This window comes from Streptomyces sp. NPDC002209 (assembly GCF_042890265.1).
GTDB lineage: Bacteria > Actinomycetota > Actinomycetes > Streptomycetales > Streptomycetaceae > Streptomyces.
Genome location: NZ_JBIARX010000002.1, coordinates 166,971 through 280,218, shown reverse-complemented (window position 1 = coordinate 280,218; position 113,248 = coordinate 166,971). Strand labels below are relative to the sequence as shown.

The window sequence follows — 113,248 nt, the reverse complement described above, 5'->3', positions numbered from 1 at the left end:
GACCTCGCCGAGCAGGATCTGGTGCGCGCGCATGATCGAGGTGATGGCGGCCATCGAGGGCACCGGCCCCCAGCGGCGCTGCCACAGTTCGTCGGCGCGGGCGATGGGGTCGAAGGGGAGGCTGAGCGGCTTGGACACGTACCGACCCTACCGGGCGGTCATTTGGCCGTGGGGCCCGTCTCATTCTTCGGTCCGTCCTCCCGCCGGTCCGCGGACCGCAGTGCGGCGAGCAGGAGCAGGACCACCATCGTGCCGAGCGCCGCGGCGCCGGTGACGACCACGTGCACCGGCAGGAACTCGGCGGCCAGCCCGGCCAGTGCCATGCCGACGCCCTGGAGGGTCATCAGGCCGGTGCTCAGCAGGGTCATCGCCCGGCCGCGCAGCTCGCCGGGGACGGCGTCGACGTACCACTGGTCGAGGCCGAGGGTGTAGGCGTGTGCCAGACCGGCGAGCAGCAGGGCCGCGAGTACGGTCACCACCCCGGGCCGGACGGCGTACACGAGCAGCGGCAGCATGCCGGCGGCCGCGAGCGGGGCCACGAGCCGGGAGCGGGCACGGGGGCCGAGCGCCGAGCCGGCCCACAGTTCACCTGCGATGGTGCCGACGGGCAGGGCGCACATCATCACTCCCAGCGCGGCGGTGCCGGCGCCGATGCCGTCGGCGTACGGGACGAGCAGCGCCTCGGGGGCGATGACGAAGACGGGCGGCAGCCAGAAGAGCAGGGTGAGCGCCCGCAGCCGGCGCTCACCCAGGACGGCGCGCAGCCCGGCGAGGGGCGAGGTGCGGCGGGCGCCGGCGCGGGCCGGCCGGGCCCGCGTGCCGAAGCGCAGCAGCAGGGCCGAGCACAGGAATCCGGCGGCGGTCAGCGCGATGGCCGCGCGCGGGGCGAGGACGGTGAGCAGCAGCCCGCCGAGGCCGAAGCCGATCAGCTGGGCGCTCTGGGCCACCATGCGCATCAGCGAGCGGCCGAGGACGAACGCGTCGCCGGGGCCGAGGATGTCGGCGAGGGAGGCGTTGCGGGTGCCCTGGAACAGCGGTGCGACGAAGGCCATGGCGCAGCGCAGGACGAGGAGCCCCGCGACGGGGGTGCCGGGCAGGACCATGGCCGCCGCGCAGGCGGCGCAGACGAGGTCGCACCCGACGAGGACCCGGCGGGCGGGGTGCCGGTCGGCGATCCCGGCGAGGAGGGTGCCGCCGAGGGCGTACGGGAGGAAGCCGAGGGCGAAGGTGAGCGCGCTCATCAGGGGCGAGCCGGTGGTGCGGAAGACGAGGACGGTGAGGGCGATCTCGGCGACGACGATGCCGAGGACGGACATCAGGTGCGCGGCGAAGACGGGCCGGAACTCCCGGACCCGGAAGACGGACCGGTAGCCGCCGGCGGTCGGCGGGGTGGCGTGGTTGACGGTTGCCATGCGGTGACCCTGCGGGGCTACCGTGGGTGCCCGACAGTGATTCGGCCCTGGCCGAATCACCGTGCCAAGCCGGCTGCCCCACGGGGCCGCCGGGGCCGCGGACCACGACCGGGAGGGAGAGCCGCCGTGTTCCATTTCCGGTTCGGGCCCGGGGACCTGCTGCGCTGCCGGTTCTCGCTCTCGCCCCGCTGGGAGACCCAGGAGGCGGTCCGGACCCTCCGGACTCCCGCCCGGCAGGCGTACCACCTGCCCTGGCTGCGGCAGATCCGCGCGGCCGCCGACGGCCTGGACCTGCGGCCGCTGTGGCTGCTGATGCCGCGCACCGGCCACAACCCCGACTTCCTGAGCCCGCCGCCGGTCGGACCCTCCGTCACCTTCGAGGAGGAGCTGGCCCGGGTACGGTCCTCGGCCGCCGATCCCGAGGCGCTGCGCGAGGACCTGCGGCGCGCCCTCGTCTGCACCCCGGGAGCCGCCGAGAGCGACCCGGGTCGACGGATGCTCGCGGATCCGGCCCGGGCCGTACGGGAGTTGGCCGATCTGTACGAGCAGGCGTGGTCCGCGCTGATCGCCCCGCACTGGCCGCGGCTGCGGGAGCTGCTGGAGGCGGACATCCTGTTCCACTCGCGGCGGCTGGCGGCGGGCGGGCTGGAGGCCCTGTTCGACGGCCTCCACCCGGACCTGCGGTGGTCGGACGGCACGCTCACCATCGACCGCCCGACCCACCACGACCGCTCCCTGGACGGGCAGGGCCTGCTCCTCATGCCGAGCGCGTTCGTGTGGCCGGAGGTGGTCGGCGGGTACGACCCGCCCTGGCAGCCGACGCTGGTCTACCCGGCGCGCGGCATCGGTGCCCTGTGGACGGCTTCGCCGGGCCCGACCCCGCGGGCGCTGGCGCGGCTGCTGGGCCGGGGCCGGGCGGACGTGCTGTGCGCGCTGGACGAGCCGGCCTCCACGACGGCGCTGGCCCGCCGGCTCGGGCTGGCACCGGCCACGGTCTCGGCACACCTGAAGGCCCTGCACGGGGCGGGCCTGCTGATCTCGGCCCGCCACGGCCACCGGATCCTCTACGAGCGCACCCCGCTCGGGATCGCCCTGGCCACGGGCGCCCCGCCGGCGTAGCCGGGTTCCGGTGCATCCGGGCGGCGGCACCGGCGGTGTCGCGGAGCAGGGCTCACTGACCGTCATGTCACGATATGCCGGTCCTTGATTCCGCGCACCGACCCTTCGCCCCGAGGAACCCGGATGCCAGGCCGACCCCGCCCACGCCCCAGACCCCTCACCGCCGCACTCGGCCTCGCCCTGCTGCTCGGCGCGGCCGGCGCCTGCGGCGGTCCGGAATCCGCCCGGGAGTCCGCGCCCCCGCACGCCCCTGCGGAGGCACCGGGCCAGGCCCCGCCCGCCGCGTCCCCGTTCTGGGTGGACCCGCAGAGCGACGCCGCCCGGCAGGTCGCCGCCTGGGAGGCCCAGGGCCGCAACAGCGACGCCCAGGTCCTGCGCCGGATCTCGGAACGGCCCATGGCCCTGTGGGGGCCCGGCGGCGACCCCGGTCCCGAGATCCGGCGGGCCGCGAAGAGCGCCACGTCGGCGGGCCGGGTCCTGGTGCTCACCGCGTACAACATCCCGTACCGCGACTGCGGCCGGCACTCGGCCGGCGGGGCGAAGAACGCCACCGCGTACCGCAACTGGATCGGCGCCTTCGCCGACGGCATCGGCAACGCCAGGGCCGTGGTCGTCCTGGAACCGGACGCCGTCCCGCACGTCGTGGACGGCTGCACCCCGGCCGACCACCACGACGAGCGCCTGCGGCTCCTCGCCGAGGCCGTCACCCGGCTGAAGAAGAACCGGAACACGAAGGTCTACCTGGACGCCGGCAATCCGGCCTGGATCCCGGACCCGATGAAACTGGTCGAGCCCCTCTACAAGGCCGGGCTCGGCCAGGCCGACGGGTTCTCGCTCAACGTCTCCAACTTCCAGCCCGACGCGGCCGGCCGGGAGTACGGCGCCCGCATCTCCCGGGCCGCCCACGGCAAGCACTTCGTCATCGACACCAGCCGCAACGGCGCGGGCCCGCTTCCGGGCGACGGCCACGAGGCCTGGTGCAATCCGCCGGGCCGCGCGCTCGGCGTCCCGCCGACCGACAGGACGGGCGACCCGCTCGTCGACGCGTACCTCTGGATCAAACGGCCCGGCGAGTCCGACGGACCCTGCCGCGGCGGCCCGGGGGCGGGCACGTGGTGGGCGGACTACGCACTGGGCCTGGCCAGCCGCAGCAAGGAGTGAGGGGCGGGGGCGAGGAGTGCGCAGGCGCAGCAGCGCTCACTCCGCCGGGGGCTGTTCCTCCGGAGCCGGCGCCGGATGCGGGGCCCGTACCCGGAGCCACTTCGCCACCGAAGGCGTCCCGTCCGCGTCCGTCACGAACAGCATGTACCAGCCCGGCGGAACCAGCGTCGGGTCCTTCGGCACCTCGACCGTCACGGAGCCGGCCGCCTTGGTCAGCCCGAGCTCGACCGACCGCTGCTCCACGTCCGTGGTGTGCGTGACCGCGCTCGGCCGCATCAGCCGGGCCCGCCGGATCCGCTCCGGGTGCGCCGCCGCGAAGGTGGCCCGCCCGTCCGGCCCGACCTCGGCCGGCCCGGCCCCCAGGACCGGCCGCCGCGCCGGGTCCCGGTACAGGTACGGCGGCGAGTACACCTCCAGCCGGTGCTCGAACTTGCCGAGCCGGGTGTTGTCCTTGTCCGCGAAGAGCGGGTCGGAGCCGAAGGTCGCGACCCGCCCGTCGGGCAGCAGGAGCGCCTCGGAGTGGTAGTTGCGGCCCACCGACGGATCGGCGGCGGCCACGAAGGTGTCGGTGCGCGGGTAGTAGAACTGCGCCTTGTGGATGTCGCTGGCGCCGCGCCCCCGGTAGTCGCGGGAGCCGCCGGTGGTGAACACGGAGTCGTCCGGCAGCAGCACGCTGCTCAGGTAGCGGGTGCCCTGCGGCAGCCGCGCGGAGGACCGGAAGACCGGGTCGTCCTCCTTGAGGTCCACGATCGCCGTCCGGCTCGAGGACAGCTTCGACTCGCCCACCCCGCCGCCGCCCAGCACCATCACCTTCTGGTCCTGGGCCGGCGCCAGCAGCACCGAGGACGAGGTCTCCAGCCGGTCGGGGTCCGCCAGCCCCGTCACCTCGGTGAACTTGTTGGTCTTCAGGTCCCACACACCGGGCTCGCGCCCCTTGTCCTTGGGGCCGTATCCCGCGTTGGACCCGGTGTAGAGCAGCTTGCCGCCCTGCACGAGGAAGAGCGCGGGGTACGTCGGGAAGTAGCGGAAGGGGCCCCGGGTCCACTGCTTGGTCTTCGGGTCGTAGTACTCGTTGTCGCCGGGGACCACGTCGCCCACGTCGTTGAGCCCGGAGACCGCGAGCACCCGCCCGTCCTGCAGCGCCACCAGCGTCGGGTACCAGCGGGCGTCCTTCATCGGGCCGACCGGGACGTACTTCTCCGCCTCCGGGTCGAACTCGTACGCCGATTTGATGCCCTGGAAGTCCTGCTTGTCGACGCTCAGCCGCTCCGCGAGACCGTAGACGTTGTCGGCGTCCTTGCCCTCGAGCCCGACGACCCGGTACTGGGCGGCCTCGGTCGTCAGCCCCTCGGCGCCCGCCTTCACCGCCTCGACGAAGACCCTCGCCTCCGCCGCGACCACCTTGGTCCGCCAGGGGTTCACGTGCCCGGCGCGCCCGTACGTGATCTCGAACTCGCGCTCGGCCTTCGGAACGGTGACGTCGAACTTCGACACGTACTCGACCCCGGACGGGGACCGGAACCGGGTGCCCTTCTTCAGCCTGGCCACCTTGTCGGGGCTCTCGTTCTTGACCCGCATGCCGCCGCCCGCGCGGGTGACCTTGCCGTCGAGGACCTCGTACCGGGCGGTGCCGCCCGCCACCAGCAGCCGTCCGTCGGGCAGTTGGCTGTGGCCCGAGCAGAAGAAGTCCTCCGGCGTGGGGACCTTCTTGAAGGTGTCGTTCCCCGGGTCCCACAGGACGGTGTCGAAGGTGCCCTTGTCGAACTTCTTCTGGTTGTTGCCGGAGCCGGCGATCAGCAGCACCTTGCCCGTGTGCAGCAAGGCCGCGTGCATGGCGTTGATCCGGTACTCCTCGGGGAGCCGGACCTGCCCCCACGAGCCGTACTGGATCTTGTAGCTGGACTGGCCGGTCTTGTACGCGTGGTAGCGCTCCTGCGCGAAGGAGAGCGCGGCGGGCGCGTTGAGTGCGGCCAGCACCACCACGGCTCCGGTGCCCAGCACGGTGTTCTTGAACTGCTTCGAGGGCCGGTACGCCATGGCTCAGTTCCCTCCCGCCGGTGTGGCGAGCGCCGGCTCCGGCTCCTCGCCCGGCCCGTGGCCGAGCCCGATGTCGAGGGATGCCGCCCGGACCGGGGCCCGGCGCTCGCGCAGCAGGGTCCGGCCCCACACGGCGACCGGGGCGAGGGCGATCAGCAGGGAGAGCACCGCCCAGGTGCGCATCGCGGCGTGCGTGTGGCCGAGGCGGACCGAGGCGGCGAGGGAGAGGGCCAGGACGGCGGCCCAGAACAGGTGGATCCGGAAGGTCGCCAGCCGGTCGGGGCTGGCGCCCGCGCCCTTGGGGGTGACGACGAACCGGCCCCGGGTGCGCAGCAGCGCCGAGCCGAGGGACATGAGGTAGACGGGCGCGCAGATCGCGGACATCGCCATGCCGGCCAGGCCGCCGGAGCCCGCGGGCTCGTGGGGGGAGATGTTGTGCCGGCGGTTCCACAGGTACAGGCCCACCTGGAGCGCGGCCGCGTCGGTGTAGAGCATGAGCCACACCTCGGACGAGACCTGGGTTCCGGAGGCGCCCAGCCACAGGAACAGGACGCAGCTGAGGATCCCGAGCAGCCAGTTGACGGCCGTCATGGGGTAGTAGACGAGCATCAGCGTGTAGTTGAGCAGGCGCCCCGGGGGCATCCGGAAGAACCCTCTCCAGTACTGCCGGAAGAGGGTCTCGTACGTGCCCCTCGACCAGCGCAGCTGCTGCGTGAAGAAGTCGGTCCACGAGGCCGGCCCCTCGCCGACGGCGAGCACGTCGGGGGTGTAGACGGACCTCCAGAACCGCCCGGTGACCGGATTGCGCCGGCGGTGCAGCTCGAAGCCGGTGGCCATGTCCTCCGTGAGGGAGTCGTAGAGCCCGCCGACCTGCTTGAGGGCGCTGATCCGCACGGCGTTGTTGGTGCCGACGAACATGGGGGCCCCGTAGCGGTTGCCCGCGCGCTGGATCAGGGCGTGGAAGAGGTACTGCTGGGACTCGGCGGCCTTGGTGACGGACGAGGTGTAGTTGCCGTACACCTGCGGGCCGACGACGAAGGCGATGTCCGGGTCGCGGAAGTAGCCGAGCATCCGCTCCAGGAAGTTCGCCAGCGGGACGTGGTCGGTGTCGACGGAGGCGAAGAACTCGTAGTCGTCGCCGTGTGCGACGAGCCAGGCGTTGTAGTTCCCGTGCTTGGTCCGCTCGCGGTGGGCGCCCGTGCGGGTGTTCCAGCCGGCTACGCCCTTGCGGGTGAAGTGCCGTACGCCGAGCTCCGCGCACAGGGCCCGGGCCTCGGGGTCGTCCCCCTCGTCCAGCAGCCATACGTCGAGCGGACCGTCGTGCCGCAGCGCGACCGCCCCCAGGAGGGTGCCCCGCACCGTGGTGAGCGGCTCTTTGCCGGGGACGAACGTGGTCAGGAAGGCGACCTTGGTGCCGGGCTCGGGCGGTACGGGGACCGGATCGCGGGCGACCAGCGTGGCGTGGGCCACCGATACGACGTTGACCAGCATGAACAGCATGATCAAGGCGATGCACACGAGCATCGCGGTGTCGCAGCGGACGAGCCAGCGCTCGCCGCCCTCCCGGACGGTCCGGTGCGTGGGCCAGACGAGGTAGAGCAGCAGTCCGGCCGCGGCGAGAGGGGCCAGCACCATGAGGAGGACGGCGCGTATTCGGGTGCGGAGCTCCTCGCGCGAGAGCAGGGAGCGGTAGCCCACCCGGTAGGCGGTGCGGTCCGGCTCCGCGAACGGACCGGCGAGGCGGCTGTGGGTCTCGTAGTCGAAGCCATCCGGCCGCACGGCCCCTCCAGTGCTCGAAGCCCAGGGTCTCCCTCACCACGAAAGGTGACAAACCATGAGCATGTCGAACGGGGCTCGGCCGAAAGGGGGGTTCGGTGCCGCCGCCCCCGGACAGGGCCGTACGAGTGGTCCGGGGGTCGGCCGGGGTGGGGCGGGGCGGGTTACGCCAGGTGGCGTTCCACCGTCTCCACCTTCGACGTCAGCCCGTCCACCACCCCGGGACGGATGTCGGCCTTCAGGACGAGCGACACCCGCGGCGCCCGCTCCTCCACGGCCGCCACCGCGCGCTTGACCACGTCCATCACCTCGTCCCAGGACTCGCCTTCGATCGAGGTGAACATCGCGTCCGTGCGGTTCGGCAGACCCGACTCCCGTACGACGCGCACCGCGTCGGCCACGTACTCGCCGACCTCTTCGCCGACCCCCAGCGGGGTCACCGAGAACGCGACGATCATGCGGCGTTCGCCGCCTCGCGCCGGGCGCGGGCCGCCAGCACGCTGTCGGCCTCCTCGCGCTTGAGCAGCTTGTCGCCGTACAGGCCGCCGAAGGGCACCAGCGCGAGCACGAAGAACAGGGCCGCCTTCTTGGCCGGCCACTTCGCCTTGTTCCAGACATCGGCCAGGAAGACCAGGTAGATGAGGAACAGGATCCCGTGCAGGCCACCGAGCGGCATCATCAGGTAGTCGATGTCGGAGATCCGGCTCAACAGCGAGCCGAAGATCAGCAGGGCCGGGAACGACAGCGCCTCCGGTACGGAGACGAGGCGCAGCCGGTGCAGGGCGGAAGCGGTCTTGATGTCCACGGTGAGCCTTCGGGGTGGTGGCCGGGGGTCCGTCCCAGTCTCTCAGCCGGTTTGCGGGATCTTGACCGGGGGTCCGCAGGGGTCCGGCGGACCCGCCGCGGGGTGTGCCGTGACTGCGCCGCGGTGTGCGAGATGCCGCAGTCGCCGGATATAGGCCACGGGGCCCTGTTCGCCTTCGCCCGCTGCCGATAACGTCATCCCGTGGCTCAGTTCCGACTCCAAGGCAGCAAGGTGCTCGCCGTCGACCTGACCGGGGATGCCGTGAAAGCGAAGAACGGCTCCATGGTTGCGTACGACGGCCAGATGGCCTTCAAGAAGATGACCGGCGGCGGCGAAGGCCTCCGGGGCATGGTGACCCGTCGACTGACGGGTGAGCAGATGACCGTGATGGAAGTGCAGGGGCACGGCACCTGCTTCTTCGCCGACCGCGCGAGCGAGATCAACCTGGTGAACCTGCGGGGTGAGAAGCTCTACGTCGAGTCCAGCAACCTGCTGTGCACCGACGCGGGCCTGCGCACCGGCACGACGTTCACCGGGCTGCGCGGCGCGACGACGGGCAACGGCCTGTTCACGACGACCGTCGAGGGCTCCGGCCAGGCGGCGATCATGTCCGACGGCCCGGCGGTCGTGCTGCGCGTCAGCGGCCAGTACCCGCTCTCCGTCGACCCGGGGGCGTACATCGCGCACACCGGCAACCTCCAGCAGTCCTTCCAGTCCGGGGTGAACTTCCGGACGCTGATCGGCGAGGGCTCCGGCGAGTCGTTCCAGATCCGCTTCGAGGGCGAGGGCCTGGTCTACGTGCAGCCCAGCGAGCGCAACACCATCGGGGGCGACATCTGATGCCGTTCCGCGAGATCAACTCGAAGATGGTCGAGGCCCAGGTGATCCCGGGGCAGCGGATGTACAGCCAGCGCGGCGCGATGCTCGCGTACCGCGGCGAGGTCTCCTTCACCCCGAGCCTGACCGGTGGTCAGGGCGGGGTGATGGGCATGATCGGGCGCCGGGTGGCGAACGAGCAGACCCCGCTGATGACGGTCGAGGGCAGCGGCACGGTGATGTTCGGCCACGGCGGCCACCACATCCAGGTGATCGGCCTGACCGGCGAGACGCTGTACGTCGAGGCCGACCGGCTGCTCGCCTTCGACGGCACCCTGCAGCAGGGCACGATGTTCATGGGCTCGCAGGGCGGTGTCATGGGCATGGTCCGCGGTCAGGTGACCGGCCAGGGCCTGTTCACCACCACCCTCGAGGGGCACGGCTCGGTCGCCGTGATGGCCCACGGCGGGGTCATCGAGCTCCCCATCACCCCGAACCGGCCGGTCCACGTCGACCCGCAGGCGTACGTGGCCCACCACGGGGACGTCAGGAACAAGCTCTCCACCGCGCTCGGCTGGCGCGACATGGTGGGGCGGGGCTCGGGCGAGGCCTTCCAGCTGGAGCTGTCGGGCCAGGGAGCCGTGTACGTGCAGGCGTCGGAGGAGAAGCTGTGAACTTTGGTCCTGTCATCGGCGGGCCCGGCGGCCCGACGGTCTTCGACCCGCACACCCTGCCCTCCGACGACAACGTGAACGCGTACACCTTCTGCGTGGAGCTCAAGGGGAGCCAGTGGTTCCTGCAGAAGGGCAAGATGATCGCCTATTACGGGCGCATGGAGTTCAACGGCGTCGGCAACGGCCGCTTCGACCGGCTGCTGCGCACCAGCTTCCACTCGCCGATGCACGCCAGTGACTGGGTCGTGGCCGAGGGCCAGGGCAAGATGCTGCTGGCCGACCGGGCCTTCGACGTGAACTCGTACGACCTGGACAATGGGAACCTGACGATCCGGTCGGGCAACCTGCTGGCCTACCAGCCCTCGCTCGCCCTGAAGCAGTCGATCGTGCCGGGGTTCCTGACCCTGATCGGAACGGGGAAGTTCGTGGCGGCGTCCAACGGGCCGGTGGTGTTCATGGAGCCGCCGCTGCGCGTGGACCCGCAGGCGCTGGTGGGCTGGGCGGACTGCCCGTCCCCCTGCCACCACTACGACCACGGCTACATGTCGGGTGTCATCGGCGGGCTGCGCTCGCTGACCGGCATCGGCGGCAGCTCCGGCGAGGAGCACCAGTTCGAGTTCGTCGGGGCCGGGACGGTGCTGCTCCAGTCGTCGGAGATGCTGATGGCGGAGAAGGCCGTCGGGGCGGTCGGCGCCGGCGCGGAATCGGCGGGCGTGCCCGGGGCCGGGTACGGCGGCGGCCACGGCCAGCAGGGCCCCCTGGGGCAGCTGGGTGTACCGCGGATGCCGGGACAGCTGGGTGACATCCAGCGGCGCCTCGGACTGTGATCTTCAGCTTTCCATTTTTTGTACGTAATTCAACTTCTTAGGTAGAGTTCATTCATGGAGACCATGGAGACCGAGACGGCCACGCGCTGGCTGACCGACGCCGAGCAGTGCACCTGGCGCACCCACCTGGACGTCAGCAGACTGCTGATGCACCAGCTGGAAAAGGATCTCCAGCCCTTCGGACTCACCAACAACGACTACGAGATCCTCGTGAACCTCTCGGAGTCCGAGGACCACCGGATGCGGATGAGCGATCTCGCCACGTCGACGCTGCAGTCCAAGAGCCGGCTGTCCCACCAGATCACCCGCATGGAGACGGCCGGCCTGGTCGTCCGCGTCAACTGCGAGTCCGACCGCCGGGGGCTGTACGCCGTGCTGACGGACGAGGGCATGGAGCTCATGCGGAAGGTCGCCCCGCACCACGTGGCGTCCGTCCGCAGGCACTTCATCGACCTGCTGCCGCCGGAGGCCCTGGCGGCGCTGCGCGCCTCGCTGGAGCCGGTCGCGAGCCACCTGCGCGACCAGCGCGGCAAGGTCTGACACCCGCCCGGCACCGGCCGGACGGCGCCCATCCGGGGTGCCGTCCCCGGTGGGTGCCCGGAGAATGGGTGGTAACGCTCGCTCGCCGGCCGCCCGCCGGGCAACCGTAAGCGCATGGCCGGCCTGAGGAGGTCAGCCATGCACAGCAAGCACAAGGCGTACGCCGCATCCGCCGCGGCCGTGGTCCTGGCGTTCGGGGGCCCGGTGGCGGCCGCAGCCGCACACACGGCCGACGCGGCGAGAACCGCCCCCGCGGCCGCTTCGGCGCGCGCCGACGTGGACGCCGAGGGGGCCGTGGCCGCCGCGCTGAAGAAGTACCCCGGCGTCGTGGAGTCCGTCGACAAGGACGACGCCGTCTGGCACGTCGACGTCATCGCCAAGGACGGCAAGCACGCGGAACTGACGGTCGACACCCGCAGCGGCAACGTGTTCACCGAGAACGCGAACGACGACGGCGACGACGGCGGGAACAAGGCGCTGCTCGCCGCGAAGGTCACCGCCCAGCAGGCGATGAAGGCGGCTGTCGCCGCCCATCCCGGCCAGGTCTGGTCGGTGGAATGGGACGACGATGACGACAACGGCGCCCAGTACTGGAACGTCGAGGTCAAATCCGGTGACAAGACCACGAACGTCCACGTCGACGCCACGACGGGCAAGGCGACGGTGTCCGGATCGGACTCGGACGGCAATGGCGACAGCAACGACGACGGCAGCTGACACGCGCCGGTCCGCGGGTTCCCGTGCGGACCGGATCGGGCGCCCCTAGACTGGCGAACGCCCGGATTACCCCGATCTTCGAGGGAGTGGCGTCATGGCCAAGCGCGGCAACAAGAAGCGAGCACGCAAGAAGAAGAAGGCGAACCACGGCAAGCGTCCCAACGCCTGACCGGTCCGCCCCGCAGACGTACGAGAGCCGCGCCCCGATCGATCGGGGCGCGGCTCTCGCGTGCGTACGCCGTACGGGGGCGGGCCCGCGCCCTTGCGCGGGCCCGCGCCCGCTCAGGCCTCCGTCAGCGTCGCCAGGAGCGTGTCCGCGGCCGCGTACGGGTCCAGCTCGCCGGCCGCGACCCGGGCCGCCAGGGCGTCGAGGTGGGCGTCCCCGTGCACGTCGGCCATCCGGGCCCGCAGGGACGTCACCGCGATGGTCTCCACCTCGCGTGCCGCCCGGGCCGTACGGCGCTCGGCGAGCACCCCGCGCTCGTCCATCCACGCGCGGTGCTTCTCCAGGGCCTCGACCAGCTCGTCGATGCCCTGGCCGCGGGCCGCGACCGTCTTGACGATCGGCGGCCGCCAGTCGTCCCGGCCCCGCGCCTCGCCCAGGCCCAGCATGTGGTTCAGCTCCCGGGCGGTCGCGTCCGCGCCGTCCCGGTCGGCCTTGTTCACCACGTACACGTCGCCGATCTCCAGGATGCCCGCCTTCGCGGCCTGGATCCCGTCGCCCATCCCGGGGGCCAGCAGCACCACCGAGGTGTCGGCCTGCGAGGCGATCTCCACCTCCGACTGCCCGACCCCGACCGTCTCGACCAGGATCACCTCGCAGCCGGCCGCGTCCAGCACCCGGATCGCCTGCGGGGCGGCCCAGGCCAGGCCGCCCAGGTGGCCGCGGGTGGCCATGGAGCGGATGTAGACCCCCGGGTCGGAGGCGTGGTCCGACATCCGGACCCGGTCGCCGAGCAGCGCACCGCCGGAGAACGGCGAGGACGGGTCGACGGCGAGGACGCCGACCCGCTTGCCGGCCTTGCGGTACGCGGAGACCAGCGCCGAGGTCGACGTGGACTTGCCGACGCCCGGGGAGCCGGTCAGGCCCACCACGTACGCCCCGCCGGTCAGCGGGGCCAGGGCCGCCATCACCTCGCGCAGCTGCGGGGACGCCCCCTCGACCAGCGAGATCAGCCGGGCCACCGCCCTCGGCCTGCCCTCACGCGCCTGGGCCACCAGCTGGGGGACGTCCACCGTCATACGTGCTGCGCTCCTCGGTTCTCGCTGTGGATACGGCTTCGGGTACGGAGGTCCTACTTCTGCGGGACCCGGACGATCAGGGCGTCGCCCTGGCCGCCGCCGCCGCACAGTGCGGCCGCGCCGACCCCGCCGCCCCGGCGCTTCAGCTCCAGCGCGAGGTGCAGCACCACGCGGGCGCCGGACATGCCGATCGGGTGGCCCAGGGCAATGGCGCCACCGTTGACGTTCACCCTTTCCGGGCTCACGCCGAGGTCCTTCATTGACTGCACGGCGACCGCCGCGAAGGCCTCGTTGATCTCGATGAGGTCCAGGTCGGAGACCTCGAGGCCCTCCTTCTTCAGGGCGTGCAGGATCGCGTTCGACGGCTGCGACTGCAGGGAGTTGTCGGGACCGGCCACGTTTCCGTGGGCGCCGATCTCGGCGATCCACTCCAGGCCCAGCTCCTCGGCCTTCGCCTTGCTCATCACGACCACGGCGGCCGCGCCGTCGCTGATCTGGGAGGAGGTGCCGGCGGTGATCGTGCCGTCCTTCGCGAACGCCGGGCGCAGCTTGCCGAGGGACTCCACCGTGGTCTCCGGGCGGATGCCCTCGTCCTGGGAGAAGATCACCGGGTCGCCCTTGCGCTGCGGGATCTCGACCGGGGTGATCTCGGCCTCGAAGACGCCGTTCTTCTGAGCGGCGGCGGCCCGCTGGTGCGAGGCGGCGGCGAACTCGTCCTGCGGGGCGCGCTCGATGCCCAGGCGGGTGTTGTGCTTCTCGGTGGACTCGCCCATCGCGATGTTCTCGAAGGCGTCGGTGAGGCCGTCGTAGGCCATCGCGTCCAGCATCTCGATCGCACCGTACTTGAAGCCCTCTCGAGACTTCGGCAGCAGGTGCGGGGCGTTGGTCATGGACTCCTGGCCGCCCGCGACCACGATGTCGAACTCGCCGGCGCGGATGAGCTGGTCTGCCAGCGCGATCGCGTCGAGGCCGGAGAGGCACACCTTGTTGATGGTGAGCGCGGGCACGTTCATGGGGATGCCGGCCTTGACGGCGGCCTGGCGGGCGGGGATCTGGCCCGCGCCGGCCTGCAGCACCTGGCCCATGATCACGTATTGCACCTGGTCACCGGCGATGCCGGCCCGGTCCAGCGCGGACTTGATGGCGAACCCGCCGAGGTCGGCGCCCGAGAAGGACTTCAGCGAGCCGAGCAGCCGCCCCATGGGCGTGCGGGCCCCGGCGACGATCACTGACGTGGTGTTGTTCGTTCCGGACATGGAGCACAGCCCCTTGAGGATGAGGAGTGAACGAGGGTTTACCTGAATGTACTGAGCGGTACCCGCGCCGTCACCGGGCAGTCGGTGTGATCGCTGGCACGTTGCGTGACCACCCTCCTCGGCGGTGCACTGGTCCCATGCTGACAAGAATCGACCACATCGGGATCGCCTGCTTCGACCTGGACAAGACCGTCGAGTTCTACCGTGCCACGTACGGCTTCGAGGTGTTCCACTCCGAGGTCAACGAGGAGCAGGGCGTGCGCGAGGCCATGCTCAAGATCAACGAGACCTCCGACGGCGGTGCCTCCTACCTCCAGCTCCTCGAGCCCACCCGCGAGGACTCCGCGGTGGGCAAGTGGCTGGCCAAGAACGGCGAGGGCGTGCACCACATCGCCTTCGGCACCGAGGACGTCCTGGGCGACTCGGAGGCCATCCGCGGCAAGGGCGTCCGGGTGCTCTACGACCAGCCCCGCACGGGTTCCATGGGCTCCTCGATCACCTTCCTCCACCCCAAGGACTGCCACGGAGTCCTCACCGAACTGGTCACCTCCAACCCCGACCATTGATGGACCACTGATGGCCCGATTCCCCGGCCGGTAGAGTGGCCATGGCTCGGCCGGGGTTCGGTGCGGAGACGGGGTCGGGGCCTGTGACCCCTGCCCCGGTATCTGACACCATTCCCCCGGGGGCGTCGTTCAGCGGGCGAGCGATGCTCAATTGGGAGTGAGCTTGCGACCAGGGGACGGATGGGACCGCGCTGTGCGGGGCTACGAAAGCCAGGAGAGCCATCAGGCTGAAGCCGACCATCTCTCGCGCTTCGAAGCCGAGATGGAGCGGCTGAAGAAGGAGCGCGGGAAGGCCGTCCAGCACGCCGAAGACCTCGGGTACCAGGTCGAGGTGCTGCGCGCCAAGCTCCACGAGGTACGCCGCAATCTGGCGTCCCGCCCCGCCTACGACAGTGCGGACATGGGCTACCAGGCGGAGCAGCTGCTCCGTAATGCCCAGATCCAGGCCGACCAGATGCGCTCGGACGCCGAGCGCGAGCTGCGCGACGCCAGGGCGCAGACCCAGCGCATCCTGCAGGAGCACGCCGAGCACCAGGCGCGCCTGCAGGCCGAGCTGCACGCCGAGGCCGTCAACCGCCGCCAGCGTCTGGACCAGGAGCTCAACGAGCGCCGCCAGACCGTCGAGGCGCACGTCAACGAGAACGTCGCCTGGGCCGAGCAGCTGCGCGCCCGTACGGAGTCCCAGGCCCGCCGGCTCATGGACGAGTCCCGCGCCGAGGCCGAGCAGTCCCTGAACGCCGCCCGCGCCGAGGCCGCCCGCGTCGCCGAGGAGACCCGGCGCCGGCTGGCCGCCGACGCCGAGGCCGCCCGTGCGGAGACCGAAGCCACCCTGCTGCGCGCCCGCAAGGAGGCGGAGCGGCTGCTGACCGCTGCGTCCACGCAGGCCCAGGAGGCCACCGAGCACGCCGAGCGGCTGCGCAGCAGCACCACCGCCGAGGCCGAGCAGACCCGGCAGCAGACCCTCGACCTCGGCCGGGTGGCCGAGCAGCGGGTCCAGGAGGCCGACGGCGCCCTGCGCTCGGCGCGCGCCGAGGCCGAGAAGCTCCTCGCGGACGCCAAGGAGAGCTCCGCCCGGCAGCTCGCCTCGGCGGAGTCCGTCAACGAGCAGCGCACCCGCACCGCCAAGGAGCAGGTGGCCCGGCTGGTCGGCGAGGCCACCAAGGAGGCCGAGGTCCTCAAGGCCGAGGCCGAGCAGACCCTCGCCGACGCCCGCGCCGGCGTCGAGCGGCTGCGCGCGGAGGCCGCGGAGCAGGCCCGCGCGGCGGCGGCCGAGGACACGGCCGCCCAGCTGGCGAAGGCGGCCCGCACGGCCGAGGACGTACTGAACAAGGCCTCGGAGGACGCGCGGGCCACCACCCGCGCGGCGTCCGAGGAGGCGGAGCGGATCCGCCGCGAGGCGGAGTCCGAGGCGGAGCGGCTGCGCGCCCAGGCGGCGGCCACGGCCGACGAGCTCAAGGGCGCCGCGAAGGACGACACCGAGGAGTACCGGGCCCGGACCGTCGAACTCCAGGAGGAGGCCCGGCGGCTGCGCGGCGAGGCCGAGCAGCTGCGCGCCGAGGCCGTCGCCGAGGGCGAGCGGATCCGCGGCGAGGCCCGCCGCGAGGCGGTCCAGCAGATCGAGGAGGCGGCCCGGACCGCCGAGGAGCTGCTGGGCAAGGCCAAGTCGGACGCGGACGAGCTGCGCGGCGGGGCGAGCGCCGAGAGCGAGCGGGTCCGCGCCGAGGCGGTCGAGCGGGCCACCACGCTGCGCAAGCAGGCCGAGGAGACCCTCGAGCGGACCCGCGCCGAGGCGGAGCGGCTGCGCGACGAGGCCGAGGAGCAGGCGCAGGCCGTCCGCGCCGAGGCCGACGCCGCGGCCCGGGCACGGCGCGAGGAGACCGAGCAGGCCGTCGCGGCGAAGCGGGCGGAGGCCGACGAGGAGCTCGTCCGCCTGCACTCCGAGGCCGAGAGCCGGCTGGGCACGGCCGAGCAGACGCTGCGCGACGCCCGCGGGGCGGCGGAGAACATCCGCCGGGAGACCACCGAGGAGATCGACCGGCTGCGCGCCGAGTCGGCGGAGCGGATCCGCAGCCTCCAGGCGCAGGCGGAGGCGGAGGCCGACCAGCTGCGCACGGACGCGGCGGACGACGCCGGGCGGGCGCGTGCGGAGGCCGAGCAGGTCGCCGTACGGCTGCGCAGTGAGGCGGAGTCCGAGGCGGAGCGGGTGCGCACCGAGGCTCAGGAGACCGCGGACCGGCTGCGTGCGGAGGCCAAGGCCGCCGCCGAGCGGGTCGCGATGGAGGCTGCCGAGGCGCTGGCCGCCGCGCAGGAGGAGGCCGCCCGGCGCCGCCGGGAGGCCGAGGAGACCCTCGCGTCGGCCCGTACGGACGCGGACAGCGAGCGGGCGCAGGCCCGCGAGCAGAGCGAGGAGCTGCTGGCCGCGGCCCGCAAGCGCTCCGAGGAGGCGCAGGCCGAGGCGACCCGCCTGACCGAGGAGGCGGAGCGGCGCGCCGCGGAGCTGGTGTCGGCGGCGGAGACCACCGCCCAGCAGGTACGCGACGCCGTGGCCGGTCTGCACGAGCAGGCCGAGGAGGAGATCACCGGGCTGCGCAGCGCCGCCGAGCACGCGGCGGAGCGTACGAAGACGGAGGCCGAGGAGGAGGCTGCGCGCGTCCGCGCGGACGCCTACGACGAGCGCGAGCGGGCCACCGAGGACGCCAACCGGATCCGCACCGAGGCGCGTTCCGAGACGGACGCGGCGAAGGCGCTGGCCGAGCGCACGGTCGGCGACGCGATCGCCGAGGCGGAGCAGCTGCGCAGCGACACCGCCGACTACGCCCAGCGGGTGCGTACGGAGGCGACGGACGCACTGGCCGCGGCCGAACGCGACGCGGCCCGTACCCGGGCCGATGCCCGTGACGACGCGAACCGGATCCGCGGCGAGGCGGCGGAGTCCCTGGAGTCCTCGCGCGCCGAGGGCGGCCGGATCGTCGCCGAGGCGACGGCGGAGGCCGAGCGGCTCACCGAGGAGACCCTGGCGGCGAACGCGGCCACCGTCGGCGAGGCCACCGCGGAGGCGGAGCGGATCACCACCGAGGCGGCCGAGGCGGCCGACGCCACCCGCACCGAGGCGGCGGGCACGCTGGACGAGGCGCGCTCGGAGGCCAACCGGCTGCGGACCGAGGCGGCGGAGCAGGCGGACCGGCTCGTCACCGAGGCCGTGTCCGAGGCGGAGCGGCTCACGGAGGAGACGCGCGCCGCGAACGAGACGACGGTCGGCGAGGCGACGGCGAAGGCCGAGCGGCTCACCCGCCAGGCGTCCGACATGCTGGCCGCGGCCGAGCGGGACGCGACGCGGATCCTGGTCGACGCCCGCAACGAGGGCGACCGGCTGGTCGACGAGACGCGTGCGGCCAACGAGGCCACCGTCGGCGAGGCCGCGGCGGAGGCCGAGCGGCTGCGCACGGAGGCGGCGCAGACCCTGGACGACGCCCGTGCGGAGGGCGGCCGGATCATCGGCGAGGCCACCGCGGAGGCGGACCGGGTCACGGTCGCGGCGAACGAGACCCTGGCGAGCGCCGAGCGGGAGTCCGAGCGGACCCTCGACGAGGCGCGCGCGGAGGCGGGCCGGCTGCGCAGCGAGGCCGCCGAGCAGGCGGACCGGCTCATCACCGAGGCGGCGTCCGAGGCGGACAAGCTCACCGAGCAGACCCGCAAGGACAACGAGCGCACGGTCGGCGAGGCCCAGGCCGAGGCCGAACGGCTGCGTGCGGAGGCGTCGGAGGCCCTGGCCTCGGCGCAGGAGCACGCGACCCGTACCCGGTCCGAGGCCGAGCGCGTCAAGGCCGAGGCGGCGACCGCGGCGGAGCGCACCCGTACGGAGGCCCGCGCGGAGTCCGAGCGGCTGCTGGACGACGCCCGTGAGGAGGCCAACAAGCGGCGCAGCGAGGCTGCGGAGCAGGTGGACCGGCTCATCACCGAGGCGGCGTCCGAGGCGGACAAGCTCGCCTCCGATGCCCAGGCGCAGGCCCTGGCCGCCACGACGGCGGCCGAGGAGCAGGCCGACGCGATGGTCGACGCGGCCCGCAAGGAGGCCGCGCGGATCTCCTCGGAGGCGACCGTCGAGGGCAACTCCCTGGTGGAGAAGGCCCGTACGGATGCGGACGAGCTGCTCGTCGGGGCGCGTACGGACGCCGCCGCCATAAGGGAGCGGGCGGAGGAGCTGCGCTCCCGCGTCGAGGGCGAGGTCGAGGAGCTGCACGAGCGGGCCCGCCGGGAGTCGGCCGAGCAGATGAAGTCGGCCGGCGAGCGCGTGGACAAGCTGGTCCGGGCGGCGACCGAGCAGAGCGTCGAGGCCGAGGCGAAGGCCAAGGCGCTGGTGTCGGACGCGAGCAGCGAGGCGAGCAAGGTCCGGATCGCGGCGGTCCGCAAGGCCGAGGCGCTGCTCAAGGAGGCCGAGCAGAAGAAGGCCGAGCTGGCCCGGGAGGCCGAGAAGGCCCTCGCGCAGGCGAAGGCGGAGGCGGAGCGTCTGGTCGACGAGGGGCGCCGTGAGCTGGAGGTCCTGGTGCGCAGGCGCGAGGACATCCAGGCGGAGATCTCCCGTGTCCAGGACGTTCTTGAGGCGTTGGAATCATTCGAGGCGCCTTCGGGCGGCGGAAAGCCCGCGGTCGGGGGCCAGGGCGCGGGGGGCGTGAAGGCCGGGGCTGCTGCCGGTTCCACTCGTTCGGGTGGCAAGTCGTCGGAGGGCTAGTCAGCGACCGAGATGTGTGTTCCTGATGAAGGTTCAGGCGAACGAGTGACAAGCATTCTGCCGCCTTGCCACTCAAAAGGGGTGTCATTGTCCAGATCAATCGCGGATTGACTCGAAGACACGCCGCTTCGGCGCCTAGGATTCCCCTAACACCTCACGTAGCACCTCATCGGTCTCATTCGACAGGAACCCCATGAGCGACACTTCCTCCCCCTTCGGCTTCGAGCTCGTGCGGCGTGGTTACGACCGCGGTCAGGTGGACGACCGCATTACCAAGCTGGTCTCCGACCGCGACAGCGCCCTTGGACGTATCAACTCTCTGGAAAAGCGGATCGAGGAGCTGCACCTCGAGACGCAGAACGCCCAGGCCCAGGTGAGCGACGCCGAGCCGTCGTACGCCGGCCTCGGCGCCCGGGTCGAGAAGATCCTGCGCCTGGCCGAGGAGGAGGCGAAGGACCTGCGCGAGGAGGCCCGTCGCGCGGCCGAGCAGCACCGTGAGCTCGCCGAGTCGGCTGCCCAGCAGGTCCGCAACGACGCCGAGTCGTTCGCCGCCGACCGCAAGTCGAAGGCGGAGGACGAGGGCGTCCGCATCGTCGAGAAGGCCAAGGGCGACGCTTCCACCCTGCGTGCCGAGGCCCAGAAGGACGCCGCCTCCAAGCGCGAGGAGGCCGACGCCCTGTTCGAGGAGACCCGCGCCAAGGCCGCGCAGGCCGCCGCGGACTTCGAGACCAACCTGGCCAAGCGCCGCGAGCAGTCCGAGCGCGACCTGGCCTCGCGCCAGGCCAAGGCCGAGAAGCGCCTCGCGGAGATCGAGCACCGCGCCGAGCAGCTGCGCCTGGAGGCCGAGAAGCTGCGTACGGACGCCGAACGCCGCGCCCGCCAGACCGTGGAGACCGCGCAGCGCCAGGCCGAGGACATCGTCGCCGATGCCAACGCGAAGGCCGACCGCATCCGCAGCGAGTCCGAGCGCGAGCTGGCGGCGCTCACCAACCGCCGCGACTCCATCAACGCCCAGCTGACCAACGTCCGCGAGATGCTGGCGACGCTGACCGGTGCGGCCGTCGCGGCGGCCAACCCGATCGTCGACGACGAGCCCGTCACGCGCGGCGTTCCGGCGCAGCAGAGCCGCTAGTACGCCGGGCAGTTCACCGGCGGTCGACCTGTCGGCCACTCACCAGCTACTCGCTGGTAGCGAAATGTCCTGCCCGAGGGCCCTGTGTCACCTTTTTGAGGTGGCGTGGGGCCCTCGGGCGTTCTAGCGTGAGCCGCATGATCGAGCTTGAGGGCCTTACGAAACGATTCGGCGCGAAGACCGCCGTGGACCACCTCAGCTTCCAGGTCAGACCGGGGGTGGTGACGGGCTTCCTCGGCCCCAACGGGGCGGGCAAGTCCACGACCATGCGCATGATGCTCGACCTCGACAACCCGACCAGCGGTACGGTCCGGATCGACGGGAAGCACTACCGGGACCTGCCGGAGCCGCTGAAGCACATCGGAGCGCTGCTGGACGCGAAAGCCATGCACGGTGGCCGCAGCGCATACAACAACCTTCTCTGCCTTGCCCAGTCGAACCGGATCCCGGAGAGCCGGGTGGCCGAAGTACTGGATCTTGTCGGGCTGACGCCCGTTGCGAAGAAGAAGTCGAAAGGATTTTCGCTGGGCATGGGCCAGCGGCTGGGAATCGCCTCTGCCCTGCTGGGTGATCCGGAGATCCTCATGTTCGACGAGCCCGTCAATGGTCTGGACCCGGAGGGAATTCTCTGGATCAGGAATCTGATGAAGGGGCTGGCGGCCGAGGGGAGAACGATCTTCGTCTCCTCCCACTTGATGAGCGAAATGGCGCTGACCGCAGACCATTTGATCGTCATCGGCCAGGGAAAGCTTTTGGCCGACATGTCGATGGCTGATTTCATTCACCAGAACTCGCGCAGCTACGTGAGGCTGCGCTCGCCGCAGCAGGAGCGGCTCAAGGACATCCTGCACGAGGCTGGTATCGACGCCATCAGCGTCCCGGCCACCGGCACGCTGGAGATCGACGGGGTGGGCGCGGAACGGCTCGGCGAGCTGGCCGCCCAGCACCAGATCGTGCTGCACGAACTCAGCCCGCAACGGGCTTCACTGGAGGAAGCGTTCATGCGCATGACGGCGGACTCCGTCGAGTACCACGCCCACGCGCCGGGCGCCCCGGGCATGCTGCCCGGGCCCGGCCAGGCGGCCGACAACCCGGCCCGGCCGGCCGACGTCCCCGCGTGGGGCGCCGGTTACGAGGCGACGCGCAAGGGCGGCGAGTGACCATGGCCTTCAACGCCGTCCTCAAGTCCGAGTGGACCAAGATCCGCACGGTCGCCTCGACGATCTGGACCCTGGCCCTCGTCTTCCTCGTCACCGTCGGGTTCGCCGCACTGTTCGCCGCCACGTACGACACGACCAACCAGGACGTGCCCTTCGATCCGACCGCACTGAGCTTCAGCTCCATGCAGTTCGGACAGCTGGCGATGATCGTTTTCGGTGTGATGGTCGTCAGCACCGAGTACAGCACGAGCATGATCCGCACTTCGCTGGCCGCGGTACCGCACCGCACGCGCTTCCTGCTCGGCAAGATGGCCGTGGCGACGGCGCTGGCCCTGGCCGTCGGGCTGCTGACCAGCTTCGTGTCGTTCTTCCTCACCCAGGCGCTCCTGGGCGACTCCGGCATCGGCCTGGGCGAGGAGAACGTTCTGCGCGCCGTGGTGGGCGCCGGTGTGTACATGGCACTCATCGCCCTGTTCTGCATGGGTGTGGCGGCCATGCTGCGCAGCTCCGTCGCCGCGATCAGCCTTCTGATCCCGTTCTTCCTGATCGTCTCGAACCTCCTCGCAGGCTTCGAGGCGACCCGTTCGGTCGGGCAGTACCTGCCCAGCAACGCCGGTTCGAGGATCATGCTGGTGGTACCCGACGCCTTCGGGAGCGCCGAGACGCCGTACGGCCCCTGGGGCGGTCTCGGCATCATGGTGCTCTGGGTCGCCGCCTCCGTGATCGGCGGCCTGCTCGTCCTGAAGAAGCGCGACGCCTGATCCGTACGGGCAAGCGGCGTCCATCCTGCGACGGACGCCGCCGGTACTACGGGTCATCCCCGGGTCGGGCTCAGGGTCAGCTCAGGGATCCGGTCCGGGGTGGAACCGTAGGCGACTCGATATCCTCTTAACCCTTACGCGGACGAAAGCCGTCCGGTCCTGGCAAGGGGCAGAGCAGAGGCAGAGCAATGATCGAGGCTGTCGGCCTGACCAAGCGCTACGGCGCCAAGACCGCCGTCGACCAGCTGTCCTTCCAGGTCAGGCCAGGTCACGTGACGGGATTCCTGGGGCCGAACGGCTCCGGGAAGTCCACCACCATGCGCATGATCCTCGGCCTGGACCGGCCCACGGCAGGCCGCGTGACGATCAACGGCGTGCCCTTCCGACAGCTTCCGAACGCCCAGCGGCACGTCGGTGCCCTGCTCGACGCCAAAGCCGTGCACGGCGGCCGCCGGGCCCGCAGGCACCTGCTCTCCCTCGCCCAGCTCTCCGGCATCCCGGAGAAGCGGGTCGACGAGGTGCTCGCCGTGGTCGGGCTCCAGGACGTCGCCGGGCAGCGTACGAAGGGCTTCTCGCTCGGCATGGGCCAGCGGCTCGGCATCGCCGCCGCCCTCCTCGGCGACCCCCAGGTGCTGCTGTTCGACGAGCCGGTCAACGGGCTCGACCCCGAGGGCATCCTCTGGGTCCGCACCCTCATGCGCCGGCTCGCCGCCGAGGGCCGCACGGTGTTCGTTTCCTCACACCTCATGAGCGAGATGGCACTGACCGCCGACCACCTGATCGTGATCGGCCGGGGACGGCTGCTGGCCGACATGGGCACCCAGGAGTTCATCGCGCACAACTCGGCCGGATTCGCGCGGGTACGCGCGGCCGACAATGATCACGGTGGCCGGGATGCACTGGGTACGGCCCTGACCAAGGCGGGCGGCCGGGTCCTCCAGGAGCCCGACGGGGCACTGCGCGTGACCGGCCTGGAGCTGCCCCGCATCTCCGACCTCGCGCACGGGGCCGGCGTACGGCTGTGGGAGCTCTCCCCGCACCGGGCCTCGCTCGAGGAGGCCTACATGCGGATGACCCAGCCCGCCGTGGAGTACACCTCCACCGACGACCCGCGCGCCGAGCTGTGGGAGCCGGAGCCGCTGAGCGTCCCCGCCTGGGAGGACGAGCTCCCGGCCCCGGAGGTGCCGCAGACCGGCTTCTTCGCTCCCCCGCCGCCCGGGGCGGGCGGGCAGCCCTTCCTGATGCCCAGCAGCCCCGGCGAGCTCGCCGGCGCCCCCCAGAACACCCCGACGGACACCCGCAAGGACACCCGATGACCGGCCCCACGAGCATCGAGCCCACGAGCATCGAGCCCACGAGCACCGGGCCCACGGGCACCGCGGACCGGCCGAAGAGCTACACCTCGCCGCTCCCGACGCCCCGGCCGCACCTCGGGCACGCCGTGGCCTCGGAGTGGACGAAGATGGTCTCGGTGCGCTCCACCGTGTGGACGCTCGGCTCGCTGGTGCTGCTCGTCGTCGGCGTCGGACTGCTCGCCGTCTCCGAGACCCGCTCGGCCGACTACCAGGACGTGCCGCTCACGGCGCCCGCTCTCTTCGGGCTGCTGGTGGGCCAGGTCTCCGTGATGGTGCTCGGGATCCTGACGATCACCTCCGAGTACGGCACGGGGCTGATCCGCACGACCTTCACCGCCGCCCCCGACCGGGCCCGGGTGCTGACCGCGAAGTACCTCGTCTTCTCCACCGTCGCCTTCCTGGCCGTCACCGGTTCGGTTGCGGTGGTCGGGCTGGCCTCCGCGATCCTGCGGGGCGGCACGGCCGCCGGGCCGCACGGCGGCCGGGAATGGGTCGACGCCCTGTCCGGCTGCCTGTACGTCACCCTGCTCGGCGTGCTCGGCCTGGCGATCGGGGCGATGCTGCGGCACTCCGCCGGGGCGATCGCCGTGATGCTGGGACTGGTCACGCTGCCGCCGGTGATAGGGGGGATGCTCAGCATGTGGGAGACCCTGGCCCCGATCGGCCGGGCCGTGCTCCAGTACAACGCCCCGGTCGCCCTCATGCAGTTGTTCGGCCTGCCGAACAACGACACCGCCAACCTGCCGGGCAACGCGGCGCAGCTGCTGCTGCTCCTGCTGGTGACGGGGGCCGCGGTGGCGGGCTCGTACGTGGTGGTCGGCCGCCGCGACGTCTGACCGTCGACATCCGAGCCGCCGCGGCTCCTAGTACCTGGGCGCGTTCCTGGACCGCTGCACCCGTGAGGTGCGGCGGTCCTTCGCGTTCCAGCAGGCCTTGTGCCAGTGCCGGCGGTCGTCCACGCCGCCGTACTCCGGCCAGGCCACCAGGTGCGGGGTCCCGGAGGGGATCTCCTGGTCGCAGCCCGGGCAGCGGTAGCGCTTGCCCGCCGCGCTCGCGCCCGCGACGTGCCGGACCTTCCACTCCTCGCCCTGGTACTCCTCGGTGCGCTCCAACCCGAACCGGTCGAGGCCGGTACTGGGGCGTTCGTCCGGAGTCTCGCCGCCCCTGGGGCGGTTGTGGCGCGGTGACACGTATACCTCACGGATGGGCGGACGGAAGTGACTTTCTCCCAGACTACGCGCAGCGAGGCCGGGTACCCGCAGGGTGGCTGACAGAGGCGGCGCGACGCCGTCGATTGGCCTGACTATCCCAATAACTTTGCCGTCAGACCGTGCCTTTGGCACGTGTCAGACGTTGTTGCCATCAGATGAACCGGTCAACCTGGGGGAGGCCGCGTCAGCCACGAGGAGGGTAAAGGCGATGCGCGTAGGAGCGTTTGTACTGGCGGCCCAGTTCCCGGGCCAGGGACAGGGGGAGGCGTTGCACCGGGCGGTGCGGACCGCCGAGGTGGCCGAGGAGGCCGGGCTCGACTCGGTCTGGCTCGCCGAGCACCATTTCGTCCCGTACGGGGTCTGCCCGTCGGCGGTGACCCTGGCGGCGCTGCTGCTGGGGCGGACCCGGCGGCTGCGGGTGGGCACGGCGGTGAGCGTGCTGCCGAGCACGCACCCGGTGGCCCTCGGGGAGCAGGCGGCGCTGCTGCACCTGACCTCGGGCGGCCGGTTCACCCTGGGGGTGGGCCGGGGCGGGCCCTGGGTGGACCTGGAGGTGTTCGGCGGCGGCCTGGACGCCTACGAGAAGGAGTTCCCGGAGGACCTGGACCTGCTGCGGCGCTGGCTCACCGAGCCGCGGGTGGCGGCTGCCGGCGAGCGGTACGGGTTTCGCGAAGTGGCCGTCGTACCGCGCCCGTCGGAGGCGCTGGACGGGGACGGATCAGGGCCGGAAGTGATCGTCGCCTGCACCTCCCCCGCGTCGGTACGGCTGGCCGCGGAGCGGGGGTTGCCGATGCTGCTGGGCATGCACTGCGGGGACGAGGACAAGGCGGCCATGGTCGCGCTGTACCGGCGTACGGCCGCGGCGGCGGGCCGGTGCCCGGACGCCCCGCACGTGTCGGCGGGCGTGTGCCAGCTGGCGGACCGTACGGCCGACGCACGCGAGGCCCTGCTGAAGGCGATGCCGGGCTGGCTGAAGCAGGGGCTGGACGCGCACGTGACGGTCGACGGCCGGGAGCGCGCGATGCGGGACCCCGTCGGCTACACCGAGCTGCTCTGCGACCTGCACCCCGTGGGCACCCCGCGGCTGGCGGCGAATCGGCTCGCGGCCACCTCGGAGCGGACCGGGATCACGCGGTTCGCCCTGCTGACGGAGGGCTCCGGGGATCTCGCCGCGACGGAGGAGAACGTACGGCGCCTCGGCGCCGAGGTCCTGCCCCGTCTCGGCTGAGGCTGCCGCTCCGGTATCAATGGCACCTCCCGCGATACGGAGCGGCAGCGGAGTACGGTCGTGCGGGTCGTGCAGGTCATGCCTGTCATGCGGTTCGTACGGTTGGTCAGCAGTCCCGGAGCTCGGGCGACTGGTTGAGCAGCTGGCCACGGATCGAAGTGAACTTGGCCAGCCGGTCGTCCGAGGAAGGATCCAGCGGGAACACGGCCACACGGTGGCAGTTCTGGAATGCCAGGCGCACCCCGAAGTGCCGCTGCAGCGCACCACGTATCGCGTCACTCGCGAGGGCGCGCAGCAGCTGGCCACGCGCCTGCTCGTCGGGCGGCGGCGTCTGGTTGTCGGCGAACTCTCCGCCGTCCACCTTCAGCTGTGCCACCAGCGAGCTGATCATCTCCCACGCGAAGGGCAGGGAGGTCCGGACGCAGTCGACGAAAGCGGCTTCGTCGACCTCGCCTCGCTCGGCCTGTTCGAGTAGGGCCGGTGAGACGTCGAGCGACATGGGTTCTCCTCTCGCGACCCCGGCGGTTTGGGTTGCCGGAGTCTTACGGGCAGGGACGGAGGCGGCGACGCAGCGTGCACGCTCCGCAACCTCCTGCTCACCACGGTAGGCGCCCCATGGGTGGCGCACCAGGAGAATGCGCATACAACGCGCCATCGGCGAACGGGGCTTTCAGGGGCGAATCGCGTGGAGGCCCATCGGTCGAGTAGCGTTGCCGACCATGCGTCTCGTCATTGCCCGCTGCTCCGTCGACTACGCGGGCCGGCTCACCGCCCATCTGCCCTCGGCACCCCGTCTGATCCTCGTGAAGGCCGACGGCAGTGTCTCGATCCACGCGGACGACCGGGCGTACAAACCGCTCAACTGGATGTCGCCCCCCTGCACCCTCAAGGAGGGGACCGGGGACGAGGCCGGCGTCTGGACGGTCGTCAACAAGGCGGGTGAGAAGCTCATCATCACCATGGAGGAAGTCCTCCACGACTCCTCCCACGAGCTGGGCGTCGACCCGGGTCTGATCAAGGACGGCGTGGAGGCACACCTCCAGGAGCTCCTGGCGGACCGGATCGAAACGCTGGGCGACGGCTACACGCTGATCCGGCGCGAGTACATGACGGCGATCGGCCCGGTGGACATCCTGTGCCGGGACGCCTCCGGCGGGACGGTGGCGGTGGAGATCAAGCGCCGCGGCGAGATCGACGGCGTCGAGCAGCTGACCCGCTACCTGGAACTGCTGAACCGGGATCCGCACCTGGCGCCGGTGCGGGGCGTCTTCGCGGCCCAGGAGATCAAGCCGCAGGCGCGAGTCCTGGCCACGGACCGCGGCATGGACTGCGTGGTCCTGGACTACAACGCCCTCCGCGGCATCGAGGACGACAAGCTCCGCCTCTTCTGACCCGGCTCGCCGGGGTCAGGGCCCGGCAGTAGCGTAGGAGTGGCACAACTCCCCATCGGCGGGCATGCGTCGGCGCGGTACGGCGCATGCGGTCCGCTCCGCCGGGGTTGCCGCTGTCGGCTGCGTCTCACCTTCTGCACAAGGAGGGCAACGCGCATGTCCACTCCACCGCAACCGCCGTCATCCCCCGAGCCGTACCCGCAGTGGGAACGGCAGGGGCAGCCCGGTCCACCGGGTCCGCCCGGGCCGCCCGGTCCGCCCGGACCCCAGGGCGAACAGCAGGGCTGGTACGCGCCGCCTGCGCAGAAGACGAACACGCTGGCCGTCGTGGCGTTCGTCATGTCGATCCTCTGCGCGATACCGCTGGTCCCGCTGATCCTCGGCATCGTCGCCCTCACCCAGATCCGCGACCGCGGCGAGAAGGGCAAGGGCTTCGCCATCGCGGCCATCGTCATCCACGGCCTGACGCTCGTGTTCTTCGCGGCCGTGCTGGCGTTCGGGTTCACCGGAGTGCTGGACGACGGGCCGGAGCGCGACAGCACCGGCCGCGTCACCGCGCCGGGCACCAGCGACATACGGGACATCCGCACGGGCGACTGCTTCAACACGGACGACGACCTGGCGGACTACGGCAAGGAGGGCGGCGCCCAGGCGTCCGTGTCGGTGCAGATCGTGCCGTGCGACCAGGCTCACAAGGCAGAGGCGTACGCCGTCTTCGACCTGGAGGACGGACCGTACCCGGGCAGGGACGAGGTCAGCTCGACCGCCGACGAGAAGTGCGCCGGGACGCTGCTCACCGACTACGTGGGCGAGGCCGTGAAACTCCCGCCGTCGCTGGAGTACTACCACTACGCCCCGGACTCCGGCAGCTGGGACGCCGGCGAACGCGAGGTCACCTGCTTCGTGGCCGACGCCGACGGCTCGAGCACCGGCTCGGTCCACGCCACCGGCTCCCGAGCCGCCGCCCCCTAGACCGTCTCTTCCGGATCTTGCCTGACCCGCGCCGCCCGGCAAGATCCGAAACAGACGACCTAGACCGTCGCCGACGGGTTGGCCGGGGTCGTGCTCGTGGGGGTCGGTGTCGGGGTCGGCACCGGAGGTGTCGTCGGCTCGGTCACGGTCGGCGTCGGCGCCGGGTTCGAGGACGTGCCCGTCGGACCCGTCGAAGACGGCGTGCGCGACGGCGGCGTCGCCGCCGGCTTGCGCGACGGGGTGCGCGGCGACTGGTTCGGGTCCGGGCTGAGGCCCGGCTCCGGGGCGGTCGGCTCCGAGGCGTCGGGGGCCGTCGCCCCCGGATCCGGTGCAGGATCGTTCCCGCCCGCCGCCGGCACGCCCGCGCCGCCCGACGTCCCCGACGTCGGCGTCGAGGACACCGCCGGGCCGACCCCGCCCGCCGGGGTCTCGGGGTCCGAGCCGGCCATCGCCAGGCTCACCACCGTGCCCAGCACCACCACGGTCAGCGCTCCCGCCGCCGCCAGCAGCACCGGCTTCCGGCGCGGCTCGGCAGCCCGCAGCGGCGCGGGCACGACCGGCGCGGCCACCGCCGGCTTCGAGTCGAGGGGGAAGGCCTCCTCGAACACCTCCGACAGCGTCGTCGGCGCCTGCGTCCGCCCGATCACCGGCACGACGGGTGCCACCGCGGGGACCGGGGCCACCGCGGGCGCCGGCTTCGACACCGCCGGCACCGCAGGCATCGCCGTCGTCACCGCTTCGGACGCAGCCCCTGACGCCGCAGCCACCGGCGGCTCCAGCCGCAGCGGCGGCGACACCTCCACGCCCGCCTTCTCGCGGTCCGTGACCAGCGCGAGCGCCCGCCGCCCGGCCACCGTGCCCCGCTTGTCGGCGAGCGCACCCTTCAGGCCTATGGACGCCTCCAGCTCGGCCCGCGCCCGGTCCAGCCGCCCCTCGCACAGCGCGAGCACGCCGAGCTCGTGGTGGAAGTACGCCTGCTCCGCGACCTCTCCCGCCTTCCGCGCGGCCTCGGCCCCGGAGCGCAGCACCCGCTCCCACGCCTCCCAGTGCCGCGAGGCCGCGAACGCCGGGGCGGCCGTCCGGGCCAGCAGTACGGCGGCCACCACATCGGCGCCGGCCAGCGCCGACAGCACCGCGTCGGCCTCCGAGGCGACCCGCTCCGGGGTCACCGAGGCGTGTCCGGTCCACCATGCGTAGTGGCGGGCGGCCGTACGGGCCTCCTCCGGGGCGGTGTCCGCGAACCCGGCCTCCTCCAGCTGCCGCGCGACCCCGGCGGCCAGCCGGTAGCGCGTGCCGACCGGGGTGAGCAGTCCGCAGCCCAGGAGTTCCGCGACCGCCGCGTCGGCGTGGGTGTCCCCCACGAGCGCCGGCAGGTGGGCGTGGTGCGGCATCTCCCCGCCCAGCGCGCAGGCGATCCGCAGCGCCGCCCGCGCCGACTCGCTGACCCGGGAGGCCAGCAGCTCGGCGGGGGCCGCGCCCTCGGCCAGCGTCGGCAGGGCCACGAACGCGGCGTCGCGCGGCCGCTCCTCGAAGACGCCGGGCTCATCGTCGTCGTCCTCGGCGGAGGACAGGTTGCGCTCGTCGCGCTGGCGCAGCAGCGCCGCGGCCTGGACGAAGCGCAGCGGCAGCCCCTCGGAGGCGAACCGCAGGTCTCCCGCCCAGGCGGTCTCCTCGTCGGTCAGCGGCCGTCCGGTGCCCGCCTCCAGCAGCGCCACGCAGTCGGCCCGGCCGAGGCCGCCGAGGAAGACCTCCTCCAGGTGCGAGTCGTCGGAGGGGGCGCGGGTGTCGGGGGTGGCGGCCAGCAGGTACGCGCACTCGGGGGTGGCGCGCAGCAGCTCGTCGAGGGCGGTGCCGCCCATCTCCAGGTCGTCGAGGAGCACGATGGCTCCGATGTCCCGTACGCGGGCCAGGAGTCGGGTCCGCTCGGGCCGCTCCGCAGAGGCCTCGTACACGGCGGCGTACAGCGCGTGCAGCAGTTCGCCGGGCTGCTGGTGCCCGTACCCGCTGAGCCGTACGACGCCGTCGGGCGCCAGACCCGTGCAGTCGGCGGCGACCGCTTCCAGCAGGGCGCTGCGGCCGGATCCGGCGGGCCCGGTCAGCCGTACGGAACGGCCGCGGCCCAGCAGCCGTACGAGCCGCTCCCGTTCCTCCTCGCGCGCGAGGAGCGGCGCGGCCGGGGCGGCGGGCCCGGGCAGCGCGGGCGGCCGCGCGGCGGCGTCCCGGGCGCTGCGGCCCGCGGCGTCGCGCTTGGCGGGGGCGGCGGCGCCGGTGCCGGGACGGCGGGGCTCGATCTCGCTGCCGTCGACGGGGTTCACGGTCAGCGTGAAGTCCCCGGCGGTGAGCGTGACGACCCGCGCGACGGGGACGGGAGCGGGGGCGGCGGCCGGCCCGTCTCCCGCGGATGCCGCCGCGGGAGCCGCGGACGCCGTCGCGGGCTGCTCCACCGGTTCGGCCTGCCCCTGTGTGCGGTCCATGACCTGGTCCCCCGATCGCGCCCTGCGCCGTCGCCGTCGTGTCCTACCTTCCGGCCTTCGCACATTCCGCTGTCGCTACGGGTCCGGTTTCCGCCCGAACCCTAGACGGTGCCCGGTCGTGCGGGGAACCGCAGGGGTGCCTTCACCACCGGACCGTTACGTTTCCGCAGGAAACGTGGGCGGCGGACCGCGTCAGACCCGCGGGAGGGATTCCGCTTCCAGGCCGCCCTCGATCGCGAGGATGCGGTGCAGCCGGGTGGCGACGAGGAGCCGCTGCATCTGCGGCGGCACACCGCGCAGGACGAGGCGGCGGCCGGTCCGGCCAGCCCGCCGGTGGGCTCCCATGATCACGCCGAGCCCGGTCGCGTCCCAGGAGTCGAGCCCGGTGAGGTCGAGCACGAGATCGCCGTGGCCGTCGTCGAGGGCGGTGTGCAGGGCCGTACGGGCGTCCGCCGCGCTGCGCACGTCGAGGCGGCCCCCGACAGCGAGTTCGGCGTGGTCGCCCCTGATGTGCATATGCGCTCCCGGCAGTCCTGGGTACGTAGGGATCCGACTGGTCCGTGGTCGGCAACTCTCACTGCAACTGACTGCCGTGCGGGCAGGGAAGTTGCCGACCGTGAGCGAACCGATACCTAATTCACCCGTGCGGGTGCAGATATTCGAACTGGCGCCCAAAGACCCGGCGCCCGGACGGCTCGGCGGCTCAGTGCTTGTAGAAGCCCTGCCCGCTCTTGCGGCCGATGTCACCGGCGTCCACCATCCGGCGCATGAGCTCCGGCGGCGCGAACTTCTCGTCCTGGGACTCGGTGTAGATGTTGCTGGTGGCGTGCAGCAGGATGTCGACGCCGGTGAGGTCGGCGGTGGCGAGCGGCCCCATGGCGTGGCCGAAGCCCAGCTTGCAGGCGATGTCGATGTCCTCGGCGGAGGCCACGCCCGATTCGTACAGCTTCGCGGCTTCCACGACCAGGGCGGAGATCAGACGGGTCGTCACGAAGCCGGCGACGTCGCGGTTGACGACAATGCAGGTCTTGCCGACGGACTCGGCGAACGCCCGGGTGGCCGCGAGGGTCTCGTCGCTCGTCTTGTAGCCGCGGACGAGCTCGCAGAGCTGCATCATCGGGACGGGCGAGAAGAAGTGCGCGCCGACGACCCGCTCCGGACGCTCCGTCACGGCCGCGATCTTGGTGATCGGGATGGCGGAGGTGTTGGACGCGAGGATCGCGTCGTCCCGTACGAGCTTGTCGAGCGTGCGGAAGATCTCGTGCTTGACCTCGAGCTTCTCGAAGACGGCCTCGACGACGATGTCGACGTCGGCGACGGCGTCGAGGTCGGTGGTCGTCTTGATGCGGGCGAGCGCGGCCTCGGCGTCCTCGGCCGTCATCTTGCCCTTGGAGACGAACTTGTCGTACGAGGCCTTGATCCCGTCGGTACCGCGGGTCAGCGCGGCATCGGTGACATCACGCAGTACGACGTCCCACCCCGCCTGAGCGGAGACCTGAGCAATTCCGGAACCCATCAGTCCGGCACCGATGACGGCGAGCTTCCCAGCCACTGCACACCCCACGTTCTTCAATTCGGCCCAGCTTCGTAGCCTCTCCGGCGGAGACTAGCGCTCGCGCGGGGTCGTGTGACCGCGAAGTAACACGCGTCACGTCTCAACTGACGGACATCACACCGGTCCGGCCGAGCCGTCCGCTCGCGCCAACCGGGCCCCGATCACCCGCAGTCGCGCGGCCTCCCGCCCCGCGGGGCGGGCGCGGCCCCGTCGGCGTTCGGGGCGCCGGGGGCCCGGAGCGGGAGCCCGGGGCCGGGGCGGAGCCGCACGCGGCGCCGCCGCTCACTACGCTGGCCGCATGGTGAACCTCACGCGCATCTACACCCGTACCGGCGACAAGGGCACGACCGCCCTCGGCGACATGAGCCGTACGGCCAAGACCGACCTGCGGATCTCCGCCTACGCCGACGCCAACGAGGCCAACGCGGCCATCGGCACGGCGATCGCCCTCGGCGGGCTGCCGGAGGATGTCGTGAAGGTCCTGGTACGGGTACAGAACGACCTGTTCGACGTCGGCGCCGACCTGTGCACCCCGGTCGTCGAGAACCCCGAGTACCCGCCGCTGCGCGTCGAGCAGTTCTACATCGACAAGCTCGAAGCCGACTGCGACACCTTCAACGAGGAGCTGGAGAAGCTCCGCAGCTTCATCCTCCCCGGCGGCACCCCCGGCGCGGCCCTCCTGCACCAGGCCTGCACGGTGGTCCGCCGCGCCGAGCGCTCCACCTGGGCGGCCCTGGAGGTGCACGGCGAGGTGATGAACCCGCTCACCGCGACCTATCTCAACCGCCTCTCCGACCTCCTCTTCATCCTGGCCCGTACGGCCAACAAGGAGGTCGGGGACGTCCTCTGGGTCCCCGGCGGCGAGCGCTAACGCCTGACCTCGGCCGGCTCCCCCTCCGGCTCGGCCACCGGGGCCTTGCGCGGCCACAGCGTGTACGTGGCGGCGATCACGGCCTGGATGCCGAGCACCCGCAGGGCGACGAACTGCCAGCTCTGCAGGCTGCCGGTGTCGGCCGCGTCGCCCACGTACCAGATCGCCGCCTGGAGCAGCCCGAGCGCGACGGCCGCGCCGGCCAGGGTGCGGGTCCACAGCTTCCACTCGTGGACCGCCCTGGCCTTGCCGTACTTCGGGCCGGGCGGCTTCGGGCCCCCGCCGAAGCGGTACGCCGCGTGCCCGTCCAGCCACTTCACCGTGTAGTGGCCGTAGCCGACGGTGTAGCCGATGTACAGCGCGGCCAGGCCGTGCGTCCAGGTCGGCTCGCCGCCGTTCTTCAGGTCCAGGGTGGTGGCCGCCAGCAGGACCAGCTCCAGCAGCGGCTCGCACAGCAGGACGGCCGCTCCGAGCCGGGGCATCTTCGCGAGGTAGCGCAGCGCCAGCCCGCCGGCCAGCAGCACCCAGAAGGCGATCTCGCAGGCGATGATCAGGGCGACGAGCACGGGAATCTCCCTTCGGTTCCGGTCGGCACGTCCGGGGCGACGACCACTGCATCCAGGCTCCCGCCCGATCCGCGCCCCTTCGTCGTCGCCGCTGACGAACCGCGACTGCATCCTTCGGTGTAGTGCCGCGCCGCCCCGCCTCCGCCCAGGCGGCGACGCCCGGTGCTCCCCCACCCTGTTGGATGGGACCGTGACCCCGACCATCACCGCCACGGCACCCGCCAAGACCTTCCGCCCCCACCGCGACGACGTCCTCCTCGCGGTGCTCAGCGTGCTCGCGGGCCTGCTGCTCTGGTCGCTCGGCGTCTACAGCACCAACAACCGGCACTTCCTCCCCGCCTGGGCGGCCCTGGTCCCGCTCCTCGTGCTCGGCCCGATGGAGCTGCTGCGCCGCACCGCGCCCAACGTCACCCTGGCCGTCGGCACGGTCGGCGTGATCGCCGACCAGTTCACCGTGGGCAACCTCGGCACCGTCCTGATCTTCACGGACCTGATGTACGCGGCCGTCGTCTACGGCAAGCCCGCCATGGCCCGGCGCCTCCCGGTCTCCACCGGCCTGATCACCATCGCCGTCACCATCGCCTCCGTGGCCTGGCTGCGCACCCCGCAGGCCCTGATGATCGGCGTGATCACCGGCATCGTGAGCTTCGGCCCGGCCCTGACCGGCGCCACCCTGCGCAACCACCGCGAGGCCGCCGAGGCGGCCCGGCTGCGCGCCGAGCAGACCGCGCTGCTGGCCGAGATGGACCGCAGCCAGGCCGTCACCGCCGAGCGCGCCCGGATGGCCCGCGAGCTGCACGACATGGTGGCCAACCACCTGTCCGCCATCGCCATCCACTCCACCGCCGCGCTCTCCATCGACTCCCCCGCGACGAGCCGGGAGGCCCTCGGGGTGATCCGGGAGAACAGCGTGCAGGGGCTGGCCGAGATGCGCCGGCTGATCGGGCTGCTGCGGGACGCGGGCGCGGAGCAGGAGGCGGCCGCCACGCCCTCCCTCGACGGGCTCGACGCCCTGCTGGCGCAGGCCCGTGTCAACGGCGCTGCGAGCGGGCTGGACTTCGTACTCCTGGACGAGCGGCCGCCCGGGGAGCCGCTGCCGGCCCCCGTGGAGCTGGCGGCGTACCGGATCGTCCAGGAGTCGCTGACGAACGCCCTCAAGCACGCCGCCCCGGGCACGGTCCGGGTCCGCGTGAGCCGCGACGGCGCGGCCGGGGGGCTGCTGACCGTACGGGTGGACTCCCCGTACGGGAACCGCCCGGGCCCCCGCGCCCCCGGCTCGGGAGCCGGGCTGATCGGCATGCGGGAGCGGACGGAACTGCTGGGCGGGCAGTTCACGGCGGGGCGGGACGGATCGGTGTGGCTGGTGCGGGCGGATCTGCCCGCGGACGAGAAGGCGGTGGCGGAATGAGCATCCGGGTCGTGGTGGCCGAGGACCAGAGCGCGGTACGGGCGGGCCTGGTGCTGATCCTGCGCAGCGCGGGCGACATCGAGGTCGCGGGCGAGGCGGCGGACGGGGAGGAGGCGGTGCGCCTGGCACGGGAGCTGCGGCCCGACCTCGTCCTCATGGACGTGCAGATGCCGCGGCTGGACGGGGTGTCGGCGACCCGCCAGGTGGTCGCGGAGGGGCTGGCAGACGTCCTGGTGCTGACCACCTTCGACCTGGACGAGTACGTGTTCGGTGCCCTGCGCGCGGGGGCGGCGGGGTTCCTGCTGAAGAACGCGGACGCGGCGGAGCTGATCGAGGCGGTACGGACCGTCGCGCGCGGGGAGGGTCTGATCGCCCCGGCGGTGACCCGGCGGCTGATCGCCGAGTTCGCGGCTCCGCGGCCCGTGAAGGCGCCCGTGGCTCCGGAGACGGCCGCGGCGGTGGCCTCGCTGACGCGACGGGAGCGGGAGGTGCTCGGCTGTCTGGGCGAGGGACTGTCGAACGCGGAGATCGCGCTGCGGCTGGAGATGGCGGAGGCGACGGTGAAGACGCACGTCAGCAGACTGCTCGGGAAGCTCGAGCTGCGCAGCCGGGTCCAGGCGGCCGTACTGGCCCAGGAGTTGGGCCTCTGACGGACTCCTCGAGCGAAGGTCTGGACCTCTTGACGGTTGGTCCAGACCTTTCTACGCTCGCGGCAACTGTGGTGAGCGTGCCATGACAAGCGTGCTCACGGGCGGCGCAGGTCCCACCCCCATGTCGTGATCGGCCCCACGGCCACGACGGACCTACGGAGGAGCACCCTTGAGCACAGCACCCCCACCCCGCATCCGTCTCTTCAGAAGGCTCGCCGCGACCGTGGCCGCCTTCGCCCTGCCGGTCGCCGGACTCGTGGCCCTGGCCGGCCCCGCCCAGGCCGCCGCCTCCGCGACGGCCACGTACACGAAGGTCTCCGACTGGGGCACCGGCTTCGAGGGCAAGTGGACGGTGAAGAACACCGGCACCACCACCCTCACCAGCTGGACCGTGGAGTGGGACTACCCCTCCGGCACCACGGTCACCTCCGCCTGGGACGCCACCGTCACCAGCTCCGGCACCCACTGGACCGGCAAGAACGTCGGCTGGAACGGCACCCTCGCCCCCGGCGCCACGATCAGCTTCGGCTTCAACGGCGCCGGCTCCGGCGCCCCCAGCGGCTGCAAGGTCAACGGCGGCTCCTGCGACGGCGGCTCGACCCCCACCGACACTCCGCCGTCGGCCCCCGGTACGCCCACCGCGAGCGGGGTCGGCGACACCTCGCTGACCATCGGCTGGGCCGCGGCCACCGACGACAAGGGCGTCAAGAACTACGACGTCTACCGCGGCGGCGCCAAGGTCGCGACCGTCACGGGCACGAGCTACACCGACTCCGGCCTGACCAAGGGCACGACGTACACCTACGGCGTCGTCGCCCGCGACACCGCCGACCAGACGGGCCCGGCCTCCGGCTCCGTCTCCGTCACCACGGCCGGCGGCGGCACCACGCCCCCGGACCCGGGCGGCAAGGTCAAGCTCGGCTACTTCACCGAGTGGGGCGTCTACGGGCGCAACTACCACGTGAAGAACCTGGTCACCTCCGGCTCCGCCGCGAAGATCACCCACATCAACTACGCGTTCGGCAACGTCCAGGGCGGCAAGTGCACCATCGGTGACGCCTACGCCGACTACGACAAGGCCTACACCGCCGACCAGAGCGTCGACGGCGTCGCCGACAACTGGGACCAGCCGCTGCGCGGCAACTTCAACCAGCTGCGCAAGCTCAAGGCGAAGTACCCGAACATCAAGGTGCTGTGGTCCTTCGGCGGATGGACCTGGTCCGGCGGCTTCGGCCAGGCCGCGGCGAACCCGGCCGCCTTCGCCGACTCCTGCTACAGCCTGGTCGAGGACCCGCGCTGGGCCGACGTCTTCGACGGCATCGACATCGACTGGGAGTACCCGAACGCCTGCGGCCTGTCCTGCGACACCAGCGGCGCCGCCTCCCTGAAGAACGTGCTGTCCGCGCTGCGCACCAAGTTCGGCGGCAGCAACCTGGTGACCGCCGCGATCTCCGCCGACGGCTCCAACGGCGGCAAGCTGGACCTCGCCGACTACGCGGGCGCCTCCCAGTACGTCGACTTCTACAACGTCATGACGTACGACTTCTTCGGGGCCTGGGACGCCAAGGGCCCGACCGCCCCGCACTCCCCCCTCACCTCGTACGCCGGCATCCCGATCGCCGGCTTCAACTCCGAGGCCGCCATCACCAAGCTCAAGGGCAAGGGCATCGCCGGCTCCAAGCTGAACCTCGGCATCGGCTTCTACGGCCGCGGCTGGACCGGCGTCACGCAGGACGCCCCCGGCGGCGCGGCCACCGGGCCCGCCGCGGGCACGTACGAGCAGGGCATCGAGGACTACAAGGTGCTCAAGGGCAGCTGCCCGGCCACCGGGACCGTCGCCGGCACGGCCTACGCCAAGTGCGGCAGCAACTGGTGGAGCTACGACACCCCCGCCACCATCGCCGGGAAGATGAGCTGGACCAAGCAGCAGGGCCTCAAGGGCGCCTTCTTCTGGGAGTTCAGCGGCGACACCTCGAACGGCGAACTGGCGAACGCGATCCACACCGGTCTGCAGTAGCCCCCACGCACGGACCGGTGAACGACGAAGCCGGGGAGACGGGGTCCGCCCCCCGTCTCCCCGGCTTCTCCACGCATACGGCCCGCGTCAGGCCACGTTCCCCCTCCCCCAGACTTCGTCCGGGGGGGATCCCCACCCAACGGGCAAGGGATTCAGGCGACATTCACCCGTTGTCCCGGAGGCGCCGCCTCCAGCCAGGCGAGGAAACCGGTCAGCGCGTCCTCGCTCATCGCCAGTTCCAGGCGGGTCCCGCGGTGGACACAGCCGAGCACGACGGCGTCGGACAGCAGTGCCAGCTCCTCCTCGCCCTCGGGGGCGCGGCGGGCGACCACCTCGATGGAGGAGCGCTCCAGCAGCCGGCGCGGCCGCGGGGAGTACGAGAAGACGCGGAACCACTCGATGCGGTCACCGCTGTAGCGGGCGACCCCGTACACCCAGCCCTTGCCGGAGATGTCGGGTTCCTCGGACACGCCCCAGCGCAGGCTGCAGTCGAAGGTGCCGCCGGAACGCTGGATGAGTCTGCGGCGCAGTCCGAAGACAAACAGCCCGATCACCACCAGGGCTACGACCAGGCCGCTCACAAGCAGAGCGAGGAGCATCTTCACCGACCTCCTCGCTCATCGAATCCCGCACCAACGAAAAACGGACGTACATCGCCTCAGCCGCGACCCGGTCTGGAAAATTCCAGCACGGACCGCGGCTGAGGTCGCACACTCTCCGGAACGGGGCTCAGTGCCCCGTTACCGCGCGCAGCCGGACATCGGCGCGACGCTCGGCGGCCGCATCGGCCTCCGACTTCGCGCGCTCCAGTGCCCGCTCCGCCCGCTGGACGTCAATCTCGTCAGCGAGCTCGGCGATCTCGGCCAGCAGGGACAGCTTGTTGTCCGCGAACGAGATGAAACCGCCGTGCACCGCGGCGACGACGGTGTTGCCGTCGCTGGTGCGGATGGTCACCGGGCCCGATTCCAGCACACCGAGAAGCGGCTGGTGACCGGGCATGACGCCGATGTCGCCGGACGTGGTGCGGGCGACAACAAGGGTGGCCTCGCCGGACCAGACATTGCGGTCCGCCGCGACCAGCTCGACGTGCAGCTCAGCAGCCAAGGTGGCTCCTCGGGTCACCACCCGGCGGGTCAGCCGGGTGTTGGGTCAAATTCTAATGGGCGTGGGGAGAGGGACGGGACACACCCGCCCCTCTCCGTCAGTCAGCTGTGCTCGCGAGGAGCGCGGCTTCAGGAGACGCCCAGCTCCTTGGCGTTGGCCTTCAGGTCCTCGATGCCACCGCAGAGGAAGAACGCCTGCTCGGGGAAGTGGTCGTAGTCACCGTCGCAGATCGCGTTGAACGCGGTGATCGACTCGTCGAGCGGAACGTCCGAACCGTCCACGCCGGTGAACTGCTTGGCGACGTGGGTGTTCTGCGACAGGAAGCGCTCGACACGACGGGCACGGTGGACAACGAGCTTGTCCTCCTCGCCCAGCTCGTCGATACCGAGGATCGCGATGATGTCCTGGAGGTCCTTGTACTTCTGGAGGATCCCCTTGACGCGCATCGCCGTGGCGTAGTGGTCCGCCGCGATGTACCGCGGGTCGAGGATGCGGGACGTCGAGTCCAGCGGGTCCACGGCCGGGTAGATGCCCTTCTCGGAGATCGGACGGGAGAGAACCGTCGTCGCGTCGAGGTGGGCGAACGTGGTGGCCGGCGCCGGGTCGGTCAGGTCGTCCGCGGGGACGTAGATCGCCTGCATCGAGGTGATCGAGTGACCGCGGGTCGAGGTGATGCGCTCCTGCAGCAGACCCATCTCGTCAGCCAGGTTCGGCTGGTAACCCACGGCGGACGGCATGCGGCCCAGAAGGGTCGACACCTCCGAACCGGCCTGGGTGTAACGGAAGATGTTGTCGATGAAGAAGAGCACGTCCTGCTTCTGCACATCGCGGAAGTACTCCGCCATGGTCAGACCGGCAAGGGCGACGCGCAGACGGGTGCCCGGGGGCTCGTCCATCTGGCCGAAGACGAGCGCCGTCTTGTCGATGACGCCGGAGTCGGCCATTTCCTCGATGAGGTCGTTGCCCTCACGGGTACGCTCACCGACGCCCGCGAAGACCGACACACCGTCGTGGTTGTTGGCGACGCGGTAGATCATTTCCTGGATCAGAACGGTCTTGCCGACACCGGCACCACCGAACAGACCGATCTTTCCACCCTTGACGTACGGGGTGAGAAGGTCGATGACCTTGACGCCGGTCTCGAACATCTCGGTCTTCGACTCGAGCTCGTCGAAGCGGGGCGCCTTGCGGTGGATCGGCCAGCGCTCGGTGACGTTGGCGTTCTCCTCCGGGTAGTTCAGCACCTCACCAAGGGTGTTGAAGACCTTGCCCTTGGTGAAGTCACCGACGGGGACGGTGATGCCCTCGCCCGTGTCGGTCACCGGGGCCTGGCGGACCAGACCGTCGGTCGGCTGCATCGAGATGGTACGGACGAGGCCGTCACCCAGGTGCTGCGCGACCTCGAGGGTCAGGGTCTTCAGCGCGCCGTCCTCGGCCGGGTCGGCGACCTGGACCTTCAGCGCGTTGTAGATGTCGGGCATCGCGTCGACGGGGAACTCCACGTCGACGACCGGGCCGATGACCCGGGCGACGCGGCCCGAGGCGGCGGCCGTCTCAACAGAGGTCGTCATTACTTGTCACTCCCCGCGGTCGCGTCGGCCATGGCGCTGGCGCCACCGACGATCTCGCTGATTTCCTGGGTGATTTCGGCCTGGCGGGCCGCGTTGGCAAGCCGGGAGAGGCTCTTGATGAGGTCTCCGGCGTTATCGGTCGCCGCCTTCATCGCGCGGCGGCGGGCGGCGTGCTCGGAAGCGGCCGACTGCAGCAGTGCGTTGTAGATGCGGCTTTCGACGTAGCGCGGCAGAAGGGCGTCGAGGACGTCCTCCGCCGACGGCTCGAAGTCGAACAGCGGAAGGATCTCGCCCTTCGTACCGCTCTCCTCCGCAGCCTCGTCGAGGCTGAGCGGCAGCATCCGGCCGTCGACCGGGTTCTGCGTCATCATCGACACGAATTCCGTGTAGACGATGTGCAGCTCGTCGACGCCACCCTCGGCCGTCTCCGTCTGGATGGCTTCGATCAGCGGCCCGGCGACGCGCTTGGCGTCGGCGTAGGCCGGGCTGTCGGTGAAGCCGGTCCACGAATCCGCGACCTTGCGCTCGCGGAAGCCGTAGTAGGCCAGACCCTTACGGCCGACGATGTAGGTGTCGACCTCCTTGCCCTCGCCGCGCAGCCGCTCGGTGAGCCGCTCCGCCTGCTTGATGGCGTTGGAGGAGTAGCCGCCGGCCAGACCGCGGTCGCTCGTGATGAGCACGATCGCGGCACGGCTCGGCTGCTCGACCTCGGTCGTCAGGGCGTGCTTGGTGTTCGAACCGGTCGCCACCGCGGTCACCGCACGGGTGAGCTCGGTCGCGTACGGCATCGACGCCGCCACCTTGCGCTGCGCCTTGACGATGCGCGAGGCGGCGATCATCTCCATCGCCTTGGTGATCTTCTTGGTCGCCGTGATGGCACGGATGCGACGCTTGTAGACCCGGAGCTGCGCTCCCATGAGTCAGGTCCCTTCCGTCGTCACTTGGAGACGTTGACGGCCGGTGCGTCCTCGCCCAGGAGCTTGCCGTCCGAGGTCTCGAACTGGCGCTTGAAGCCGGCGATGGCGTCCGCGATGGAGGACAGGGTGTCGTCCGACATCTTGCCGCCCTCGGCGATGGAGGTCAGGAGGTCCTTGCGCTCACGGCGCAGGTGCTCCAGCAGCTCCGACTCGAAGCGACGGATGTCGTTGACCGGGACGTCGTCCATCTTGCCGGTGGTGCCGGCCCAGACGGAGACGACCTGCTCCTCGACGGGCATCGGCTGGTACTGGCCCTGCTTCAGCAGCTCGACCAGGCGCTTGCCGCGCTCCAGCGAAGCCTTCGACGCGGCGTCCAGGTCGGAACCAAAGGCGGCGAACGCCTCCAGCTCACGGTACTGGGCGAGGTCCAGACGCAGACGGCCGGAAACCTGCTTCATGGCCTTGTGCTGCGCGGAGCCACCGACGCGGGAGACCGAGATACCGACGTTCAGCGCCGGGCGCTGGCCCGCGTTGAACAGGTCGGACTCCAGGAAGCACTGGCCGTCGGTGATGGAGATGACGTTGGTCGGGATGAACGCCGACACGTCGTTCGCCTTGGTCTCGACGATCGGCAGACCGGTCATCGACCCGGCGCCCATGTCGTCGGACAGCTTCGCGCAGCGCTCCAGCAGGCGGGAGTGCAGGTAGAAGACGTCACCCGGGTAGGCCTCGCGGCCCGGCGGGCGGCGCAGCAGCAGCGACACGGCGCGGTAGGCGTCGGCCTGCTTCGACAGGTCGTCGAAGATGATCAGGACGTGCTTGCCGGCGTACATCCAGTGCTGACCGATGGCGGAACCGGTGTACGGCGCCAGGTACTTGAAGCCGGCCGGGTCGGACGCCGGGGCGGCGACGATCGTCGTGTACTCGAGCGCGCCGGCGTCTTCCAGGGCGCCGCGAACGGACGCGATGGTCGAGCCCTTCTGGCCGATGGCGACGTAGATGCAGCGGACCTGCTTGTTCACGTCGCCCGAGCGCCAGTTGTCGCGCTGGTTGATGATCGTGTCGACGGCCAGCGCGGTCTTGCCGGTCTGACGGTCACCGATGATCAGCTGACGCTGGCCACGGCCGACGGGCACCATGGCGTCGATGGCCTTGTAGCCGGTCTGCATCGGCTCGTGGACCGACTTGCGGACCATGACGCCGGGGGCCTGCAGCTCGAGGGCGCGGCGGCCTTCGGTCGCGATCTCGCCGAGACCGTCGATCGGGTTGCCGAGCGGGTCGACGACGCGGCCGAGGTAGCCCTCGCCGACGCCGACGGAGAGCACCTCACCGGTGCGCTGCACCGGCTGGCCCTCCTCGATACCGCTGAACTCGCCGAGGACGACCGCACCGATCTCGCGCTCCTCGAGGTTGAGGGCGAGACCGAGGGTGCCGTCCTCGAACTTCAGCAGCTCGTTCGCCATGGCGGAGGGCAGGCCCTCCACCTTCGCGATGCCGTCGCCGGCAACGCTGACCGTTCCGACCTCCTCGCGCGAGGCCGCGTCCGGCTGGTACGACTGGACAAAGTTCTCCAGTGCGTCCCGGATCTCCTCCGGCCGGATCGTGAGCTCCGCCATCTGGGTTCCCTGCTCTCCTTGTTGGGCCTGAAGCTTCTTAGGGGTCTGGGGGTGACCCCCAGGAATCTTCTGCAAGTTCTGCACGGCCCAACCGGGCCGCTGGAAATGCGTTGTTCTATTGGTGGCTGGTCAGCCGGCCATGCGGCGGGACGCCTCGGCGAGGCGGTCCGCGATGGTGCCGTCGATGACCTCGTCGCCGACCCGCACCGTGATCCCGCCGAGGACCGTGGGGTCCACGTCGAGGTTCAGGTGCATCTGGCGGCCGTACAGCTTGGCCAGCACCGCGCCGAGACGCTGCTTCTGCACGTCGCTGAGCGCAACCGCGCTGGTCACGGTGGCGACCATGCGGTCGCGGCGCTCGGCGGCGAGCTTGGAGAGGGACTCGAGTCCCGCTTCCAGGCTACGTCCGCGCGGGTGCGTGACGAGACGCGTGACGAGACGCTCGGTGACGGCGTTCGCCTTGCCGCCGAGCAGGCTGCCCAGCAGCGTGCCCTTGGCGGCGACGGTGGCCGCCCGGTCGGTCAGCGCGGAGCGCAGCTCGGTGCTCGAGGCGACGATCCGGCCGAAGCGGAACAGCTCGTCCTCGACGTCGTCGAGCGCGCCTGCCTGCTGGGCCGCCGTGAGGTCGGCGGTGGCCGCCAGCTCCTCGAGCGAGTCCACCAGGTCGCGGGACTGCGACCAGCGGGACCGGGCCATGCCCGACACCAGGTCGAGGGTCTCCCCGCCGACCTGGGTACCCAGCAGTCGACGCACCAGCTCGGCCTTGGCCTCGCCGGACTGCGCCGGGTCCGTGATGACCCGACGCAGCGAGACCTCACGGTCGAGCAGCGCGGTGACGGCAGCCAGCTCACCGGCGAGCTTCGTCGCGTCGACGGACGTGTTGTCCGTCAGCGCGTCGAGACGCTCGCGCGCGGAGGCCAGCGCCTCGCGGCTCGCTCCGTTCATCGGGCCGCCTCGGCCTTCTCCTCGAGCTCGCTGAGGAAGCGGTCGATGGTGCGGCTCTGCCGGGCGTGGTCCTCGAGGGACTCGCCGACGAGCTTTCCGGCCAGGTCGGTGGCGAGCTTGCCCACGTCCTGACGCAGTGCCTGCGAGGCAGCCTTGCGGTCGGCCGCGATCTGGGCGTGGCCGGCAGCGATGATCTCCTCACGCTGCCGCTGGCCCTCTGCGCGCAGTTCTTCCTTGAGCGCAGTGCCCTGCTCCAGCGCTTCCTGGCGCAGGCGCGCGGCCTCGTGCCGGGCTTCGGCGAGCTGGGCCTTGTACTGCTCCAGCACGCTCTGGGCCTCGGTCTGAGCGGCTTCCGCCTTTTCGATACCGCCCTCGATGGTCTCGCGACGCTCTTCCAGAACCTTGTTGATGTTCGGGAGGAGCTTCTTCGCGAGGAAACCGAAGACGATGACGAAGGCGATCAGACCGATGACCAGCTCGGGGATCGGCGGGATGAGGGGGTTTTCCGCCTCTTCCGCCGCGAGCTGAACCAGAGGGTTCACATCAGTGCCTTCCGTCTAAAGGGTCTGTTCGCTACCGGATCAGCTGGTCGGGTAGACGAACGGCATGACCAGACCGATGAGGGCGAGCGCCTCACAGAAGGCGAAACCGAGGATCTGGTTGGCGCGGATCAGGCCGGCGGCCTCGGGCTGGCGGGCCAGGGCCTGCGTACCGTTACCGAAGATGATGCCGACGCCGACGCCGGGGCCGATGGCGGCGAGGCCGTAGCCGATCGAGCCGAGGTTGCCCTTGATTTCGACGCCAGCGGCGAGGGTCTGCGCGAGAGCGGACATGCCGGTTCTTCCTTCTCTTTCATGGACCGGTGGGGGTTGGCCACCGGACGTCTGATGGTTTGGGGGTGGGCGGTCAGTGGTGCTCGGCGACGGCGCCCTGGATGAAGCTGCAGGCCAGCAGCACGAAGACGTAGGCCTGGACAGCCTGGATGAAGAGCTCGAACGCGGTCATGACGATGACCATCACGAACGACACACCGGCGTAGGCGATGCCGATGCCGTTCAGCAGGTACCAGCTGGCGATCGTGAAGAGCAGCAGCAGGGTGTGACCGGCGAACATGTTCGCGAACAGACGGACCGCATGCGTGAACGGGCGGACGATCACGTTCGAGAAGAACTCGATGAGCATGACCAGCGGCAGGATCCCGCCGAGCGACTTGTCGTAGCCCGTGAGGTTCTTGAGACCGCCGACGAACCCGTGGCGCTTGAACGTGACCGACATCCACATGAAGTAGATGACGAGGGCCAGGGCGGCCGGGTACGCGATGACCGAGGTCACCGGGAACTGGGCGAGCGGGATGATCGACCAGAGGTTCATCATCCAGACGAAGAAGAAGGTCGCCACCATGAAGGGGACGTACTTCTCGCCTTCCTTCTTGCCCAGGGTCTCGTAGACGATGCCGCGGCGCACGAAGTCGTAGCCGGCCTCGCCGACCATCTGGAGCTTTCCGGGAACCAGCTTCGGCTTGCGGAATGCCGCCCAGAAGAATCCGACGATGATGACGGACCCGAGCAGGGCGAGCAGCATCGTCTTGTTGAAGTAGACGTTGCTGTTCGCGTCGCCGAAGATCGGCTCGAACAGGAACGAGTGCAGGCCAGGAGCCGGGAAACCACAGCCGTCGAAGATGTGGCAATCGGTCTCGAAGGCGAGCACCTGCGTCGGGTCAGCACTCACCGCGGGCTCCTTCAGCGTGGCGCATAGGTACGGCAACCTCGTTGTGTCGGCGCGGCGCGCAGCCGCGGTTCGGCACGGGACTGGTCTTACGGATGTGGGGGCGGCTTGCAGGCATAGAGCCTCGCGATTGAGCAGGCGTCAGCTCAGATGCCCGCGCCCGCGATGCCGCAGTTGGCACCGGACGATAGCAGGATCTCGAACGAGCACTTATTCCGCCCCTACCGTTCACGACGAGGACCCCGTGTTTTCGGGCTTCTCACCCTTGTCACCCTTGGCGGCTTCGGGCTCGACGTAAAGGATCTTGGCCTTCATGTGCGCGCGCGTCTGCGCAGCGATCCAGACAAGCGTCGCTGCGACGAGTGTGATCGCGAATGCCTTGGGGTTGAACAACGTCGTGTCCCGGAAGACGGCGACGAAGACGAAGAGCAGCAGAATCTGGGTCGTGTACAGGACGAGACCCATCATCTGAAACAGATGCGGCAGCGATCGCGCCGTGCGTTGCAGGACGACGAAGCCGATCCCCATGAAAAGAATCACGACCAGAGTCGCAATGACAGCCCCGATCGCCCCCTTGCCGCCCGCGACGACACCGCTGACGATTGCGGCGATGGCGCCGGCGACGGCAGTGGGTACAGCGGTGTGCAGAAGGGATCGGGCGTCATCGGACAGCATGGCGCATGGCTCCGCGTGGTGGTGGGGGTATACGGGACTCGTACGGGACGAGCGTAAGCCCGGGCCGAGATCGCGCCTCGGGCCAATGGACCGTCGCACTACGGTCCTTCGGCTCTGTCGCCGGGTTTAGTGAACGGTATCACAAACTATTTGATGAGAGCTTTACCTGCGGAGTGTGCTGACTGTCACACATGAGAGCTAACCCGCCCGTGTGTGCGCGACAAGCCGTGGTTGTGTGTGGTAAAGGCCGTCCATGTCGGATATGTGCTGCGGCCGTCAGCGCGTCGACTCCGCCTTACGCCGGTCGGGGAAGCGCGAACGGGGGCCTACCGCGGTCGCTCCGTTGACGCCGGAGACGCCGACCCTCACCGGCCTGGCGGGCTCCGGCTCGCGGCCCGAGGCATCCTGCGCGGCCGCCTCGGCCGCGCGCTCCGCGTGCCGGTAGCGCGGCGGGACCAGTCCCTCCGCCCAGCGCGGTGCGCGCGGGGTGAAGCGCGGCAGGAGGAGCAGTACGAGGCCCGCCGCGCTCAGCGCGACGATGGCGAGCACGATCCACATCGAGGCCGAGTGCACCGAGTACGCCACCGCGCCGAAGGCGATCAGCCCCGACCAGAAGTACATGATCAGCACCGCGCGGCTGTGCGAATGCCCGAGTTCCAGCAGCCGGTGGTGCAGGTGCCCGCGGTCGGCCGCGAACGGCGACTGGCCCTTCCACGTACGGCGCACGATGGCCAGGACCAGGTCCGCCATCGGGATCGCGATGATCGTCAGCGGGAGCAGAAGCGGAATGAAGACCGGCAGCATCGCGTGCGTCGCGTTGCGCTCACCACCGGCGAACAGGGCCATGGTGTCCGGGTCCACCTGCCCGGTGATCGAGATCGCCGCGGCGGCCAGCACCAGCCCGATGAGCATCGATCCGGAATCGCCCATGAAGATCCGGGCCGGATGCATGTTGTGCGGCAGGAAGCCGAGGCACATGCCCATCAGGATCGCGGCGAACAGGGTCGCGGGCGCGGCCGCCTCGATCCCGTACCCGAACCAGATCCGGTACGCGTAGAGGAAGAACGCGGCGGCGGCGATGCAGACCATGCCGGCGGCCAGGCCGTCGAGGCCGTCCACGAAGTTCACCGCGTTGATGGTGATCACGACGAGGGCCACGGTGAGCAGGTTGCCCTGCCACTGGGTCAGCGACACGTTCCCGATACCCGGGACGGGGATCCACAGGATGGTCAGGCCCTGCATGACCATCACACCGGCGGCGATCATCTGTGCGCCGAGCTTGATCAGGGCGTCGATCTCGAACTTGTCGTCGAGGACGCCGATCAGCCAGATCAGGGCGGCTCCGGAGAGCAGCGCCCGCGGCTCGTTCGACAGCTCGAAGACGCCGTTGAGGTTGCGCAGGTGGTCCGCGACCAGCAGCCCCGCGCACAGTCCGCCGAACATGGCGATGCCGCCGAGCCGCGGAGTGGGCTCGCGGTGGACGTCGCGGGCGCGGATCTCCGGCATCGCACCGGCCGCGATCGCGAACTTCCGCACGGGCCCGGTGAGCAGGTAGGTCACCGCGACCGTGACGCAAAGCGTCAGCAGATATTCACGCACGGGCTGCCCCAGATGTATCGCCGGCCATCTCAGCCCCACACATTAGCTGCGATGTACCCCTCACCGAGGACGCGAGGGGGCGGTATCCCGGTTGCGCTACGCCCCGCTTGTCCCCATTACGCCCCGTACGGGGGAAATCCGCGCGTCAGCTCGGCCACTTCCGCGCGGGGGTTGGCCCGTTCCCCGCGCAGTGCGGCGGTGAACAGGGCGGCGATCCGGGCCATCTCGGGCTCCCGCATGCCCTGGGTGGTGACGGCCGCCGTACCGAGCCGGACCCCGCGCTGGTCCCCGTACGGGAGGGCGCAGGTGTCGAGGACGAGCCCGGCGGCGGCGAGCCGGCCCCGGGCGGTCGGACCGTCGACGCCGAGCGGGGCCGGGTCGGCGGTGATCAGATGGGTGTCGGTGCCGCCCGTCGTCACCGCGAAGCCGTGGGCCGCGAGCTCGTCGGCCAGCACCCGGGCATTGGCCACCACCCGATGGGCGTACGTGGTGAACGCGGGCGCCGCGGCCTCGCCGAAGGCCACCGCCTTGGCGGCGATGGTGTGCATCTGGGCGCCGCCCTGGGTGAAGGGGAACACCGCCCGGTCGATCCGCTCGGCGAACTCGGCCCCGCACAGGACCATCCCACCGCGCGGGCCGCGCAGCACCTTGTGGGTCGTCGCGCAGACGATGTCGGCGTACGGGACGGGGCTGGGCGCGGCGCCGCCGGCGACGAGCCCGATCGGATGGGCGGCGTCCGCGATGAGGTACGCCCCGACCTCGTCCGCGATCTCCCGGAACACCGAGTACTCCGGGTGCCGCGAGTAGGAGATCGACCCGCAGACGATCGCCTTGGGCCGGTGCGCCCGCGCCAGCTCCTGCACCTGCCGGTAGTCGATGAGGCCGCTCTCGGCGTCGACCCCGTAGCCGACGAAGTCGAACCAGCGTCCGGAGAAGTTGGCGGGCGAACCGTGGGTGAGGTGCCCGCCGTACGGGAGCCCCATCGCCAGTACGGTGTCCCCGGGCCGCAGCAGCGCCGCGTACGCGGCCAGCACGGCGGCGGAACCGGAATGCGGCTGCACGTTGGCGTGCTCGACCCCGAACAGTGCGCGGGCCCGCTCGACGGCCAGCCCTTCGGCGAGGTCGGCGTACTCGCAGCCGCCGTGGTACCGATGGCCGGGATATCCCTCGGCGTACTTGTTGGCGAGCGCCGAGCCGAGCGCTGCCAGCACGGCGGGCGAGGTGAAGTTCTCGGCGGCGCTCAGCTGCAGGGTGGTGGCCTGGCGCTGCGCCTCCCCCGCGAGCACGTCGGCCATCTGCGGATCCTGCTGCCGCAGCAGGTCCGTGGGCGGGGTGATGACGCTCATGGCGACTCCCAGTGGCCGGTCCCGGATAGGCCCACTCTAGGTCGGCCAGGACCGGTTCGCCCGTCTAGTGCGGAGCCGTGACGCCCGTCAGGGCCGTGACCACCGGGTCCAGGGCCTGGTTGATCTCGTCGCCGATCGAGCGGAAGAAGGTGATGGGCGCCCCGTACGGGTCGTACACCTCGTCCGCGTCGGGCGACGGTGCCAGCAGCCACCCCCGAAGCGCGGCCGCGGCCCGCACCAGGGCACGGGCCCGCTCGGCGACGCCGTCGTCCAGCGGCGGCAGAGTGGCCGGATCTATCGCCCGCACCAGCCGCGTGAACTCCTTCAGCGTGAAGGTCCGCAGCCCCGCCGAGTGCCCCATCGAGATGACCTGTGCACGGTGGTCACGCGTGGCGGTCAGCACCAGGTCGGCGCGTATGACGTGCTCGTCGAGCAGTTCCCGCCCGGTGAAACCGGAGGCGTCCGCACCGAAGTCCGCGAGCACGGCCGCCGCGTTCGCCTCCATCGGGGCGCCCTCGTGGCCCCAGGTCCCCGCGCTCTCCACGATCAGATCGCTCGCCGGGATGCCGCCCAGCCGGTGCGCCAGCGCATGCCGGGTCAGCCGCTCGGTGATGGGCGAGCGGCACACGTTGCCGGTGCTGACGTGGAGGATGCGGAAGGTGTCCCCGCCGGCCGCGGCCGGGTGGGAGTCCCCCCAGCCGTGGCTGCCGGCGGCGGTGTGCCCGCTTGCTATGCCACGCCCCTGAGGGCTCACGGGGCCACCTCGAGGTCGGGTACGACCTCCCGCAGCTGCTCGGCGGTCAGCGCCCCCTCGCGCAGCAGGACGGGAACCTTCCCGGTGACGTCGACGATCGACGACGGCTGGATCCCGGGCGTCGGACCGCCGTCCAGGTACACGGACACGGAGTCGCCCAGCATCTCGCGCGCCGCGTCGCAGTCCTCCGGCGCCGGGTGCCCGGTCAGGTTCGCCGAGGACACGGCCATCGGGCCGACCTCGGTCAGCAGCTCGATCGCGACGGGGTGCAGCGGCATGCGGACGGCGACGGTGCCGCGGGTCTCCCCCAGGTCCCAGGCGAGCGAGGGCTGGTGCTTGGCGACCAGCGTCAGCGCGCCCGGCCAGAAGGCGTCGACGAGCTCCCAGGCCTGCTCGGAGAAGTCCGTCACGAGGCCGTGCAGGGTGTTCGGGGAGCCGATGAGCACGGGGGTCGGCATGTTGCGGCCGCGCCCCTTGGCGGCGAGCAGGTCGCCGACGGCCTCTGCGCTGAAGGCGTCCGCGCCGATCCCGTACAGGGTGTCGGTGGGCAGCACGACGAGCTCGCCGCGGCGCACGGCGGATGCGGCTTCACGCAGACCCGTCTTGCGGTCCGTCGCGTCGTTGCAGTCGTATCGCCGGGCCATCAGCGGGACTCCTCGTGCAGCAGGGGGGTGAAGGGGTGGATCGCAAGCGTCACGGCAGGGCCTTGCGGGCGGTGGCGAAGCGCGGGCGGTTGTTCAGGTCGGGGTGGTCGGCGGCGTCGGCCCAGCCGCGCTCCTCCGCGAAGATCCACGGGACCTGGCCGCCCTGGGTGTCGGCGTGCTCGATGACGACGATGCCGCCGGGCCGCAGCAGCCGGTGCGCGGTGCGCTCGATGCCGCGGATGGTGTCGAGACCGTCCTCGCCGGAGAAGAGGGCCATCTCCGGGTCGTGGTCACGGGCCTCGGGGGCGACGTACTCCCACTCGGTGAGCGGGATGTACGGCGGGTTCGAGATGACCAGGTCGACCTGGCCGTCCAGCTCGGGCAGCGCGCTCAGCGCATCGCCCTGGTGGACGGTGACCCGGGAGCCCTCGGCGTTCTTGCGGGTCCACCGCAGGGCGTCCTCGGACAGCTCGACCGCGTGCACGCGCGAGCGCGGCACCTCCTGCGCCATGGCCAGCGCGATGGCGCCGGAACCGGTGCACAGGTCCACGATCAGCGGCTCGACGACGTCCATCGCCCGGACGGCGTGTATGGCCCAGTCCACGACCGACTCGGTCTCGGGCCGGGGCACGAAGACCCCGGGCCCGACCTGGAGCTCCAGGTACCGGAAGAAGGCGCGGCCGGTGATGTGCTGGAGCGGCTCGCGCGCCTCGCGGCGGGCGACGGCCTCCCAGTAGCGGGCGTCGAAGTCCGCGTCCTTGACGTGGTGCAGTTCCCCCCGCTTGACGCCGTGCACGAAGGCCGCGAGCTCCTCCGCGTCGAAGCGCGGTGAGGGCACGCCGGCGGCGGCCAGCCGCTGGGTGGCCTGGGCCACCTCGGCAAGCAGCAAGTTCACGCTGGTCCTCCGGGCTGCTGTCGTACGGGGGTGGAGCGGGGGTCGAGCAGGTCGGGCGGGATCAGTGCGCGGACGCCAGCTTGGCGGCCGAGTCCGCGTCGACGCACGCCTGGATCATCGAATCGAGGTCGCCGTCGAGCACCTGGTCCAAGTTGTACGCCTTGAATCCGGTCCGGTGGTCCGAGATCCGGTTTTCCGGGAAGTTGTACGTACGGATCTTCTCGGAGCGGTCCACCGAGCGCACCTGGCTGCGGCGCACGTCGGAGGCCTCCTGCTCGGCGGCCTCCTGGGCCGCGGCCAGCAGGCGCGACCGGAGGATGCGCATCGCCTGCTCCTTGTTCTGGAGCTGGCTCTTCTCGTTCTGGCAGGAGGCGACCACACCGGTCGGCATGTGCGTGATGCGCACGGCCGAGTCGGTGGTGTTGACGGACTGGCCGCCGGGGCCCGACGAGCGGTACACGTCGATGCGGAGGTCGTTGGGGTTGATCTCGACCTCGACCTCCTCGGCCTCCGGGGTGACGAGCACGCCGGCGGCGGAGGTGTGGATGCGGCCCTGGGACTCGGTGGCCGGAACACGCTGGACGCGGTGCACGCCGCCCTCGTACTTCATGCGGGCCCAGACGCCCTGGCCGGGCTCGGTGGCACCGTTGCCGCCCTTGGTGCGGACGGAGACCTGGACGTCCTTGTAGCCGCCGAGCTCGGACTCCGTGGAGTCGATGATCTCGGTCTTCCAGCCCACGCGCTCCGCGTAGCGCAGGTACATGCGCAGCAGGTCGCCAGCGAACAGGGCGGACTCGTCGCCGCCCGCGCCCGCCTTGATCTCCAGGAGCACGTCCTTGTCGTCGCTGGGGTCGCGCGGGACGAGCAGCAGGCGGAGCTTCTCGGTGAGCTCCTCGCGCTGCGCGCTCAGCTCCTTCACCTCGGCGACGAAGTCCGGGTCGTCGGCCGCGAACTCCTTCGCCGTCTCGATGTCCTCGGCGGACTGCTTCCAGGCACGGAAGGTCGCGACGATCGGGGTCAGCTCCGCATAGCGCTTGTTGAGCTTGCGCGCGTTGGCCTGATCCGAGTGGACCGAAGGGTCGGCGAGCTTCTTCTCAAGGTCGGCGTGCTCGCCGACCAGTTCCTCGACCGCCTCGAACATCGGGGGCTCCTGGGTTGAAAAGTACGAAAAAGGGCTGCGGGACGACAAAGGCGCCGGTCCGGCTGCCCCCGTGTGGACAGGGTGCAACCGGGGTCCGGCGCCGGGGGCTCGCTACTTCGAGCCGGCAGCCTTGCCGAAGCGGGCCTCGAAGCGGGCGACGCGGCCACCGGTGTCGAGGATCTTCTGCTTGCCCGTGTAGAACGGGTGGCACTCGGAGCAGACCTCGGCACGGATGGTGCCCTCGGTCAGGGTGCTACGGGTGGTGAACGACGCGCCACAGGTGCAGCTGACCTGGGTCTCGACGTACTCGGGGTGAACATCGCGCTTCAAGGTGTCTCCTAGATTCGGGAGGGCGCCGGGTCGCAGGAGCCGAATTGCGCACTGCGTGAACCGGGGCCGACAGACCAGTCTGCCAGGACCGGGCTGCCTGTCAAAATTCTGAGGACGCCTCCCTCAACGAGGGGGGTCCGGCATCTATTCCACTCTCCGCCGAGAGCCGTGTGACCAGGCGTTCTGCGGTCTACTTCACGATCTCGCCGGCGCTGCCCTTGTCGCCCATGGAGTTCGCGGTGGCCTCGGCGGGGACCGGCTGCTCGGCCAGCAGGGCGTCCCAGACCATCTTGGACTCCTTGACCAGCGGGGCGACCCGGTCGGAGTCGCGGGGGTCCGGGCCCACGGGCAGGGTGATCATCTTCATGTCCTGGGCGTCGATGCCCTGGAGGCTCTGGGCGAAGCCCATCAGGGACTTCACGTCACCGAGGGACTTGTCGGTGGTGAGCGCCTTGGTGCCGGTGTCGGCGAGGTCGAGCAGCCGCTTGGGGTTGTCGAAGACGCCGATCCCCTTGACCTGCTTGATCAGGGCCTTCATGAACGCCTGCTGCAGCTGTATTCGGCCCAGGTCGGAGCCGTCGCCGACGGTCTTGCGGGTCCGTACGAGGCCGAGGGCCTGCTCGCCGTTCAGCTTGTTCGGGCCGGCCGGGAGGTCGAGGTGGCTCCCGTAGTCCTTGATCGGCTTGGTGGTGGTCAGCTCCACGCCGCCGAGGTTGTCGATGATCTTCTTGAAGCCCGTGAAGTCGACCTCGATGTAGTGGTCCATGCGGATCCCCGACATCTTCTCGACGGTCTTGACCGCACAAGCGGCCCCGCCGATGGTGAACGACTCGTTGAACTGCGAGCGCGAGCTGCCGCGGTCGGTCTTTCCGTTGCTCAGCGTGCACGCCGGCCGGTTGACCATGGTGTCGCGCGGGATCGAGACGACGGTGGCCTTCTTGTGGCCGTCGTACAGGTGGACGATCATCGCGGTGTCGGAGCGGGCCGAGCCGCCGTCGTCCGGGCCGTACTCGGAATTGGCGCCGCCGCGGGAGTCGGAGCCGAGGACGAGGATGTCCATCGAGCCGTTGTCCACGTTCTGCGGGCGGTCGGTGCCGAGCGCCTGGTCGATGTCGACCGTCTTCAGGTTCCCGTTCAGGTGGAAGTAGAACCAGCCGAGACCCGCCCCGCCCAGGAGGACCACGCCGGCGGCGCTCCACGCGGCGATGACGAGGGTCCTGCGCCCCTTCGAGGGTTTCCGTCGGCGCCGGCCCGCGGCGCGCCGGCCGCTGCCCCTGCTGTCCTCGCTCATGCTCTCCTCAGTCCTGAATGCGTTCCCGGCCGGACGCCGCCCGGCCCGGTGGCCTCCCTGCACCGCCCTCTGACACAGACGGCCGAATGCCCTCCAGGGTTCCACGGCCGACGCGAGCCCCGTGCCAGGTGCACTTCTGCGGCCGGGGCGGGAGCGGCACGCCGCGGCGCCGCGCCCACCTGCGGTTTCCCGGGGGGACGCACGCCATGGCCGCGAGGTTCACGAAAACCGCGAGTGTGGCGAAGCTCGCACCTGCGGAAAACACGCCGTAACGCCCGAAAACACGCCGAAAACACGAGGCCGCCCCCACCGCGTGTGCGGTGGGGGCGGCCTCGGTGATGCGGTGCGGCGACCGTCAGTCGTCGTTCTTGCCCGACGGGGTCGTCTTGGCGATCTGCATCAGGAACTCGGCGTTCGACTTCGTCTGCTTCATCTTGTCGAGCAGGAGCTCGATGGCCTGCTGCGAGTCGAGCGCGTGCAGCACCCGGCGCAGCTTCCAGACGATGGCGAGCTCCTCGCTGTTGAGGAGGATCTCCTCCTTGCGGGTGCCCGACGGGTCGACGTCGACGGCCGGGAAGATGCGCTTGTCGGCGAGCTTGCGGTCGAGCTTGAGCTCCATGTTGCCGGTGCCCTTGAACTCCTCGAAGATCACCTCGTCCATGCGCGAGCCGGTGTCGACCAGCGCGGTGGCCAGGATGGTCAGCGAGCCGCCGTCCTCGATGTTGCGCGCGGCACCGAAGAAGCGCTTCGGCGGGTACAGCGCGGTCGAGTCGACACCACCGGACAGGATGCGGCCGGAGGCGGGCGCCGCGAGGTTGTACGCGCGGCCCAGACGGGTGATGGAGTCCAGCAGGACGACCACGTCGTGACCCAGCTCGACGAGGCGCTTGGCGCGCTCGATGGCCAGCTCGGCGACGGTGGTGTGGTCCTCGGCCGGACGGTCGAAGGTCGAGGAGATGACCTCGCCCTTGACCGACCGCTGCATGTCGGTGACCTCTTCCGGACGCTCGTCGACCAGGACGACCATCAGGTGGCACTCGGGGTTGTTGGTGGTGATCGCGTTGGCGATCGCCTGCATGATCATGGTCTTGCCGGTCTTCGGCGGGGCCACGATCAGGCCGCGCTGGCCCTTTCCGATCGGCGACACGAGGTCGATGATGCGGGTCGTCAGCACGCCCGGGTCGGTCTCCAGACGGAGCCGGTCCTGGGGGTACAGCGGGGTCAGCTTCTGGAACTCCGGTCGGCCGCGGCCGGATTCGGGCGCCATGCCGTTCACCGAGTCCAGGCGCACGAGGGCGTTGAACTTCTCGCGGCGCTCGCCGTCCTTGGGCTGGCGCACGGCACCGGTGGTGTGGTCGCCCTTGCGCAGACCGGCCTTGCGGACCTGGGCGAGGGAGACGTACACGTCGTTGGGGCCGGGCAGGTAGCCCGAGGTCCGGATGAACGCGTAGTTGTCGAGGATGTCCAGGATGCCCGCGACGGGGATCAGGACGTCGTCGTCGGCGACCTGCGGCTCGTTCGGCGCGAACTCGTCGCGGCCACGACGGCCGCGGCGGTCGCGGTAGCGGCCGCGACGGCCGCGACGACCGCCCTCGTCGTCGAAGTCGTCCTGCGGGCCGTTGTCCTGGCGGTCCTGGCGACCCTGCTGGCCCTGCTGCTGACGGTCCTGACGGCCGCCCTGCTGCTGGCGGTCCTGACGGCCGCCGCCCTGACCCTGGCCGCCCTGACCCTGGCCCTGGCCCGGGGCGCCCTGGCCCGGCTCGTCGGCCTTGGCACCGCGGTCACGGCGCTCGCGCCGGCCGTCGCCGCGCTCGGCACGGTCCCCGCGGTCGCGGCGGTCGCGCCGGCCACGGCCCTCGCCCTCCTGGGCGGGCGCGGAGACGGCGGTCGCGGCCTCGGCCTTGACCTCGGCCGGGGCGGTCGCGGTGGTGGTGGCGGTCTCGGTCTTCGCCTCGACCTGCACGGCGGCGGGGGCCGCGGTCTCCGGGCTGCCGGAGGGAGCCGTGGCCCGACGCCGGCGGCGCTCGCCGGCCGGGGCGTCGTCGGAGGCCGGCTGGCCCGGGATCTCGATCTGCGCCTGCGCGGCAGGCTTCTCGGCGGGCGCCTCGGCGGCGGCCTCACCCGTACGGGCCTTGCTGGTGGCGCGGCGCTTCGGCTTGGCCTCGGCGGCGTCGGCGGCGGGAGTCGCGGCCTTGGGGGCACCACTGCCCGCCTGCGCCTCCTTGATGACCTCGATCAGCTGGCTCTTGCGCATCCGCGCGGTGCCCCTGATGCCGAGGCCCGACGCGACCTGCTGCAGCTCGGCCAGGACCATGCCCTCGAGGCCGGTGCCGGAGCGGCGCCGCCGTCCGGCAGTGGTCGCCGCGGCGCCCGCGGCGGGGGCACTGGTGTCGACATTGGTGTCGGCAGCGCCCATCAGATCGGTGGTGTCGCTCACGAAGGGTCCTTCCCTGGAGCGGACGTCGGCCTGTCTGGCTCGGCGACCGGTTGTGCTGTCCGACAACGGGCCATGACTTGATGGGTCGTGGACCGCGGCCGGGGCGGTGGTCCGCCGGTAGAGATACGGCGGAGAGAAACGTGCATGGGTGGTTCCGGCGAGAAGCCCCCGAGCTGGAAGCGTGGGAATGTCACGCCGATTCCGGAGCGTGCTCGAAACTGCTGGAAGCGATCAAAGCAGTCGGGGAGGCTCCCGGAAGAAAGGTGGTCCCGGATGGGGACACTGAGCACCGAGCCATGGCGGCTTCGGCTGCACACTTGAGAGTAACACTACCGGATCCAACAGATATTCCCCCTCTCAATCACCGGCAATCGCGCCTTCCGCGCGGGCGGCCTGCCCAGACCGCCCGCCCCTGGCGGGTAAGCCCATACGGCCTAGCCGCCCTGGGTTCCCAGCGGAAGCACGCTCGCGCCCGCGGCGTCGAGGGCGAGCCGGTTCGCGGCCCACCCCTCGCCCGCGAGCTGCGCGACCTTGTCGGCCGCGCCGTTGTCGACCAGCGCGAGGACCGTGGGCCCCGCGCCGGAGATGACCGCGGGGATGCCGTCCGCCCGCAGCCGGTTGACGAGTGCCACGCTCTCGGGCATCGCCGGGGACCGGTACTCCTGGTGGAGCCGGTCTTCGGTGGCCGGCAGCAGCAACTCGGGACGCCTGGTCAGGGCTTCGACGAGCAGGGCTGCACGACCTGCGTTCACGGCCGCGTCCACGTGCGGGACGTTGCGCGGCAGCAGGCCGCGCGCGGTCTCCGTCAGGACCGGCTTGGAGGGGACGAAGACCACCGGAACGATGGAATCGGCGGGCTCCATACGGATCGCCTTGGCGCTGCCGCCGTCCATCCAGGCCAGGGTGAAACCGCCGAGGAGACAGGCGGCGACGTTGTCGGGGTGTCCCTCGATCTCGGTGGCCAGCTCCAGCAGGGCCGCGTCGTCGAGCTTGGCCTCTCCGCCTATGGTCACGGCGCGGGCGGCGACGATGCCGGCGCAGATGGCGGCCGAGGAGGACCCGAGGCCGCGGCCGTGCGGGATGCGGTTGGCGCAGACGACCTCGAGGCCGCGCGGCTGCCCGCCCAGCAGGTCGAAGGCGGTGCGCATGGAGCGTACGAGCAGGTGGCTCTCGTCCCGCGGGAGGGTGTCGGCGCCCTCGCCCGCGATGTCGATGTTCAGGCCGGAGTCGGCCACCCGGACGACTACGTCGTCATAGAGCCCCAGAGCCAGGCCCAGGGCGTCGAAGCCCGGGCCGAGGTTGGCACTGCTGGCGGGGACGCGCACCCGTACGGCGGCGGCGCGGAACGCTGGACCGGCCATCGTCCGATGACACTCCTTGTGACTGTGCGAGACGAGATCTTCGCTGGCTCGCTGCGAATGTACTGGAGAACGTACGACACCCGAAGGCCCTCTGGGCAGCACCACGGTCATATGCGCGGTGGCGGATGTAAGTACAGCGTATCGAAGGAAGGTTCTCTCGCTACATAGGGCGCACAGGAGGCGCACGATGCGTGTCGGTGTCTTCCGGTGGATTGCGCTGAACGCCGTTGACTTTTGTGCCGTACGACCTGAGTTGCCGGGTTCCGAAGGCTTTCCGGAACCCGGCAACTCAGGGTGGCGCCACGGGGCGGGACCGGGTCAGACCAGGCCGAGGCGGACGGCCGCGGCCTCCGCGTCCACCGGGATGGTGACCGGCTGCGGAGCGCCGGCGACCGCCCAGTCGGGGTCCTTGAGTCCGTTTCCGGTGACGGTGCATACGATCTTCTGGCCGGGGTCGACCAGGCCCAGCTCGGCGGCCTTGAGCAGGCCGGCGACGGACGCGGCCGAGGCGGGCTCGACGAAGACGCCCTCCTGCGCGGCCAACAGGCGATAGGCGGCCAGGATCTGGCGGTCCGTCACCTCGTCGATGAAGCCGCCCGACTCGTCGCGCGCGGCGAGCGCGTAGTCCCACGAGGCCGGGTTGCCGATGCGGATCGCGGTCGCGATGGTGTGCGGCTCCTTGACGACCTCGCCGCGCACGATGGGCGCGGAACCGGAGGCCTGGAAACCCCACACACGGGGCGTACGGGAGGCCAGGCCGTCGGCCTTGTACTCCTTGAAGCCCTTCCAGTACGCGGTGATGTTGCCGGCGTTGCCGACGGGCAGCACGTGGATGTCGGGGGCGTCGCCGAGCGCGTCGACGATCTCGAACGCGGCGGTCTTCTGGCCCTCGATGCGCACCGGGTTGACGGAATTGACCAGCGCGACCGGGTAGTTGTCGGACAGCGCGCGGGCCAGGTCCAGGCAGTCGTCGAAGTTGCCGTCCACCTGGAGGATCTTGGCGCCGTGCACGAGGGCCTGGCCCATCTTGCCGAGCGCGATCTTGCCGCGGGGCACGAGGACGGCCGAGACCATCCCGGCGCGCACCGCGTACGCGGCGGCGGAGGCCGAGGTGTTGCCGGTGGAGGCGCAGATGACGGCCTTGGCGCCCTCCTCCTTGGCCTTGGTGATGGCCATGGTCATGCCGCGGTCCTTGAAGGACCCGGTGGGGTTCGCGCCCTCGACCTTCAGGTGCACCTCGCAGCCGGTGCGCTCGGAGAGCACCTGCGCGGGGACGAGGGGAGTGCCGCCCTCGCGGAGCGTGACCACGGGAGTGGTGTCCGTCACCGGCAGGCGGTCCCGGTACTCCTCGATGATGCCGCGCCACTGGTGGGTGCGATTGCTGCTCATGGGTCCTTACTCCCCTTCAACACGCATGATGCTGGCGACACCGCGCACGGTGTCCAGCTTCCGCAGCGCCTCGACGGTCCCGGAGAGGGCGGCGTCGGGTGCGCGGTGGGTGACGACGACGAGGGAGGCCTCGCCGTCCTTGCCCTGCTGGCGGACGGTGTCGATGGACACACCGTGCTCCGCGAACGTCGTCGCCACCTGGGCGAGGACGCCCGGCTTGTCGGCCACATCGAGGCTGATGTGGTAGCGCGTGACGACGTCGCCCATGGGGCTGACCGGCAGCTGGGTGTACGCCGACTCGCCGGGCCCCGTTGCCTCGGCGAGCTTGTTGCGGCAGACGGCGACGAGGTCGCCCAGGACCGCCGAGGCGGTCGGAGAACCGCCCGCGCCGGGCCCGTAGAACATGAGCCGCCCGGCGGCCTCCGCCTCGACGAAGACGGCGTTGTACGCCTCGCGGACGGACGCCAGGGGGTGGCTGAGCGGAATCATCGCCGGGTGCACTCGAGCAGTGACGGACTGCCCGTCCGCGGCGCGCTCCAGGATCGCCAGGAGCTTGATGGTGCAGCCCATGCGCTTGGCGGAGGCGAAGTCCGAGGCGCTGACCTCGGTCATGCCCTCGCGGTAGACGTCGTCGAGGCGGACCCGGGTGTGGAAGGCGATGCCGGCCAGGATCGCGGCCTTGGCGGCGGCGTCGTAGCCCTCGACGTCGGCGGTCGGGTCGGCCTCGGCGTACCCGAGGGCGGTGGCCTCGTCGAGCGCCTCCTGGTACCCGGCGCCGGTCGAGTCCATCTTGTCGAGGATGAAGTTCGTCGTGCCGTTGACGATGCCCATCACCCGGTTGATCTTGTCGCCGGCGAGGGACTCGCGCATCGGGCGGACCAGCGGGATGGCGCCGGCGACGGCCGCCTCGTAGTACAGGTCCAGCCCCTGCTGCTCGGCCGCCGCGTGCAGCGCGGCGCCGTCCTGGGCGAGCAGGGCCTTGTTCGCCGAGACGACGGAGATGCCGTGCTCGAAGGCGGTGGTGATCAGGGTGCGGGCCGGCTCGATGCCGCCGATGACCTCGATGGCGATGTCGATGTCGCCGCGTTTGAGGAGGGCGGTCGCATCGGTGGTGACCAGCGCCGGGTCGATGCCCTCGCGCACCTTGGAGGGACGGCGCACGGCCACGCCTGCGAGCTCGACGGGCGCGCCGATCCTGGCCGTCAGGTCGTCGGCGTGCGTCGTCATGATGCGCGCCACCTCTGAGCCGACCACTCCACAGCCCAGCAGCGCCACCTTCAGCGGACGCGTACGCATCATTCGACCTACGCCTTTCGATCTTCCATCACCACCCGGCGCGCGGGTTGCGCGCCAGGTCTCAACCAGTCTCACTCAATGGACAGCACTTTCCATCCTCGGTCCATTGAGTGAGACACCTATCGGCACCTATTTTGGGGGTCTGGGGGCTTCCCCCAGAAATATGCGGTTCATCCGAGGTCGAGACGCAGGAGATCTTCCTCCGTCTCGCGCCGGACGATGACTCGAGCCTCCCCGTCGCGCACGGCCACGACGGGCGGCCGCAGCGCGTGGTTGTAGTTGCTGGCCATGGAGCGGCAGTACGCCCCGGTGGCGGGTACGGCGAGGAGGTCCCCGGGGGCCAGGTCGGCCGGCAGGAAGGCGTCCTTCACCACGATGTCACCGCTCTCGCAGTGCTTGCCGACGACGCGGACGAGCATCGGCTCGGCGTCCGAGACGCGGGAGACGAGGGTGACCGCGTACTCGGCGTCGTAGAGGGCGGTGCGGATGTTGTCGGACATGCCGCCGTCGACGGAGACGTACGTCCGCAGCCCCTCGAGCGGCTTGATCGTGCCGACCTCGTACAGCGTGAAGGCGGTGGGCCCGACGATGGCCCGGCCGGGCTCGACGGAGATGCGGGGCGCGCGCAGCCCGGCGGACTCGCATTCGCGGGCGACGATCTCGTGCAGGGCCTTGGCGATCTCGTGGGGCTCGCGCGGGTCGTCGGAGGGCGTGTACGCGATGCCGAGGCCGCCGCCGAGGTCGATCTCGGGCAGCTCGACGCCGTGCTCGTCGCGTACGGCGGCCAGCAGCCGGACCACCCGCTTCGCGGACACCTCGAAGCCGGCCATGTCGAAGATCTGCGAGCCGATGTGGGAGTGGACGCCGAGCAGCTCGAGGCTGTCGTGCCCGAGCGCGCGCCGGACGGCCTCCGCCGCGGATCCGTCGGCGACGGCGATGCCGAACTTCTGGTCCTCGTGCGCGGTCGCGATGAACTCGTGGGTGTGCGCCTCGACGCCGACGGTCACGCGGATCTGGACGGGCTGGCGTACGCCGAGATCACGGGCGATGTGCGCGACTCGAGCGATCTCCTGGAAGGAGTCGAGCACGATGCGACCGACCCCGGCCTCGACGGCCCGGGTGATCTCCGTGACGGACTTGTTGTTGCCGTGGAAGGCGATCCGTTCGGCGGGCATCCCGGCGGCGAGGGCGGTGGCCAGCTCCCCGCCGGAGCACACGTCGAGGTTCAGCCCCTCTTCCCGCAGCCACTTCACGACGGCCTTGGAGAGGAACGCCTTGCCGGCGTAGAACACGTCGGCGTCCGGCCCGAAGGCGTGCGCCCAGGCCCGGCACCTGGCCCGGAAGTCCTCTTCGTCGAGGAAGTAGGCGGGCGTCCCGAACTCCTGGGCGAGGGTGGTGACGGGGACGCCGCCGACCGTCACGACGCCGTCGGGGTTCCGTCGTACGGTCCGGGCCCAGACCTTCTCGTCGAGCGCGTTGAGGTCGGCGGGCGGCGGGGAGTAGTGCCCCTCGGGCAGGACGTCGGCGTGGCGGGGCCCGGCGGGGTGCGCGGAACGGCTCATCGGTATCTCTCTTCGCAGATCACAGGCAGTCAGGTGCGTCCATGCCGAGCAGGGCCAGGCCACCGGCCAGCACCGTCCCGGCGGCTTCGGCGAGGGCCAGCCGGGCACGGTGGGCGGCCGAGGGTTTCTCGTCCCCCTTGGGCAGGACGCAGTGCTGGAAATCGAGCAGTTCGTCGGCGGCGCGGACGAGGAACCGGACGAGCTGCTCCGGCGCCTGCCGATGCGCGGCGGCCTCGAGTACGAGGGGGTAGTCGGCGAGGACGCCCACCAGCCGTGCGGCGTCCTCGACCTCGCCGGGCTCGCTGCAAAACCCGAGCCGGGCGGCGTTGCGCGACAGCGCGCGGCTGCGCGCGTGGGCGTACCGCACGCGGAAGAACTCGTTGGACTCGTCCTGTACGAGCAGCCGCCCGTCGAAGGCGGGCGTCTCGTGCGGTGCGACGGTGAGCATGGCCCAGCCGGCGGCTTCGGCCCCGTACGCGGCGACGACATCGCCGTCCCGCCGGGCCACGGGGGCGGCCGTGACGGGGGCGGCGCCGGTCCGGCCCTGGCTGAGCTCGATCCTCAGCACGGCTTCGCGCACGACCCGCGCGCGCAGCTCGGTGTCGGGGGCGAACCCGTACCTGAGCCCGCGCGCCTGCACTGCGCGTACGAGTACGTCGGCGGGCGTCCGGTCCATCACGAAGTTGAGGAACCCGGGACCGGTGACCTCGACCCGCTCGATGCCGGGAACGGCGCCCAGCCGCCGGGCCAGCACACCGGCGACGTCGAGGGGCGGCCGGCCGGCCGTCTTGGCGACCTGAAAGGCCACGGGGGTCGCGTAGTCGCCCACCCCGCCGGGGCGGGTCCGCTCGACGACGACCCGCTCGGGCACGCCCGCCTCGGCGGGCAGCTCCCCCTCCTCGACGGCGCAGCGCACGGCGCGTACGACGGTACGGGAGAGGTCGGCGGGGGTCACGGGACCAGCCTAGGCGAGAAGCCCACCCATCCCGCGAACGGTTTCGGCATGTGAACAGCCGACGGCCGCTACCCTCTCCCCCGCCCTGCGGGGGCTCCCTTCCGCTCCCGCCGGTCCTTGCGCTCGATGAGCCGGCGTACGACCCGCACGAGCTCGGCGGGTTCGAAGGGCTTGGCGAGGAACGCGTCCACTCCGGCCTCGATCCCGGCCTCCACCTCGTGCTGCGTGCAGGCGCTCACGATGGCGACGGGCACGTGCCGCGTCCGCGGATCGGCGCGCAGCTGCGCGGCCGTCCCGAACCCGTCCAGCCGGGGCATGACCACATCAAGGGTGATCACGTCGGGGCAGACGCGGTGCACGACGTCCAGACACTCGGCACCATCGTTCGCGGTCACTACCTCGAAGCCCTCCAGCTCGAGATTGACCTTGATCAGCTGCCGGATGACCTTGTTGTCGTCGACAACAAGCACCCGGCCCGAGGCGCCTGGCACAACTCGAGAGTAGGTCCGCCTAAGCCCCCGCGTCCGGGTTTTTGCCACTTCCACCCCCTCCGAGCGACCCGCCTCCCCCTCCCCCGGAACTCGTTTCTGATCACCCCGGGGAAGCTGGTAGTGTTCAACCCGTCGCCGCAACGCGAATGACACGCCCCCGTAGCTCAGGGGATAGAGCAACGGCCTCCGGAGCCGTGTGCGCAGGTTCGAATCCTGCCGGGGGCACTCCAGCTGGACCAGCGTGAAACAGCCGCTGACCTGCTGAAGTGCCAAGCACGAAGGCCCGAACTCAGTCCAGCTGAGTCCGGGCCTTTGTCGTTGTGTGGCGCTGGTCGCGAGTGAGTGGCGAGTGAGCTCCAGCCCCTCCTCGCCGGCAGTAGCCGCGACCGGTTGTCGAGCCCCGACCCTGCGGTGAGAACGATCTAGCTAGCCTGACCCCAGGTGCCAGCGCCCAGACTTGTTGGGTCCGGCGAGGAACACGGGGGGCCAGTGACCACCACACCATCCACCATCCTGACCATCGACCAGTCGATCATTGCGAAGGAAGCCGAGGTCGCCGAGTACCGGTTGCTCCGACGCTTCGTAATGTTGTGGATGCTCGCAGGCAACCCGTTGCTTGTCAGCGCATTGATAGCTGCAAACGTCCTCGTCGACTGGTCCAACGACCCAGATAGCAATCAAGCCCTACTCAACCTTTTCGGTGGCATCGCTGTGATCGCCTCCGTTCTGGGGTCCGTCTACCGATGGACTCAGATTCGAAGGAAGATCTCCGGCGTCGAGGTCAATCTTCTCCAGCTGGAGGTCGAGAAGCGCCATCTCCAGTCGCGGGAGGCTGATACCGCAGCACTTCCAGGTGTCTTCCCCGAGTACTACGAGTCGATCTCGTCCCTCAGGAACGAGTACAGACGGAGCGCGGAGAGATACCGGAGCAGGCACAACCTGTTCCAGCTCACGGTAATTGTCGGCTCCATTCTGACCTCAGTCGCCACAACGGCCTCAGCTGAGCAGGGCGTGTGGAGCTGGGTTGCTGTCGCCATCAGCGCGCTGGTGAGCATCTCCGCTGGGATCATCGCCTACTTCAAATTTCGCGAGCGCAGTCTCAACCTTCAGCAGACTGCCGACTCAGTCGACCTGGAGCTCCAGGCCTACACCCTGAGAATCAGGCGGTACAGGGATCTGCCTGGCGCCCAAGCCTCCACTCTCTTCGCGGAGGAGATCGAGCGGATACGCGAGGAGCAGCGAAAGAAGGAGCTACAACTAGAGCAACCTCCCGAAGCGGCGCAGCAACAGCAACGTCCGCAACTCACCTGACCTCCCGCGGTGTGCCTACGCAATGCCGCCTAGATGCTCCCCCAACCCATAGCTTGTTCAATCTTCCGATTATTGTCCTCCTCGCTGTCGTCGATACAGCCGGCATAGTTCCGGTGGATGACCTCCGGAGAGTTGCCCGCCCGGCGCGCCACCTCCGCAACCGGCAGGCCGGCCCGCAACCAGTTGGTGATGCAGGTGGACCGGAGGTCGTACGGCCGCTGAGCCAACGGCGAGGCCACCTTGTCGGGCGGGAGGGCCAGTTCCCTGGTCTCCTGCCAGACACGCCAGTAACTGGAGCTCCCCAGCAGTCCCCCGCGCTCGTTGAAGAAGATCCGGCCGTCCTTCGCCGTGCCGAACTCATCGATGTGCTCGCGGAGCATGGCCACCAGGACAGGTGGAATCGGAACCGGACGATCCTTGGTGACTTCACGGGACTTGAGCCCTCGCTTGTCGTGCCGTTCGCCGGAGTCGGTCCATTTCTTTCCCGAGACCGGACGGGTCTCCTTCAGGGTGAGAACGCCCCACCCCTCAGCCGGTAGGTGGCACTGGCTCTTGGTGAGCCCCACCGCCTCAGCCGGCCGGGTGGCTGCGTAGAGGATGCACCCGAAGAACGCCACGAGGCGCCTCCCCCTGTTCCGGTGAACGGATCCCACGTAGGAGACGCTGGTGAGGAGCTGGCGCCCCTGCACCTCGTTCACCAGAACACGGGGGTCCACGACTCCACTGTTCGAGGACACCGGTCGCTTCACCCCCAGCAGGGGGTTCGTTTCGAGGTAGCCCTCTTGAATCGCGTACTCCATGGCGGTGTTGAAACCGCGGCGGCGCCGCTTGTACGTCTCTCCTGCCGCGGGAGTGTCATCCAGCTTGAAGGAGAGCCGGTAGTGGACGTCCCGCAGCACCCTGGACTCGCCGAGGGCCGAGAGCGGCAGCGAGCGCGCCGCCAGCCACGTACAGGCCGGATACAGGTCGGGCGGAGGCTCCTCACCCTTGTGCGCGGGGACGACGGCCCACCGGACGGCCAGCCTCACCTCCTCGGCGGTCGGCGCCTTGGGCCCCTCCCCCGCCATCGCGATCGCCACGGTAGCGAGGCTGTCGGCCAGCCCCTCCCGGGTCTTGGCTGCTGCCGTTCTCCACCGCGCGTCCATGTACTCGCGCGAGAAGTCCCACCAGGTCGGATCCGGGCGTACGTCCTCTTTGGCCTCAGCTGCCCGGAGTTCGGATTCCGGGAGGCCGGTGGCCACGTCGAACGCCTCCCCCCTGCGCATGGCCTGCCACAGTTCCGAGCGGCGGCTCTGTGCCAGCGCCGAGGTGGCGTAGCTGGACGTCTTGACCTTCCCGGCCACTGTCCAGCGCAGTTGGTACGGCGCCTTCTTGCTGTTGACCCGGTTGATCTTCCACAGCCGGATCTCGCTGGACAACGTCGGCTCCGCAGGCGCCGCAGAGCGCCCGTGGCCGCGGGCGCCCTGCGGGTGGCTGGTCTTCCTGTGGGTCACGCCGCTTCCTCCAGCGAAGTGATCCACTCGTTCAGGGCCGACCGTCGAATCCGCACGTCCCCATTGGGGAGCTTCAGGGATTTAGGCCCCTTCTTGAGCTGTCGCCAGCGATAGAACGTCGCGCGCGGAACGCCGATCTCGTCGATGACTTCGTCGATGGTGAGCCACTGCTCGCGCAGTTTGGGCACGTTCTCTCCTTCAGAGCTACGAAGGGCGGAATCGGGGGCCGGGCCCCCTTCCTGTCAGGTCCGCTACCTCCGCTACCTCCGCTACCGCCCTGGTCAGGGGCATGATCGAGGTAGCGGATACAGGTAGCGGTAGCGGATGGATCCGCTACCGGCTCCGGGCGGGTGCCGCGGGGCCGGTAGCGGCGGTAGCGCTCAGGTAGCGGACGCGTGGAGGCTGTCCGCTACCTTTTCGGTGCCGTTGACCTGCGGGGTAGCGGAGGTAGCGGAGGTAGCGGACTCTCCGGGGGGTGGAGGGCAGTACCGCTGCCAGGCGTCATGAAGATCTGCGGCGTAGTAGCCCTTCAGGACCCCGCCGCCGGTCTTGATGTTGCGTGCCTTGATCGGGGTATTGGCCCCGGTCATGTACTCCCCGAGCAGCTTCGACAGCGTCCGGGAGTCGAGCGGCCGGCCGCTCATGTCGGGCCAAGGGGCCTCATCGAGGGAACAGAGCCGGTCCAGCACGGCCACGGTGGGCAGCCGGTCGATGCCGCTGAGGACGTGGTCGCGCAGATCAGTCAGCAGCCTGACGCCGATGCTGCCCTTGTCGTCGGCCTTGGCCGCGTGTACCAGCTCCAGGCATGCGGCGCGGGCCCGGGAAGGCCACTCTCCACCGGCAGCTTCAGCCACCGCGAGGAGCGGTTCCCACACGTCCGCCGGTCGGTCGGTGACCTCCGGCGGCATCTCGGGCCACGCGTCCTGGACGCGCTCGCGGACCGAGTCGGCCCACGCCACCAGCCGCTTGCGCAGCGCGTTTCCCTCAGCCTCGTGGATCCTCTGGCGGTAGGGCTCGACCTTCTCGTTCCGGGCCCGGCGGCGCATGCGGATGATGACGGAGCGGGTCAGGATCGTGTCGGGCAGCGAACCGAGGCCGGCCACCGCGACCGCGCAGAACGACGGAAACTCCTGTACCTGCTGGTTGGAGCCGTCGCCAACGCACCGGTACATGACCCCGATCCGGCGGTACCCGGCATTCAGGAACCCGCGGAGCTGTTCGTTCTCCCCCGCCTTGGGCCCGAACACGGTGTCGATCTCATCGAAGAGGATCGTAGGCCGGGCTTCGAGCCCGGAGACCGCCCGGAACAGCGCGGAAGCGGACGCGTTCACCGCGACCATCGGCTGAGGCACGAGAGTCTCCACGATCTCCAGGGCCCTGGTCTTGCCGCTCGCCGGCTCCGGAGAGAGGAACGCGAGCCTCGGGGTGGAGTCGAAGCAGTCGAGCAGGTGCGTGTGCGCATCCCAAAGCGTGACCGCCACGAACGCAGCTTCGGTGGGGAAGACGTTGAACCGGCGATGGAACGCCTCGATCTCGTCCAGCAGGGCGGCACCGTCGATGGTCTGCTGCTCGGTCATGCGGCGTTCCTCCTGCCATCCAGGGCGTGCCGCAGGGGCACGGTCGTGTGCGGGTTCGGGCGAAGAGCTGAAGGGACGCCCTGACGGGCGACGACCCTCGGCGCACCACCGCCGGCCGTGGCAGGGGCCGGTCCGGCGGAGCTGGGGCCGTCCGGGGTACGGGTGGGGCCTTCCAAGCGGGGATGGGGGTGGGTGCTCATGCCGTCTCCCGGGGCCGGGCCTGGCGGATGGAGCTGTCGAGGGCGCTGCGGATGGTGGCGCGGCACTCGGCAACGGTGAGTCCCCGCGCCTCCCCCGCCGCTTGGAAGGCCTGCTCAACCTCGTGCCGGGGGATGTCGCCCCAGGCCACGAAGCGCCCCACCTTGAAGGCGCATCGGTTGAGGGTGTTGTTCGCCTGCCTCGGCGGCGCAGTGCGGACGACGTCGCATTCCCGTTCCAGGGCCGCGTTCGCTGCCAGGCTGCCGCTGACGGCCGGGAGTCGTAGTGGGGTGACCACGGTGGGCTTGGGCGGCTCGAGCAGGCGCGGGGTCCAGGCGGGCAGTTCCGCGACGGGGGCGGGGTCGATGACTTCGTACGTCCCGGCGGGGGTGGTGCTGCCGGGGGCGACGACGTATCCGCCGTGGGCGCGGGTGTCGATGAGCGGGCCGAGCCTGCCCGCCGTGTTCCCGAGCCGGAGCCCGGCCGGGGCGGTGAAGTACAGGTGCTCCCCGCTGCTCGGAGTCCGCACCCGATAGGTGGTGGGGACGGCCTGCCCGGCGCGCTCGCAGAGCGCTGCGAAGGTCGCCGCGCCGTCAGGCGCGTCGCTCTTGCTGTTCGCCTTGGGCTGGTCCAGGTCAACCACGACCAGCCCGGCCGGGCCGGTCGCGATGCCGACGTTGTACGGCTTGTGCGTCCAGCACCGGACGATCGCGGCCCGGTCGGTGGTGGCGCGCTGCTCCCACTTCACGTGCCCGCCGCCGCAGGGTCCGGCGTTCACGCACTGCTCTTCACCGTGCAGAGCAGGGCGCTTCTGTCCTGGCCGAAGGGGGAAGACGGGCCAGCCGCGGGCGGTGGCGGTGAGGGCTGCGGCTAACAGCGCGGGCCGCAGGTCTCGCGGCAAGGTGGTCGGTTGGGTCATGCTGGATGTCTCCAGTTCTTGAGCGTGCTGGAAGACGAGAGCGGCCCGGCTTTGGCGAGACGGGGCCGCTCTCGTCGGTTCATGCGGCGAAGAGTTCGAGGGGCCCGTCGTCCGGGCCGAGCGGCCGCAGTTCAGTGACCGTTGTCCGGCGTCGGGTGGCGGTGTTGGGGCCGTCGTTGTGGAAGCGCCAGGTCCCGACGTCGTGCTGCGGCTTGTCCTTGACCGGGAGCGTGTATCGGCGCGGCTGGTCCGGGCTGGTGGCGTTCCAGTCCTCTGCGCACACCTTGTGGACGGGCTCGCTCGCGTGGGAGCGGAGCGGGGTGGGCCTGCCGCAAAGCACGCAGGGCAGGTCCCGGGTTCGGTCGTAGTGGCTGGCATCGCCCCAGTTCAGGTACTGGTACGCGGCCATGCCCGGCTACCGGTGCTGGATGGTGCCGCGGGCCCGGCCGAAGAAGCCGGCTGAGGTGATGTGCTGCGTGATGTGGGTGGAAGCCGGCGCCCGGCGGGTCCGGCCGAGGAGGAGAGCGGCACCGCCAGCGGCAATCAGGGCTACGGCCGCCCAGAGGGCTTCGGTCAGGGCGATCAGGCCCGGGGCGGCGTAGGCGAGACCGATCGAGGCGGCTCCGATGCCTCCGCCGACGGTCGGGGCAAGCAGGGCGGTGGTTTTCGCCCACACCGGGATCCGCGCTGCAGGGACCGGCTCGGCGGGGGTGGTGGGGGTGTAGGCGAGGGTGCGGGCGCCGCCGGGGAGGGTGACGTACTGGACGCCGGGGGGTATCTCGGCGGGCAGCATCCGCGGCTCGGGAACGGCGGGCGGGTAAAGGACGGCCTCCCCGTACCGGAGGGGCACGGGCTGTGTCTCGTGGGACATGACAGGGCTCCCTGGGGAAGACGGCGGGGCCCGTGCCGGATGGCTCGGGCCCCGCTCGGGTGTGGGTGTCAGGGGTGTCAGGCCGGGTGTCGGGTGGGGTGTCAGACGCGTCAGACACCCGTCTGACACCCCTCGCGCACGCGTATGACCTGTGTTTTGGTGCTGTTCGGTGTCAGGGGTGTCAGACGCGTCTGACGCGTCAGGCCGCGATCCGGTGCGGGACGATCCGGTACCGCCCGACCTCGTTCGTCTCGGCCAGACGGCCCGCCATGACGAACGCGGAGACCTGTCCGGAGACCCATGAGCGGGAGCGGCCGTGGCGGTCGCAGTGCTCCATGAAGTCCGCGGGACGGACCATCTCACGGCCCTCCTCCTCGAACTCGTCGAGCAGGTCCTCCATCGCGGCCCGGGCCTCGGCCAGTGTGAGCTTCACCCGCGGCGCCTCCTCGACGGGCTGAGCGAAGTCGACGACGTTCTCGACCTCGGGCAGCTCCGCCTCAGGGTCGGCGAACTCCTCCTCGTCGACCTCGGCGTCGACCACATCGCCCTCGAGGCTGTCGTAATCGTCCTGGTCTCCGTCGTAGCCGTCTTCGTCGTAGGTGTCGTCCACGTAGGTCTCCAACTCGGCGGTGCCGGGCAGGGGGTACCGGGTGCGGGCGGTGAACGCCCGGTCCACGGCGCGGGCCGCGGCCCCGGCGGTCACGGGATCGATCTCCGCCCGTACCTCGGCGAAGGTGAGGACCACCCACTTGAGGTAGTCGACGCTGCACAGGTAGTCACGCAGCGGGGTGGCCCATGCGTCCTCGGGGATGCCGTTGGCGACCAGGTAGGAGTAGCCGGGCTTCTTGTCCTTCCAGATGTGAGGGGCTGCGCCGGCGTCCAGGACCTCACCGTCCAGGGCGAACTGAGCGTCCCGTTCGGTGCGCACGCTGCCCCCACTTCCAGCCGCTCAGACACGATGAGTGCCGCCACGCGCTCAACCAACGGCCGCCGGTCCGCACTCTGCCCTTCGCGGACTACGCGCCATCGGGCACCGGGCACCGGCTCGGCTACCCCTTCCCTCTGGAGCACCTGAAACGCCCTGAGCGCCACGCCCCGTGAGACGCCATAGGCGTCCGTCACTTGCGACAGTGACGGCAACTCGGTCATCTCCGGGGTAGACGCGATCTGGACCTTCAGCGCGTCAGCGACCCTCAAGAAGGTCCCGCGAGGACTGACCTGCTCCGACACTTGATCTCCCTGTCCGCTCCCGACGTCGCTCTTAAGACTCGCATGAACCGCTGGAGAGCCCTCGTTGTCGGCCAGGTACTGGTGCGCACGCCCATCCTGTGCTTCCAGGCCCCTACAGCTCGTCGCCGTCTGCGTTAGGCGAACGACGTCCTGTGGAAAGCGATACCTCGCGGCGCATCCACTTTTCAGTGAGATTTGACAGATCGCTTCCAAGGTCGCGTTTCCACGCATCAAAGCGATCATCGGGGGTGCCCGTCCGACGCCTCTCGGCAACATAGGCGAAGAATTCGTGCGCACTCAAATAGTCGCCGTCTCGATCACGCGGATCATGCTCGACGCCGAGCATCCAGCTCAGCAGGCTGCACTTCAGGGCGTCAGGATCGGACGGCAGCTTTTTGGTGTACACGAGGAAGCGCTGCACACCATCGAGCCAAGGAAGCGGCGTTTCAAGCAGACGCTCCAATACCTTGGTCCTGATTGATTCAATACCGTCATGCCGCCAACGCCTAATTGGATGGGCGAGAACGCGAAGCATATTGCGCGGGAAGCTTGGACGCGCCGAGTAGATGACCGATGTCGTGATCACCTCAACTCCATGCCATTTCAAGGCGTCAGAGATATCCACAATGCCAAACAATACGGCAGAGGCCGCTGCTGACATTTCCGTCTGTGCCGCACTCGCTAGCTGCTCACGCAGCAAGTTCGCATTGGACCTGTCGGACGCAGACCAAAAATCCATTACTTCGACGCTTGCATGCCTCGGTACGAACTCGCTCATAGAAATTGAACAGGCCATTGAGGCGAAAGTGGCGAGCTCGCGTGCTTCGGCCCCCAGCAGTGCACCCACAACTACTCTACGAGTCTCAGTGGCACACATAGTAACGCCTGACCATGCAGCGCTCATCGCGTCGGTGCCGCCTACTCGACGACGGTTCGGCGCGCTCAAAGAGAGCATTTCAGTGATGACATCGCGTACCACTGCCGGCTTCAGTTGCAGAAATTCCATCAGGCGGGCACAGAAACTGACGAGAGCTTCTTTTGGCGCCGCCTCTCTAATTCTCCTTGCTTCGGCAAGAGCTAGGGAAACGAAGTCGTTTGCCGCGTCACTTAGTCGCTCGTCAAGGAATTGAACGGCAAGTTGCGCCGTAACATCCCAAGACTCATTTTTGAGATGCTCCCTTAATGCGAGAAATAGATTCGCAGCATCTCCACTGTCTCTGACGATCTGCCTCGCTGAAAAATACTCAAGAAAGGTGCGATGCGTGAAAGAATAGATGCGCTCCCCATTTGGGTGGGTTCCGACGTCAGTCAAGACCCAAGCCCTGCCGCGACAGTACTTCACGAATGCCTCGGCAGCCGCATCAGCACTGTCACGGTCCTCATATTGCTGGACCAGCAGGAAATCCGATGTGTAGCGGATTAGTTCGCGCTCGGTCATACCCAGGCCATTTTCCGAGTTACGCAGCATGCTGAGAGCGAGGCTAAACATCGCAAATTGGATGTTACGTTCGAACGGCTGAGCTGCGGAGATGTTCCGTGAAGCGTCCCAGCGCTCAAAGAGGAATTCAGAGCAGCGGCGGAACAGGTCAGGCCTATTTCTCGGGATGTACCCTTCGCCGCGGTAGAGCGCGCACATAAGCCCTAGCATCAACGGATTCGAGGTAAGGTCGGGAGCGTGTTGCGATTCAACCAAGAAGCGCTCCGCCATCCCACTCTCAATCACACCGCCACGTACGCGAGAAAACCACTTGTCGACGTACTCTCGCTGTTGAGATGTATTGAAGGGTGACAGATGAGACGAAGTGAATAGGTGCTCGTCGAGCGGCGCCATGTCGTACCCGACGCGACGCGACGTTACGAGGATTGGTGCTGTCGGGTAGGCGTAAGCGAACGCTTCCACGGCGTCCACGACTCGCGCGCGGAGGCTTGTGTCCGTAAGCTCGTCGAGACCGTCGAATATTACAACCGCACGCCCATTAAGGAGGAGGTAGTCGATCGCACCTTGCGGCGCTGGTGTCGAGTAGGAAGCCTTAGCTTGCTTCTCCAGGAATTCAACAATCGATTCTTGGTTCGCCTTGAAATGTCCGACGTACTCTCGAAGAACTACCCTAAGAGGTACCTGGCGAGCCGAGCATGTCCCACGCCCCATGGAAACATCCAATGCGAGCTTTAGCGCCAGTGTTGTTTTCCCGCCTCCAGGGTCTCCCAATACGACTAGTCTATTTGTCTGCGTGAGTAGTTCTCTAACGCTAGTCCCTTCCCGCCTTGATCCTTTTTCACGCTCAAAATCAAGGTGAGGTTCAACGTACAGGTCACCAAAGGGGACCCGTGCCCCACTCTCGGTTTGTGCAGGCCTCATTTTGCCGTGCACTTTAGTGCACTGCTGTGAGAGTAGATCGGCGAATGAATCGATGGAAGATAGGCTGGAGAGTTGTGCGTGGATCTCTCCATTTCGAGCCGCTGCGGCAATATGGGAAGCGATCAACTCGGGGGTGAGTGATCGTTTATCGATGCCGCGATCATGCTGATGTTTTTTGACTTCTCTCCATGAAATTGCACACACTTCACTGAAGAGCGCCTGGGCGACTACCTCAATATTGAAATCAGGCATTCCGGCATATCGTCGCAACAGGCGCTCGAAAGTATCGCGCAGCTGCCGCAAGTGCTGCTCAGGATTCCGTGGCATGCATCCCGCAATTGCCACCTGAAAGCAAATGTTGTCGAATTCTGCAGATTTAGTGAATTCGAGGATCTTCTTGCGGTCGGCTGCCGAGATATCGGCGAGTGCCCGTTCGACTTCAGCTGAACCCTCGAACGTTGCCACCTCGGCGCGCTTCTTTAGCGCCCGGCGCTCAAGAAGTGACCTGGCGCCGCCTAGCACGAGAGGGCCAGCTGCCCGCCCCGCGGCCGAGCCCGCCGCCGACACAACGCCTGTAGTGATCGGGTCCGGCACAGTCCCCCCAATGCGTTCAGTACTAGTGGAAGGCAGGCTACGCCAGGCACTCCAGCGTGCGGACGAACTTCAGCAAATGCGCCCGGGGCGTTAATAAGTTGGGTGAGGCAACTTGCCCCCTCCTCAAGGAAGCTAATCAGAAGCCCTGGTCAGAGGCGTCAGCGATAGTCCCAGGGCGCGCTTCCCGGGCCACGGTTGAGGCAACGTGCCGCTGTGGACTCTGGCCATGACGGCAACGTGTGCCGGCAACGCCGTCACACAGGGGAGGGCCACGACACACGCAGTGGACGCTTCTACGGGAGGCTGGCCACTCGGACGCGTGGCCAGGGGGAAGGGCGGGCGAGCTTACAAAGCAGATGCCGACAAGGCAGCGCAGGTGGATGTTGCCGCCTTCAGGCGCACCGGAACCTGTGCCTCCGGTGGATACGCGGGGACGCGCCTGGAGAACGGCGGTCTCGACCCGCTAAGCGGCAGGTCAGGGCCGCTTAAAGCATGAACGGGGCAGTCTCTTCTAAGCGCCTGGCCGCACCGCGACACCTAAGATCAGACTATTCGACAGTCAGCGCGTCAGGGCATCAGCAGAGGTGCGTCTCGCTGCCATAGGGGCCCCCGCGAGTGAGCGGCGAGTGAGAAAGCGCGACGCTGACCCTGCGAATCGCAAGGCTGCAGATCACGCGGGTGGCGAGGCCAGTCCCCAACATGCCCTCCGGAGCCGTGTGCGCAGGTTCGAATCCTGCCGGGGGCACTTCGCAGGAAGTGCCCGAAGACCCCGCCATCAGCGGCAACGCTGAGGACGGGGTCTTTTTGCGTCTGCTGTCCTGCGGGCGCGTACCGGGCCCGGGGCCCGCGCGCTGCGCCCGGTGCGGGGGCGGCGGAGGCTTCCGTGGGCGAGGGGCGGTGCGCGAGCCCGCTGCGCGGCCACCGAGTCGGGAGGCGGACCCAACCGGCTTACCCCTGAAGGCAATTCGCGGAATTCATTTCGGCGCACCGGTTCATTCATGCGTACATTCGAGTGGTCTTGCATCCCAATTGCCTGCCATACGGCGGCATCACACGGGCGGGCTCGTAACGTCGGTGGAAATGATGGGGGTTCGGCCTTCGGCGCTGTCGGGGGTTGTTGCCCGCATCTCCGCCCCTCCCGATTCCACGAGATGTGACAGAGTGAAACGAAGGCGATGGTGGGCCGGAATCGCCGGCGCGGCTGCGGTTTGTGCGGGGGTGGCCGCCTGGGCGGTTCAGTCCCATTCGACAGCCGCCCCGGAATCCAAGAGCCCGTCGGTGAACCTGAAGACCCAAGAGGCAAATGCACTGCTGCAAGGCGCCCTTATCCAGGAGAGCCGCCACGACTCCGAAGGGGCGGCCCGTACCTTCCGGCGCGTGGTGGAGCTCGATCCCCGCAACAAGCTCGCCTGGTACAACCTGGGGGTCATCGCCCAGCAGGACGGCAAGGCGGCCGACGCCCTCGCGTCCTACGACAAGGCCCTGAAGATCGACCCGTCGTTCACGTCGGCCCTCTTCAACGAGGCGATCCTGCTGAAGCCGACCGAGCCCGACCGGGCCGCCGGCCTCCTCAAGCGCGCCATCGCCGCCGATCCGAAGGCGGCCACGGCCCATCTGCACCTCGGATACATCCTGGCGGACCAGGGCCGTACCGACGAGGCCGGCGGCGCGTTCCGTCGCGCCGTCGCGGCCGATCCCTTGCTCCGCTCCCAAGTACCGGAACGGTTCCGGGAATTCGCAAGCCCCCCACCGCCATCGACCCCAGCAGGGAGCACCAGATGACGTCGACCGCGACCCCGAGGTTCTCCGTCTTCACCCCCAGCCACCGGCCCCGTTTCCTCGACGAGTGCCTGGCGACCCTCCAGGCGCAGACCTGCCCGGACTGGGAGTGGATCGTCCTGCTCAACAACGGCGCCCGGTGGCGGCCGGAGCAACCCGACGAGAGGGTCCGCGTGGAGATCGCGGACGATCTCCGGGGCGTCGGGGCGGCGAAGCGCAGGGCCTGCGAACTGGCGCGCGGCGAGATCCTCGTGGAGCTCGACCACGACGACCTGCTGGCGACGTCGTGCCTGGCGGAGCTCGGCACGGCGTTCGACGAGAACCCCGAGGCGGTCTTCGTCTACAGCAACACCGCGCAGATCACCGAGGACGGCGGCCGGGACGACTCGCGCTGGGACGAGGCCTGCGGCTGGCAGTACGAGGAGGTGGACGTCGACGGGCGCAAGCTCCAGCAGATCGTCTCCATGGCGCCGACCCCGCACAACGTCGCCTACATCTGGTACGCGCCCAACCACGTGCGGGCCTTCCGCAAGGACGCCTACGAAAAGGCAGGCGGATACGACGCCGCACGCACGGTCCTGGACGACCAGGACCTGATGTGCCGGCTGTTCCACATCGGCGACTTCCACCACATCAACCGCTGCCTGTACCTCCAGCGGGTGCACCCCGCGAACACCCAGAGCGACCCCGAGATCAACGCGCACATCCAGCGCGAGACGGTCGTCCTGTACGACAGGTACATCGAGGCCAACGCCCTCGCCTGGACCCACCGGCGCGGACTGCTCGCGCTGGACCTCGGCGCGGCCCACCGCAAGCCCCCCGGCTACCTCGGCGTCGACCAGTACCCGGGGAAGGGCGTCGACATCGTCGCGACGCTGCCCGGGAAGCTGGACCTGCCCGACGGTTCCGTCGGCCTGATGCGGGCGGTGGACTTCCTCGAGCACGTGCCCGCGAAGGTGCCGCTGATCAACGAGATGTACCGGCTGCTCGCGCCCGGCGGGATGCTCCTCACCATGACGCCCAGCTCGGACGGCCGCGGCGCGTACCAGGACCCGACCCACGTCGCGTACTACAACGAGAACTCCTTCTGGTACTACACGGACGAGCAGTACCGGGCGTTCGTGCCCAGCATCGAGGCCCGCTTCCAGTCGTCGCGGCTGGTCACCTACTTCCCGTCCGACTGGCACTCCAAGAACGACATCTCGTACGTGGTCGCCAACCTCATCGCGATGAAGGAGGGCGCCGCACGCTGCGGCGGACCGTTGCTGGTCTAGGCGCAGGCCACACACGACGGTGCCCCGGGGCCGAGGCCCCGGGGCACCGTCGTTCAGTCTCCGCAGAAGCGGACAGTCGGTGTTGACCGCCGCTCACAGGGAGCTACGGCTGGTCGACGCACACCACGAAAGCGGTGACCGGCTGGTTGGCCGTGATTGAGGCCTGCCACGCGTTGGGAGGGCTGCCGATGGGGCCGTTGAAGCGCACGTTGCCGTTGTCGGACTGGAATCCGCCGCCAGTGGCGAGGTCACCGGGGTTGCACGTGGCGGTCGCCGTGCCCTGGGCACCGATGGCGAAGTTGACGTAGGTGGTCACCGTGCCCGTCGCACCCTGGCTGCCCTGGGCACCCTGGGCACCCTGGGCGCCTTGAGCACCCTGGGCTCCCTGAGCACCCTGAGCTCCCTGAGCTCCCTGAGCTCCCTGAGCACCTTGCGCGCCCTGAGCACCCTGGGCTCCCTCACCCTGGGCGCCTTGTGCACCCTGGGCTCCCTGAGCACCTTGCGCGCCCTGAGCACCCTGGGCTCCCTGGGCTCCCTGGGCTCCCTGGGCTCCCTGGGCTCCCTGCGGGCCCTGAACACCCGGGCGGCCAGGGTGGCCCGGTCGGCCCTGCTTGCCCTGCGGGCCCTGCGGGCCACGGTTGCCGCCGTGGTCGCCGCCGCCCATGACGCCGGCCGGGCCGGGCAGCGCCACGGAGCTGCCGGTGCCCGACCTGTCGATCGCATCGGCGATGGCCGTCGTGGTCGGGACGACGTTGAGCGCCACGGCGAGCACACCGGCCGAAACCAGGGTGGCGGTCTTCAGGCGCGTAATTCGGGTCGTTCGCTGACTCAAGAGAATCTTCCTCACGAGCTTGGAGGGGTCACGCCCGAGCGCGCACTCTGCGCGCCCCATGTGAATGCGCGGCACCTCGCCTCTGGCTACGGACGAAGTCATTGTTGACTCTCGGCGATCAATTGATCACACATCTGCGCATGTCCCGGCGAGGATCACTCGGGCGGCCTCAATGCATTTCATTCGGGCAGGTTCGGCCTTTAGGGGAATCAGCCGCGGGAAACGTGCGACAGCCCGCTCGGTGAATTCCGACTGCCCTTCGGAGAAATACCGAGCCGCTCCTCAGCGCATGGGGTCGGTCGGCTGATGAGTGGTGAACCAGTGTTCCGCGAGGGTCGACACCTCGTGGAGGGTTCCCGGTTCCTCGAAGAGGTGGGTGGCGCCGTGGACGATCTCCAGGCGGTTTTCGCAGCGGAGCCCGGCCTGCGCCTCGCGGTTGAGGGTGAGGACGAGGGAGTCCTCCGAGCCGACCACGAGGAGGGTGGGGGCCCGGACCGCGGCGAGGTGAGGGCCCGCCAGGTCCGGGCGGCCTCCCCGGGAGACCACCGCATATACCGGTGAGCCCGGGGACGCCGCCGCGGCGAGCGCGGCTGCTGCGCCCGTGCTCGCGCCGAAGTAGCCGACCGGGGCCGACGTGCGCGTTGCGAGCCAGGCGGTGGCGTCGGTCAGGCGGGCGGCCAGGGTCCCGATGTCGAAGACGTTGGCGCGGTCCGCCTCCTCGGCCGGGGTGAGCAGGTCGAACAGCAGGGTGCCCAGGCCTGCCCGGTTCAGGGCCGTGGCCACCTGCCGGTTGCGGGGGCTGTGCCGGCTGCTGCCCGAGCCGTGCGCGAAGACGACCACCGCCCTCGCCGCCGGGGGGAGGGTGAGGTCGCCGGGGAGGTGCAGGCCCGCCGCGAAGACCGCGACGGCCTCCGTCGTGGCGGGTGGCTGCCGGACGGCCAGGGTGAGGAGGGAGACGACCTCCTCGTCCGGGGTCTGGGAGAAGTCCCGGTACCACTGGCCGACCGAGGAGAAGCCCGGCGGTGTGGAGAGGCAGACCACCTCGTCGGCCACCGCGGCCACCCTGGCCAGCGCGTCCGGCGGGGCCACCGGGGTGGCCATGACGACCCTGGTCGCGCCCTGCGCCCGTACGACCTGGCAGGCGGCCGCCGCGGTGGCGCCGGTCGCGATGCCGTCGTCCACCACGATGACCGTCCGGCCGTGGAGGTCCTGCTGCGGCCGGTCCGCGCGGTAGCGGGCGGCCCGGCGGGTGAGCTCCGACTGCTCCGCCTGCTCGACGGAGGCGATGTCCTGCGGGCTGAGCCGCCCGCGGCGGACGATGTCCTCGCTGATCACGCGTACGCCGCCCTCGCCGATGGCGCCGAACGCCAGCTCGGGCTGGTACGGGACCCCGAGCTTGCGGACGACGATCACGTCGAGCGGGGCGCCGAGGGCGTGCGCCACGTGGAAGGCCACCGGGACCCCGCCCCGGGGCAGCCCGAGGACGACGGGCCCGTCCGCCGCGTACGTCCGCAGCGCCGTGCCGAGTCGTCGTCCTGCGTCGTCGCGGTCCGTGAAGAGCATTCCGGGTCATCCCCAACGTTCTCTGCCGTACTTCGAAACAACGCCTCCCGGCGCCCGCGTGCAAGTCGGCACCGGGCGGTCCGGTCCCGGTGGTCTGTACGAGGGAGGTGGGTCCGGGTCTGTGGGTTTTGGGGGATGGGTAGGGGTGGGGTGCGTGCGTAGGTTGGCCGTGAGGCCGCGTTGCGCCGCTGACCAGGTGCTTTGGGGCGGGCTCTGACGACGAGGATGGGGCGGCGCGATGCGTGAGCTGGTGGAGACGGCGCGGCAGTGGATGGCCGAGGGGCGGGCCGGGTTCCTGGCCCGCCCCGTGGCCGAGCAGGGGTTCGGGCCGCGGGATCCCGCCGGGGCCCTGCTCGTCGATGCGCGGGGGGACTGCGTCGGGGCCCTGTACCGCGGGGTCTTCGACGCCGAGCTGGTGGCGGAGGCCGGAGCCATGCCCTCCGGTGCCACCGCGCGGGTCTGCGACGTCTCGGTGGGGGCCGACGAGGCGGCCGACGCGAAACTGACCTGCGGCGGGCGGGCCGAGATCCTGCTGCAGCCCCTGGCGGCCGTACCCGCCGAGTGGTGGGACCTGCTCGGGGAGGGCGTCGGGGTGGCGCTCGTGACCCGGCTCGACGAGCAGGCGGAGCAGGCCGTGAGCGAGGTCGTACGGGCCGTCGACGTGCCCGCCAACGACGCCGAGCGGCGGGCCGGCGAGCTGCTGGCCACGCGCCGGCCGGGGCGTGACGCGCTGTACGGGGAGCACGGGCTGGTGTTCGTGGAGGCGTACCCCTCCGCGCCGTACGTCCTCATCGGCGGGGGCGGCGAGCTCGCCGGGATCATCGAGGCGCAGGCCCTGCTGCTCGGGTGGGGCGCCGGCCTCGTCGGCTCCGTCGCCGAGGCGGAGAAGCTGCTGGCCGCGCGCCGGGACGCCGCCTGCCTGGTGATGCTGAGCCACGACCCGGAGTTCGACGTGCCGACCGTGCGCAGCGCGCTCGCGCTCGGCATTCCGTACGTCGGCGCCCTCGGCTCCCGCAAGACCACCGCGCGGCGGCGCGAGGGGCTGATCGCCTCCGGGGCGTCCGAGGCGGAACTGGCGCGGGTGCACGGGCCGATCGGGCTCGATCTGGGGGCCCGGACACCCGCGGAGACGGCGCTGGCCATCTGCGCCGAGATCCTGGCCGTGCTCGGGGGCCACGAGGTCCGGGCGCTGCGCGATTCCGACGGGCCGCTGCGCTAGGTCTACTTGCCGAGCGCGCGGTCTACTTGCCGAGCGCGCGCTTGAGCTGGGTCTTGTTCATGTCGGAGCGCCCGTGGATGTTGCGGCGCCTGGCCTCCGCGTAGAGCTGTTCGTACGTCGGCCCCTGCGTGCCCGAGTGGGAGTGCAGGCCGCCGCGCCGGGCGGAGTCCATGTCCACCAGCGACTCCCTGCTGGCGGTCTTGGACTCGCCCGCCCGGGCCCGTTCCTTGTTGACGGTCCGTGCGGCGATCTCCTCGGCCCGCTTCTCGGACTCGCCGCGCTCCTCGGCGCTCTCCTTGATGTGCTCGTACTGGCGTTCTCGTTTGGGTGAAGATCCGCGCGGCATTTCCGGGCTCCTTCCGGGGTGCCTGTCGGGGCGGTCGCCCCTTCGTCTGCCCCTGATCCGGCACGGTAGTCGCCCGGTACGCAGATAGGAGGATCTTCCGGGCTTTCGGGTGAAACCCGAACTCGTGCGGGAAAATAGTACGTATGGACGTGACCTTGAGTCTGGACCAGACGCTGGCCAACATCGCGTGGTTCCTGGTCGTCGGGATTGTCGTCGTCGGCTTCCTGCTCGGCGCCTTCAAACTGGGCCAGCGGGTCCGGGCCAAGGAGCCCCCGCCGCCGACCGCCGAGAGCCAGCCCCACCTGCCGAACGGCGGCGCGGTCTACGAGGTGCGCGAGGAGCGCGAGGCCGTGGAGATCCCCGAGGGCGGGCTGCGCCCGCACGAGATGCAGGGCTACGGGAACTTCGGCTCCACCACGAGCAGTCATCAGGAGGAGGACCGGGCCGAGCGGGAGTCGGGGTACCGGAACCCGCCGCAGTACCCGGGGCCGCAGCAGCCCCCGCACGGTGAGCCCCCGGTGTACAAGCCGAGCGGGAACGCCTGACCCGGTCCGGCGCACATGGCCACCTCTGACCTGCGCCACCCCACGGCGCAGGTCAGAGGCGTCAGAGGAGTCACGGCGTCGGAGGCGTCACGGGCGTCAGAGGTCCGTCCGCAGCCTGAGCACCTCCGGCGGCGGGTGCCGGGCGGTCGAGGGGTGCCGGACCTCCGCCGTCAGCGGCGGGTCGAGCGGGCGGAACGGGACCTCGCCGAGTCCGATCGCGGTGACCGTGGCACCGCCCGCCGGCGCCCCGGCGCGGGCGGGCCCGGCGGCCGGGGCCGCCCGCGAGGCCAGTGCCGCCGCCACGTCCGCGCGCAGCGCGGCGGTCAGCGGGCTCGACACCAGCGGGGTCTCGTCCCCGACCGGCAGTACCAGGACCAGCGCGAGGGGGCGGCGCGGGGTGCCGGTGTAGCCGACCACCGCCGCGTCCCGCACCTCCGTGTGCCGCAGCTTCTGCCAGCCGCGCCGGCCCGCCGGGTACGTCTGGTCCAGCCGTTTGACGACCAGGCCCTCGATGCCGCTGGCGGGCAGGGTCTCGTACCAGGTGGCGGCCAGTTCCGGGTCGGTCGTCATCGGGACCGGCTGGAGCGGCGGGCCCAGCGGGAGCAGCAGGTCGACCAGGAGCGCGCGGCGGCGTTCGTACGTGCGTCCGCGCAGGTCGAGCCCTGCCAGTTCCAGCACGTCGAACGCCGCGTACGAGGCCGGCAGGCTCTGGGCGAGTACGCGGGCCCGCGCGGCCGTGGCCGCCGCCCGCCGCTGGACGAGCGCGAAGTCCGTACGGCCCCCGTGCCAGACCACGACCTCGCCGTCGAGGACGGTCTCGGCGGGCAACTGCCGGGCAGCGGCGGCCAGATCGGGGAAGGCGGCGGTCACTATACGGCCGGAGCGCGCCTGCAGTACGACGTCCTCGGCGGTGCGCACCACCACGAGGCGGTGGCCGTCGAACTTCGGCTCGTACGCCAGGCCGGCCGCACGCGGCAGGGTGCGGACGGTGGCGGCGAGGGCCACGCGGATCACGGCCCGGCCTTCCTCGGCAGCGGGCGGGCCCGGCCGGGGTCGGTCAGCGGGCCGAAGAGGTCCCCGTCGCGCTCGAGCCGGGGCGGGATGTCGTCGGCGAGGAAGACCAGGTCGGAGGGGATGCGGCAGGCCGCGACCTCCTCCCAGGACACGGGGGCGGAGACCGTCGGCCGGGCCCGCGCCCGCAACGTGTAGGGGGCGGCGGTGGTCTTGGCGGCGGCGTTCTGGCTGTGGTCGACGAAGACCTTGCCGGGGCGCAGGGCCTTGGCCATGCGGTGCAGGACGAGGTCGGGGAGCTCGCGCTCGGCCTCCTGGGCGAGGCCCTTCGCGTACGCCGACACCCGGTCGGACGGGGTCGGCTCCAGGGGGACGGCCAGGTGCATGCCCTTGGAGCCGGAGGTCTTGGCGTACGCCTCCAGGCCGTCGGCGGCGAGGCGCTCGCGCAGCCACAGCGCGACGGCGCAGCACTCGACGACGGTGGCGGGTGCGCCGGGGTCGAGGTCGATGATCAGCCGGTCGGCGACGGCCGGACTGCCCGCCGGCCACTGGGGGGTGTGGAACTCGACGACGAGGTTGGCGGCCCACATGAGGGAGGGCAGGTCCGCGACGACCACCTGTTCGGCGGCCAGGTCCTCGGAGCGGGGCACCGGGGCGGTTTTCACCCAGGCGGGCGTGCCGGGCGGCGGATTCTTCGTGAAGAAGAGCTGGCCGTCCGGGCCGTCGGGGTAGCGCAGGAACGACACCGGCCGGTTGTGGATGTGGGCCAGCAGCGAAGGCGCGACGGTGGCGTAGTAGTGCAGCACCTCGCCCTTGGTGAAGCCGGTCTCGGGGTACAGGACCTTGTCGAGGTTGGAGAGCGGGATGCGACGCCCCTCCACCATGGTGATCGGCGTCATACGATGAGACTGCCATGAAACGGGAGGAACCGTGCGATCCATCTGGAACGGGGCAATCTCCTTCGGCTTGGTCAGCATTCCGATCAAGCTCGTGAACGCCACCGAGAGCCACTCGATCTCCTTTCGCCAGATCCACCTGGGCGACGGCGGGCGGATCCGCTACCGCAAGGTGTGCGAGCTGGACGGGGAGGAGGTGGCGACCGCCGAGATCGGCAAGGGGTACGAGGAGGCGGACGGGTCGATCATCCCGATCACGGACGAGGACCTCGCGCAGCTGCCGATCGCGACGGCGAAGACGATCGAGATCGTGTCGTTCGTCCCGGCGGACGAGATCGATCCGCTGCAGATGGACGCGGCGTACTACCTCGCGGCGAACGGGCCGACGGCGGCGAAGCCGTACACGCTGCTGCGGGAGGCGCTGAAGCGGAGCCGGCGCGTCGCGGTCGCCAAGTACGCGCTGCGGGGGCGGGAGCGGCTGGGCATGCTGCGGGTCGTCGACGATGTGATCGCGATGCACGGGCTGCTCTGGCCGGATGAGATCCGGGCGCCGGAGGGGGTGGCTCCGGAGGGGAAGGTCTCGGTACGGGAGGCCGAGCTGGACCTGGCGGACGCGCTGATGGCGACGCTGGGCGAGGTGGAGATGGACTCGCTGACGGACGAGTACCGGGAGGCCGTGGAGGCGATGATCTCGGCGAAGTCGGAGGGGGCGTTCGAGCCTCCGGCGGAGGCGGAGGTGGAGCCGGCCGGCGGGAAGGTGATCGACCTGATGGCGGCTCTGGAGAAGAGCGTGCGGGCGGCGAAGGCGTCCCGGGGGGAGGCGTCCGCGTCCGCGGCCGCCGCGGACGCGGACGCGAAGACGGAGGCGGAGGCGGAGGTCACGCCGATCCGGCGAAGCGGCGGGAGCCGGAAGACGGCGGCCGCGGCGTCGCCGAAGGCGGTGGGCGGGAAGAAGTCGACTGCGTCGACGGCTGCGGCGAAGAAGACGGCGTCGGGTACGAAGAAGACCGCGTCGCGCAAGTCGGCTGCGACCAAGTCCACTTCGAAGACGGCCACTGCCGCTGCGGCGAAGAAGGCGACCGGGGCCGGGACTTCGACGAAGAAGTCGACCGCGGCGGGGGCATCGGCGAAGAAGGCGGCTCCGCGGAAGCGGACGTCGGCCTGAGGGGCGTGGCGTGGCGTGCGCCGCCGCTCCCCGCCCCGCCTTTCCACCGCGGCCCGGGGACCCGCTACGCGCCGGTTCTGCGGGGGCGCGGGCCCGTCGGTGCGGTGCCGCGGCTGGCCCGGTACGGGCCGTAGAGGTGCGCAGGGAGCCAGGTCCGGACGGAGCGGGCCTGGGTGAAGAGGGCTTCGATGTCCGGGGGTTTGAGCGTGGTCGGCGCCGCGGCGAGATGCGCCGGGGTCGTCGCCGGTTCGAGGATGCGGATGTCGCGGACCGTCGGGGCCACCTCGATGCGGGAGGCGTCGACCAGCGCCAGCGCCGGGAGCACCGGGGCCGCCAGGGCCCGGGTGGCCGCGGCGGCGGCACGGCGGATCCAGCGCGGGTCCGGGCGCGGCTCGGCGCGGCCCACCGTCAGCAGCAGGTCGCCGACGGCCGCTCGCTGCTTGCGCCCCGGGAGCGTACGGATGCAGAAGATCCCCGCCGGGCCCATGAGCAGGTGGTCCATGCGGCCCAGGCCCGGGAGCGGCACGGAGTGCAGGACCCGCCAGTCGTCCGGCTCGAGGGAGTCGAGCAGGTCGCCCATGCGCTGCTGGGCCGTCAGGTCCTGGCGGAGCCGGTGCCGGGCCCGGCTGCCCGCCGAGCCGTGTTCCAGTTCGCCCAGCAGGGCTTCGCCGGGGCGGTTCGGGGCCAGGTCCTCGTCCGGCAGGAGGGCGAGTCTGCGCAGGTCCGCGGGCGTGGGCACCGGCGGCGGGCCGACCGTGTACGGGCCGGCCAGGTACGGGCGCAACGCCGCCAGGACCGCCTCGCGGTGCTGGTCGGCGAGCACGCTGATCCGGTTGGTCTGCCGGTCGTACCAGGCCACCGCCTGGCCGTCGGGCAGGTTGACGTAGAGCCGGCCACGGCCGGGGCGGCCGCTCGGCAGCACCTTGAGTCCCCGCATGGACCTCACCCCCCGCCGTACATGGGAGCAGCCCGGGTGCCCCGCGGCAATCCCCCGGTGGAGTTCTCGGTCACGTAACAGCTTCTACGGGACTCTGCCGGGTTCCTGTTACACGCTCATCGCTGTACCGACACAGCGGGCTCCTAGGTTGGTCGCACCTGGACCGGACCTAAGGATTTCCCGTGAGCACCGTCAACCGCCGCACTCTCGTACGAGCCGCCGCAGTGACCGTCTGCGCCGGAACCCTCCTCGGGCTGCCCGCCGCGGCCGCCCTCGCAGAAGGGGTGCCCGCCGCTTCGGCCGCGCGCTCCGCGGGTGCGCCCCGGACCCTGGTCAAGAGCCTCGCCCTCGCGGACGGCACGTCCAAGGCGAACGTCTACCGCATCGCCGAGGGCGGCTTCCAGGCCGACGTCCTGGCCGCCGACGGCGCCAAGGCGGCCACCCTGACCAGCGGTGACGGCACCGTCGGCGTCGGCGGCTCCGGCCCGCTGCACGTGGCGCTGCGGCCCGACGGCCGGCTGTCCTCCTGGGTGGGCGGCACGGGCGGGAGCGGCGCCGACATCGGTACGCCCGGCGCCGACCGGTACAAGACCGCAGCCCGGGACGGGCGGGTCGTCCAGGCCTCGGCTTCGCACGCCCGCTCGGTCGCCTCCGGGACCCTGGACACGCTGGCCGACGGGCCGGGTGACGGCGTGCTGCTGCTCGCCGCGGGCGGCGGTATCGCGGCGGTGGGCGCCGCCGGGCTCGGCTTCGCCATGCTGCGCCGCGGCCGCACCGAGGGCTGATCCGCCCGGAGCCCTGGAGCCCCCTCTCACAAAAAGGGGCAAATCTCCGCATAAGGTTGAGTGACGTCAGGAGGCGTCATGTGGACCCGTGGGAGAGGAGGCCCGGTCGGCTTGCGTTCGCCATCCTTCCCGGCCACCGCCGCCCGCGCCCGCGCCGCCCTGCCCGCCCTGCTCGGCCTGGCGCTGCTGCCCCTGCTCGCGGGCTGCGGGGACACCGGCGGGCCGGTGGCCGCCGGTGCGACCCCGACCGCGAGCGGGCCCGTACGGCTGTGGCCGGACCGCAAGGGGGCCTCCGTACCGCCCGCCGATCCGGAGGGTGCGCCGCCGGTGTACGTACAGGGGCTGGCGCCCGTCCGGAACCAGAACGTGCACGAGGTCGACCCGGTGGCCCTGGTCCAGGCGGAGCTGCGCGCCACCCCGGACGCCGACGTCGGCCCGGACGGAATGCCGCCGCAGACCGTCGCCGCGATCAAGGCGTGCGGGCAGGCGGGGCAGCCGCCGGGGACGTGCCCGGTGCTGACGCCGTACTACCGGGACCTGACGGGCAACGGCCGGGACGAGCTCGTCGTCGGCATCGAGATGCCGGACCGGATGATGTCCGTACGCGTGTACACGGCCGACCCCGACGGGCGCCTCAACCGGATCATGGCGACGACGCAGACCGTGGTCGGCGTCGAGCTGGCCGGGCAGGACGTGATCCTGCGGGTGCCGAGCGGCAACCCGGGCTACGAGCTGACCACCGCGTGGTCCTGGGACGGGAAGCAGCGCACGATGCTGCCGGCGCGCGAGCAGATCGTACGGCTGCCGGGGAGCGCCCCCTCCGCTTCCCCGTCCCCGCCGCGGCCGCTGAGGCCCTCCCCGGAGGGGACGCCGTGACGGCGCGGCTGCCCGCCTGGACGGCCACGCTGACGTGGAAGGCGGGGTGCTTCATCGTCGTGATGTGCTGCTCCCTCGCGGCCGCTCTGGGTGCGCTGGTGCACGTGGAAGTGACCCGGCAGACGGTGGCGACGGCGCGCGGGAAGGCCCTCGACAAACTGACCGACGTCGCACGGGAGTACGAGGCCGGCGAGGCCCTCCCGCCCGACTCGGGGCTCGATCCGGCGGGGCTGCCGCCGGCGCTGCGGGCGCTGGCGGTGTCCGGGCAGCGGGCGACGATGGTGGCCGAGTACGAGGGCCGCCCGACGATGTGGGCGGCGACCCCGGCGGACGGGAAGGCCCTGGCCACGGCCGTCGACTACGCCCAGAGCGCGCGGACCATCAACGGCCTGGACAACGCGATCATCTGGTCGTCCGTGCTGGCGATCGGCGGGACGCTGCTGGTGGGCGCCTTCGCGGTGACCCGGGTGACGCGGCGGCTGCACCAGACGGCGACCGTGGCCCGGCGGATCACACAGGGCGACCTGGACGCGCGCGTGGACGATCCGCGGACCAAGGACCCCTCGCGGCACCAGGACGAGGTGGCGACCGTGGCGGGCGCGCTCGACACGATGGCCGGGACCCTGCAGGCGAAGCTGCTGAGCGAACAGCGGTTCACGGCGGACGTCGCGCACGAGCTGCGCACGCCGCTGACCGGGTTGCAGGCGGCGTCGGAGCTGCTGCCGCCGGGGCGGGCGACGGAGCTGGTGCAGGAGCGGGTGCGGACGATGCGGGGGCTGACGGAGGACCTGCTGGAGATCTCGCGGCTGGACTCGGGGCGCGAGGTGGTGGAGACGGATCTGCACCAGCTGGGCCGGCTGGCGCGGCGTGTGGTGCGGGCGTCCGGGACGCAGACGCAGGTGGTGATCGTCCGGGACGCGCACGTGGAGACGGACCGGCGGCGGCTCGAGCGGGTGCTGGGGAACCTGGTGGCCAATGCGCACGAGCACGGGCGGCCGCCGGTGGTGCTGACGGTGGACGGGCCGGTGGTGACCGTACGGGACCACGGGGACGGGTTCCCGGAGTACCTGATCGCGCACGGCCCCCAGCGGTTCCGGACCGGGGGCGTGGGGGCGGGCAAGGGGCACGGGCTGGGGCTGACCATCGCGGTGGGGCAGGCCGAGGTCATCGGCGCACGGCTGGTGTTCCGGGGCGCGCGGGGCGGCGGGGCGCTGGCCGTCCTGACCCTCCCGGAGCCCCCGGCCCCGCCCGCGCCCCCGGGGACCTAGGGGGTGTCTTGTGGATCAGGCCGGCGGCGGGGTCGGCTTGCTCCAGGGCCAGCGGACCCTGGGCTTCTGACCCGACGGGGCGTACGTGTACTTCCAGCCCTTCTGGAGGTGCAGCCGCTTCGAATAGCCCGCCGGGACCCGCTCGTACAGCAGGACCGTCGCGGGGCTCCCGTCGGCCGACGGGACCGGGATCTCGTACCACTTCGGCGGGTGGCCGGTGGGACCGACGAGGATCGGGAGGACCCGGCCGTCCATCGGGCCGCCCTCGAAGGGGGTGGGTTCGCTTCTCACCCCACCAGTGTCACAGCAGGTGGGCGGCCTCGGAGACCACGGGGATCACGCGTCGGGCCAGGACCCCGACCGGGCCGTCCGCCGATTCGAGGGCCAGCGCGGCCCGCGCCGCGGCGGCGGTCTCCGGGTCGGTGGCGGCCGTCGCCGTCAGCAGGGCTATGAACTGGTCGACCAGCCAGTCGCGCAGGGACGAGACGTCCGGCTGCTTGCCCTCGTCGATCCAGATGAGGGAGGCCGCCTCGACGGCCGTGATCCACGTGCGGACCATCATCCGCAGCCGCGGGCCGGGGGCCGGGACGGCCAGGTGGTAGAGGATCTGCTGCGCCGCCGCCCGGCGGATGCCGTCCACCGTGGCCGTCGTACGGGAGGTCTCGACGACGCTGCCGCCCTGGAGGAGCGCCGAGAATCCCGCGTCGTGCTCGTCCACGAAGGCCAGGTAGCGGTCCAGCGCCCGCGAGAGCCGCTGGGTCAGGGGGCCGGCCTGCGGTTCGGCGAAGCACTGCTCGAGGAGGTCCGCCGCCGAGCGCAGGGCGGCCTCGTACAGCTGCTGCTTGCCGCCCGGGAAGTAGCGGTAGACCAGGGGTCGCGAGACGCCCGCCGCCTCCGCGACGTCGTCGAGCGAGACCTCCTCGGGGGCCCGGTGCGCGAACAGCGACAGGGCGGCGTCGAGGAGCTGTGCCCGCCGCTCCTCGACGCTCAGCCTGCGGTACGCGCGTACGGTCGTCATGCCCGCAGGGTAGCCCCGAAACAGGCGGTTCAGGCGAGGAGTCCCGAGCTCTTCCAGAGCCTGCGGCCGACCCCGCGCAGCACGCCGATGTCGTCGAGGAAGTCCGTGAGCCGCTTGGCGCCCGTCTGCATGACCTCGCTGCGGTGGCCGCTCGCCCGGACCTGGGCGACGGCTTCGCGCCGGTCGAGGCCGACGTTGTCGTAGACCTGGGGGTTGACGAAGGCCAGGGAGAACACGCGGGCGGCCTCGCCGCAGCTGATGCGGGTGAGTTCCTGTTCCCAGCGCGGGGCGGTCAGCATCTGGCGGCGCAGTTCCTCGCGGGCGTAGCGGACGTGCCGGGCCTCCTCGATGACGTGGATGCGGGTGACGCCGCGCACGAGGGGCTGGATGCGCTCGTCGGGGAAGGTGAGGCGCTGCATCCAGTCGAGGATCTCCTCGCCGAGCAGGGTGCAGGCGAAGGAACCGGGGGTCGTGGAGACGGTCTTGAGGATGCGGGCGAGGTTGTGGTTGAGGCGGGAGACCGGGTAGGCGGGGGCGCCGGCCTTCTGGATCATGCGGGCGAACATCATCGAGTGGCGGCACTCGTCGGCTATCTCGGTGAGTGCGTAGCGGACGTGGTTGCTGGTCAGGGACTTGTCGTAGATGTGCCGGACCATCAGCTGCATCAGGATGATCTCGAACCAGATGCCGAGCGAGCCGAGGGCCGCCGCCTCGTGGCGGGAGAGGTCGATGCGCTGTTCCTCGCCCATCTTCTTCCACAGCGGGGTGCCGTAGAGGGAGAGCAGCTCGGGCGGCCAGTAGTACTTCCCGTCGATGGGCGGGGCGTCCCAGTCGAGTTCCCTGTCGGGGTCGAAGGAGTGCTTGGCCGAGGATTCGAGCAGTCGTGCGGCGATCTCTTCGCGGTCCTTGAGGAGGCCGAGCGCGTCCTGCAGCCCGCCTCGATCGGTCACGGTCGTCATGGCTTCGGATACCTCGCTCATCGGGTTACCGGCGGTCATCACTTATGAGACTGCTTGTCAGCAAGACCGTCAATCCCCTGCGCACGACTTGTTGACCCCGCGTCTACCAACGTGTGACGCTGCCAACCATCCAGTCCTGTACGGAAGTACACGAGCCGAGGGGGCGTCAGTGTCGACGCACGAGCTCTACACCAAGGACCCGGGCGCGGACGTCTGGCAGGTTCCGGCCTCCGGCGCGGCCCGCTTCAGCTGGGAGTACGCCGGCGGCCGCGAGCGGCTCCTCGCCCTGTACCAGAAGGGCAAGGACAAGCAGTGGGACGGCGCCAAGCGCATCGACTGGGAGCTGGAGGTGGACCCGTACGACCCGCTCGGCACCCCGGACGAGGCGCTGACCCTCTACGGCACCCGGCACTGGTCCGGACTCACGGAGAAGGACAAGGGCGAGCTGCGCCGGCACTACGCCGCCTGGAACTTCAGCCAGTTCCTGCACGGCGAGCAGGGTGCGATGGTGTGCGCGGCGAGGATCGTGGAGTCGGTGCCGGACCTGGACGCGAAGTTCTACTCCGCGACCCAGACGATGGACGAGGCCCGGCACGCCGAGGTCTTCGGCCGCTTCCTGCACGAGAAGGTCGGGATGCTCTACCCGATCAACGACAGCCTCCAGGGGCTGCTCGGCGACACCCTGCGCGACTCCCGCTGGGACATGCCGTACCTGGGCATGCAGGTGCTCATCGAGGGGCTGGCGCTGGCCGCCTTCGGGATGATCCGGGACACGACCGACAAGCCGCTGCCGAAGCAGATCCTGGCGTACGTGATGCAGGACGAGGCCCGGCACGTGGCGTTCGGGCGGATGGCGCTGCGCGACTACTACAAGCAGTTGACGGACGCCGAGCTGCGTGAGCGCGAGGAGTTCGTGATCGAGGGCTGCTACCTGATGCGGGACCGGCTGCGCGGGGTGGAGGTGCTGGAGAACTTCGGCATCTCCCGCAAGGAGGCCGAGGAGTTCAGCGAGCAGTCGGAGTTCCTGCACCTGTTCCGCAAACTGTTGTTCAGCCGGATCGTGCCGTGCGTGAAGGACATCGGGCTGTGGGGCGAGCGGCTGCAGAAGGCGTACCTGGACATGGGCGTCTTCGAGATGGGCAACTCCAACCTGGACCTGCTGATGACACAGGACGAGGAGATCGCCGAGGCCCTGGACCGCGAACGCTTCGCGGCGGAGGAGGCGGAGCGGGTGGCCGAGGTGGAGGCGGCGATCGCAGAGGGCGCGGATCCCGCATAGGAACGGGTCCGGTCACGGGGACTGCGGAGCGGCGAGCGCGGCCTCCATCACCGCCCGGGCGATCGGCGCCGCCGCGCCGTTGCCGCTGATGTCGCCGCGGTGCGCCTCCGCGTCCTCGACCACCACGGCGACGGCGACCCCCGGCAGCGGCGCGTCCTCGGCCTTGGCCCAGCCGATGAACCAGGCGTACGGGGTCCCCGCGTTGCCGACGCCGTGCTGGGCGGTACCGGTCTTGCCGCCGACCACCGCGCCCGGGATCGCGGCATTGCGCCCGGTGCCGTTCTCCACCACCTGCACCATCAGCTCCTGCAGGCGCAGCGCCGTCGCCGGGTTCATCGCCCGGCCAAGGCTGCGCTGCTGCCCGCGCCGGACCTGGTCCCCGTCGTCCTGGGTGGTGCGGTCCACGAGGTAGGGGGACTTGAGCTCGCCGCCGCCGGCGACCGCCGCCGCCACCATCGCCATCTGCAGCGGAGTCGCCGTCGTGTTGAACTGCCCGATGGAGGACAGCGCCAGCTGGTCCGGGCTCATGTCGGTGTCGAAGTTCGACCGCGACACCCAGGCCGGCACCCGCAGCCGGTCGTCGTCGAACCCGAACCGGCGGGCCGCCTCCACCATCCCGCGCAGCCCGACCTGGACCCCGATCTTCGCCATCACCGTGTTGCAGGACCACTGCACCGCCTCCGCCATCGAAGCGTCCCGGCAGCCGGTGCCCGCGTTGGGCAGCAGGGTGCTGGTGCCCGGCAGCGGGTAGGGGTCGGGGGTCTGCGTGGGCGCGTCCACATCGGTCACCACGCCCGCGTCCAGCGCCGCGGCCGCGGTCACGATCTTGAAGGTGGAGCCCGGCGGGTACGTCTCGCGCAGCGCCCGGTTCAGCATCGGCCGCGCGGGGTCCGCGTTCAGCCGCGCCCAGGCCGCCTTGACTCCCGCGCCCGTACCGGAGAGCACCGCCGGATCGTACGAGGGGCTGCTGACCAGCGCAAGGATCTTCCCGGTGGCGGGGTCGAGCGCGGCCACCGCGCCGCGCCGGCCCGCCAGCCCGGTGTACGCGGCCAGCTGCAGGCCGGCCCGGACGGTGGTCGCCGCGTTCCCGCCGGCTGGGCGGCCGCGGGCGAGGTCGTACCAGAGCGGGAAGGCGGAGAGCCCCGGATCGGTGCCCGAGAGGATCGCGTCCTCGGCGCGCTCGAGGAGGCTGGTCCCGTACGTCTGCGAGGAGAACCCGGTGACCGGCGCGTACAGCGGCCCGTTCGCGTACGTCCGCTCGTAGCGCAGCAGCTGGCCGCTGTCCCGGGATCCGGTGACGGGCCGGCCGTCGACCAGGACGTCCCCGCGCGGCTGGGCGTAGCGCTCGATGGCGGGGCGTTTGTTGGCCGGGTTCGCCCCGTACGCGGCGGCCTCCCAGACCTGCACCCGGGCCACGTTGACGAGCAGGGCGACGAGCAGCAGGGCGCAGAAGTACGCGCACCAGCGGATGTACCGGATCACTCGGCGGCCCCTTCGGCGGGGCGGGGCCGGCGGGCGCTGTCGCCGAGCCGGACGAGCAGCGCGACGATGATCCAGTTGGTGACGACGGAGGAGCCGCCCTGGGCGAGGAAGGGCATGGCCATGCCGGTGAGCGGGATCAGCCCGGTGACTCCCCCGGCGATGACGAAGACCTGGAGCGCGACGATCGAGGCGAGTCCGGTGGCGAGGAGGCGCCCGAAGGGGTCGCGCAGCGCGAGCCCGGCGCGGAATCCGCGGTCCACGAGGAGCCCGTAGAGGAGCAGGATCGCGGTGAGGCCGACGAGGCCGAGCTCCTCGCCGGCGGTGGCGAGGATGAAGTCGGACTTGGCGGCGAAGCCGATGAGGAAGGACTGGCCGTGGCCGAGTCCGGAGCCGAGCAGTCCGCCGGCCCCGAAGGCGAAGAGGGACTGGGCGAGCTGGCCGGGCCCCTCACCGCGCTCGATGGAGGCGAAAGGATTCAGCCAGTCCTCGACCCGGCTGTGCACGTGCGGCTCCAAGGTGCCGACGGCGTAGGCGCCCAGGGCGGCCAGCAGCAGCCCGATCGCGATCCAGCCGATCCGCCCGGTGGCGGTGAACAGCATGACGACGAAGAGCCCGAAGAAGAGCAGCGAGGTCCCGAGGTCCCGCTCCAGGACGAGCACGCCGACGCTGAGCAGCCAGATCGCCAGGATCGGGCCGAGGACCCGGCCGGGCAGGAGGCGCAGCTTCCAGAAGAGCCGGCGGCCGGTGAGGGCGAGCGCGGTGCGGTTCGCGGCGAGGTAGGCGGCGAAGAAGACGGCGAGCAGGATCTTGGCGAACTCGCCGGGCTGGAAGGAGAGTCCGGCGAACCGGATCCAGATGTGGGCGCCGTTGACGGCGGGGAAGAAGACGGGGACGAGCATCAGCACGAGGGCGCCGGCCACGGAGAGGTAGGCGTACTTCTGGAGCACGCGGTGGTCGCGCAGCAGGACGACCGCGAGGACGAAGAGGGCCACGCCCAGGGCGGACCAGCGCAGTTGGTCCCCGGCGGTGAGGTGGGCGGGGGTGGTGACGTCGAGGCGCTGGATCAGGACGAGGCCGAGGCCGTTGAGCAGGACGGCGATGGGGAGCACGAGCGGGTCGGCGTACGGGGCCCGGAAGCGGACGGCGAGGTGCGCGAGCAGGGCGGTCCCGGCGAGACCGGCGGCGTAGCGGCCGGCGGCTTCGGGGGCGCGGCCGGTGGTGGCGAGGCCGACGTACAGGTGGCCGAGGACCGAGATGAGGACGGCTCCGGCGAGCAGCGTCAGCTCGACGCCCCTGCGTTTGGAGGCGGAGCCGTCGGGGGGCGGGGGCGGGGCGGGCTCCGCCACCTCTGCCGTCAGAGCGGTCATGCGGGAAACGTAGCAAGCGGACGGATGGTATGTCCGCTTATGTCATAGAGTGCCGAGGAGTCGTCAGAAACGGTCACGAGTGGGAGCCGCGGCACATGGGACCAGTGGAATTCATCGTCCTCGCCTTCCCCGAGGAGCAGCTGCGCGTGCCGGCGGTCGAGGCGGTGATGGGGCTGCGCAAGGCGGGGGTGGTCCGGCTCATCGACGGGCTCGTGGTCTCCAGGACGGCGGGGGGTGAGGTGCTGGCGGCGGAGTTCGACGAGTTCATGGAGCTCCAGGGGCTGCTGAGGCACCGTGAGGCCGCGCAGCTGATCGGCGCGGAGGACGTCCGGGAGGCGGCGGAGCTGCTGGAGCGGGGCAGCTGCGCGCTGCTGCTGGTGGTGGAGCACGTGTGGGCCGAGGACGCGGCGATCGCCGTACGGGCGGCGGGCGGGCGGATCGTGGGCTCGGTCCGGATCCCGCCGGAGCGGACGGGGGCGGCCTGATGTTCATCCGCCCGGTCGGGGCAAGAGTGGAACCGGCCCGCCGCCCCTCGGGCCGCCCGTTGCTCCGCGGCCTCCTCACCCGAGCGGCGGGCCCGCCCCCTCCCTCGCCCTGGCGGGACGGGGCCCCGGAGCCGGGCGCCGAGCCGGCGGAGCCGGGCGCCGAACCGAGCCCGGTGGCCAGCGCCGAACCGGGGGCCGAACCGGGCGCCGAACCGGAGGCCGAGCCCGCTGCCGAGCCGGGGGCGGGCGCCGGGCCGGGGGCCGTCGCCGGGCCGGGACCCGTCGCCGGCGGCCCGGCCACCGGGCCCGGGGCGCCACCCGGCGGGCTGGCCGGCGAGCTGGCGGAGCTGGCGAAGCTGGCCCGGGAGGGTCTCTTGACCCCGCAGGAGTTCAAGGAGGCCAAGGCCCGCCTGCTCCACCCCTGACCGGGTGCACGACCGGCCGCCTCGGCTCGACGCCCCGGCCGGTCCGGGCTTTGGGCCGGAGGGGTGAGAGTGGGGAACCGGCCGTCCAGGGTGTGGAATTTGTCATACCGGGCGTGGCAGCATCGGCCGCCTGGAGGTGATCACATGTCACGCCGTCTGCTCCGCGCCGCCTGCATCGCGGCCGCCGTCGTCGTCACGGCCGGGCCGTTCCCCGCCACCCACGCCAAGCCCGTCCCCGACATCCCGACGCCCCGCGCCACCGCCCGGCCGTCCCCCGGTACGGCGGACGCCACCACCCGCCGGGCTGCCCGCGGGGCGAACGCCGGCCCCCGGCAGGGTCCGGGCGCCACCGGGGCCGCAGGCTCGCACGAGCGCCAGGTCCCCGGCGCCGCCGCCCGGCGGAACCCGGGCTTCAGGGGTCGCACCGCCCCGGAGGGACTCGGTGCGCCGGACGCGATCACCCCTGCGGCCGACGATGCGGCGGACGGCACCGCCCGCCGGGGTGTCGGCGCCCCGTCCGCCACCCCACGGCAGTCCTCCGCCGCCGCAGGTGCGCACGACCGGCAACGCCCCGACACCGCCGGAAGCACCGGCACCGGCACCGGCGCCGCCCGGCGTGGCCTCGGCCCGGCGGGTGCCACCGGCCCGGCGAGCCCCGGCGCCGCAGACGCCACCGCTGCGCAGACCACCGGCGCGTCGGACGCCACCGCCGCCCGGGCAGGCGACTCGGCAGATGCCGGCGCCACGGCGAGCCCCGGCGCCGGGGGCGCCACTGCTCCGCAGGGCCCCGGGGCAGCGGGCGCCGGGGCCGGGGGCGCCCCCGCGGCGCTCGGGGTCGGGGGGTTGCTCGCGCAGCTGCGAGGGCTCTATCGGCAGGCCGAAGAGGCCGCCGAGGCCTACAACGCCACCGAAGTCGCCCTCAAGGCCGGCCAGGACGAGGAGCGGCGGCTCAGTGCCGCGCTCGGCAAGGCCCGTACCGCCCTCGGAGCGGAGAAGGCCGCCGCCGGGCGGCTGGCCCGGGAGCAGTACCAGGGGGCCCGCGGCTTCTCCCCGTACGCCCGGATGCTGCTCACCGGCGACGCCCAGGCCGCCCAGGACCAGCGTCGGCTCACCGCCCGCGAGGGCACCCGCCGGGCGGGAGTACTGGCCCGCCTCGCCCGCGGCGAGCACCGGGCCGACGCCCTCGCCACCGCCGCTCGCAAGTCCCTCGACGCCCAGCAGTCCCTGACCGCACAGCGCAAGCAGCACAAGCAGCAGGTCGACCTCAAGCTCAAGCAGGTCGAGCGGGTGCTCGCCTCGCTCAGCCCCGAGCAGCTCGCCCAGCTCGACACCCGCGAGGCCGCCGACACCGCCACCGCGCAGCGCAAGCTGCTGGACTCGGGCCGGCTCGCCACCACCCCCCGTACGCCCACGGCCGCCGGCGGCGCCGCACTGACCTACGCCGCCGAGCAGATCGGCAAACCCTACGTCTGGGGCGCCGAGGGGCCGGGGTCCTTCGACTGCTCCGGGCTCACCTCACAGGCCTGGGCGCACGCCGGCCGGTCCATCCCGCGGACCAGCCAGGAGCAGTGGGCCCAACTGCCCAAGGTGCCCCTGGACGAGCTGCGCCCCGGCGATCTGGTGGTCTACTTCCCCACCGCCACCCATGTCGCCCTGTACGTCGGCGACGGAAAGGTGATCCAGGCCCCGCGGCCCGGCGCGAAGGTCAAGGTCTCCCCGATCGCCGCCAATCCGCTGCTCGGCGCCGTACGGCCCGACCCCGACGGGGCCCCGCTCGCCGAGTTCACCCCGCCCCCGGTCCCCGAGGCCTCGGGCGGCGACGACAGCGGCTACTCCGCCGACACGGCGCCGGCCGACGACGCGGCCGACGCGACCTCCGCCACGTAGTCCGCCGCGTCCTGCGGGTCGTAGAAGTACGCGTCGAAGTCGGCCGGGTTGTCGAAGCCGTTGGCGAAACGGTCCGCCACCGGCTGCAGCTGCCCGGCCGCGCCGATCAGGTTCAGCACGTGCTCCGGCGGGACGCCCAGCATCGCGTTCGTCCACTGGGTGACCGGCTTGCCCGTCGTGAACCAGAACTTGTCGAAGGTCGCCTTCATCCACGCCTCGTCGAACGGCTTGTCCCCGTGCATCAGGATCGACGACAGGTACGAGGCCGCGCACTTCGACGCCGAGTTCGAGCCCTGGCCGGTGATCGGGTCGTTCGCGACGACGACGTCCGCGACGCCCAGCACCACGCCGCCGCCCGGCAGCCGCCCGATCGGGTTGCGGACGACCGGCGCGTACCGGCCGGCCAGCGTGCCGCCCGCGTCCGTCAGCTCCGCCTTCTTCGCCCGGTCGAACTCCCAGGGCGTGAACTTCTCCATCAGCTCCAGCGTGAGCGCGAGGTGCTCCGCCGGGTCGTTCACCCCGCGGAACACGTCCAGCGGACCGCCCGGGAGGCCCTCCCAGAACAGGATGTCCGCCCGCCCCGACGTGGTCAGCGCGGGCATCACGAACAGCTCGCCCACCCCCGGGACCAGGTTGCAGCGCACCGCCTCCGTCTGCGGGTGCTCGGGGCGCGGCTCGAGCCCGTGCACGTACGAGACGGCCAGCGCGCGCTGCGGCGCGTCGTACGGGGAGCGCGCCGCGTCCCGACCGAACATCGACACCAGTTCGCCCTTGCCCGCGGCGACCAGCACCAGGTCGTACGTACGGGAGAAGTAGTCCAGGTCGGCGACGGACGCGCCGTGGATCACCAGCTGTCCGCCGCGCTGCACGAAGACGTCGAGCCAGCCGGCCATCTTCAGGCGCTGGTCCACGGACTGCGCGTACCCCTTGAGGCGGCCGAGCCAGTCGATGGGGCGGGAACCGTCCGGGGCGGCCACCGAGACGCCGATGCCCTCGATCCGCGGGGCCTGCCGCTCCCAGAAGTTCAGCCCGAGGTCGCGCTCGTGCTGGAGCGCCGTGTCGAACATGACCTGCGTGGACATGATCCGCCCGGTGCGGATCTCGTCCGCCGTCCGGTTGGACATGAGGGTGATCTCGTACCCCTTGGCCTGGAGGCCGAGGGCGAGCTGGAGGCCGGACTGGCCGGCCCCCACGACGAGTATCTTGCGCATCTCACGTTCTCGATTCGGGTGAGCGGTTCTACGGAGCCAAAGAGCTACGGAGCTACGGAGCTATTCGGGGGTCGCGTCCAGCGCGTGGCCCACCAGCGTCAGCAGGGAGGCGACGACCGTGTCCCGGCGCCGCGCGTCCATGATCACCACCGGCACGTGCGGCGGGATGGTCAGCGCCTCGCGCACGTCCGCCGGCTCGTACGCGTGCGAGCCCTCGAAGTGGTTGACGGCGACGGAGTAGGGCAGCCCGCAGCTCTCGAAGTAGTCGAGGGCCGGGAAGCAGTCGCGCAGCCGGCGTGTGTCGGCCAGCACGATCCCGCCGATGGCGCCGCGCACCAGGTCGTCCCACATGAACCAGAACCGCTCCTGGCCCGGGGTCCCGTACACGTACAGCACGAGGTCGTCGTCGAGGGTGACGCGGCCGAAGTCCATCGCGACGGTGGTGGTGCTCTTGTCCGGCGTGGCCGAGAGGTCGTCCGTCGGGAGGCTGGCCCGGGTCATCACCGCCTCGGTGCGCAGCGGGGTGATCTCGGAGACGGACGACACGAAGGTGGTCTTGCCGACGCCGAAGCCGCCCGCGACCAGCACCTTGACGGCGACGGGTGCGCGGGAGCGGTCGTACTGCCAGGGCTGGACGGGCTCGTCGTCCACCGAGGTGACCGGGTCAGAGACGGCGAAGACCACTGAGCACCCTTTCCAGCAGCGCACGTTCGGGGCGCCCGGGGCCGTGCCCCGTCCCGTAGACGCGTATCCGCCCCTGGTCGGCGAGGTCGCTGACCAGGACGCGGACCACCCCGAGCGGCAGCTTCAGCAGCGCGGATATCTCGGCGATGGTGCGCATGCGGCGGCAGACCTCGACGATGGCCGGCATCTCGGGCGTGCGGTCCGTGCCCATGGCGGGGTCCTGCGGCTGCGACGCCCGGGTGTCGAGGGCGGCGACGAACGTCTCCACGTGCAGGACCTGGGTGAAGCGGGTGCGCCCGCCCGTGAGGGAGTACGGGCGGACGCGGGCGGGCCGGCGGTCGGCTCCGCGTATCGGCAGCCGGTCGGACGCGGACGCCGACGCCGAGGCCGTACTCCTCACGGGGTCTTCTCCATCGACTGGCGCAGCTCACTGCGGACTTCGGGGGTCAGGACGTGGCCGGCGCGGCCGACGAACAGGGCCATGTGGTACGCCACCACGCTCATGTCGCAGTCGGGGGTGGCGTGCACGCCGAGGAGCGATCCGTCGCTGATGGCCATGACGAAGACGGAGCCGTACTCCATCGCCACCATCGTCTGCTTGACCGCGCCGCCGTCCATGAGCTCTGCGGCGCCGGTGGTGAGGCTGCCGAGGCCGGAGACGATGGTGGCCAGGTCGGCGGAGGCGCCGCGCGGGCCCTTGGTGCGCGCGGGGCTCTCGCCGGCGGCTCCTCCGGGGTCGGAGGACAGCAGCAGGAGCCCGTCCGAGGACACGACGGCGACGGAGTTGACGCCGGGCACCTCCTCGACCAGGTCGGTCAGCAGCCACTGCAGGTTGCGGGCCTGGGTGCTCAGTCCGTACGTACTGGGCGCGGTCATGTGCGTGCCTCCTGTGCGGTGTCCCCCTGGTCGGTGTCCTGTGCGAGCTCGGCGGCCACGACGCGCCGTCCGTCCCGCGTCCCCTGGTAGAAGCCGCCGAGCCGGCGGCGCAGTTCGTCGGCGTCGACGCGGCGCGCCGGCTCCGGCGGCCGTGCGGCCTCGGGGCGACGTGCGGCCACCGTGCGCGGGGTCCGCTTGGGCAGCCCCTTGTCGGTGACGGCCTCGGGTCCCGCGTCGGGGTGGCTCCCCTGGCGGGGGACCCAGTCGGCCTCGTCGGGTGCGTGCCGGTGGGGCTCCGCCGGGCCGTCGGGGGCGACGGCGGTGGCGGTCTGCCCGGGGAGCGGCAGTCCTTGTTCCGGTACGTCGGCCTGCCGGCCGGCATCGGGCAGCCGGTCGGCGGGCGCCGGGCCGGGGTCGGACCCCGCGAAGGCGTCCGGTTCTGCGTCGGGGACGACCCGCGCGAGGAGCTCGTCGCCGGGATCCCGCTCGAGCGGTACCTCTGCAGCCGTGGCGGCCGCGGTGAACACCTGCTCGGCGGCCGGCAGCTCGGGCTCGGGCTCCGCCGGCACGACGCGGGCCAGCAGCTCCTCGGCCGGTCCGCCGGCCGCGGTGAACACCTGCTCGGCGGGCGGGAGTACGTCCCCCGGGCCTGCGGAGGCGTGGCCGCCCGCGGCGGGCTCCGCCTCCGGCGCCTGGGCCGGCGCTTGTGCCCGGACCGTGAACACCTGCTCGACGGGCGGCAGCCCGCCGTCCGCGGCCAGGGCGTGCGCGTCCCCGTCGGGCTCCAGCCCGCCGGCCAGATCCGGACCGAAGTCCGGGGCCAGGTCCGGGATGGAGTCCGGGGCCGCATCCGGCTCGGAGTCCGGGGCCGCGTCCGCGGCGAAGTCCGCGTCCGGGCCGAAGGCCGGGTCCGTGGGCAGGGGCTCGTCCGGCAGGGGCTCGTCCGTGGGCAGGGGCTCGTCCGTGGCGGCCGGCTCGGCGGTGTCCCATTCCATGCTCCGCAGGAGCTCCGCGTCCGCCTCCGGGCCCGGGTCCTGGAAGGGGTCGGGCGTGGGCTCGGCGGCCGCCTCGGCCTGGGGCTCCGCGTCCCGTTCCACCGCCGGAGGCACCCGTCGGGGCGGGATGGTGTTCTCGTTCGCCTCGGCGATCACGCCCGGCAGCCGGAGCTCCGGCAGGCCCGGCGTGGCGAAGGTGTGCACCGGCGAGCTCGGCGGGGTGGCCGGGAGCAGCGAGGCCGGGACGACCACCAGGGCCTCCGTGCCACCGTGCCGCCCCGCGCGGAGCTCCGCGGTGACCCCGTGCCGGGCCGCGAGGCGCCCCGCCACGTACAGGCCGAGGCCCAGGCCGTGTTCCGCTTCCGGTTCCTCGTCGTACGCCTCGGGCGTGGCCAGCCGGGCGTTCAGCGCCTCCAGCCGGTCGCCGGTGACGCCGATGCCCTCGTCCACGACGGACAGCACCACGTCGCCCGAGTCGAGCAGCCACCCGGAGACCCTCACCTTGGCCTCGGGCGGCGAGAACGTCGTCGCGTTCTCCAGCAGCTCGGCGAGCACGTGCGAGATGTCGTCGGCCGCGTGCCCCGCGACCTGGGTGAACGGGGGCAGCGCCGCCAGCTCGACGCGCTCGTAGCGCTCGATCTCGCTGACCGCGGCCCGCATGACGTCCACCAGCGGGACCGGGGCGCCGGCGCCGTGGCCGTGCTCCTGCCCGGCCAGGACCAGCAGGTTCTCGTTGTGGCGGCGCATGACCGTCGCCAGGTGGTCCATCTTGAACAGGGTCGCCAGCCGGTCCGGGTCCTGTTCCTTGGACTCCAGCTCCTCGATGACCGCGAGCTGGCGCTCGACCAGCCCCAGGGTGCGCAGCGACAGCGAGACGGACGTCGTCGACATGATGCGGCGGTGCTCTTCGAGGCCGGCCCGCAGCTGCGTCAGCTCGGCCTCCAGCGCTTCCCGGCCCGAGCTCAGGGCCTCGTTGCGGCCGATGAGCCGGCGTGCGTCGGCGTCGAGGCCGGCGATGCGGGTGTGCAGGGAGACCGTCTGGTCGCGTACCGCGTTCAGGTGGCGTACGACCTCGGCGAACTCGTCGTTGCGGCCGGTGAAGCGGACCGGCTCCACCGAGCCCTCCGGGGTCGCCAGCCGGGCCGCGCCGCGGCGCAGGACGGACAGCGGCCGGGTCAGCGAGCGCGCCACGGCCGTCGAGAAGCCGACGGCGACCAGGAACAGCAGGCCGAGGACCGCGACCAGCATCTCCAGCCGGGTCACGTCGTCGTCGCGCAGGGTGGCGAGCGCGGTGGCCCGCTGCCCGGCGAGGGTGGACTCCACGGACCGCATGCGGTCGATGCGGGCGGTGAGCGCGGGGGCGACGGCGGCGCCGTCGAGCTTGCGGTCGGCGGAGGACAGCGTGGGCCGCTCGGTGAGCCGCTTGAGGTAGTCGTCGGCCGTCTTGACCTCGGGGCCGGTGACGGTGGCGGCGAGGGTCTGGCGTACGTCGGGGCGCGCGACGCGGGTGAAGTCGTCGAGGGCGGCCTGCTCCCGTACGCGGGCCCGCTGGGCGGCGGTGGTCAGTTCGTCCACGACCGCGGAGTTGGGGGGCTGCTCGCCACGGGGGACGGCCAGCGCGGCGAGCAGCAGTCCACGGGTGGCCGAGGCCTGTTCCACGGCCTGGCCGAGGGGGGCCAGCGGGCGGTTGGTGGCGAGGGCGGCGCCGGCCCGCGGCGGGGTCAGCTCGGCGAGCCGGTCGCCCGGGGCGAGCAGTTCCGCGATGACGCCCGTGTACGCCTGGTGGGCGGCGAGGGGGCTGCCCTTGCCGTCGACGGCCTCGGTGCGGACGGCCTGGACGCGGCCGAGGGCCAGGGCGAGCGGCTCGTCGGCCTCGCTGCGGACCTCGGCGAGCTGGCGGTCGGTGAGCGCGGTGCGCTCCTGGACGGGGCCCTTGGCCTGTGCTCCGGGGCGGCCCTTGGCCACGTACTCGACGACGGCGTCGCGCTCGTCGCCGAGGAGGTGCGCGAGGGTGAGGGTGTGCTGCGTCTGCTCGGCGAGCGTGACCAGCTGCTGGGAGTCGTTCAGCTCCCGTGTCGCGGAGACCACGGCTGGGGTGCCGGCCGCGAGGACGGTGAGGCCGGCGACGGCGACGCCGAGGACGAGCCTGCTGCGCACGCGGACGGGGCGTCCTGCGGGGGCGGGTCCGTCGGTGGCGGTGCCGTTCTTCCGAGACCGCTTCTTCTGCACCGGTGCTCGCAATCCTGTACGTGTGCTCGTGCTCGTCTACTCGTGTGGCCGAGGTAACGGCCGGTCAACAAGTAAACGCCCCCTGCCCCCTCGTACCGCCTCAGACCTTTGCAGCGTGTTGGGGAGAGAGCCTGACATCGCCCACCCGGCCACTCGAACGAGTGAACATCACGGATGAGTTGGCAACCAACTCGGCGGGGCGCCGTCAGAGGGCCGTCACGGGCAGGTGGTTGAAAGATCGATGGGGGCTTTGGCAATATGCCCGCCCACATCCCGCCGGGGCGCCGTGGAGCGCCCCGCGGGACGGCCGGTGGGCGGCAGTCCCGCCGGTTTTGCATTGGTACGGACTTTTCGGCGCATCGCGGCCACCCGGTCCGTGCGGGCCGGGCAGAATGTCCGTATGCGCATCGACCTCGCCTCGGCCCCCGGCGACCCGGAACGCCCCAACGAGGACTGGCTATCGGCGGCGATACCCGCTGCGGGCGGCGGAGTCCTGGTCGCCCTGGACGGAGTCACCCCGCCGAGCGGCGAGGTGGGCTGTACGCACGGCGTGCCCTGGTTCGCGGCCCGGCTCGGGGGCCGATTGACCGAACTGTCCGGATCGCGGCGGGACATGCCGCTGGACCGGATCCTGGCGGCGGCCATCCGCGACACCGCCGACGCCCACCGGGACACCTGTGACCTTTCTCACGTGCGGACCCCGCAGGCGACCGTGGTGATGGCGCGCTGGGACGAGGCGTCCGTGGAGCACCTCGTGCTCTCGGATTCCGTACTGCTCCTCGAGGCGCCCGGGGGCGAGGTGACGCCGGTGCTCGACGACCGGCTGGACCGGATCCCGCGCGAGCTGCTGCGCACGCAGACCTCGGCGGACGCGCTGCGCAATGCGGAGGGCGGGTTCTTCACGGCGGCCGCGGACCCGGCGGTGGCCGCCCGCGCGGTGACCGGCCGGACCCCGCGGAAGCGGGTGCGGGCGCTGGCGGCGCTCACGGACGGGGCGAGCCGGTGGACGGACACGTTCGGGGAGGGCGACTGGGCACAGTGCCTGGCGCTGCTGCGCAAGGAGGGCGCGGAGGGCCTGATCGGCCGGGTCCGCGCCCTGGAGTCCGACCCGGCCCGCCCGCTCACCCGGGGCAAACGCCACGACGACGCCTCCGCGGCGTACGCGGAGCTGTAGGAATCCGGCCCCGGCAGGGGGCTACTCCTCGCCCTGGTTCAACTGGTTGAGCAGTCGCGCGAGTTCCGCGACCTCTCCCCGGTCCCAGTCGGCGAGCTTGCGCATGTACTGCTCGCGGCGGGCCCCCCGCACCCGCAGGAACCGCTCCCGCCCCTCGTCCGTGAGCCCGACCAGGAAGGCCCGGCCGTCCGCCGGGTCCGGTTCCCGCGCCACCAGCCCCAGCACCTCCAGTGCCCGCAGCTGCCGGCTCATGGTGGCCTTGCCGACCCCGAAGTACGCGGCGAGCTCGGTGGCCCGCTGACGGCCCGCGGCCTCCAGCCGGACGAGCAGTCCGTACGCGGCGGGCTCCAGCTCGGGGTGCAGGGCGCGCGCCATCTCCCCGGAGGAGGCCCTGGCACGCCGGAGGAAGACGGACAGCTCCCGCTCCAGGGCGAGGAACTCCTGGTCTTCGCTTCCCTGCACGTCCGCTCCCATCGGTGGTGTCCTGAGGCACCAGTATTTCGCAGCGGGTGCGGCGACGGCCCGGGACCCCTCCTGCGCCCCCGGACGGAGTCCGGGTGAGGGGTCGCGGGCCGTACGCGGGTGCGCCGGGCCGGGCTCGGGCGGCCGCCGGGCTCAGGCGGCCGCGGTGACCACGGCCTCCGCCTGGCTGAGCGCCAGTTCCAGGACCTGGCGTACGTCCGTCACCGGGTGCACCTCCAGCCCCTCCAGCACCTCGGACGGCACGTCGTCCAGGTCGGCCTCGTTCCGCTTCGGGATGATCACGGCGGTCAGGCCCGCCCGGTGCGCGGCGAGCAGCTTCTGCTTGACCCCGCCGATGGGCAGGACGCGCCCGGTCAGCGAGACCTCGCCGGTCATGGCCACGTCGGTCCGGACCTGCCGCCCGGACAGGAGCGAGGCCAGCGCCGTCGTCATCGTGATGCCCGCGCTCGGTCCGTCCTTCGGGACGGCACCGGCCGGGAAGTGGATGTGCACGCCCCGGTCCTTCAGGTCGGCGACCGGGAGCTCGAGCTCCGCGCCGTGCGAGCGCAGGAAGCTGAGCGCGATCTGCGCGGACTCCTTCATCACGTCGCCGAGCTGCCCGGTCAGGGTGAGCCCGGCCGCGCCCGTCTCGGGATCGGCCAGCGAGGCCTCGACGAACAGGACGTCGCCGCCCGCGCCGGTCACCGCGAGCCCGGTGGCCACGCCGGGGACGGCGGTGCGCCGCTCGGCGGGGTCCTGCGCGGACTCCGGGACGTGGTGCGGGCGCCCGATGAGGCCGCGCAGGTCGTCGGCGCCGATGCGCAGCGGCAGTTCCCGCTCCCCCAGCTCGTGCTGGGAGGCCACCTTGCGCAGCAGGCGCGCGATGGACCGCTCCAGGGTGCGCACGCCCGCCTCGCGGGTGTACTCCCCCGCCAGCCTGCGCAGTGCGTCCTCCTCCAGGACGACTTCCTCCGTTCCGAGACCGGCGCGCTCCAGCTGGCGGGGCAGCAGGTGGTCGCGGGCGATGACGACCTTCTCGTCCTCGGTGTAGCCGTCGAGGCGGACGAGCTCCATGCGGTCGGCGAGGGCCTCGGGGATGGCTTCCAGGACGTTGGCGGTGGCCAGGAAGACCACGTCGCTCAGGTCCAGCTCCACCTCCAGGTAGTGGTCCCGGAAGGTGTGGTTCTGCGCGGGGTCGAGCACCTCCAGCAGCGCGGCCGCCGGGTCGCCCCGGAAGTCGGACCCGACCTTGTCGATCTCGTCGAGCAGTACGACGGGGTTCATGGACCCGGCTTCCTTGATGGCCCGTACGATCCGGCCGGGCAGCGCGCCGACGTACGTACGCCGGTGGCCGCGGATCTCGGCCTCGTCGCGGACGCCGCCGAGGGCGACGCGTACGAACTTGCGCCCCATGGCGTGCGCGACGGACTCCCCGAGGGAGGTCTTGCCGACGCCGGGCGGCCCGACGAGCGCCAGCACGGCCCCGCCGCGCCGGCCGCCGATGACGCCCATGCCGCGCTCGGAACGCCGCTTGCGCACGGCGAGGTACTCGGTGATGCGGTCCTTCACGTCGCTCAGCCCGGCGTGCTCGGCGTCCAGGACGGCCCGGGCGCCGCGGATGTCGTACTCGTCCTCGGTGCGCTCGTTCCAGGGCAGTTCCAGGATGGTGTCGAGCCAGGTGCGGATCCAGGAGCCCTCCGGGGACTGGTCGCTGGAGCGCTCCAGCTTGTCGACCTCCTTGAGCGCGGCCTCCCGTACCTTCTCGGGCAGGTCGGCGCCCTCGACGCGGGTGCGGTAGTCGTCGGACTCCTCGCCGTCCTTCTCCCCGTTCAGCTCGCGCAGTTCCTTGCGCACGGCCTCCAGCTGGCGGCGCAGCAGGAACTCGCGCTGCTGCTTCTCGACGCCGTCCTGCACGTCCTTGGCGATGGACTCGGCGACGTCCTGCTCGGCGAGGTGGTCGCGGAGCCAGGAGACGGCCAGCTTGAGGCGTGCCACGGGGTCGGCCGTCTCGAGCAGCTCGACCTTCTGAGCGACGGTCAGGAACGGCGAGTACCCGGAGTTGTCGGCGAGCGCGGACACCCCCTCGATCTGCTGGACCCGGTCCACGACCTGCCAGGCCCCGCGCTTCTTGAGCCAGCTGGTGGCGAGCGCCTTGTACTCCTTGACGAGCTCGGTGACGGATCCGGGCAGCGGATCGGCCAGTCTCTCGTCGACGCTCTCGCCCTCGACCCAGAGCGCCGCCCCGGGCCCGGTGGTCCCGGCCCCGATCCGGACGCGGCCGACACCGCGGATGAGCGCCCCGGGATCCCCGTCGGAGAGCCGCCCCACCTGCTCGACGGTCCCGAGCACACCGGTGCCGGCGTACTTCCCGTCGACCCGCGGCACGAGCAGCACCTGGGGCTTCCCGCTCCGGACCGCCGCCTGGGCAGCCTCGACGGCCCCCCGTACCTCGGCATCGGACAGGTCCAGCGGAACGACCATCCCAGGCAGCACGACCTCGTCGTCGAGCGGCAGCACGGGCAGGGTGAGCGTTACGGACGTCGAAGCCATGATCTTCCCTCCGGCAGTGAAGTTGAGCTATGCCGACTCAATGCATGTGCGCCCCCCAATGTTCCCCAACGCCCGTTCGCCCCCGGCGAACACGGAATCCGACGGCGGCAGCGGCTGCGCCAGGAAAGACCCGGGGCGCTCAGCTCGCGGAGGTGATGCGGATGTCGCCCGAGGCGGTGTGGACCGCGAGGTGCGACGCGGCCTGCGGGGTGCTGGGGAGGGTGTCCCGGTCGCCTGACGCCGTGGTCGTCGTGATCTCGTACGGGGCCTGCGGGACGGTCAGCGTGACGTCGCCCGAGCCGGTTCTCGCCGTCACCGACGCCGGGGGCTTCGCGAAGGCCAGGCGGGCCTCGCCCGAGGAGGCGTGGAGCTCGGCGGTCGGGCCGGTCAGGGCGGTGGCGGTGATCGAGCCCGACGAGGTGCGGACCTTCAGCGGGCCGGCGATGCGGTCCGCCGTGACCTCGCCGGAGGAGGTGGAGAGGTCCGCCGCCGACACCCCGGCCACCGCGATGCGGCCGCTGCTGCTCTCCAGCCTGACCGTCGCCGAGGCCGGGACCTCGAGGCGGTAGTCGATGAAGCAGGAGTCCGAGCAGCCGGCCGTGAAGGTGAGGACGCCCGCCGAGACCTGTTGGGCCGGCTCCGGCGCCCTGTCGCCCCGGTAGTGGACCGTCCGGCGGATCGTGACCCCCGGGCCGGCGCCGGGGGTCACCTCGATGGAGCCGCGCCGTGCGTCCTTCACCTCGACCGCCGTGACGGCCTCGGTGACCGTCGCGTCGGCGGCCGCCGTCTTGTGCCCGGCGTCCTCGAAGGAGCAGCCGTAGAGCAGCAGTCCGGCGGCGAGGGCGACAACCGCCGTCCGGCTGTGGCGCGATGACGTGATGTGGGAAGGCATGCCCATGACTCTGGTGCGTCGCAGGACGACTGACGATGGGGGCCGTACCCGGCCGCGGGGTGGGGGTAGCCCCCCGCCCCGGCCCCCTCGGCCGGATCCACCGGCCTCAGATGCCGATCGCCCCGTCGATCCGCTCGCGCAGCAGGTCCGCGTGGCCGTTGTGGCGGGCGTACTCCTCGATCATGTGGATCAGCACCCAGCGCAGCGACACCTTCCCGCGCCACGCGTCCTCGGCCTCCACGTCCAGGTCGGGTGCGGCGGCCGTGAACGACTCCGCGAACGCCACCTCCTGCCGCCAGGCCTCCCACGCCGCCGCGACCGCCTCCGGGCCGGACACCGCACCGTCGAAGTCGCCGTCCGGGTCCGCCTCCGACGAGAACAGGGCCGGCGCCTCCTGCCCCGCCAGGACCTGGCGGAACCACCGGCGCTCCATGTCCGCGAGGTGCCGGACCAGGCCGAGCAGCGACAGCGTGGACGGCTCCACGGACCGCAGGACCATGGGCTCCGCGCCCAGGCCGCTGCACTTCAGCTCCAGCGTCGCGCGCTGCGCCGCCAGCACGTCCGTGAGCAGGACCCGCTCGTCGCCCGTCGCGGGTCCGCCGAACCGGGCCTGCGACCCTCCGAAGAACTCGCCCCGCCGGCCCGTGACCGCGGGCCGCTCCGGGCGCATGGCCCAGTCCGTCCACGAGCCGTCGTACACCGCCACAGCGGTGTGGCCGGCGAGCGTGGCGCCCAGGGCCAGGACGCAGGCCGTCACTCCCGAGCCGCAGCTGAAGTACAGCCGCTCCCGGCCACCGGTCGACGCGGCGAAGACCTCGCGGAGTTCCCCGGCGGGCCGCATCAGGCCGCCGTCCCGCTGGAGGTCCCCGAACGGCAGGTTCACCGCGCCCGGCATGTGGCCCCCGCGCAGTCCCGCCCGCGGTTCGGGGGCGGCACCGGTGAAGCGTTCGCGCGTACGGGCGTCCAGTACGACCGCCGCCGGATCGGCGAGGGCCGCCCCGACCTCGTCGGCGTCCACCAGCAGCCCCGTCCGCGGCCGGGCCGTGAAGGAGCCGCGCGGGCCCCCGTACGCGGGACCGCACGCCTCGACGGGCAGCCCGGCGGCGGTCCACGCGGGCAGCCCGCCGTCCAGGACGGCGGCCCGGTCGAAGCCCATGGCGCGCAGCATCCACCAGGCCCGCGCGCTCGAGTAGATGCCTGCGCCGTCGTAGACGACGACGGTGCTGGTGTCGTCGACGCCGAGCGCGCGTATCGCCTCCTCGAACGCGGCGGCCCCGGGCATGGCGTGCGGGGCGGGGTCGTCGTGGTCGGACAGGGCGCCGTCGAGGTCGAAGGGCCGGGCGCCCGGGATCCGCCGGCCGGCGCCGCGGTGCGCGCCGACGGAGGCGTCGAACACGACGAGCCCCGGCTCGCCGAGCCGGCCGGCCAGCCAGTCGGCCCCGACCAGCGGACCGGGCAGGGCGGCGGCAGAGCTGGACAAGGTCATGCGGCACCTCCGGAGCAGTCGGCCCCTCCACGGCGGAGCGGCCCGCCGCCCATCCTCCTACGGGGCCCGCGCACCCGTGCAAAGTGTCTTGCCGGAAGGGGAGTTCGCGAGGATCCTGTGCCTTACATCAGGGCATGGGGGAGCCATATGGCCAAGAGTGTCGTGACCGATGTCATCGTCAGCCGAAGAGTCCTCTGGATCGGCGCAGAGGCATATCCCCTGAGCAACATCGCCCGGGCGACCACCGTCAAGGTCGAGCCGCCGCGCAGGCAGGCGATCGGACGTTTCGTGAAGTCCGTCGTGACGCTGGCGATCCTGGCGGTCGCCGCCGTCGCCGCGACCACCGCCGCCGACCTGCCCACCGGCGACCGGGAGACGTACGAGACCGGTGTGGCGGTCGCCGCGCTCGTGCTGCTCGGCCTCTTCGTGCTGCAACTGTCCGGCGTCCTGCTGCGCAAGACGTACTACGCGCTGGTGATCGAGACGGCGGGCTCCCCGAACACCGCACTCGTCACCACCGACCGGGCGCTCGTCCACGACCTCGTCCGCATGATCATGGAGGCGATCGACAACCCGCAGGCCAGCTTCCACCAGCAGGTCACCAACTACATCGGCCAGGTGGGCGACAACTTCAAGGTGTTCGGCAGCGGCAACGTCGGGAAGGTGGGCAAATGACCGGCGACGAGGACTTCCGGATCGGCCATGTCGGCGACAACTTCCAGGTCTACGGGACGAACAACATCGGCAAGATCGGCACGCAGAACAATGCGCCGCAGGACCCGCAGGCGGCCCTCCAGGAGCTGATCGACCTGGTCCAGGTCCTGCGGGGACGCGTCCGGGAGGACGACCGCGCGGTCCTGGACGAGTCCCTGGACACCCTCACCGAGGACCACGTCGAGCGCGGGGCGCTGCGCCGGGCGCTGGGGAGCATCTCCGGGGTCGCCCAGCTGATCGGCGAGGTCGGGCTCCCGGTGGCCGAGGCGGTCCGCCGGGTGCTGGCGCTCTTCGGCCTGTAGGTCCTACCTGTAGTCCTACGAGGGGAACGGGGCGAGGTCGGGCTCGACCCAGCCGTTCTTCGCCTCCGCGCCCGCCAGGGTCGCCGGGCGGTAGAAGCGGGTCAGCAGGCGCTTGTCGAGCAGCGCGGGGTGCCGGCCGGCGAAGGCGGCGAAGTCGTCCTCGCCGTCCTCCGCCTCGTGGTGCCCGACCAGTTCCACCCAGGCGCGGCTGACGGTGACGTGGTACTTCTGCGGCGCACCCGCGTACCGGGCGGTGCGCTGGATGCCCTCGCCGACCAGGCCGACCGCCGCGGGCACACCGCACCGCCGCACGGCCAGCCACGTCAGATGGACGTGCTCCCGGTGCCCGAAGCGCTCGGCGCCCGCCATCACTTCGGCCATGAGCGCCTCGAAGGTGTTCGTCGCGGTCATCAGGAAACCTCCGTCATGGCTTGCAGGGCGGCGCGCAGGCCGGCGATCGCGTCCCCGGGCAGTCCGCCGAGCGCGCGCTGCTCCAGGTCGGCGATGGCCTGCCGGATCGTGTCGGCGGCCACCCGTCCGGAGGCCGTGAGCTCGATGAGCACCGCCCGGCGGTCCCCCGGGCGGGTGCCCCGGGTGATGTGGCCGCGCCGTTCCAGCCGGTCCAGCACGCTGGTGAGCGTGGTGGGGCGGGTGCCCACGTCCGCTCCCAGCTCGGACACGGTGCGCCCGCGGCCGTCGGCCAGGTTGGCCAGGGCGTTGATCTCGGAGGCGGTCAGGTCCAGGTCGACCAGTTCGGCGGCGAGCACCTGGAGGGTGGCGTGGGTGGCCCGCTGGAGCGCCAGGAGGGCCGACCACTCGAATGGAACGGTTTCGGAATTCACGATTTCAGACTATACGATTTCGTAGTATCGGCGCGCGGGAGGTTGCGGCAGGTCGCCGCCAGGGCCGTTAGGGTGCGGCCATGGATCCGGAAACGATCACTGTCCTGGACGGCCGCGACTGGAACTGCGATCCGGAGCCGGTCCACCGCATCCTGGCGGACCTGGTCGCCGGCGGCGCGGCGCTCGGCTGGGTCGACCCGCCCTCCCGGGACGAGGTCGCGCAGCTGCTGGACCGGGTGCTGGCCGCGGCCCGGTCGGGGGACGGGGCCCTGCGCGTCGCGTACCTGGGCGACCGCCTCGTCGGACTGGGCTACTGGCTGCGCCACACCCGGCCGACGCACCGGCCGCACGCCGATCTGGAGAAGGTCGCGGTGGACGCAGCGGCCCACGGGCGCGGCATCGGCCGGGC

108 protein-coding genes, 1 tRNA gene and 1 pseudogene (2 of these 110 only partly in view) are annotated in these 113,248 nt (G+C 71.3%); 40 read left to right on the top strand and 70 right to left on the bottom strand.

The window, feature by feature from the left end:
• On the bottom strand, positions 1–138 hold the 5' end (the start) of the coding sequence (locus tag ACFYXK_RS06190) for a MarR family winged helix-turn-helix transcriptional regulator (protein ID WP_383504246.1). It extends 372 nt beyond the left edge of the window; 138 of the gene's 510 nt are visible here — the first part of the coding sequence; the start codon lies at positions 136–138; the stop codon falls past the left edge of the window.
• A gap of 20 nt (positions 139–158) precedes the next feature.
• Positions 159–1,412 carry an MFS transporter gene (locus ACFYXK_RS06185; RefSeq protein ID WP_389410029.1) on the bottom strand — a complete coding sequence of 418 codons (1,254 nt, stop codon included), beginning with the start codon at positions 1,410–1,412 and terminating at the stop codon, positions 159–161.
• A 126-nt stretch (positions 1,413–1,538) separates the two neighbouring features.
• Between ACFYXK_RS06185 and ACFYXK_RS06180 the strand changes: the two genes are divergently transcribed.
• On the top strand, positions 1,539–2,531 hold the full coding sequence (locus tag ACFYXK_RS06180; RefSeq protein ID WP_389410028.1) for a DUF5937 family protein: 993 nt from the start codon (positions 1,539–1,541) through the stop codon (positions 2,529–2,531).
• A gap of 123 nt (positions 2,532–2,654) precedes the next feature.
• Positions 2,655–3,692, top strand: coding sequence for a glycoside hydrolase family 6 protein (locus ACFYXK_RS06175; protein ID WP_389410027.1), 1,038 nt, complete (start codon positions 2,655–2,657; stop codon positions 3,690–3,692).
• A 36-nt stretch (positions 3,693–3,728) separates the two neighbouring features.
• Here the strand turns inward: ACFYXK_RS06175 and ACFYXK_RS06170 are convergent, their stop codons facing one another.
• The 4 genes from ACFYXK_RS06170 to ACFYXK_RS06155 all read right to left on the bottom strand — a co-directional run bounded on the left by ACFYXK_RS06170 (position 3,729) and on the right by ACFYXK_RS06155 (position 8,310).
• Entirely contained in the window at positions 3,729–5,729 is a 2,001-nt protein-coding gene (locus ACFYXK_RS06170) for a galactose oxidase-like domain-containing protein (protein WP_389410026.1), read from the bottom strand.
• Between the two features lie 3 nt (positions 5,730–5,732).
• Entirely contained in the window at positions 5,733–7,508 is a 1,776-nt protein-coding gene (locus tag ACFYXK_RS06165) for a glycosyltransferase family 2 protein (RefSeq protein WP_389410025.1), read from the bottom strand.
• Between the two features lie 161 nt (positions 7,509–7,669).
• On the bottom strand, positions 7,670–7,963 hold the full coding sequence (locus tag ACFYXK_RS06160; RefSeq protein WP_053784721.1) for an MTH1187 family thiamine-binding protein: 294 nt from the start codon (positions 7,961–7,963) through the stop codon (positions 7,670–7,672).
• Positions 7,960–8,310 carry a DUF3817 domain-containing protein gene (locus ACFYXK_RS06155; RefSeq protein ID WP_030295226.1) on the bottom strand — a complete coding sequence of 117 codons (351 nt, stop codon included), beginning with the start codon at positions 8,308–8,310 and terminating at the stop codon, positions 7,960–7,962. Before ACFYXK_RS06155 ends, ACFYXK_RS06160 begins: the two co-directional genes overlap by 4 nt.
• 201 nt (positions 8,311–8,511) lie before the next feature.
• Between ACFYXK_RS06155 and ACFYXK_RS06150 the strand changes: the two genes are divergently transcribed.
• The 6 genes from ACFYXK_RS06150 (at position 8,512) to ACFYXK_RS06125 (ending at position 12,053) form a co-directional block, all read left to right on the top strand.
• The gene (locus tag ACFYXK_RS06150; RefSeq protein ID WP_266997079.1) at positions 8,512–9,150 is read left to right on the top strand and encodes an AIM24 family protein; all 639 of its coding nucleotides are present in this window, start codon (positions 8,512–8,514) and stop codon (positions 9,148–9,150) included.
• Entirely contained in the window at positions 9,150–9,800 is a 651-nt protein-coding gene (locus ACFYXK_RS06145; protein WP_389410024.1) for an AIM24 family protein, read from the top strand. The genes ACFYXK_RS06150 and ACFYXK_RS06145 overlap by 1 nt, the downstream gene beginning before the upstream one ends.
• The gene (locus tag ACFYXK_RS06140) at positions 9,797–10,627 is read left to right on the top strand and encodes an AIM24 family protein (protein WP_383504261.1); all 831 of its coding nucleotides are present in this window, start codon (positions 9,797–9,799) and stop codon (positions 10,625–10,627) included. Before ACFYXK_RS06145 ends, ACFYXK_RS06140 begins: the two co-directional genes overlap by 4 nt.
• A gap of 63 nt (positions 10,628–10,690) precedes the next feature.
• Complete coding sequence (locus ACFYXK_RS06135) at positions 10,691–11,167, top strand: MarR family winged helix-turn-helix transcriptional regulator (RefSeq protein WP_389410242.1); 477 nt, start codon at positions 10,691–10,693, stop codon at positions 11,165–11,167.
• A gap of 138 nt (positions 11,168–11,305) precedes the next feature.
• Positions 11,306–11,884, top strand: coding sequence for a PepSY domain-containing protein (locus ACFYXK_RS06130; RefSeq protein ID WP_389410023.1), 579 nt, complete (start codon positions 11,306–11,308; stop codon positions 11,882–11,884).
• A gap of 94 nt (positions 11,885–11,978) precedes the next feature.
• The gene (locus tag ACFYXK_RS06125; protein WP_099895366.1) at positions 11,979–12,053 is read left to right on the top strand and encodes a 50S ribosomal protein bL37; all 75 of its coding nucleotides are present in this window, start codon (positions 11,979–11,981) and stop codon (positions 12,051–12,053) included.
• 113 nt (positions 12,054–12,166) lie between these two features.
• On the opposite strand, the gene meaB is transcribed toward ACFYXK_RS06125, so the two are convergent.
• Together meaB and ACFYXK_RS06115 are read right to left on the bottom strand one after the other, a co-directional pair.
• On the bottom strand, positions 12,167–13,126 hold the full coding sequence (gene meaB, locus ACFYXK_RS06120) for a methylmalonyl Co-A mutase-associated GTPase MeaB (RefSeq protein WP_053784714.1): 960 nt from the start codon (positions 13,124–13,126) through the stop codon (positions 12,167–12,169).
• A gap of 53 nt (positions 13,127–13,179) precedes the next feature.
• Positions 13,180–14,382 (bottom strand): acetyl-CoA C-acetyltransferase, encoded by a 1,203-nt coding sequence (locus tag ACFYXK_RS06115; protein WP_389410022.1) that lies wholly within the window; start codon positions 14,380–14,382, stop codon positions 13,180–13,182.
• Positions 14,383–14,519: 137 nt separating this feature from the next.
• Between ACFYXK_RS06115 and mce the strand changes: the two genes are divergently transcribed.
• The 7 genes from mce to ACFYXK_RS06080 all read left to right on the top strand — a co-directional run bounded on the left by mce (position 14,520) and on the right by ACFYXK_RS06080 (position 24,921).
• A complete protein-coding gene (gene mce / locus ACFYXK_RS06110) occupies positions 14,520–14,948 on the top strand; it encodes a methylmalonyl-CoA epimerase (RefSeq protein WP_053784712.1) in 429 nt (142 codons plus the stop codon).
• A gap of 193 nt (positions 14,949–15,141) precedes the next feature.
• Entirely contained in the window at positions 15,142–19,677 is a 4,536-nt protein-coding gene (gene scy / locus ACFYXK_RS06105) for a polarized growth protein Scy (protein ID WP_389410021.1), read from the top strand.
• Between the two features lie 193 nt (positions 19,678–19,870).
• Complete coding sequence (locus ACFYXK_RS06100) at positions 19,871–20,809, top strand: cellulose-binding protein (RefSeq protein ID WP_030153801.1); 939 nt, start codon at positions 19,871–19,873, stop codon at positions 20,807–20,809.
• Between the two features lie 137 nt (positions 20,810–20,946).
• On the top strand, positions 20,947–21,969 hold the full coding sequence (locus ACFYXK_RS06095) for an ABC transporter ATP-binding protein (protein ID WP_383504270.1): 1,023 nt from the start codon (positions 20,947–20,949) through the stop codon (positions 21,967–21,969).
• A 2-nt stretch (positions 21,970–21,971) separates the two neighbouring features.
• On the top strand, positions 21,972–22,730 hold the full coding sequence (locus ACFYXK_RS06090; protein WP_389410020.1) for an ABC transporter permease: 759 nt from the start codon (positions 21,972–21,974) through the stop codon (positions 22,728–22,730).
• Between the two features lie 188 nt (positions 22,731–22,918).
• Entirely contained in the window at positions 22,919–24,046 is a 1,128-nt protein-coding gene (locus ACFYXK_RS06085; protein WP_389410019.1) for an ABC transporter ATP-binding protein, read from the top strand.
• Positions 24,043–24,921, top strand: coding sequence for an ABC transporter permease (locus tag ACFYXK_RS06080; RefSeq protein WP_389410018.1), 879 nt, complete (start codon positions 24,043–24,045; stop codon positions 24,919–24,921). Before ACFYXK_RS06085 ends, ACFYXK_RS06080 begins: the two co-directional genes overlap by 4 nt.
• A 27-nt stretch (positions 24,922–24,948) precedes the next feature.
• Here ACFYXK_RS06080 and ACFYXK_RS06075 read toward each other — a convergent pair whose 3' ends face one another.
• A complete protein-coding gene (locus ACFYXK_RS06075; protein WP_383504276.1) occupies positions 24,949–25,275 on the bottom strand; it encodes an ATP/GTP-binding protein in 327 nt (108 codons plus the stop codon).
• A gap of 229 nt (positions 25,276–25,504) precedes the next feature.
• Here ACFYXK_RS06075 and ACFYXK_RS06070 point away from each other — a divergent pair, with 229 nt between their 5' ends.
• The gene (locus ACFYXK_RS06070) at positions 25,505–26,524 is read left to right on the top strand and encodes an LLM class flavin-dependent oxidoreductase (RefSeq protein ID WP_389410017.1); all 1,020 of its coding nucleotides are present in this window, start codon (positions 25,505–25,507) and stop codon (positions 26,522–26,524) included.
• Between the two features lie 106 nt (positions 26,525–26,630).
• Here the strand turns inward: ACFYXK_RS06070 and ACFYXK_RS06065 are convergent, their stop codons facing one another.
• The gene (locus tag ACFYXK_RS06065; RefSeq protein ID WP_030153794.1) at positions 26,631–27,023 is read right to left on the bottom strand and encodes an SCO5389 family protein; all 393 of its coding nucleotides are present in this window, start codon (positions 27,021–27,023) and stop codon (positions 26,631–26,633) included.
• A 220-nt stretch (positions 27,024–27,243) separates the two neighbouring features.
• On the opposite strand from ACFYXK_RS06065, the gene nucS reads away from it, so the two are divergent.
• Both nucS and ACFYXK_RS06055 read left to right on the top strand, forming a co-directional pair.
• The gene (gene nucS / locus ACFYXK_RS06060; protein ID WP_030295252.1) at positions 27,244–27,915 is read left to right on the top strand and encodes an endonuclease NucS; all 672 of its coding nucleotides are present in this window, start codon (positions 27,244–27,246) and stop codon (positions 27,913–27,915) included.
• A 156-nt stretch (positions 27,916–28,071) separates the two neighbouring features.
• Complete coding sequence (locus ACFYXK_RS06055; protein WP_389410016.1) at positions 28,072–28,887, top strand: DUF4190 domain-containing protein; 816 nt, start codon at positions 28,072–28,074, stop codon at positions 28,885–28,887.
• A 59-nt stretch (positions 28,888–28,946) separates the two neighbouring features.
• Here the strand turns inward: ACFYXK_RS06055 and ACFYXK_RS06050 are convergent, their stop codons facing one another.
• The 3 genes from ACFYXK_RS06050 to ACFYXK_RS06040 all read right to left on the bottom strand — a co-directional run bounded on the left by ACFYXK_RS06050 (position 28,947) and on the right by ACFYXK_RS06040 (position 32,913).
• Positions 28,947–31,361 (bottom strand): ATP-binding protein, encoded by a 2,415-nt coding sequence (locus tag ACFYXK_RS06050; RefSeq protein ID WP_389410015.1) that lies wholly within the window; start codon positions 31,359–31,361, stop codon positions 28,947–28,949.
• Positions 31,362–31,553: 192 nt separating this feature from the next.
• Positions 31,554–31,877, bottom strand: a complete 324-nt coding sequence (locus tag ACFYXK_RS06045; protein ID WP_030153791.1) for an STAS domain-containing protein — start codon at positions 31,875–31,877, stop codon at positions 31,554–31,556.
• A 187-nt stretch (positions 31,878–32,064) separates the two neighbouring features.
• The gene (locus ACFYXK_RS06040; RefSeq protein ID WP_389410014.1) at positions 32,065–32,913 is read right to left on the bottom strand and encodes a 3-hydroxyacyl-CoA dehydrogenase family protein; all 849 of its coding nucleotides are present in this window, start codon (positions 32,911–32,913) and stop codon (positions 32,065–32,067) included.
• Positions 32,914–33,214: 301 nt separating this feature from the next.
• Between ACFYXK_RS06040 and ACFYXK_RS06035 the strand changes: the two genes are divergently transcribed.
• Entirely contained in the window at positions 33,215–33,787 is a 573-nt protein-coding gene (locus ACFYXK_RS06035; protein ID WP_383504288.1) for a cob(I)yrinic acid a,c-diamide adenosyltransferase, read from the top strand.
• On the opposite strand, the gene ACFYXK_RS06030 is transcribed toward ACFYXK_RS06035, so the two are convergent.
• Entirely contained in the window at positions 33,784–34,353 is a 570-nt protein-coding gene (locus tag ACFYXK_RS06030) for a hypothetical protein (RefSeq protein ID WP_389410013.1), read from the bottom strand. The genes ACFYXK_RS06035 and ACFYXK_RS06030 overlap by 4 nt on opposite strands.
• Positions 34,354–34,531: 178 nt before the next feature.
• Here ACFYXK_RS06030 and ACFYXK_RS06025 point away from each other — a divergent pair, with 178 nt between their 5' ends.
• The 3 genes from ACFYXK_RS06025 (at position 34,532) to ACFYXK_RS06015 (ending at position 38,428) form a co-directional block, all read left to right on the top strand.
• Complete coding sequence (locus tag ACFYXK_RS06025; protein WP_389410012.1) at positions 34,532–35,761, top strand: sensor histidine kinase; 1,230 nt, start codon at positions 34,532–34,534, stop codon at positions 35,759–35,761.
• Positions 35,758–36,411, top strand: coding sequence for a response regulator transcription factor (locus ACFYXK_RS06020; RefSeq protein ID WP_030295263.1), 654 nt, complete (start codon positions 35,758–35,760; stop codon positions 36,409–36,411). The genes ACFYXK_RS06025 and ACFYXK_RS06020 overlap by 4 nt, the downstream gene beginning before the upstream one ends.
• A gap of 169 nt (positions 36,412–36,580) precedes the next feature.
• Complete coding sequence (locus ACFYXK_RS06015) at positions 36,581–38,428, top strand: glycosyl hydrolase family 18 protein (RefSeq protein ID WP_389410011.1); 1,848 nt, start codon at positions 36,581–36,583, stop codon at positions 38,426–38,428.
• A 152-nt stretch (positions 38,429–38,580) separates the two neighbouring features.
• On the opposite strand, the gene ACFYXK_RS06010 is transcribed toward ACFYXK_RS06015, so the two are convergent.
• The 25 genes from ACFYXK_RS06010 to ACFYXK_RS05890 all read right to left on the bottom strand — a co-directional run bounded on the left by ACFYXK_RS06010 (position 38,581) and on the right by ACFYXK_RS05890 (position 64,526).
• Complete coding sequence (locus tag ACFYXK_RS06010; protein ID WP_030295266.1) at positions 38,581–39,027, bottom strand: DUF2550 domain-containing protein; 447 nt, start codon at positions 39,025–39,027, stop codon at positions 38,581–38,583.
• Between the two features lie 130 nt (positions 39,028–39,157).
• Positions 39,158–39,532, bottom strand: coding sequence for a F0F1 ATP synthase subunit epsilon (locus tag ACFYXK_RS06005; RefSeq protein ID WP_266625400.1), 375 nt, complete (start codon positions 39,530–39,532; stop codon positions 39,158–39,160).
• A gap of 128 nt (positions 39,533–39,660) precedes the next feature.
• Positions 39,661–41,103, bottom strand: a complete 1,443-nt coding sequence (gene atpD, locus ACFYXK_RS06000) for a F0F1 ATP synthase subunit beta (RefSeq protein WP_030857157.1) — start codon at positions 41,101–41,103, stop codon at positions 39,661–39,663.
• Positions 41,103–42,020 carry a F0F1 ATP synthase subunit gamma gene (locus tag ACFYXK_RS05995; RefSeq protein ID WP_030857155.1) on the bottom strand — a complete coding sequence of 306 codons (918 nt, stop codon included), beginning with the start codon at positions 42,018–42,020 and terminating at the stop codon, positions 41,103–41,105. Before ACFYXK_RS05995 ends, atpD begins: the two co-directional genes overlap by 1 nt.
• 20 nt (positions 42,021–42,040) lie before the next feature.
• Positions 42,041–43,636, bottom strand: a complete 1,596-nt coding sequence (gene atpA / locus ACFYXK_RS05990) for a F0F1 ATP synthase subunit alpha (protein ID WP_389410010.1) — start codon at positions 43,634–43,636, stop codon at positions 42,041–42,043.
• A 129-nt stretch (positions 43,637–43,765) separates the two neighbouring features.
• On the bottom strand, positions 43,766–44,581 hold the full coding sequence (locus ACFYXK_RS05985) for a F0F1 ATP synthase subunit delta (protein WP_389410009.1): 816 nt from the start codon (positions 44,579–44,581) through the stop codon (positions 43,766–43,768).
• Positions 44,578–45,123, bottom strand: coding sequence for a F0F1 ATP synthase subunit B (locus ACFYXK_RS05980; protein WP_362634718.1), 546 nt, complete (start codon positions 45,121–45,123; stop codon positions 44,578–44,580). Before ACFYXK_RS05980 ends, ACFYXK_RS05985 begins: the two co-directional genes overlap by 4 nt.
• Before the next feature lie 39 nt (positions 45,124–45,162).
• Complete coding sequence (locus ACFYXK_RS05975) at positions 45,163–45,414, bottom strand: ATP synthase subunit C (protein ID WP_018535366.1); 252 nt, start codon at positions 45,412–45,414, stop codon at positions 45,163–45,165.
• Between the two features lie 73 nt (positions 45,415–45,487).
• Complete coding sequence (gene atpB, locus ACFYXK_RS05970) at positions 45,488–46,309, bottom strand: F0F1 ATP synthase subunit A (RefSeq protein ID WP_389410008.1); 822 nt, start codon at positions 46,307–46,309, stop codon at positions 45,488–45,490.
• A gap of 225 nt (positions 46,310–46,534) precedes the next feature.
• Positions 46,535–46,981, bottom strand: a complete 447-nt coding sequence (locus tag ACFYXK_RS05965; RefSeq protein ID WP_383504306.1) for a hypothetical protein — start codon at positions 46,979–46,981, stop codon at positions 46,535–46,537.
• A 276-nt stretch (positions 46,982–47,257) separates the two neighbouring features.
• The gene (locus tag ACFYXK_RS05960) at positions 47,258–48,580 is read right to left on the bottom strand and encodes an MraY family glycosyltransferase (RefSeq protein WP_389410007.1); all 1,323 of its coding nucleotides are present in this window, start codon (positions 48,578–48,580) and stop codon (positions 47,258–47,260) included.
• A 116-nt stretch (positions 48,581–48,696) separates the two neighbouring features.
• Positions 48,697–49,926 (bottom strand): serine hydroxymethyltransferase, encoded by a 1,230-nt coding sequence (glyA, locus tag ACFYXK_RS05955; protein WP_389410006.1) that lies wholly within the window; start codon positions 49,924–49,926, stop codon positions 48,697–48,699.
• A 64-nt stretch (positions 49,927–49,990) separates the two neighbouring features.
• Complete coding sequence (locus ACFYXK_RS05950; protein ID WP_383504312.1) at positions 49,991–50,680, bottom strand: protein-tyrosine-phosphatase; 690 nt, start codon at positions 50,678–50,680, stop codon at positions 49,991–49,993.
• The gene (locus ACFYXK_RS05945) at positions 50,677–51,324 is read right to left on the bottom strand and encodes an L-threonylcarbamoyladenylate synthase (protein WP_030153769.1); all 648 of its coding nucleotides are present in this window, start codon (positions 51,322–51,324) and stop codon (positions 50,677–50,679) included. The genes ACFYXK_RS05950 and ACFYXK_RS05945 overlap by 4 nt, the downstream gene beginning before the upstream one ends.
• Before the next feature lie 49 nt (positions 51,325–51,373).
• A complete protein-coding gene (gene prmC, locus ACFYXK_RS05940; protein WP_030008688.1) occupies positions 51,374–52,219 on the bottom strand; it encodes a peptide chain release factor N(5)-glutamine methyltransferase in 846 nt (281 codons plus the stop codon).
• Between the two features lie 61 nt (positions 52,220–52,280).
• Complete coding sequence (gene prfA, locus ACFYXK_RS05935) at positions 52,281–53,360, bottom strand: peptide chain release factor 1 (RefSeq protein WP_389410005.1); 1,080 nt, start codon at positions 53,358–53,360, stop codon at positions 52,281–52,283.
• A 111-nt stretch (positions 53,361–53,471) separates the two neighbouring features.
• Positions 53,472–53,690, bottom strand: a complete 219-nt coding sequence (rpmE, locus tag ACFYXK_RS05930) for a 50S ribosomal protein L31 (RefSeq protein WP_030153765.1) — start codon at positions 53,688–53,690, stop codon at positions 53,472–53,474.
• A 190-nt stretch (positions 53,691–53,880) separates the two neighbouring features.
• Positions 53,881–54,981: an LCP family protein gene (locus ACFYXK_RS05925; protein ID WP_389410004.1), complete on the bottom strand. Its 1,101-nt coding sequence runs from the start codon at positions 54,979–54,981 to the stop codon at positions 53,881–53,883.
• Between the two features lie 355 nt (positions 54,982–55,336).
• Entirely contained in the window at positions 55,337–57,418 is a 2,082-nt protein-coding gene (gene rho, locus ACFYXK_RS05920; RefSeq protein WP_389410003.1) for a transcription termination factor Rho, read from the bottom strand.
• 434 nt (positions 57,419–57,852) lie between these two features.
• Positions 57,853–58,779, bottom strand: coding sequence for a homoserine kinase (thrB, locus tag ACFYXK_RS05915; protein ID WP_030295292.1), 927 nt, complete (start codon positions 58,777–58,779; stop codon positions 57,853–57,855).
• Positions 58,780–59,097: 318 nt separating this feature from the next.
• Complete coding sequence (gene thrC, locus ACFYXK_RS05910) at positions 59,098–60,168, bottom strand: threonine synthase (protein WP_389410002.1); 1,071 nt, start codon at positions 60,166–60,168, stop codon at positions 59,098–59,100.
• Between the two features lie 6 nt (positions 60,169–60,174).
• On the bottom strand, positions 60,175–61,467 hold the full coding sequence (locus ACFYXK_RS05905) for a homoserine dehydrogenase (RefSeq protein WP_383504320.1): 1,293 nt from the start codon (positions 61,465–61,467) through the stop codon (positions 60,175–60,177).
• A 167-nt stretch (positions 61,468–61,634) separates the two neighbouring features.
• A complete protein-coding gene (gene lysA, locus ACFYXK_RS05900; RefSeq protein ID WP_389410001.1) occupies positions 61,635–63,026 on the bottom strand; it encodes a diaminopimelate decarboxylase in 1,392 nt (463 codons plus the stop codon).
• 19 nt (positions 63,027–63,045) lie between these two features.
• Positions 63,046–63,981 carry an ArgS-related anticodon-binding protein NrtL gene (gene nrtL, locus ACFYXK_RS05895; RefSeq protein WP_389410000.1) on the bottom strand — a complete coding sequence of 312 codons (936 nt, stop codon included), beginning with the start codon at positions 63,979–63,981 and terminating at the stop codon, positions 63,046–63,048.
• A 68-nt stretch (positions 63,982–64,049) separates the two neighbouring features.
• Positions 64,050–64,526 (bottom strand): response regulator, encoded by a 477-nt coding sequence (locus ACFYXK_RS05890; protein WP_389409999.1) that lies wholly within the window; start codon positions 64,524–64,526, stop codon positions 64,050–64,052.
• 99 nt (positions 64,527–64,625) lie between these two features.
• On the opposite strand from ACFYXK_RS05890, the gene ACFYXK_RS05885 reads away from it, so the two are divergent.
• Positions 64,626–64,697, top strand: a tRNA-Arg gene (locus ACFYXK_RS05885).
• A 264-nt stretch (positions 64,698–64,961) separates the two neighbouring features.
• Positions 64,962–65,783: a DUF4231 domain-containing protein gene (locus ACFYXK_RS05880; protein ID WP_389409998.1), complete on the top strand. Its 822-nt coding sequence runs from the start codon at positions 64,962–64,964 to the stop codon at positions 65,781–65,783.
• A gap of 29 nt (positions 65,784–65,812) precedes the next feature.
• Here ACFYXK_RS05880 and ACFYXK_RS05875 read toward each other — a convergent pair whose 3' ends face one another.
• The 8 genes from ACFYXK_RS05875 to ACFYXK_RS05840 form a co-directional block, all read right to left on the bottom strand.
• Entirely contained in the window at positions 65,813–67,276 is a 1,464-nt protein-coding gene (locus ACFYXK_RS05875; protein ID WP_389409997.1) for a tyrosine-type recombinase/integrase, read from the bottom strand.
• The gene (locus ACFYXK_RS05870) at positions 67,273–67,464 is read right to left on the bottom strand and encodes a helix-turn-helix transcriptional regulator (RefSeq protein ID WP_389409996.1); all 192 of its coding nucleotides are present in this window, start codon (positions 67,462–67,464) and stop codon (positions 67,273–67,275) included. Before ACFYXK_RS05870 ends, ACFYXK_RS05875 begins: the two co-directional genes overlap by 4 nt.
• A gap of 192 nt (positions 67,465–67,656) precedes the next feature.
• Complete coding sequence (locus tag ACFYXK_RS05865; protein WP_389409995.1) at positions 67,657–68,853, bottom strand: DUF3631 domain-containing protein; 1,197 nt, start codon at positions 68,851–68,853, stop codon at positions 67,657–67,659.
• 196 nt (positions 68,854–69,049) lie between these two features.
• Positions 69,050–69,970 carry a bifunctional DNA primase/polymerase gene (locus ACFYXK_RS05860; RefSeq protein ID WP_389409994.1) on the bottom strand — a complete coding sequence of 307 codons (921 nt, stop codon included), beginning with the start codon at positions 69,968–69,970 and terminating at the stop codon, positions 69,050–69,052.
• 79 nt (positions 69,971–70,049) lie between these two features.
• A complete protein-coding gene (locus tag ACFYXK_RS05855; RefSeq protein ID WP_389409993.1) occupies positions 70,050–70,379 on the bottom strand; it encodes a hypothetical protein in 330 nt (109 codons plus the stop codon).
• 6 nt (positions 70,380–70,385) lie between these two features.
• On the bottom strand, positions 70,386–70,841 hold the full coding sequence (locus tag ACFYXK_RS05850) for a hypothetical protein (RefSeq protein WP_389409992.1): 456 nt from the start codon (positions 70,839–70,841) through the stop codon (positions 70,386–70,388).
• A 199-nt stretch (positions 70,842–71,040) separates the two neighbouring features.
• Entirely contained in the window at positions 71,041–71,769 is a 729-nt protein-coding gene (locus ACFYXK_RS05845) for a hypothetical protein (protein WP_389409991.1), read from the bottom strand.
• A 414-nt stretch (positions 71,770–72,183) separates the two neighbouring features.
• A complete protein-coding gene (locus ACFYXK_RS05840; protein WP_389409990.1) occupies positions 72,184–74,895 on the bottom strand; it encodes an NACHT domain-containing protein in 2,712 nt (903 codons plus the stop codon).
• A 1,407-nt stretch (positions 74,896–76,302) separates the two neighbouring features.
• Between ACFYXK_RS05840 and ACFYXK_RS05835 the strand changes: the two genes are divergently transcribed.
• Both ACFYXK_RS05835 and ACFYXK_RS05830 read left to right on the top strand, forming a co-directional pair.
• On the top strand, positions 76,303–76,806 hold the full coding sequence (locus ACFYXK_RS05835) for a tetratricopeptide repeat protein (protein ID WP_389409989.1): 504 nt from the start codon (positions 76,303–76,305) through the stop codon (positions 76,804–76,806).
• Entirely contained in the window at positions 76,803–78,077 is a 1,275-nt protein-coding gene (locus ACFYXK_RS05830) for a glycosyltransferase (protein ID WP_389409988.1), read from the top strand. Before ACFYXK_RS05835 ends, ACFYXK_RS05830 begins: the two co-directional genes overlap by 4 nt.
• A 103-nt stretch (positions 78,078–78,180) precedes the next feature.
• Here the strand turns inward: ACFYXK_RS05830 and ACFYXK_RS05825 are convergent, their stop codons facing one another.
• Both ACFYXK_RS05825 and ACFYXK_RS05820 read right to left on the bottom strand, forming a co-directional pair.
• Positions 78,181–78,909 carry a hypothetical protein gene (locus tag ACFYXK_RS05825; protein ID WP_389409987.1) on the bottom strand — a complete coding sequence of 243 codons (729 nt, stop codon included), beginning with the start codon at positions 78,907–78,909 and terminating at the stop codon, positions 78,181–78,183.
• Positions 78,910–79,191: 282 nt separating this feature from the next.
• The gene (locus tag ACFYXK_RS05820; protein WP_389409986.1) at positions 79,192–80,472 is read right to left on the bottom strand and encodes an alpha/beta family hydrolase; all 1,281 of its coding nucleotides are present in this window, start codon (positions 80,470–80,472) and stop codon (positions 79,192–79,194) included.
• Positions 80,473–80,710: 238 nt separating this feature from the next.
• On the opposite strand from ACFYXK_RS05820, the gene ACFYXK_RS05815 reads away from it, so the two are divergent.
• A complete protein-coding gene (locus tag ACFYXK_RS05815; RefSeq protein WP_389409985.1) occupies positions 80,711–81,691 on the top strand; it encodes an XdhC family protein in 981 nt (326 codons plus the stop codon).
• Between the two features lie 22 nt (positions 81,692–81,713).
• On the opposite strand, the gene ACFYXK_RS05810 is transcribed toward ACFYXK_RS05815, so the two are convergent.
• The gene (locus tag ACFYXK_RS05810) at positions 81,714–82,037 is read right to left on the bottom strand and encodes a plasmid stabilization protein (protein WP_389409984.1); all 324 of its coding nucleotides are present in this window, start codon (positions 82,035–82,037) and stop codon (positions 81,714–81,716) included.
• A gap of 143 nt (positions 82,038–82,180) precedes the next feature.
• Between ACFYXK_RS05810 and ACFYXK_RS05805 the strand changes: the two genes are divergently transcribed.
• Positions 82,181–82,582: a DUF6479 family protein gene (locus ACFYXK_RS05805; protein WP_389409983.1), complete on the top strand. Its 402-nt coding sequence runs from the start codon at positions 82,181–82,183 to the stop codon at positions 82,580–82,582.
• A gap of 96 nt (positions 82,583–82,678) precedes the next feature.
• Here ACFYXK_RS05805 and ACFYXK_RS05800 read toward each other — a convergent pair whose 3' ends face one another.
• Both ACFYXK_RS05800 and ligD read right to left on the bottom strand, forming a co-directional pair.
• Positions 82,679–83,593: an ATP-dependent DNA ligase gene (locus tag ACFYXK_RS05800; protein WP_389410241.1), complete on the bottom strand. Its 915-nt coding sequence runs from the start codon at positions 83,591–83,593 to the stop codon at positions 82,679–82,681.
• Complete coding sequence (ligD, locus tag ACFYXK_RS05795; protein ID WP_389409982.1) at positions 83,593–84,492, bottom strand: non-homologous end-joining DNA ligase; 900 nt, start codon at positions 84,490–84,492, stop codon at positions 83,593–83,595. Before ligD ends, ACFYXK_RS05800 begins: the two co-directional genes overlap by 1 nt.
• 31 nt (positions 84,493–84,523) lie before the next feature.
• Between ligD and ACFYXK_RS05790 the strand changes: the two genes are divergently transcribed.
• Positions 84,524–85,654 carry a Ku protein gene (locus tag ACFYXK_RS05790; protein WP_389409981.1) on the top strand — a complete coding sequence of 377 codons (1,131 nt, stop codon included), beginning with the start codon at positions 84,524–84,526 and terminating at the stop codon, positions 85,652–85,654.
• Positions 85,655–85,718: 64 nt separating this feature from the next.
• On the opposite strand, the gene ACFYXK_RS05785 is transcribed toward ACFYXK_RS05790, so the two are convergent.
• Positions 85,719–86,591: a nuclease-related domain-containing protein gene (locus ACFYXK_RS05785; RefSeq protein WP_389409980.1), complete on the bottom strand. Its 873-nt coding sequence runs from the start codon at positions 86,589–86,591 to the stop codon at positions 85,719–85,721.
• Between the two features lie 182 nt (positions 86,592–86,773).
• Between ACFYXK_RS05785 and ACFYXK_RS05780 the strand changes: the two genes are divergently transcribed.
• The 3 genes from ACFYXK_RS05780 to ACFYXK_RS05770 all read left to right on the top strand — a co-directional run bounded on the left by ACFYXK_RS05780 (position 86,774) and on the right by ACFYXK_RS05770 (position 89,520).
• Entirely contained in the window at positions 86,774–87,376 is a 603-nt protein-coding gene (locus tag ACFYXK_RS05780; protein ID WP_389409979.1) for a hypothetical protein, read from the top strand.
• Positions 87,377–87,487: 111 nt separating this feature from the next.
• Positions 87,488–88,252: a hypothetical protein gene (locus tag ACFYXK_RS05775; protein WP_389409978.1), complete on the top strand. Its 765-nt coding sequence runs from the start codon at positions 87,488–87,490 to the stop codon at positions 88,250–88,252.
• Complete coding sequence (locus tag ACFYXK_RS05770) at positions 88,249–89,520, top strand: histidine kinase dimerization/phospho-acceptor domain-containing protein (RefSeq protein WP_389409977.1); 1,272 nt, start codon at positions 88,249–88,251, stop codon at positions 89,518–89,520. The genes ACFYXK_RS05775 and ACFYXK_RS05770 overlap by 4 nt, the downstream gene beginning before the upstream one ends.
• Positions 89,521–89,535: 15 nt before the next feature.
• On the opposite strand, the gene ACFYXK_RS05765 is transcribed toward ACFYXK_RS05770, so the two are convergent.
• The 3 genes from ACFYXK_RS05765 to ACFYXK_RS05755 are packed head-to-tail and all read right to left on the bottom strand — an operon-like array spanning position 89,536 to position 91,497.
• On the bottom strand, positions 89,536–89,811 hold the full coding sequence (locus ACFYXK_RS05765) for a hypothetical protein (protein ID WP_383504419.1): 276 nt from the start codon (positions 89,809–89,811) through the stop codon (positions 89,536–89,538).
• Between the two features lie 10 nt (positions 89,812–89,821).
• Positions 89,822–90,538, bottom strand: a complete 717-nt coding sequence (locus ACFYXK_RS05760; RefSeq protein ID WP_266663779.1) for a TetR/AcrR family transcriptional regulator — start codon at positions 90,536–90,538, stop codon at positions 89,822–89,824.
• 29 nt (positions 90,539–90,567) lie between these two features.
• Complete coding sequence (locus ACFYXK_RS05755; RefSeq protein WP_389409976.1) at positions 90,568–91,497, bottom strand: diiron oxygenase; 930 nt, start codon at positions 91,495–91,497, stop codon at positions 90,568–90,570.
• Positions 91,498–91,666: 169 nt separating this feature from the next.
• Here ACFYXK_RS05755 and ACFYXK_RS05750 point away from each other — a divergent pair, with 169 nt between their 5' ends.
• A complete protein-coding gene (locus ACFYXK_RS05750; RefSeq protein ID WP_389409975.1) occupies positions 91,667–92,776 on the top strand; it encodes a ferritin-like domain-containing protein in 1,110 nt (369 codons plus the stop codon).
• A 12-nt stretch (positions 92,777–92,788) separates the two neighbouring features.
• Here the strand turns inward: ACFYXK_RS05750 and ACFYXK_RS05745 are convergent, their stop codons facing one another.
• Complete coding sequence (locus tag ACFYXK_RS05745) at positions 92,789–94,258, bottom strand: penicillin-binding transpeptidase domain-containing protein (protein WP_389409974.1); 1,470 nt, start codon at positions 94,256–94,258, stop codon at positions 92,789–92,791.
• Positions 94,255–95,625 carry an FtsW/RodA/SpoVE family cell cycle protein gene (locus ACFYXK_RS05740; RefSeq protein ID WP_389409973.1) on the bottom strand — a complete coding sequence of 457 codons (1,371 nt, stop codon included), beginning with the start codon at positions 95,623–95,625 and terminating at the stop codon, positions 94,255–94,257. Before ACFYXK_RS05740 ends, ACFYXK_RS05745 begins: the two co-directional genes overlap by 4 nt.
• Before the next feature lie 95 nt (positions 95,626–95,720).
• Here ACFYXK_RS05740 and ACFYXK_RS05735 point away from each other — a divergent pair, with 95 nt between their 5' ends.
• The 3 genes from ACFYXK_RS05735 (at position 95,721) to ACFYXK_RS05725 (ending at position 98,422) form a co-directional block, all read left to right on the top strand.
• Positions 95,721–96,110: a DUF6325 family protein gene (locus ACFYXK_RS05735; RefSeq protein WP_389409972.1), complete on the top strand. Its 390-nt coding sequence runs from the start codon at positions 95,721–95,723 to the stop codon at positions 96,108–96,110.
• Positions 96,110–96,535, top strand: coding sequence for an SHOCT domain-containing protein (locus ACFYXK_RS05730; protein WP_389409971.1), 426 nt, complete (start codon positions 96,110–96,112; stop codon positions 96,533–96,535). Before ACFYXK_RS05735 ends, ACFYXK_RS05730 begins: the two co-directional genes overlap by 1 nt.
• Positions 96,536–96,679: 144 nt before the next feature.
• On the top strand, positions 96,680–98,422 hold the full coding sequence (locus tag ACFYXK_RS05725) for an NlpC/P60 family protein (protein ID WP_389409970.1): 1,743 nt from the start codon (positions 96,680–96,682) through the stop codon (positions 98,420–98,422).
• On the opposite strand, the gene ACFYXK_RS05720 is transcribed toward ACFYXK_RS05725, so the two are convergent.
• The 5 genes from ACFYXK_RS05720 to ACFYXK_RS05700 are packed head-to-tail and all read right to left on the bottom strand — an operon-like array spanning position 98,365 to position 104,345.
• Positions 98,365–99,633 (bottom strand): styrene monooxygenase/indole monooxygenase family protein, encoded by a 1,269-nt coding sequence (locus tag ACFYXK_RS05720; protein ID WP_389409969.1) that lies wholly within the window; start codon positions 99,631–99,633, stop codon positions 98,365–98,367. The two genes, ACFYXK_RS05725 and ACFYXK_RS05720, sit on opposite strands and share 58 nt — an antisense overlap.
• 60 nt (positions 99,634–99,693) lie before the next feature.
• Entirely contained in the window at positions 99,694–100,317 is a 624-nt protein-coding gene (locus ACFYXK_RS05715; protein WP_389409968.1) for an ATP/GTP-binding protein, read from the bottom strand.
• Complete coding sequence (locus ACFYXK_RS05710) at positions 100,298–100,717, bottom strand: DUF742 domain-containing protein (RefSeq protein ID WP_389409967.1); 420 nt, start codon at positions 100,715–100,717, stop codon at positions 100,298–100,300. The genes ACFYXK_RS05715 and ACFYXK_RS05710 overlap by 20 nt, the downstream gene beginning before the upstream one ends.
• Positions 100,714–101,193, bottom strand: coding sequence for a roadblock/LC7 domain-containing protein (locus ACFYXK_RS05705; protein WP_266625506.1), 480 nt, complete (start codon positions 101,191–101,193; stop codon positions 100,714–100,716). The genes ACFYXK_RS05710 and ACFYXK_RS05705 overlap by 4 nt, the downstream gene beginning before the upstream one ends.
• Positions 101,190–104,345 carry a nitrate- and nitrite sensing domain-containing protein gene (locus ACFYXK_RS05700; protein ID WP_389409966.1) on the bottom strand — a complete coding sequence of 1,052 codons (3,156 nt, stop codon included), beginning with the start codon at positions 104,343–104,345 and terminating at the stop codon, positions 101,190–101,192. Before ACFYXK_RS05700 ends, ACFYXK_RS05705 begins: the two co-directional genes overlap by 4 nt.
• A gap of 472 nt (positions 104,346–104,817) precedes the next feature.
• Here ACFYXK_RS05700 and ACFYXK_RS05695 point away from each other — a divergent pair, with 472 nt between their 5' ends.
• Entirely contained in the window at positions 104,818–105,591 is a 774-nt protein-coding gene (locus ACFYXK_RS05695) for a hypothetical protein (RefSeq protein WP_389409965.1), read from the top strand.
• Positions 105,592–105,612: 21 nt separating this feature from the next.
• Here ACFYXK_RS05695 and ACFYXK_RS05690 read toward each other — a convergent pair whose 3' ends face one another.
• The 5 genes and pseudogenes from ACFYXK_RS05690 to ACFYXK_RS05670 form a co-directional block, all read right to left on the bottom strand.
• Entirely contained in the window at positions 105,613–106,065 is a 453-nt protein-coding gene (locus ACFYXK_RS05690; protein ID WP_030303537.1) for a MarR family winged helix-turn-helix transcriptional regulator, read from the bottom strand.
• A 141-nt stretch (positions 106,066–106,206) separates the two neighbouring features.
• On the bottom strand, positions 106,207–108,603 hold the full coding sequence (gene lon / locus ACFYXK_RS05685) for an endopeptidase La (protein WP_389409964.1): 2,397 nt from the start codon (positions 108,601–108,603) through the stop codon (positions 106,207–106,209).
• A 139-nt stretch (positions 108,604–108,742) separates the two neighbouring features.
• Positions 108,743–109,495, bottom strand: coding sequence for a DUF4097 domain-containing protein (locus ACFYXK_RS05680; protein ID WP_389409963.1), 753 nt, complete (start codon positions 109,493–109,495; stop codon positions 108,743–108,745).
• Between the two features lie 106 nt (positions 109,496–109,601).
• A complete protein-coding gene (locus tag ACFYXK_RS05675; protein ID WP_389410240.1) occupies positions 109,602–110,054 on the bottom strand; it encodes a DinB family protein in 453 nt (150 codons plus the stop codon).
• An 81-nt stretch (positions 110,055–110,135) separates the two neighbouring features.
• Positions 110,136–110,981: pseudogene (locus ACFYXK_RS05670) on the bottom strand (sulfurtransferase); the annotation flags it as partial.
• Positions 110,982–111,128: 147 nt separating this feature from the next.
• On the opposite strand from ACFYXK_RS05670, the gene ACFYXK_RS05665 reads away from it, so the two are divergent.
• A complete protein-coding gene (locus tag ACFYXK_RS05665) occupies positions 111,129–111,656 on the top strand; it encodes a DUF6232 family protein (protein ID WP_389409962.1) in 528 nt (175 codons plus the stop codon).
• Complete coding sequence (locus ACFYXK_RS05660; protein WP_389409961.1) at positions 111,653–111,997, top strand: hypothetical protein; 345 nt, start codon at positions 111,653–111,655, stop codon at positions 111,995–111,997. Before ACFYXK_RS05665 ends, ACFYXK_RS05660 begins: the two co-directional genes overlap by 4 nt.
• A 15-nt stretch (positions 111,998–112,012) precedes the next feature.
• Here the strand turns inward: ACFYXK_RS05660 and ACFYXK_RS05655 are convergent, their stop codons facing one another.
• Positions 112,013–112,408, bottom strand: coding sequence for a hypothetical protein (locus ACFYXK_RS05655; RefSeq protein ID WP_389409960.1), 396 nt, complete (start codon positions 112,406–112,408; stop codon positions 112,013–112,015).
• Positions 112,408–112,839: a MarR family winged helix-turn-helix transcriptional regulator gene (locus ACFYXK_RS05650; RefSeq protein ID WP_389409959.1), complete on the bottom strand. Its 432-nt coding sequence runs from the start codon at positions 112,837–112,839 to the stop codon at positions 112,408–112,410. The genes ACFYXK_RS05655 and ACFYXK_RS05650 overlap by 1 nt, the downstream gene beginning before the upstream one ends.
• An 80-nt stretch (positions 112,840–112,919) precedes the next feature.
• On the opposite strand from ACFYXK_RS05650, the gene ACFYXK_RS05645 reads away from it, so the two are divergent.
• On the top strand, positions 112,920–113,248 hold the 5' portion of the coding sequence (locus ACFYXK_RS05645) for a GNAT family N-acetyltransferase (protein ID WP_389409958.1). 253 nt of this gene lie beyond the right edge of the window; the window shows 329 of its 582 coding nt (coding positions 1–329); the start codon lies at positions 112,920–112,922; its stop codon lies off the right edge, out of view.

Coding starts and splice junctions, on each gene's coding strand:
- ACFYXK_RS06020 (WP_030295263.1), top strand. CDS start 35,758: ATGAGCATCCGGGTCGTGGTGGCCGAGGACCAGAGCGCGGTACGGGCG.
- ACFYXK_RS05730 (WP_389409971.1), top strand. CDS start 96,110: ATGTTCATCCGCCCGGTCGGGGCAAGAGTGGAACCGGCCCGCCGCCCC.
- ACFYXK_RS05905 (WP_383504320.1), bottom strand. CDS start 61,467: ATGATGCGTACGCGTCCGCTGAAGGTGGCGCTGCTGGGCTGTGGAGTG.
- ACFYXK_RS05860 (WP_389409994.1), bottom strand. CDS start 69,970: ATGACCCAACCGACCACCTTGCCGCGAGACCTGCGGCCCGCGCTGTTA.
- lon (WP_389409964.1), bottom strand. CDS start 108,603: ATGGCTTCGACGTCCGTAACGCTCACCCTGCCCGTGCTGCCGCTCGAC.
- ACFYXK_RS05690 (WP_030303537.1), bottom strand. CDS start 106,065: ATGGGAGCGGACGTGCAGGGAAGCGAAGACCAGGAGTTCCTCGCCCTG.
- ACFYXK_RS06145 (WP_389410024.1), top strand. CDS start 9,150: ATGCCGTTCCGCGAGATCAACTCGAAGATGGTCGAGGCCCAGGTGATC.
- ACFYXK_RS05755 (WP_389409976.1), bottom strand. CDS start 91,497: ATGACGACCGTGACCGATCGAGGCGGGCTGCAGGACGCGCTCGGCCTC.
- ACFYXK_RS05705 (WP_266625506.1), bottom strand. CDS start 101,193: ATGACCGCGCCCAGTACGTACGGACTGAGCACCCAGGCCCGCAACCTG.
- thrB (WP_030295292.1), bottom strand. CDS start 58,779: ATGGCCGGTCCAGCGTTCCGCGCCGCCGCCGTACGGGTGCGCGTCCCC.
- ACFYXK_RS06135 (WP_389410242.1), top strand. CDS start 10,691: ATGGAGACCGAGACGGCCACGCGCTGGCTGACCGACGCCGAGCAGTGC.
- ACFYXK_RS05735 (WP_389409972.1), top strand. CDS start 95,721: ATGGGACCAGTGGAATTCATCGTCCTCGCCTTCCCCGAGGAGCAGCTG.
- ACFYXK_RS05785 (WP_389409980.1), bottom strand. CDS start 86,591: ATGCGGGGACTCAAGGTGCTGCCGAGCGGCCGCCCCGGCCGTGGCCGG.
- ACFYXK_RS06035 (WP_383504288.1), top strand. CDS start 33,215: ATGGTGAACCTCACGCGCATCTACACCCGTACCGGCGACAAGGGCACG.
- ACFYXK_RS06045 (WP_030153791.1), bottom strand. CDS start 31,877: ATGCACATCAGGGGCGACCACGCCGAACTCGCTGTCGGGGGCCGCCTC.
- ACFYXK_RS05965 (WP_383504306.1), bottom strand. CDS start 46,981: ATGCTGTCCGATGACGCCCGATCCCTTCTGCACACCGCTGTACCCACT.
- prfA (WP_389410005.1), bottom strand. CDS start 53,360: ATGTTCGAGGCGGTCGAGGAACTGGTCGGCGAGCACGCCGACCTTGAG.
- meaB (WP_053784714.1), bottom strand. CDS start 13,126: ATGACGGTGGACGTCCCCCAGCTGGTGGCCCAGGCGCGTGAGGGCAGG.
- ACFYXK_RS05680 (WP_389409963.1), bottom strand. CDS start 109,495: ATGCCTTCCCACATCACGTCATCGCGCCACAGCCGGACGGCGGTTGTC.
- ACFYXK_RS06115 (WP_389410022.1), bottom strand. CDS start 14,382: ATGTCCGGAACGAACAACACCACGTCAGTGATCGTCGCCGGGGCCCGC.
- atpD (WP_030857157.1), bottom strand. CDS start 41,103: ATGACGACCTCTGTTGAGACGGCCGCCGCCTCGGGCCGCGTCGCCCGG.
- atpA (WP_389410010.1), bottom strand. CDS start 43,636: ATGGCGGAGCTCACGATCCGGCCGGAGGAGATCCGGGACGCACTGGAG.
- ACFYXK_RS06090 (WP_389410020.1), top strand. CDS start 21,972: ATGGCCTTCAACGCCGTCCTCAAGTCCGAGTGGACCAAGATCCGCACG.
- ACFYXK_RS06160 (WP_053784721.1), bottom strand. CDS start 7,963: ATGATCGTCGCGTTCTCGGTGACCCCGCTGGGGGTCGGCGAAGAGGTC.
- ACFYXK_RS06175 (WP_389410027.1), top strand. CDS start 2,655: ATGCCAGGCCGACCCCGCCCACGCCCCAGACCCCTCACCGCCGCACTC.
- ACFYXK_RS06055 (WP_389410016.1), top strand. CDS start 28,072: ATGTCCACTCCACCGCAACCGCCGTCATCCCCCGAGCCGTACCCGCAG.
- ACFYXK_RS05975 (WP_018535366.1), bottom strand. CDS start 45,414: ATGTCCGCTCTCGCGCAGACCCTCGCCGCTGGCGTCGAAATCAAGGGC.
- ACFYXK_RS06185 (WP_389410029.1), bottom strand. CDS start 1,412: ATGGCAACCGTCAACCACGCCACCCCGCCGACCGCCGGCGGCTACCGG.
- ACFYXK_RS05865 (WP_389409995.1), bottom strand. CDS start 68,853: ATGACCGAGCAGCAGACCATCGACGGTGCCGCCCTGCTGGACGAGATC.
- ACFYXK_RS05945 (WP_030153769.1), bottom strand. CDS start 51,324: ATGGCCCGGCGATACGACTGCAACGACGCGACGGACCGCAAGACGGGT.
- ACFYXK_RS05985 (WP_389410009.1), bottom strand. CDS start 44,581: ATGAACGGAGCGAGCCGCGAGGCGCTGGCCTCCGCGCGCGAGCGTCTC.
- ACFYXK_RS06085 (WP_389410019.1), top strand. CDS start 22,919: ATGATCGAGGCTGTCGGCCTGACCAAGCGCTACGGCGCCAAGACCGCC.
- ACFYXK_RS05850 (WP_389409992.1), bottom strand. CDS start 70,841: ATGTCCCACGAGACACAGCCCGTGCCCCTCCGGTACGGGGAGGCCGTC.
- ACFYXK_RS06100 (WP_030153801.1), top strand. CDS start 19,871: ATGAGCGACACTTCCTCCCCCTTCGGCTTCGAGCTCGTGCGGCGTGGT.
- ACFYXK_RS06095 (WP_383504270.1), top strand. CDS start 20,947: ATGATCGAGCTTGAGGGCCTTACGAAACGATTCGGCGCGAAGACCGCC.
- glyA (WP_389410006.1), bottom strand. CDS start 49,926: ATGAGCGTCATCACCCCGCCCACGGACCTGCTGCGGCAGCAGGATCCG.
- ACFYXK_RS05820 (WP_389409986.1), bottom strand. CDS start 80,472: ATGCTCTTCACGGACCGCGACGACGCAGGACGACGACTCGGCACGGCG.
- ACFYXK_RS06050 (WP_389410015.1), bottom strand. CDS start 31,361: ATGGACCGCACACAGGGGCAGGCCGAACCGGTGGAGCAGCCCGCGACG.
- ACFYXK_RS05855 (WP_389409993.1), bottom strand. CDS start 70,379: ATGGCCGCGTACCAGTACCTGAACTGGGGCGATGCCAGCCACTACGAC.
- ACFYXK_RS06130 (WP_389410023.1), top strand. CDS start 11,306: ATGCACAGCAAGCACAAGGCGTACGCCGCATCCGCCGCGGCCGTGGTC.
- lysA (WP_389410001.1), bottom strand. CDS start 63,026: ATGAGCCGTTCCGCGCACCCCGCCGGGCCCCGCCACGCCGACGTCCTG.
- ACFYXK_RS05925 (WP_389410004.1), bottom strand. CDS start 54,981: ATGAGCGAGGACAGCAGGGGCAGCGGCCGGCGCGCCGCGGGCCGGCGC.
- ACFYXK_RS05815 (WP_389409985.1), top strand. CDS start 80,711: ATGCGTGAGCTGGTGGAGACGGCGCGGCAGTGGATGGCCGAGGGGCGG.
- ACFYXK_RS05660 (WP_389409961.1), top strand. CDS start 111,653: ATGACCGGCGACGAGGACTTCCGGATCGGCCATGTCGGCGACAACTTC.
- ACFYXK_RS06170 (WP_389410026.1), bottom strand. CDS start 5,729: ATGGCGTACCGGCCCTCGAAGCAGTTCAAGAACACCGTGCTGGGCACC.
- ACFYXK_RS05720 (WP_389409969.1), bottom strand. CDS start 99,633: ATGCGCAAGATACTCGTCGTGGGGGCCGGCCAGTCCGGCCTCCAGCTC.
- ACFYXK_RS06080 (WP_389410018.1), top strand. CDS start 24,043: ATGACCGGCCCCACGAGCATCGAGCCCACGAGCATCGAGCCCACGAGC.
- ACFYXK_RS06070 (WP_389410017.1), top strand. CDS start 25,505: ATGCGCGTAGGAGCGTTTGTACTGGCGGCCCAGTTCCCGGGCCAGGGA.
- thrC (WP_389410002.1), bottom strand. CDS start 60,168: ATGAGCAGCAATCGCACCCACCAGTGGCGCGGCATCATCGAGGAGTAC.
- ACFYXK_RS05725 (WP_389409970.1), top strand. CDS start 96,680: ATGTCACGCCGTCTGCTCCGCGCCGCCTGCATCGCGGCCGCCGTCGTC.
- nucS (WP_030295252.1), top strand. CDS start 27,244: ATGCGTCTCGTCATTGCCCGCTGCTCCGTCGACTACGCGGGCCGGCTC.
- ACFYXK_RS06010 (WP_030295266.1), bottom strand. CDS start 39,027: ATGCTCCTCGCTCTGCTTGTGAGCGGCCTGGTCGTAGCCCTGGTGGTG.
- ACFYXK_RS05810 (WP_389409984.1), bottom strand. CDS start 82,037: ATGCCGCGCGGATCTTCACCCAAACGAGAACGCCAGTACGAGCACATC.
- ACFYXK_RS05665 (WP_389409962.1), top strand. CDS start 111,129: ATGGCCAAGAGTGTCGTGACCGATGTCATCGTCAGCCGAAGAGTCCTC.
- ACFYXK_RS05995 (WP_030857155.1), bottom strand. CDS start 42,020: ATGGGAGCGCAGCTCCGGGTCTACAAGCGTCGCATCCGTGCCATCACG.
- ligD (WP_389409982.1), bottom strand. CDS start 84,492: ATGACGCCGATCACCATGGTGGAGGGGCGTCGCATCCCGCTCTCCAAC.
- ACFYXK_RS05740 (WP_389409973.1), bottom strand. CDS start 95,625: ATGACCGCTCTGACGGCAGAGGTGGCGGAGCCCGCCCCGCCCCCGCCC.
- ACFYXK_RS05830 (WP_389409988.1), top strand. CDS start 76,803: ATGACGTCGACCGCGACCCCGAGGTTCTCCGTCTTCACCCCCAGCCAC.
- ACFYXK_RS05655 (WP_389409960.1), bottom strand. CDS start 112,408: ATGACCGCGACGAACACCTTCGAGGCGCTCATGGCCGAAGTGATGGCG.
- ACFYXK_RS05695 (WP_389409965.1), top strand. CDS start 104,818: ATGCGCATCGACCTCGCCTCGGCCCCCGGCGACCCGGAACGCCCCAAC.
- mce (WP_053784712.1), top strand. CDS start 14,520: ATGCTGACAAGAATCGACCACATCGGGATCGCCTGCTTCGACCTGGAC.
- ACFYXK_RS06065 (WP_030153794.1), bottom strand. CDS start 27,023: ATGTCGCTCGACGTCTCACCGGCCCTACTCGAACAGGCCGAGCGAGGC.
- ACFYXK_RS05805 (WP_389409983.1), top strand. CDS start 82,181: ATGGACGTGACCTTGAGTCTGGACCAGACGCTGGCCAACATCGCGTGG.
- ACFYXK_RS05760 (WP_266663779.1), bottom strand. CDS start 90,538: ATGACGACCGTACGCGCGTACCGCAGGCTGAGCGTCGAGGAGCGGCGG.